Origin of the sequence: Streptomyces sp. NPDC019396 (assembly GCF_040632375.1) — a bacterium.
In the GTDB taxonomy this organism is placed as follows: Bacteria; Actinomycetota; Actinomycetes; order Streptomycetales; family Streptomycetaceae; genus Streptomyces.
In genome coordinates this window covers 113838-203885 of sequence record NZ_JBEYBS010000013.1, presented here as the reverse complement: position 1 = coordinate 203885, position 90048 = coordinate 113838, and the positions used below count along the sequence as shown (strand labels likewise).

Sequence of the window (90048 nt, the reverse complement as noted above, 5' to 3'; positions counted from 1 at the left end):
GTGGGAGAGTAGGACACCGCCGAACAATTTTTAGCCTCAACCCCCAGGCCTTGCCTGGGGGTTGAGGCATTTCTGCGTTCTGGACCAGTGGGGAGCCAGTGTGTGCGTATCGACAGCCCTGCACGCCGACCTGCTCGCCGGCGACACGGGTGCCGTGCGCCGTCGGCGGGCCCCTTCCTAGTCTGTATCCATGCGCTATGACCTGGTCATCTTCGACAACGACGGGGTGCTCGTCGACAGCGAGCCGATCGCCAACACGATTCTCGCCGAGTATCTGACCGAGCTCGGCCACCCCACCTCGTACGAGGAGTCGATACGGGACTACATGGGATCCGCCGTGCACCGGATCCACGATCTGGTCGGGGAGCGGACCGGGCAGCGGCTGCCTGCGGACTTTGACGACACCCTCCACGCGCGCACGTTCGCCGCGTTCGAGCGGGACCTTCAGGCCGTGCCGGGTGTCGGCGCGGTGCTGGAGAAGCTCGTGGCCGAACAGGTGCCGTTCTGCGTGGCCTCGTCGGGGAGTCATGAGCGGATCCGGGTCGGGCATCGCAGGACCGGGCTCGATGCCTGGTTCCGGGACGGGAACATCTTCAGCGCTCAGGATGTGGGGCGGGGAAAACCGGCACCGGATCTGTTCCTGTACGCGGCCGAGCGCATGGGCGTCGCACCCGGACGGTGCGTCGTCGTGGAGGACAGCCCTCTCGGCGTGGCCGCCGCCCATGCGGCGGGGATGGATGTGTACGGGTTCACCGCGATGTCGTCGGCCGCCAAGCTCGACGGGGCCAAGGGGTACTTCGGGGACATGGCGGAGCTGCCCGGAGTGCTTGTGTGATCTGTCTACCCAGCGGTAGTTGAGCGGCTTACGCTGTGCGGCCATGACGATCGCTCATGCGCCGCTACGGCATGGCCGGGCTTCACTGGCACTCAGCTTCTGCGTGCAGGGTGTGACCTTCGCTCTGCTCGTGACCCGGATACCCGCCATCCAGGACCGCTACGGCATATCCGACGCGCTGCTGCCCGCATTTCTGGCAGCCGTGCCCATCCTGGCCGGAGTGGGCAGTGTGGCCACGGAGAAGCTCGTGGCGCGTGTGTGGCCCGGGATCGTGCTGCGCTGGTCCCAGCCGGTCGTGCTGCTCGCCCTGCTGGGCGTGGGCGCCGGGACGGAGCTGTGGCAAGTGGCCGCCGCGCTGGGAGCGTTCGGCCTGGCCGTCGGGGCGCTGGACGCGTCCATGAACATGCTCGGGGTCAGCCTGCAGCGGGAGTACGGCCGCAGCATCATGCTCGGGTTCCATGCCGCGTACAGCCTGGGGGGCATCGCCGGGGCCTCGTTGGCCTGGGTCGGTGCGCACTGGGGGCTGCCGCTGGTGGTGTCGTATCTGCCGGTGGTGGCGGTGCTGCTGCCGGCGGCACTCATCGGCAGCCGGTGGTACCGGGACGCGAGGGCCGATGGCGATCCCGGCCACGGGGAGGCGGGGAACCGCGGCGGCACGACCGTGGCCTTTGCGGCGCTGCTGCCGCTGTGCCTGGTGATGACCTTCGCGTACATCGGGGACTCGACCGTCTCCAACTGGAGCGCCAAGTACCTCCAGGACGTGCTGGGCAGCTCGGAGGAGCTGGCGACCGTCCCGTACAACGCCTACATGCTGACGACGCTGCTGGGGCGGGCCGTGGGGGATCTGGGCGTGCGGCGCTTCGGGGCGGTGGCTGTGGTGCGCTGCGGGGCGGTGCTGGCGGCCGGGGGCTTCGTCGTGGTCGCGGTGGCGCCCGGGGCGTGGACGGGGCTGGCCGGGTTCACGCTGCTCGGGCTCGGGCTGTGTGTGATCGTGCCGCAGACGTTCGCCGCCGCCGGAAGGATGTTTCCGGGGGCCAGTGATGTGGCGGTCGCCCGGCTGAACGTCTTCAACTACGTGGGCTTCCTGATCGGCTCGCCCTTGGTCGGTGCGCTCGGGGACGCTTGGGACTACCGGGGCGCGATGCTCGTGCCGATGGTGCTGGTGCTCGTGACACTGGTGTATGCCCGCTCGTTCGCGCCTGAGCCCGACCGATACGGTGGCGTTCATGAGCGGCCGCGCACTGTTGATGTGGGACGAGGCGGTAACGAAGTATGACTTCGGAGCCGGCCACCCGATGGATCCGGTACGGCTCGCACTGACCATGGGGTTGGTGCGGGCCTACGGTCTCGACCGTGCGGTCGACGTGGTGGCGGCCAAACCCGCGGGCCCGTCGACTCTGGGTCTCGTCCACCGCGAGGACTATGTGACGGCCGTGCGGACGGCGTCCCAGGACCCCCGGGCCGCCGATCAGGCCTACGGTCTGGGCACCATGGACGATCCGGCCTTCGCGGGGATGCACGAGGTGTCCGCGCTGATCGCGGGGCAGTCCGTGGGGGCTGCCGAGGCGGTGTGGCGCGGGAATGCCGCGCACGCCGTGAACTTCGCCGGTGGCCTCCACCATGCCATGCCGGGGTCGGCGTCCGGATTCTGCATCTACAACGACGCCTCGCTCGCCATCGCCCGGCTGCTGGAGCTGGGGGCAGAGCGGGTCGCCTACGTGGATGTCGACGTGCACCACGGGGACGGGGTGCAGGCGACGTTCTGGGACGACCCGAGGGTGCTCACGGTCTCGCTGCACGAGCATCCGCGGATGCTTTTCCCGGGCACGGGCTGGCCCGAGGAGACGGGCGGGGAAGGGCCGGCCGAGGGGTCCGCCGTGAACCTGGCGCTTCCGGCCGGGACCGGCGACGAGGGTTGGCTCAGGGCGTTCCACGCGGTGGTGCCCGAGCTGGTGGCCGACTTCCGGCCGCAGGTGCTGGTGACCCAGCACGGGGCGGACACCCACTTCGAGGATCCGCTGGCGCACCTGGCGGTCTCGCTGGACGCCCAGCGGCTCGTACAGGAGGCCTGCCACACCCTGGCCCACGAGTACGTCGAGGACGCGCGGTGGCTCGCGCTCGGCGGTGGCGGTTACGCGGTGGTGGATGTGGTGCCGCGGTCGTGGACGCATCTGGTGGGGATCGCGGCGCACGCACCGGTGGATCCCGAGTCGGAGGTGCCGCAGGAGTGGCGCGACGAGGTCTACGCCCGGACACGGCAGTTGGGTCCTGGGCGGATGACGGACGGGCGCACGCCGGTGTGGCGTGAGTGGGAGAGCGGATACGACCCCGCGGACCGGCTGGACCAGGCCGTGCTGGCGACGCGGCGGGCCACGTTCCCACGGCGGGGGTTGCTGGCGTAGGGGGCCGCCCCTCCGGGTCCCGGGTCGTGTCCGGGACGGGAGCCCTGATGGCCGGGGTCCGCCCGAGGATGCCGCGCGCGTTACGCCGACTGTGGGGATTTGCCCGGGATCCCGAGCGCTGCCCCGCGGCCTGCGGGAGCATCGGGGGGTGTTGAGCAGAGGAGCGCTCCGGGCGCATCTGTTAGCGGCGAGGCTCGCGGGTCCTGTGGCCACTTCCAGGGAGGAGAGTCTGCGCAGCTACCGGCTGTTCGCGGCACGGGATCCCCGCGTGACGCTCGGACTCGATCCCGAGTGGGTATGGGATGAGCGGGATCTGATCGCACTGATGGCCGACAAGTGTGGTGTCTCGGACGACCCTGCCGAGGTTTCCGGTCCGGATGTGATCAACCCCGAAAGGACGCTGAGCGGTCTCGATGCCTTCGCCGAGCGGTTGGCCGAGGCTGCCCGGGAGCGGGCGCCGGTGCTGTTCGGGACCGGGCATCCGCACCGTCTCCTCGGGTTCTACGTCGAACTGGCAGACGCTTTGTCGGCGGCGGGCTGTCCCGTACTCACACCCGCGCAGGGGCGATGTGTCGACATAACGACCCGGTTCGGGGTACGCACGTACAACCTCGACTACGTACGGGGAGTGGCTCTGGTGCGGGAACCGCAGGCGCGTGACGCCGACCGGGGGCTTGGTGCGCACACCCACTCACCCCTCCCGGTTCGGGTGGCTCTGGAGCATCTGGCGGAGGTCGGGGGGCCGCTTCCCGGGCTGGTCGTGGGCGACCACGGCTGGGTCTGCGGCGCAGGTCAGCTCGGGTTCGCCGCCATCGGTCTGGCGGACACCGACGATCCGGCGCTGTTCGTCGGGGAGGCCGAGGGGCGGATCGCGGTCGCCGTTCCGCTTGATGACGCTGTGCGGTCCGATTACTACCGACCGCTTACTCGCTATGTACTCAATCGAGCGTGTCTGTCACAGTAAACGGCCGATGGCTGCTCCTCTTCCCCACTCGCACCACCCGCCCCTAGTCTGGGGAGTGAGCGCACCGCGACGAAGAGTCACCGGAGGGGAAGCCGGTGGGCGTCGTGTGCGGAAGGTACAGGTGGGTCATGGCTGCTGGCGAAAGGCCTCTCAACGAGGTCAAGTTTCTGACCGTGGCGGAAGTCGCCTCGGTGATGAGGGTGTCGAAGATGACGGTGTACCGGCTGGTGCACAGCGGTCATCTGCCGGCCATCAGGGTGGGGAGGTCTTTCCGGGTGCCGGAGCAAGCGGTTCACGAGTATCTCCGCGAGTCCTTTGTGGGGGTCGAATCGGCCTGAGATGCCCCCTCGGTCACAAGCGCGGTGCTGGGGCCGGTAGGCTAGGCCGACGTAGGTCGTGTGGGCCCAGACGCCCCGCACCGAGTGAGAAGAAGTGAGCGAGGGTAGTCGTGGGCTCTGTTATCAAGAAGCGGCGCAAGCGGATGGCTAAGAAGAAGCACCGCAAGCTGCTCAAGCGCACGCGCGTGCAGCGTCGCAACAAGAAGTAAGCGACGGCTGTCCGTGTATTCGCGGCCCTTCCACCGACCTGGTGGGAGGGCCGCGGTGCGTTCGTGGCTCGTGTAGCACTCCATGGCGCGCGTATACGTTCCGTGCCTTCGGTGTGCGTCCCGGGGCGCCGCCCGGCCTGCGGTGCGTCGTACGGCGTTGGGGGCAATGAGCCGTGGAGACTGGCTCGCGGTCATCACAGCGCAACATCAACCCGCTACGGTGACGTGTAGGGGAGAAGCGAACGGAAGGCGCTGATCTTGGGCAAGGTCGTGCTCGTCACCGGTGTGGCCCGGCAGCTTGGGGGCCGGTTCGTACGACGCATCCAGCGGGACCCGGAAGTCGATCGGGTGGTCGGTGTGGACGCGGTGACGCCCGAGCATCCTCTCGGCGGGGCCGACTTCGTCCGCGCGGACATCCGCCAGCCCGCGATAGCGCGGGTGCTCGCCGAGCACGGAGTCGACACGGTCGTCCATATGGACGTCACGGGGACACCCCTGGGCTCGGGCGGCAGAGCCGTGGTCAAGGAGACCAATGTCATCGGCACCATGCAGCTGCTGGGTGCCTGCCAGAAATCCCCGACCGTCAAGCGCCTGGTCGTGAAGTCCAGCACGAGCGTGTACGGCTCCGCGCCCCGGGACCCGGCGGTGTTCACCGAGACCACCCCTGCCAAGGCGCTGCCGAGCGGTGGCTTCGCCAAGGACGCCGTGGAGGTCGAGGGGTACGTCCGGGGCTTCGCCCGCCGCCGGCCGGACGTGGCGGTGTGCGTGCTGCGCTTCGCGAACATCCTCGGGCCCCGGGCCGACTCCCCGCTCGCCGACTACTTCTCGCTGCCCGTGCTGCCGACGGTCCTCGGGTACGACCCGCGGCTGCAGTTCGTGCACGAGGACGATGTCATCGAGGTGCTGAGGATCGCCTCCCACGAGCCGCGGCGAGGCACGCTCAACAGCGGCACCTTCAACATCGCGGGCGACGGTGTTCTGCTGCTGTCGCAGTGTTCGCGGCGGCTGGGGCGTCCCACGGTGCCCGTGCTGCTGCCGGCCGTCACCTGGGTCGGCTCGGCGCTACGCACCGTCGGTGTCACCGACTTCTCCCCCGAGCAGATCCGACTGCTCACCCATGGCCGGGTGGTGAGCACCGTGCAGATGCGCGAGACACTCGGCTTCACCCCCGCCTACACGACGGCGGAGGCCTTCGCGGAGTTCGCCGGCAGCCGGGCGCCCGGGCTCCTGCCGCCCGAGAGCGTGGCCAGGGCCGTGGACCGGATTGCCGCGCTGCCGGTGGTGGCGGGCCGCACGGCCACGGCGGCCCCGTAGCACCGGAGCCGGACCCCGTAGCGCCGGACGGCGCGCAGACAACCGGATAGCGCCAGATGAGGAGCGCAGTCAACGATGGCGGACGCCAAGGTCATTCCGTTCGACGACGACCGGTCACGCACGGGCGCGTCGCAACGCCCGGTGCGGCGGCGTCCCGGGGCAGGCCGGCGTAGGCCACCCGCCGAGTCGGTCCCGATGCGCGAGGTGCCGACCGGGGCGGTACCGGGGCAGTCGGAGGGGAAGCCCACGGCGGGAGGCGTCACGGGCGCGGCGGGCACCACAGGCTCTGTGAACGGCACCACCACCCCGCGCCCGGGAACGACCACGAGGGGGCCGGAGACGGGTCGTACGGGGGAAGCCCCGGCCGGAGGCCCCGGCGGCTGGGACCGCCGTGTCGCGGGCGGACTGGCGTTTCTGCGGCGCAGGCTCACCGGGGACTACGAGGTCGACGAGTTCGGCTACGACAAGGAACTCACCGACCAGGTGCTGATGTCGCTCGTACGACCGCTGTACGAGAAGTACTTCCGGGTCGAGGTGAAGGGCATCGAGAACATCCCGTCGCGCGGCGGGGCGCTCGTGGTGGCCAACCACTCCGGCACGCTGCCGCTCGACGGGCTGATGATGCAGGTGGCGGTGCACGACAACCACCCCGCGGACCGGCATCTGCGGCTGCTGGCCGCGGATCTGGTGTTCATGCTGCCGGTGATAAACGAACTGGCGCGCAAGGCCGGGCATACGCTGGCGTGCACGGAGGACGCGGAACGGCTGCTGCGGCAGGGCGAGGTCGTCGGGGTGATGCCCGAGGGCTTCAAGGGCATCGGGAAGCCCTTCAGCGACCGCTACAAGCTCCAGCGGTTCGGGCGGGGCGGTTTCGTCTCCACGGCGCTGCGGGCGGGCGTGCCGATCGTGCCCTGCTCGATCGTCGGGGCGGAGGAGATCTACCCGATGATCGGCAACGCGAAGACGCTGGCGCGGCTGCTGGGTTTCCCGTACTTCCCGCTGACGCCCACCTTCCCCTGGTTGGGGCCGCTGGGGGCGGTGCCGCTGCCGACGAAGTGGACCATCCAGTTCGGGGAGCCGATCGCCACCGATGGCTATCCACCGGAGGCGGCGGAGGACCCGATGCTGATGTTCAACCTGACCGACCAGGTGCGGGAGCAGATCCAGCACACGCTCTACAAGCTGCTGGTGCAGCGCCGCTCCGTCTTCTTCTGAGTCTTCTTCCGGCTCTTCCGGGGTCCTGCGACGAGAGCCACACGAGTGAGGGGGTGAGGCCCATGGGCCTCACCCCCTCACCGGTCAGCCGATGTCGTCTTCGGCGTCGAGGCCGAGGTCCGGCAGCAGACCGGGCAGCAGCGGCGGGATGGTGACATCCGGCATGGGTGGCGTCGGATTGGCACCAGAGGGGAAGGACGGGGCCATGCCGTCCTGTGGCGGGTCGAGCAGATCGCCCGTGCCGCCGTCGAGCAGGCCGCCGTCGTCCTGCGAGGAGCTCGGACCCGAGGGAAGGGGCTGTTTGCCGTCCTGCCCCTGACCCATGGTGGGCGAGGAGGGCGAGGACTGGCCCGTGCCGGCCGAACCCGTCGAGCTCCCTGAGTGCTCCGGACTCGCTCCGCTGCGCTGCGGCCCCGTGGTCCCCTGCTCGGGAGAGCGGGGGAGCAGCGACTGGAGCGGTCCGACCTCTTGGTCTATGGCGTCGAAGACCGAGTTCACCTCGTCGCCGACGTCATAGAGCTGGACCGGGAGGCGCTCGCGCAGTCCGTTCCACGCCTCACGGTGGGAGCGGGAGAACGAGGACAGGGTCGCGATCGGGCCGAGTGCGCCATCCCGCTCATATGCCTGGTGGAGCAGGCGGTGGCCTTCCGTGGCGTCGTGACGCATACCGGTCAGGGCACGCCTGACCTCGCCCAACGACTCGTGGTCCAGCTCTCCGGTCCGGCCTCGCTCCATCAGCCGACGGGCCTCGCTCAGCCGGGTGGACGCCTGGTCGAGGTAGATGCTGCCGCGATCGGCATCTTCGTCGGCCATCCCCAGCTTGAAGTCCTCCATGCCCCGCTTCAGCCCGTAGAGCGAGTCTCCGGGGAGGGCGTCGGAGCTGGCGGCGGCCACCCCGCTGAAGGCGCCTGCGGCGACTCCGACGGTGAGACCACCCGCTGCAAGGCCCTTGGACCAGCGCGAGCGTGGCTTCAGCTTCCGGAGTGGGGATGCCCGGTGGGCGCCGCGGCCGGAGCTTCGCTGACCCGGGAAGGCAGGGCTTCCGGGCACACCTCCTTCACGGGCCGTGCCCTCCAGGAGCATGGCTTCCATGGCGGCGACGAGCTGGGCTCGCTGCACCACCTTGACCTCGGGATCGAACTCGGGCTTCGGCAGTGTGCCGAGGCCGTTCGCCAGGGCCAACAGCCTTGTCGCCTCGGCCGGTTCGGCCGGATCATCGGGCTGTTCGGCCGCCGTGCCCAGGAGTGTCTGATCCTCCAGGGTCTGGGCGAAGGCGTTCGCCCGCCGGTGTGCCGAAACGTTCGCGATCACTGGCGGCACCTCCTCTCGTCATGACGGTCGACTCCCCGGGGGGTCCGGAAGGTTGCACACCTTGAGCGCATCCACACGAAAGAGTGAGTGGCCGCGGGCGTGACGTGACCGCAGGGAGTCTGCATTCCGCACAACGAGCGGCTCGGCAGTTGGGTTACGCGCGAAGGATGATCGGACCAGTGCGTCATCAGCCGCTCACGGGTGGTGAGTTGAAGGGACGGGATGGCGTGGGGGGCTGGTGCGTGTGCGCTGTGCATGGGGGGAGGTATGAGGCGGGGCGAGCCGGTGCGATCTCCGCGACCGGGAGGTCAGCGGGCATCTTCGGGGAGCAGCCGGGCCAGGGTGCGGACGGCCCGGTACTGGAGCGTCTTGATCGCACCTTCGTTCTTGCCCATCACCCGCGCGGTCTCGGCCACCGAGAGGCCCTGGAGGAAGCGCAGAGTGACGCACTCCTGCTGCTGCGGGTTGAGCTTGCGCACGGCCTCGAGCAGTGCGGCGTTCGAGAGTGACTCGAGCACCGAGTCCTCGGGGCTGCGCTCGACCTCGTTGGCGTCGAGCATCTCTCCGGTGGTCACTTCCAGTCGGAAACGGCTCGACTTGAAGTGATCGGCGACCAGATTTCGGGCGATGGTGACCAGCCAGGCGCCGAAGTCCCGGCCCTGCCAGGTGAAGGTGGAGATGCGGCGCAGGGCGCGCAGGAACGTCTCGCTGGTGAGGTCCTCCGCTGTCGCCTTACCGCCGACGCGGTAGTAGATGTAGCGGTAGACCGTGTCGCTGTACTGGTCGTAGAGCCGGCCGAAGGCTTCCGCCTCGCCCGCCTGGGCACGCTCGACGAGATCCATCATGCGGGCGCTGTCGCTGTCCGCGCTGGGGCGGCGGGCGGTGGCCGAGGCGCCGCGACCGCTCCTTCTGGCGAGCTCACGTCCGTCGCCGGACCCGTCGACGACACCGCTACGCGTCAGCCCCTTCTCGATGCCTCCTGTGAGGGCGTGGCAGGGGCCGGCAGGGCCGAGGGCGGCCGAGCTCGGCGTGGCGAAGGCGGGGACGGCGTACGCGGTGGGGACGAAGCCGCGCAGGTGGTCGGCGACCGTTGCGCGCAGCGTAGCCAGGCCCGAGGCGTCAACCCCGACGTGTGGGTACACGGGACTCCCAGAGGCAGAGCTTCCATCACGTGCAGTGCGGGACCGTTCACTCGTCATGACGACGTGTGGGGTCCTTAATGCGTCTGAGGAGAATAACGCTTCGTACAGGCAGCATTACACCCAGTTGCTCAAATCATCGATTCCGTCGCTTCTGTTACCGCAAAGCGACGGATGAAGTAGCAGATTGTGATCGGTTGCTGATCGAAACGCTTCGAGATCTGCTTCCATGCGTCACGGGTTGTGTTCGTGTGCCCGCAACGTGACTGGCCACGGGCGTGGGTGGGGCGCGTGACGGAATGCGGCGCGCCGGGCACCGGGCGGCGGTCGCTTTCGGCGTGGTCTCCGTGGGAATCGCGGTGTCGAGGGAATGCGGGCGAACCCGCAGGAATTCGCGCACATGTGCGCACATGTGAGCGGGCGCGGACGCAAGCGGGCAGCACGTGGCTCAGGACTGCGTGGATCCGTCCGGAACTGTTCGGATACGAGCGCGGGTGGGCGCGGGTACGGGATGGGGGTGGGTGTGCGTCGGGCGCCTCAGCGGCGTCGGCGGTGCAGTGCGACGGCCGCCGCCGTGCCGCCCGCCAGTGCGCCCACGCCGGCCGCCGCCGGAATGCCGACCTTCGCCGCCTTGCGGCCCGTGCGGTAGTCACGCAGCCGCCAGTCGCGCTCGCGCGCGTACTTGCGCAGTTTGGTGTCGGGGTTGATCGCGTACGGATGGCCGACCAGCGAGAGCATCGGGATGTCGTTGTGCGAGTCGCTGTACGCGGCGCAGCGGGCCAGGTCCAGGCCCTCGGCCGCGGCCAGCGCGCGTACCGCCTCGGCCTTCGCGGGGCCGTGCAGCGGCTCGCCGACCAGCTTGCCGGTGTAGACGCCCCCGACGGACTCGGCGACCGTGCCGAGCGCGCCCGTCAGCCCGAGCCGCCGGGCGATGATCGTCGCCGTCTCCACAGGGGCCGCGGTGACGAGCCACACCTTCTGGCCGGCGTCGAGGTGCGCCTGGGCGAGCGCACGGGTGCCGGGCCAGATGCGGTCGGCCATGTACTCGTCGTAGATCTCCTCGCCGATCGACATCAGTTCCGAGACCCGGTGGCCCTGGACGATCGACAGCGCGGACTCGCGCACGTCCTGCATGTGCTCCGGGTCCTCGACCCCGGCGATCCGGAACCACGCCTGCTGCCAGGCGAACCTGGCCAGCTCGCGACGCTGGAAGAACTTCCGCTTGTAGAGGCCCCTGCCGAAGTGGAAGATCGCGGCGCCCTGCATGACGGTGTTGTCCAGATCGAAGAACGCCGCTGCGAGGGAGTCTCCGGCGACCGGGAAGTCCGGCTCCCGCTGCCCGGTCTCCTCGCGCTCCCCGGCCTCGGCATCCGCGGCGAGCTGCTGCGAGGTCTTGCGGGCAGCCTCGGCGGCGGCCTCGCCTGCGAGGACGCTCCGCGCGGTGGCGGAGCGCCTACGGGGGGTGAGCCATCCCAGTGCGGCCATGGCGTGAGCATAGCCAGTCGGTCCGGTACTTCCCGACTCGCGGGGATGCCATGGCGTGAACTCTCGGTAGCCGGATTGTTAAGCGCGATCACCGTCACGATCCGGGGGCGCGCGGCTGGAAGCGTGACCGGAACCACGGCCGCGAGCGCGACCGGGAGTAGAGGGCCGGGGCGGAGAATGGGGGGCATGAGTCCTCTCCTGCGGCGCACCAAGCACACGAAGAAGAAGCCCGGCGAAAGGGTCGTGACCCTGATCGGTAAGCCGGGATGCCGCCTCTGTGATGACGCCCGGGCCGTGGTCGAACAGGTCTGTGCGGAGACCGGCGCCGCATGGGAGGAGAAGGACATCACGCGCGACGAGGAGCTGCACCAGGCGTACTGGGAGCAGATCCCGGTGGTGCTGGTGGATGGCGAGCAGCACACGTTCTGGCGCGTGGACCCGGACCGGCTCCGCCGTGAGCTGGGGGGATGACCCGAAAGGCGGTTACCATCGTGGGCGTTTTGCCGGTGTCTCGGGGGCGTGGGCGTAAGGAGCGTGGAGCGCAGTGCCCCCTTCGGGTTTTCCACGACCGGGCCCGCCGAGTGGTTCCGGAATCCCGCGATCAGCTCGCGTGACCCCGGTCACTTTGGTCGGACAAAGCGGACACCATCTTTGTGCACGCGTTCACAAAGACATAGCCTGCATTCGACGGGGCGGTCCTGGGACATACGGCCGCCTACAGCCTCGCTCATCCCGCAGGAGCACCGTGGCAACTGGCCGAACTCACCGACCGGCGACCCGTAGCCGAGGAATTCCCGAGGCCACCGTCGCCCGGCTTCCGCTGTACCTGCGCGCACTGACCGCGCTGTCGGAGCGCTCCGTGCCCACGGTTTCCTCGGAAGAGCTCGCGGCCGCGGCCGGGGTGAACTCCGCGAAGCTGCGGAAGGACTTCTCGTACCTCGGCTCGTACGGGACTCGCGGTGTCGGCTATGACGTGGAGTACCTCGTCTACCAGATCTCCCGTGAGCTCGGCCTCACGCAGGACTGGCCGGTCGTGATCGTCGGTATCGGTAATCTCGGCGCCGCCCTCGCCAACTACGGCGGCTTCGCCTCCCGTGGCTTCCGGGTGGCCGCGCTGATCGACGCCGACCCGGCGATGGCCGGGAAGCCGGTCGCCGGGATCCCCGTCCAGCACACGGACGAGCTGGAGAAGATCATCTCGGACAACGGCGTCTCCATCGGGGTCATCGCGACCCCCGCCGGTGCCGCCCAGCCGGTGTGCGACCGGCTGGTCGCCGCGGGCGTCACGTCCATCCTCAACTTCGCGCCCACGGTGCTCTCGGTGCCGGACGGCGTCGACGTACGCAAGGTCGACCTCTCTATCGAGCTCCAGATCCTCGCGTTCCACGAGCAGCGCAAGGCCGGTGAGGAGGCGGAGGGCGAGACCCCCGCCGCCGTACCGCAGACGGCCGCTCGCGAGACGACCGCGACGGTGGCAACGGCTGCCGCGGATGTCCCTGAGGCCGAGGCCGAGGCGGAGGACACCGAAGCCACCGCGCCGGTCAGCGCCTCCGGCACCGGCTCAGGCCGGAAAGGGCCCGACGGGGATGTCCCCGCCGTGATGCCGGCATGAGCCTCCTGGTCGTCGGACTCAGTCACCGCAGCGCTCCGGTCAGCGTGCTGGAGCGTGCCTCGCTGGCCGCGGACACACAGGCCAAGCTGCTCCAGGACACCCTCGCCGCGGAGCCCGCGGCCGAGGCGTCCGTGCTCGCCACCTGCAACCGCATCGAGCTCTACGCGGACGTCGACAAGTTCCACGCCGGTGTCGCCGAGCTGTCCACCCTGCTCGCCCGGCACAGCGGCGTCGGCCTGGAAGAGCTGACCCCTTATCTGTACGTGCACTACGAGGACCGGGCCGTCCACCACCTCTTCTCGGTGGCCTGCGGGCTCGACTCGATGGTGATCGGCGAGGGTCAGATCCTCGGCCAGATCAAGGACGCCCTCGCGCTGGGCCAGGAGCTGCACACCGCGGGCCGGCTGCTGAACGACCTGTTTCAGCAGTCGCTGCGGGTCGGCAAGCGCGCCCACAGCGAGACCGGGATCGACCAGGCGGGCCAGTCGCTCGTCACCTTCGGGCTCGAACAGCTCGCCCAGGGCGCCCCGGTCGACACCTGGGCCAGGGGCAAGCGCGCCCTGGTCATCGGCGCCGGTTCGATGTCCTCGCTGGCCGCCGCCACGCTCGCGCGGGTTGGCGTCTCCGAGGTGGTCGTGTCCAACCGCACGCCTGAGCGTGCCGAGCGGCTCGTGCAGATCCTGACCGAGCCGGGTGGCACGGGCGTACGCGCCCGTGCCGTCGGCATGGAAGCGGCCGGTGAAGAACTGACACGTGCCGATGTCGTCGTCTCCTGCACCGGGGCCACCGGTCTGGTGCTGGGCGTGGGCGCGGTCGAGACCGCGCTGAAGAGCCGCGAGGCAGACGGTGCCGAGGCGCCCCTCGCGCTGCTCGACCTCGCCATGCCCCGTGATATCGACGCTGCCGTGCACCGCCTCGACGGCGTCCGGCTCGTGGACATCGAGTCGCTCGCCGAGGCGTCGGCGGACGCCCCGATGGCCGCCGATGTCGACCAGGTGCGCACGATCGTCTCCGACGAGGTCGCCGCGTTCGGCGCGGCCCAGCGTGCGGCCCACATCACCCCGACCGTCGTCGCGTTGCGCGCCATGGCGGCCGATGTGGTCGCAGGCGAGGTCGCCCGGCTCGAGGGCAGGCTGCCCGATCTGGACGAGCGGCAGCGCGCCGAGGTCGCCCAGACCGTGCGCCGCGTCGTCGACAAGCTGCTGCACGCACCCACCGTGCGGATCAAGGAGCTCGCCGCCGAGCCCGGCGGCGCCGGGTACGCGGACGCACTGCGCACACTCTTCGACCTCGACCCGGAGACGGTCGCCGCCGTCAGCCGGGCCGACCTGAACGACGCCAACGTCAAGAACCGAGGGCGAGTATGACCGAGAGGGCCGAGAAGGCTTTGAGGCTGGGGACCAGGCGCAGCAAGCTCGCCATGGCCCAGTCCGGGCATGTGGCGGAGGCGGTGACCCGGCTGACCGGACGCCCTGTGGAGCTCGTGGAGATCACCACGTACGGCGACACGTCCCGTGAGCACCTCGCACAGATCGGTGGCACCGGAGTGTTCGTCACCGCGCTGCGTGACGCGCTGCTCGCGGGCGAGGTGGACTTCGCGGTGCACTCGCTGAAGGATCTGCCGACCGCGCAGCCCGAGGATCTGACGCTGGCCGCGATCCCGCTCCGCGAGGACCCGCGCGATGTGCTGGTCGCACGGGACGGGCTGACGTTCGACCGGCTGCCGAACGGCGCCCGGGTCGGCACCGGCTCGCCGCGGCGGATGGCCCAGCTCAACGCCCATGCGCGGGCGCTCGGGCTGGAGATCGAGACCGTGCCGATCCGGGGGAACGTCGACACCCGTATCGGATACGTACGAAGCGGGGAGCTCGACGCCGTGGTGCTTGCCGCGGCCGGGCTGAACCGTATCGGCAGGATCGACGAGGTGACCGACTTCCTGTCGGTCGACGCGGTGCTGCCCGCCCCCGGCCAGGGGGCTCTGGCGGTCGAGTGCCTTACGGGGAACTCCGACCTGATCGCCGCGCTCGCCGGACTCGACGACCCGCACACCCGGGTCGCCGTGACCGCCGAGCGTTCCCTGCTCGCCGCCCTGGAGGCCGGCTGCAGCGCACCCGTGGGGGCGCTCGCCGACCTGCCGGCCGACGCAGCGGATGTTCATGAACTGCGCCTGCGCGGTGTCGTCGGTACCACCGACGGCTCGACGCTGGTGCAGTTGTCCACCACCGGTCCCGTACCTACGTCGCATGACGCGGCAGTTGCCCTCGGCCGCGAACTCGCGGACGAGATGCTTGCCAAGGGTGCGGCCGGTCTTATGGGGGAGCGAGCACTTTGAGCCCCACCACCACTGCCACATCCGCCTCGTCGGCGTTCTTCGCACGGGGGCATGTCACCTTCCTCGGCGCCGGTCCCGGTGACCCGGGGCTGCTGACGCTGCGCGCCGTCGAGGCGCTGGCGGGCGCGGACGTGCTGATCGCCGAGCCCGATGTCCTCGAGGTCGTTCGCGGCCATGCGCGGGCAGGCGTGAGCACGCCGGAGCTGACGATTGTTGACGAGGCGTCAACAGCCGTCGACGTCCCTGTGTTGAGGGATGCGGCCAATCTTGTCATGGAGGCCGCACGGGGCGGCAAGCGGGTCGTGCGTGCGGTGGGCGGTGACCCCGGGCTCGACGGAAACGCCGGCCAGGAGATGCTCGCCTGCGCCGCCGAGGGCATCCCGTTCGAGGTCGTGCCCGGTGTCGCCACCGCCGTGGGCGTGCCCGCCTACGCGGGTGTGCCGCTGCGCGACGGGCAGGGCGCCGATGTGCGCTTCATCGACGCGCGCACGGCCGGCGAGCGCTGCTGGACCGAGGTCGGCGCGTCGGACGGGACCGTGGTCGTGTCCACCTCGCTGGACGCGGTGGCCGCCGCCGCTGGTGAGCTGGTCGCCGCCGGGCGCAAGCCCGACACCCCGCTGACGGTGACCGTGGCCGGTACGACCACGCGCCAGCGGACGTGGACCGCGACGCTCGGCACCATCGCCCAGGTGTTCAAGCAGGGCAAGGTGCTCCCGTCGCCCGAGGGGCACCGGCCGGTCATAGCCGTGGTCGGCGAGCGCAGTGCCCCGGCTCAGCGTGAGCAGCTCTCGTGGTTCGAGTCCAAGCCGCTGTTCGGCTGGCGGGTCCTCGTACCGCGCACCAAGGAGCAGGCGGCCTCGCTCTCCGACCAGCTGCGTTCGTACGGCGCCGTGCCGCACGAGGTGCCGACGATCGCCGTCGAGCCGCCGCGTACGCCCCAGCAGATGGAGCGCGCCGTCAAGGGCCTGGTGACCGGGCGCTACGAGTGGATCGCCTTCACCAGCGTCAACGCCGTCAAGGCGGTGCGCGAGAAGTTCGAGGAGTACGGGCTCGACGCCCGCGCCTTCGCCGGGATCAAGGTGGCCGCGGTGGGCGAGCAGACCGCCCGCTCCCTGGTCGAGTTCGGCGTCAAGCCTGACCTGGTACCCAGCGGTGAGCAGTCGGCCGCGGGACTGCTCGAGGACTGGCCGCCGTACGACCCGGTCTTCGACCCGATCGACCGGGTGTTCCTGCCGCGGGCGGACATCGCCACGGAGACGCTGGTCGCCGGTCTCATCGAGCTCGGCTGGGAGGTCGACGACGTCACGGCCTACCGCACCGTGCGTGCGTCGCCGCCGCCGGCGGAGACCCGAGAGGCGATCAAGGGCGGCGGTTTCGACGCCGTGCTCTTCACGTCCTCATCGACGGTGCGCAACCTGGTGGGCATCGCCGGGAAGCCGCACAACGTGACCGTGATCGCGTGTATCGGCCCGGCGACCGCGAAGACCGCGGAGGAGCACGGGCTGCGGGTGGACGTGCTGTCGCCGGAGCCTTCGGTGCACAAGCTGGCGGAGGCGCTGGCGCAGTTCGGCGCCAGACGGCGGGAGGCCGCCCTGGAGGCCGGTGACCCGGTGACCCGGCCGAGCGAGCGGCGGCCGGGTGCGCGGCGGCGCCGTACGACGTGAGTGCGCCGTACGACATGAGTTGAGTGACCTGAGGGGTCACGGGGAGCGCTCCCCGTGACCCCTTTCGTCGTTCCTGCGGTGCGCGGCCGACAGGGCGTCGCACCGGCGCCCTGTCGGTAAGTGCGCCTCCCGGACGGGCGTAGCGTGGGGCGTATGACTGCGTACGGACCCTTCCCCGGCTCGCGGCCGCGACGGCTGCGTACCACCCCCGCGATGCGCCGTATGGTCGCCGAGACCCGGCTGCATCCCGCGGACCTGATCCTTCCCGCGTTCGTACGGGAGGGTGTGAACGCACCGGTGCCGATCGCCGCGATGCCCGGGGTGGTCCAGCACTCGCTGGACACCCTGCGCAAGGCCGCCGTGGAGGCACGGGAGTCCGGTGTCTCCGGGATCATGCTCTTCGGCGTGCCGGAGGATGCCAAGAAGGACGCCGCGGGGACCGCGGGCACCGACCCGGACGGGATCCTCCAGGTCGCCATCCGTGCCGTGAAGGACGAGGTCGGCGACGATCTGGTGATCATGTCGGATCTGTGCCTGGACGAGTACACCGACCACGGCCACTGCGGTGTGCTCGACGCCGAGGGCCGGGTGGACAACGACGCCACGCTGGAGCGCTACGCCGAGATGGCGCAGGTGCAGGCCGACGCGGGCGTCCATGTCGTGGGGCCCAGCGGGATGATGGACGGCCAGGTCGGTGTCGTCCGCGACGCGCTGGACACCATCGGCAAGGAGGACGTGTCGATCCTCGCCTACACCGCCAAGTACTCCTCGGCGTTCTACGGCCCGTTCCGCGAGGCGGTCGCCTCGTCCCTGAAGGGCGACCGCAAGACGTACCAGCAGGACCCGGCGAATCTGCGCGAGTCCCTGCGCGAGCTGGCGCTCGACCTGGAGGAGGGCGCCGACATGGTGATGGTCAAGCCCGCGGGGCCGTATCTGGATGTGCTGGCGCGCGTGGCGGACACGGTGGACGTGCCAGTGGCCGCGTACCAGATCTCCGGTGAGTACGCGATGGTCGAGGCCGCGGCCGAGAAGGGCTGGATCGACCGGGACAAGGCGATCCTGGAAACCCTCACCGGGATCAGGCGGGCGGGTGCGCAGATGATCCTGACGTACTGGGCGACGGAGGTCGCGCAGAAGCTCGACCGCGCCTGAGAGGGCGCAGGCCGAGCCGAGGCGGGACGCGGGCGGGAGTTCCGCGGCACGGCCCGGTGCGGACAGGAGTGCGGCGGTGGGCCGGGGGATGCCCACCGCCGCCGCCGGTTCCGGGTGATGCCGTCAGGTCGTCCCCACGCTCGGACGACACCCCCCCGGAACCGGGCTCAGAAGGTCAGCGCGTCCTGCATGTCGCTCTGCCAGTAGGAGACGGACGCGGTGGAGTCCGTGTACGTGCCCGCGGGGAGGTTCAGAGTGACGGGGTTGCCGGCCGAGCCGCCGCCGTCGCGCTGGGCGAAGTGCACCGACAGCTTCTTCGCGTCACCGCCGCCCTCGCCGTCCCCGGCCGCGCTGCTCAGGAGGATCGAGGCGTAGGCGGACTCGCCGGGGGCGAGAGTGACCACGGCCTGCGGCTTGCTGTCCTCGTTGATCTGCGTGGCGGCCTGCGCCTCGTCGAAGCGCAGCAGCGGGGCGTTGTAGGCGGAGCAGCTCTTGGTACCCGTGTTGGTGATCGTGAGCAGCATGTGGTTGACCGGGCGGGACACCTTGCTCACCACGACCCGGGTGTTGGCGGTGGTGCAGGTGGAGGAGTCGGCGCCGCCGTTGCCGCCACCGGCGTTCTGGCTGCTGCCGCCGCCGCTGGTGGTCTTGCCGGAGGCCGAGCTGCCGCTGTTGCCGGCCGAGGCGGTCGAGCCGCCCGTGCCTGCGGTGCCTGTGGTGCCTGCGGACGCCTTGGCGCCGCCGGAGCCGGCCGTGCTGGACGAGCCGGCGTTCGCCGCGCTGCCGGCGGGGACGGCGGCGCCGGCAGCGTCGTCGTTCTGGCAGGCGGTCAGGGACAGGCCCGCGACAAGGGCGGCGGTGGCGATGGCGGTGCGGGTACGGAGGGTGGTCATGGTGGAACGGCTCCCCGTTGGTCTGTTGTTGGTCTGCTGGTTTTCAGCGGTGTTTCAGGGGTGGTTGACCAGCGTGATCACGACTGCGGTGCAGAGGATCAACACGCAGGTCGCGACAACATCCGTGATGCTGACTCGGGTTCGCATGGGGTGCTCCCGGTTCGGCTGGTGCTGGACACACCATGCTGAGCGGTTGGCGGATGGGACAACCGACCAAGGACAATGGGGGACGTTGGAATGCCGAAACGGATGCTGACCAGGTGAAATACCCATCCCCTGGAACGCGTTGCCGGGATGGTGAGCGACCAGGGAAGTCGGGGTGGGACAGTGTCCAGCGGTTTCGCAGAGCAGCTGAGCGGGTTGAAGGAGCGCTCGGGGCGCAGTTACGGGGCTCTCGCGAGACAGCTGCACATGAGCACGTCCACGTTGCACCGCTACTGCAACGGCGATGCCGTGCCGACGGATTACGCACCTGTGGAGCGGCTGGCCCGGCTCTGCCGAGCGACCCCCGACGAGCTGGTCGAACTGCACCGGCAGTGGATCCTGGCCGACGCGGCGCGGGGGCGGGGCAAGGCAGTCGCCGCCGGGGCGGCCGCAGGATCCTCAGCGTCGCCCGAGCCGATTGAGTCCGCCGGGCCGACCGGGTCGGCAGAGCCCGCAGAGCCCGCTGAATCCGCTGAATCCGCCGCACCTGACCGGGCTTCCGCGCCCCTCGAGGCCGTGGACGCGAGCGCGTCCGCCGCGGTGCCCGGCGGCAAGGGGCCAGCGGCGGACGGGTCAGCCGAAGCCGAGGGAACCGGCAGAACAGCCGGAACTCCTCACTCGGGGCTGGTGGTTGTCGGGCGTACGGCCATCACACGCGAACGTGCCAGGCGTATCGCCGTCGCCACGGCCGTCGTCTGTGCCCTGGCCGTCTCCGGCGCCGTCGCGGCCGGCCAGTTGCGGGACGAGGGCGCCAAGGAGCAGGACGGCGCCGCGAAGCGGCAGCCTGCCGGGGCCGTGGCGCAATCCCCCGCCGGAAAGCCGTCCGCGTCCCGGTCGGCCTCCGCCGCACCGAGCGGCAGTGCGTCGCCGGGGGCGAAGAAGCCGAGCTCCTCCCCGTCCGGCCGCGAAGACGCGGGTGCGGGCGGCGGACCGTCGTCCGGTGAGGAGAGCGGCGGCTACGCACCGAGCGTCGGCATCAGCTCGTACAACTGGGCCGCCCCGTGCGACGAGATCTACGCCCTCGACGAGGATCCGAAGTATGTCGCTCCGCCGCCCGCTCCCCAGGAATTCCAGACCTGGGCGCGCTCCCAGAAGGCCGCACCCGCCGGCCACCTGCGGCTCCAGCTGAGCATCACGGGCAACTCGGACAAGTCGGTCGTGATCGACTCCCTGAACGTGCGTGTCGTCGGGCGGAAGGCACCCCCCGCGGACTCGAACGTCTACTCCATGGCGTTCGGCTGCGGCGGCGGTATCACCCCGCAGACCTTCGACATCGACCTGGACGACCGCGGGCCGGTGGCGACGCCTGTGGCCGGCCATGACGGCGACAGGGCCGTGCCTGCCAAGGCCTTCCCCTACAAGGTCTCCACCAGCGATCCCCAGGTCCTGAACCTCGACGTGCACACCGAGGAAAACGATGTCGAGTGGTATCTGGAGCTCGGCTGGAACAGAGGCGCCCAGAAGGAGAAGCTGATCATCAAGGACGAGGGCGGCAGGCCCTTCCGTACCAACGCCATCGCAGGGCGCAAGGTGTACGAGTACTGGGGCGACAAGCAGGAGTGGATCGCCCAGTGACGTGGTGATCATCGGCCGGTCGGCGCACCCTGAGACTGGTGGTGAGTAATAACGCTGGAGGTGATCTCTCATGGAGACGCTCACCGGATGGCATGTCGAGATGGAATTCCGCGAGGACGGCGACAAGACCAAGGCCGCCGCGATGCTCCGCCTCTCCGATGGCACGGAGGTAAGGGGCCATGGCAACGCCAGCCGTCACCCGGCCGACCCGGGGCAGCTCAGGGTCGGTGAGGAGATCGCGGGCGGCCGGGCACTCAAGGACATCGCGAGCCAGTTGCTCGGCAAGGCGCACGACGAGATAGAGGAGGCCACGGGCCGTCCGGCACACCCCCTGAGGTGACCGGACGAGTCCTCGACCACGGCGGCGGCCCCGGCGATCTCGATCGCCGGGGCCGCCCGCGCCTGTCCGTGCCCGATGCGTCAGAGACGCTCGGGGGTCCGGATGCCCAGCAGTCCCATGCCCTGGTGGAGCGTCCGCGCGGTCAGGTCGATCAGGAACAGACGGTTCTCGAAGACCTCCACCGTGTTGTCCGCACTGATCACCTGGCACTGGTCGTAGAACGTCGTCAGGTGCGTGGCGAGCTGGAACAGATACGCGGCCAGCTTGTGCGGCTCGTACGACGAGGCCACCTCGGCCAGCACCTCGCCGAACTGGTCCAGGTGCAGCCCGAGCGCACGCTCGGCCGGGGCGAGCTCCAGCTCCGGGTGGGCGGCAGGCCTCGCATCGCCCGCCTTGCGCAGGATCGACCGGATACGGGCGTACGCGTACTGGAGGTACACGGACGTGTCGCCGTTGAGCGACACCATCTGGTCCAGGTCGAACTTGTAGTCCCGCACAGCCGAGGTCGACAGGTCGGCGTACTTCACCGCGCCGATACCGACCTGCGCGCCGTTCTCCACGATCTCCTGCTCGGCGAGACCGACCTTCCCGGCCTTCTCGCGCACCACGGACGTGGCCCGCTCGATCGCCTCGTCCAGCAGGTCGACCAGCCGCACCGTCTCACCCTCACGGGTCTTGAACGGCTTGCCGTCCTTGCCGAGGACCGTGCCGAAGGCCAGCTGGACCGCCTTGACCTCGTCGTTCAGCCAGCCGGCCCGGCGGGCGGTCTCGAAGACCATCTTGAAGTGCAGCGACTGCCGGGCGTCCACCACGTACAGCAGGGTGTCGGCGCCGAGCTTCCGCACCCGGTCACGGATCGCGGACAGGTCCGTGGCCGCGTAGCCGTAGCCGCCGTTGGACTTCTGGACGATCAGCGGGACCGGATTGCCGTCCGGGCCCTTCACATCGTCGAAGAACACGCACAGTGCGCCCTCGGAGCGCACGGCGACCCCCGACTCCTCGAGGATCCGGCAGGTCTCGTCGAGCATGTCGTTGTAACCCGACTCGCCCACGACGTCGGGATCGCGGATCTCCATGTCGAGCTTGTTGAAGACCGAGTAGAAGTAGATCTTCGACTCGTCCACGAACTTCTGCCACAGGGCGAGCGTCCGCTCGTCGCCGGACTGAAGCTCGACCACCCGGCGCCGTGCACGCTCCTTGAACTCCTCGTCGGAGTCGAACAGGGCCCGCGACGCCTTGTAGAGGCGGTTCAGATTGGACATGGCCTCCGCGCCGGAGACGGCGGCCCCGTCCTCGTGGTCCAGCTCGTGCGGGTGCTCGGTCAGATACTGGATGAGCATGCCGAACTGGGTGCCCCAGTCACCGATGTGATGGCGCCGGATCACCTTCTCGCCCGTGAACTCCAGGATCTGCACCATGGCGTCGCCGATCACCGCGGAACGCAGATGGCCGACGTGCATCTCCTTGGCCACGTTCGGCTGGGCGTAGTCGATCACCGTGGTGCCGGCGCGGGGCGCGAACGGCACGCCGAGGCGGTCGTCAGCGGCCCGTGCGGCGAGGGTCTTCACGATCGCCTCGTCGGAGATCGTGATGTTCAGGAAGCCGGGTCCGGAGACCTCGATGTCCTTCAGCATGTCGCCGGCCGGGATCGCGTCGACGACCTTGGCCGCCAGCTCGCGCGGATTGCCCTTCAGCCTCTTGGCGAGCGCCAGGATGCCGTTGGCCTGGAAGTCGGCCCGGTCGCTTCGTCGCAGCAGGGGGTCGACGGAGCCGGCTTCCGGCAGGGCTGCCGAAAGGGCGTCCGTGAGGCGCTGCTGCACGGTCGAAGCGAGGGAAGGGACCGAGGCCATGAGCTTCCGTTCCTGTCGGTGGGTGGCCGGCGGTATCGGGCCGGTGACTAAATGGATAGTCAAGTGTCCCACGGTGGAGCAACCTGTTTCTCCCGCCCTCACGATGCCTGTGGACAACCCACGGGCGGAGAACAGGCGCGGCGATCGGGAGCCTGTGGACAACCAAGGGGTTCACTGTTTCGTCTGGGAGAATGGCTGGCGCCGGCCTCGACGGAATTCCGGCTCAAGATCAAGAACAGACCCGCACCAGCCCCACCAAGCATTCGCCCGAGCATTCAAGGACGTGCCGATCGTGGCTCAGAGCAGCACCGAGACCGACTGGGTCTCCCGTTTCGCGGACGATGTCATCGCCGAGTCGGAACGGCGTGCGCCCGGGAAACCGGTCGTCGTTGCCTCTGGCCTGTCCCCATCGGGCCCCGTCCACCTGGGCAATCTGCGTGAGGTCATGACCCCGCACCTGGTCGCGGACGAGGTCCGCCGGCGCGGGTACGAGGTCCGCCATCTCATCTCCTGGGACGACTACGACCGCTACCGCAAGGTCCCGGCCGGTGTCCCGGGCGTCGACGACTCCTGGGCCGAGCACATCGGCAAGCCGCTGACCTCGGTGCCCGCCCCCAAGGGCTCGCCGTACGCGAACTGGGCCGAGCATTTCAAGGCCGCGATGGTCGAGTCGCTCGCCGAGCTGGGCGTGGAGTACGACCCGATCAGCCAGACCGAGCAGTACACCTCGGGTGCCTACCGCGAGCAGATCCTGCACGCGATGAAGCAGCGCGGCGTGATCGACGGGATCCTCGACCAGTACCGCACCAAGGGAAAGGCCCCCGGGAAGAAGCAGCAGCAGAAGCCGGTGGACGAGGCCGAGCTGGAGGCCGCCGAGGGCTCCGGAGCGGCCAGCGAGGACGACGGCAGCGGCGGCTCCGGCGGCTACTTCCCGTACAAGCCGTACTGCGGCAACTGCGAGAAGGACCTGACCGCCGTCACCTCGTACATCGACGCGTCGACCGAGCTGACGTACTCCTGCACGGCCTGCGGCTTCTCCGAGACGGTCCGGCTGAGCGAGTTCAACCGCGGCAAGCTGGTCTGGAAGGTCGACTGGCCGATGCGCTGGGCCTACGAGGGCGTGATCTTCGAGCCCAGTGGTGTCGACCACTCCTCGCCCGGGTCGTCCTTCGTCGTGGGCGGCCAGATCGTCCGTGAGATCTTCGACGGAGTCCAGCCGATCGGCCCCATGTACGCCTTCGTGGGGATCTCCGGGATGGCGAAGATGTCGTCGTCCCGCGGTGGTGTGCCGACGCCCGCCGACGCGCTGAAGATCATGGAGGCGCCGTTGCTGCGCTGGCTGTACGCGCGCCGCAGGCCCAACCAGTCCTTCAAGATCGCCTTCGACCAGGAGATCCAGCGCCTCTACGACGAGTGGGACAAGCTGGAGAGCAAGGTCGCGGACGGCTCGGTGCTTCCGGCCGACGCCGCGGCGCATTCCCGCGCGGTCCGTACCGCCGCGGGCGAGCTGCCGCGCACCCCGCGCCCGCTGCCGTACCGCACGCTCGCCTCGGTCGTCGACGTCACGGCCGGCCATGACGAGCAGACCCTGCGGATCCTCAGCGAGCTCGACCCGGCGAACCCGCTGAGCTCCCTGGACAGCGTCCGTCCCCGCCTCGACCGCGCCGAGAACTGGATCACCACCCAGGTCCCGGCCGACGCCCGCACCATCGTCCGCTCCGAGCCCGACACCGAGCTGCTGGGCTCGCTGGACGACGAGGGCCGGGAGTCGCTGCGGCTGCTGCTGGAGGGCCTGGACTCGCACTGGTCCCTCGACGGCCTCACCACGCTGGTCTACGGCGTCCCGAAGGTCATGGCGGGCCTGGAGCCGGACGCCAAGCCCACCCCGGAGCTGAAGGGCGCCCAGCGCTCCTTCTTCGCCCTGCTCTACCGCCTGCTCGTCAGCCGCGAGACCGGCCCCCGGCTGCCGACGCTGCTGCTCGCCGTGGGCGCAGACGGGGTGCGCAAGCTGCTCGGATCCTGACGCCCGGCGCATGACGCCGAAGGGCCCTCACCAGCGCCGGTACATGGCGCGGGTGAGGGCCCTTCGCTGTCTGTCCTGTCGGTGACTGACCGGCCGGGCGGCTGACAAGCCGGCCCGGCCGGGGGCCTACGCGATGTGGTCTTCCATCAGCTCGCTGTTGAGGCGGGCGGTGAACCGCTCGTGGTACTGGTTCAGCTCGCGGGCCGGGAGGCGCAGCCCGTACGCGGCCTCGACGTTCGACCCGAAGGCGCCGGGCGTCGGCATGCCCTCACCCTCTATCGACTGCCGGAAGACCTGGTACAGGTTCTCCTCCGAAGGCAGCGCCTCCTGCACGCCCTCACCCAGGGGCCGCATCCCGCCTGCCCCGTTCGGCACCTGGAACCGCGGCTCCGGCTCGCCCACCAGAGCCTGCACAGGCTCGGACACGGGTCCGGGCCCGGGCTCCGCGGCGCGCTGCTGGGGAACGGGGATCTGCTGCGGCTGCTTCTCGTACCAGGCTTCGTACTCCGGGCCCGGGACGTAGGTGGGCGCTTCGTAGGTCGGGTCGTAGCCGCCCTGGTACTCCACGTTCTGCGGAGTGGCGAACCACTGGCTCTGCCCCTGCTCGGCGGGCGGCATCGTCGCTTGCTGTTGCTGTTGCTGTTGCTGTTGCTGTTGGGCCTGCGCCTGCAACGGGCCCTGGGTCTGCGCCTGGGGAGCCCGGGTGGGCTCCAGCTCCGGCGCGGGAGCCGGGCTCGGCGGTAGCAGCACGGGGTCGATCCCGGCCGCCGCCAGCCCGGACGGAGCCGTCTCGGCCAGCGGCACACCGTAGCGGGCGAGCCTCAGCGGCATCAGTGCCTCGACCGGGGCCTTGCGCCGCCAGGCCCGTCCGAACCGGGCCTGGAGCCGCGCCTGGTAGATCAGCCGCTCCTGTTCCAGCTTGATGACCTGGTCGTACGAGCGCAGCTCCCACAGCTTCATCCGCCGCCACAGCCGGAACGTGGGCACCGGCGAGAGCAGCCAGCGGGTGAGCCGCACGCCCTCCATGTGCTTGTCGGCCGTGATGTCCGCGATCCGGCCGACCGCGTGCCGGGCGGCCTCCACCGAGACCACGAACAGCACCGGGATGACGGCGTGCATACCGACGCCCAGCGGATCGGGCCATGCCGCGGCGCCGTTGAAGGCGATCGTGGCGGCCGTCAGCAGCCACGCGGTCTGGCGCAGCAGCGGGAAGGGGATGCGGATCCAGGTCAGCAGGAGGTCGAGCGCGAGCAGCACGCAGATGCCCGCGTCGATGCCGATCGGGAAGACCAGGGAGAAGTCGCCGAACCCTTTTTTCTCGGCGAGTTCGCGTACGGCGGCGTACGACCCCGCGAAGCCGATCCCGGCGATCATCACCGCACCGGCCACGACGACGCCGATCAGTATCCGGTGCGTGCGTGTCAGCTGCATCGCGGCCACCCGCGATCCCCTCCCGTATCCAGCCCGATATCCAGTTCCGGACCGCAGTCCGTGCCGGCGCCCGACCCCGGGCGGAGCCTGATTCCGGCCGAGCCTGTGCCGGCCCGGCCGCCGACCGGGCCCCGGTGCGCCGCAGACGCGGGCCAAGCCTGGCACACGTTTGCGGAACCCGGGCCTCCGGGGAGGTGATCCGGGTCACAGCGACCGGGGCGCCGGTTACGGCGCCATGCGCGGTGTGGCTACTTGTTGGCCGTGGCGATCGCGGTGGCGGCTTCCTTGGCCGCCGTCACCGCGTCCTTCATGAGCGCGGTGGCGTCCGGGGTCTTGGCCCCGGCGTAACCGGCCCCGTTGTACCCGACCGTGACCACGACGTTTCCGGCGCGGGCCACGATGGTCGCGTACTTGAAGGTCTCGTCCGTCTTCTTCAGGTCGAAGGCGATCGCGGTCGCCTCGTCGCCGACCCCCGAGGCGGGCGACTTCCTGACCTTCTTGGCGCCCTCGGTGGCCGCGGTCTTGGTGACCTCCTTCTGGAAGGCATCCCGGGCGCGCTGCTCACCGCTGCCGAGGCTCGCGTCGGATTCGTAGCGGAGGAAGGAGACGTCGAGCCAGCGGTAGTTCGAGCCCTTGACTCCCTTGTCCTCCAGGCCGTTCCATGAGCAGCCGCCGCGGACGCCGGTATCGCTGGAGTTGCCCGCCGTGCCGGCCTTGTTCTTGACCTTGGGCACCAGCTCCTGGACCGTCTTGGTGCTGAGCGCCTTGCAGGGCTCGGGCAGCTTGGCGTACTTCGCCGGTGCGACGGACGCGGCGGGCTTCTGGGAGGTGGAGGACTCCTGGGGCGAGCTGCCGGTGGAATTGCCCGGCTTGTCGGCCTTGTCCTGGGTGTCCGAGTCCGAGGAGCAGCCGGCGACGACGAGCATCACCGGGACGGCGGCGCAGGCGAGTATGCGGGTGAGTCGCGGGGCTGATCGGTGCATGGTTCCTTCAGTCGTGAGTCGTACGGTCCGCCGGTGCGGGCCGGCGGGTCGGCCGCTCCGGAGCCTTCGTTCTTCGGTCCTTACGGTCTTCGGTCGGCCACGGTACGCCGAACACGTTACGTGGGCGGGGGTGTCCGGGAAGATCGGCACCTGGTGCCGAGCGCCTCGATCCGCACCCCGCGCGGGGGTGTACCGGCGGGTCAGTCGTTGAAGCGCTCGGCCAGATTCTGGGCCAGGGCCTGCGCCTTTTCCTGGAGTTCCCTGCTGTCCGGCGCCTCGGTGATGAGGCTCGGCTGCTCGGCGTACTCGACGGTGACGATCACATTGGATGTGCGGAACACCACGCTCACCGTGCGGCGCTGGGCGGTGGAACCGGACCGTGCGAGGACGTCGTCGATGAACGCCGCGTCGCCGAGCCCGTCGAGCTGGCGGGGCTCGAGCCCGTCGGGCGTGACCGAGGCGGAGGGGCTGCCCTGGGCGCCGGAGGCCGAGGGTGAGCCGGTTGTGCCCGTGGAGCTCGCGACGGTGCCGGGGGTGCCCGATGCCGTGCTGCCCGCGGGGCTCGGGGAGCCGCTCGGGGTCCCGGACTGGCCCGCCTTCTCGTCCTGCGGGTCGGCGGCGGGCGCCGGGAGCTGCGCAGCCTCCTGCTTGCGGGCGTAGACCGCCTGCGCCTGGTCGTCGTCGCTGACGGCCGGGTCGTACGACACGACGCGCTCGACATCGATCCGCAGCCGGTGCGAGGCGTTCGCTCCGTCGGCCTTCCAGCTGCATCCGGCCCGGCGATCCGTGTCGTAGGTGACGGCGGCCGTGCCCCGGAAGACCTTCTCCTGCTGGTCCTCCGGCAGCTCGGCGGCGCCGGGGAGTATGTCCTTGAGGGTGGCCGGTGGGACCGCACCGCAGGGCTCGTACAGCGTGCGGTACCTGCCGGGGGGTGCGGCGGAGCCGGCGGAGCCGCCCGGCTTGGTGTCGTCGCCCGAGCCGCTGTCGCCGGAACCCGAGGAACAGCCGGCGACGAGCACGGCGAGCAGCGCCGCCATGGCGGGTACGTACGCCTTTGCCGCCTTGCGCTGCACGGTGCCGCTCCTCTTCTGCCTCTTCTGCCGCGGGGCCTGTCGTGCCTGCCGCAGGGCCCGCCGCGGGAAAACTGTTTGCCGCCCACTGCGGGTCGGTGGACACAATGTGTATCGCACGCGCAGCTGTGAACGCCGGTCGTCCATCCTCTTTGCCGACCTTGGCGACAGATTTGCGTTTTCAGGCTTTTCGGGGGAATTGAGTAGTTATGTCGTATGTAGAGGTGCCCGGAGCGAAGGTCCCGATCCGGATGTGGACGGACCCGGCCACGGTCGAGGACGTCGCGATGCAGCAGCTTCGCAATGTCGCCACGCTGCCCTGGATCAAGGGCCTCGCGGTCATGCCCGACGTCCACTACGGCAAGGGGGCCACGGTCGGCTCGGTGATCGCGATGCGCGGAGCCGTCTGCCCGGCGGCGGTCGGTGTCGACATCGGCTGCGGTATGTCGGCGGTGAAGACCTCGCTGACCGCGAACGACCTGCCCGGCGACCTGTCCCGGCTGCGCTCCAAGATCGAGCAGGCCATCCCGGTCGGCCGCGGAATGCACGACGAGCCCGTGGACCCGGGCCGTGTGTACGGGTTCCCCACGAGCGGTTTCGGCGACTTCTGGTCCCGCTTCGACTACGTGGCCGACGCCGTGAAGTTCCGACGGGAGCGGGCGACCAAGCAGATGGGCACGCTCGGCGCGGGAAACCACTTCGTGGAGTTCTGTGTCGACGAGAGCGGGTCCGTGTGGCTGATGCTGCACTCCGGTTCGCGCAACATCGGCAAGGAGCTGGCCGAGCACCACATCGGCGAGGCCCAGAGGCTCCCGCACAACCAGGGTCTGATCGACCGCGACCTCGCGGTGTTCGTCGCGGACACCCCGCAGATGGCGGCCTACCGCAACGACCTCTTCTGGGCGCAGGAGTACGCACGCTACAACCGCGCCGTCATGATGGGCCTGTTCCAGGAGGTCGTCCGCCGGGAGTTCCGGAAGGCGCGGGTGACCTTCGAGACGGTCATCTCCTGCCACCACAACTACGTGGCGGAGGAGCGGTACGAGGGCATGGACTTGCTGGTGACCCGTAAGGGCGCGATCCGGGCCGGGTCCGGGGACTTCGGGATCATCCCGGGCTCCATGGGCACGGGCTCGTACATCGTGAAGGGTCTCGGGAACGAGCAGTCATTCAACTCCGCCTCCCACGGCGCCGGTCGCAGGATGAGCCGCAACGCGGCGAAGCGGCGCTTCTCGACCCGGGACCTGGAGGAGCAGACGCAGGGTGTGGAGTGCCGTAAGGACTCGGGTGTGGTGGATGAGATCCCGGGGGCGTACAAGCCCATCGAGAAGGTCATCGACCAGCAGCGGGACCTGGTGGAGGTCGTGGCCAAGCTGAAGCAGCTCATCTGCGTGAAGGGCTGAGGGGCCCAGGAGGGGCGGTGCGGCCTCAGCCGCCCGCCGTCCCACCACCGCCCGTGGCTACGCCGCCGTTCGGCCTGGACTCGGAGAACGGGGGCGTGTCCTGGCGGCAGCGCGTCCCGGTCGGCGGGAGGGTGCCGTCGACGAGGAAGTGGCTCACGTGCGCGTTGACGCAGCCGCTGGGGTTGAGCAGGGCGGTGTGCCCGTAACCGTCGAGGGTGAGCAGGCGGGCGTCGGCCAGTGCCGTGGCCATCGCCTGTGCGCCCCAGTAGGTGGTCGCGGGGTCGTAGGTGGTACCGACCACCAGGACTGGGTGAGCGGTCGGCTTGTTCCACGGCCCGCGGTAGCTGTTGGCTGCGACCGCCGGCCAGGTGGCACACGGCTCCGCGGCCCAGGTCCAGAAGCGTCCCGCGTCACCCGTGCGCAGGGCGCTGGCCTCCTCCAGTGAGTGGTAGACCCCCGGGTCACGTGGGTTGGGGCTGTCGGAGCAGAGCACGGCAGCCGCCTGTTCGTCGGCCAGGTACGGATCCGGATCGCGGATCGGTGGCGCGGGCGGGGGCTCGGCGGGCTGCGGGGCGCGGCCGAGCCACAGCTCCTGGAGTCGTCCGGCGAGGTCCGCCCACCCGGGGTGGACGACATAGAGACTGCTGACCGCGTCACCGGCCGTGCGGCCGTAGGTCCATGGGCCGACGGGTCGCTCCCGCAGTCGCCGCATCAACCGGTCGAACTTGTCGCGGGTCGCCTGGGGCCTGCCTGCGGAGAAGGCGCAGTGCGCGGTGGTGGTGGATCCGCACAGGGCGAGGAAGCGGTCCAGGATCGCCGCCGCGCTGCGGTCCGAGCCCATGCGCAGGAAGGTCGTGAGCCGGGGGGAGCCGCTCGCGTCGTCCGTCCAGGCCCGCGGGTCCACGTTGCTGTCGAGGACCATCGCGCGGACCCTGTCCGGGAAGAGGTTGGCGTAGGTCGCGCCCAGGTACGTGCCGTACGAGATCCCGAGGTAGCTGAGCTGCGGTTCGCCCACCGCCTGGCGGAGCCGGTCGAGGTCTTGGGCCGTGTCGGCGGTCGACACATGGCGCAGCAATTCGGGGTCGCGCTGCCGGCAGCGGCGGGCCAGATCCTCGTATGCGGCGATCCAGGCCTTGCGCTGCTGTTCCCCCACCGGGAATCCCGCCGGTTTGCCCGCCATCCACGCCTTGGCGTCCGCCGGACGCGCGAAGCAGTTCACTGCGGTGCTGCTGCCGATCCCGCGGGGGTCCCAGCTGACGATGTCGAACCGCTCCCGCACCTCGCGCGGGAAGGTGTCGTACATCTGTGGCATCTGCACGGTGCCCGGGCCGCCCGGGCCGCCGGGGTTGAAGAACAGGGTGCCGATCCGCCGCCCCCCGGGGCCAGTCGCCTTCCGTCTCACGACTGCCAGCTCGACGGTGCGCCCGCTGGGGTCGCCGTAGTCCAGCGGCAGTTTCGCGGTGGCGCAGTCGTACGGGCTGCCTTGGGTACAGGGCTGCCAGTCCAGCTTCGGAGCGGACGTCGGAGGCGTAGGCGTGCCGCCGCCTCCCGTGGTCATCGAGCAGGTGAGGACTGCGGCGGTGAGGGCGGCTATCGGCCCGGATATGTGCATACCTCGTCCCCTCGCTGCGGGTCGTGACTGCCCGTCAACGACACCGTGGTCCGGCGAGGCGCGCGAGCGGGGTACGGCCGAATGGCCTCGCCGACACCTGTCGCAGACGGTGGCGGTGTGACACTGACCGTTACCGGGTGGCGACTGTGACGGAAAGCGCTGGTGTGGACGCTCGTGGCGCTGCTCGTGCTGGTGGCGCCGCGGGAGGCGCTGGTCTCCGTGGTGATCGTGGTCGGACTGCTGCTCGGGGGCGGGCTGTTCTTCCTGATCCTGATGGTTTTCGACCGGGAGGCGCTGGAGACGGAGCCGGGGGATGCGAGCGCCTTCAAGCACTGACGGGTGGAGCCGGGCCGACCGCGCCGGACCCGTATTTCGGCCAGATCTGTGATGCGTGGGTGGATCGGAGTTTCAGCGCCCGCATGTCGGCGAGCCGAAGAGGAACAGCGAAGAGGCCGCGAACGGCAGTGAATGATCGCGACCGCTCGCGGACGACAGCGACGTGGAGGAGGACCTTCCCGTGGAGCGCGAGAACTGGCGGCATGACGCCGCATGTCTCGATGAGGACCCCGACCTGTTCTTCCCGATCGGAAACAGCGGCCCGGCGCTGTTCCAGGCCGAGGAGGCCAAGACCGTCTGCCGCGCCTGCCCGGTGCGGGAGGAGTGTCTGGCGTGGGCCATGGAGTACGGCCAGGACTCCGGGGTGTGGGGTGGCCTCACCGAGGACGAGCGCCGTGCCCTCAAGCGCCGTATGGCCCGGCGGAAGTCGAGGGCGGGGGCGGTGCGCAGCGGGCACTGAGCAGGCCTCGGCCGCTGTGCGCCGGGCCCTCCGGGTCCCCGGGGCGCAAGCTCGCCCGGACGGGACCTACGGCTCCCGGTGGATCTTGGTGTTGGAGGCCTGGGCGCGGGGACGGACGATGAGCAGGTCGATGTTGACGTGGGAGGGCCGGCTGACGGCCCAGCCGATGGTGTCGGCCACATCCTCGGCGGTGAGGGGCGCGGCCACTCCCGCGTAGACCTTCGCGGCCCTGTCGGTGTCGCCCCCGAAGCGGGTCGTGGCGAATTCCTCGGTCTTCACCAGCCCGGGGGCGATCTCGATGACGCGGACCGGAGTGCCGACGATCTCCAGGCGGAGCGTCTCGGCGAGTACATGGGCGCCGTGCTTGGCGGCGACATAACCGCCGCCCCCCTCGTAGGTGCCGTGGCCTGCGGTGGAGGACAGCACGACGACGGTGCCGTCGCCGCTGGCGGTGAGGGCCGGGAGCAGGGCCTGGGTGACATGGAGCGTGCCCAGCACGTTCATGTCGTACATCCGCCGCCAGTCAGCGGGGTCGCCGGTCGCCACCGGATCGGCGCCGAGTGCTCCGCCGGCGTTGTTCACCAGCACCTTGACCGGGTGCCCCGCGCCATCGAGGGACGCGGCGAACGCGTCGACGGCGGTGCGGTCGGTGACGTCCAGGGCGTAGGGCGTGGCCTGGTGGCCGGCCTCGGTGATCTCGGCGGCGAGGGCCTCGATCCGGTCCTTGCGCCGGGCGGTGAGGTACACGTGATACCCCTCAGCGGCCAGCGCTCGCGCGGTGGCGGCGCCGATGCCGCTGCTCGCTCCGGTGACGACGGCGATGGGCGCGGCGGTCATGACGGCTCCTCGGGCAGGTGATCGAACCAGTGGCCAAAGGTCAGGATAGGCGGACCGCGGGAACCGAGGCCCGCGCTGGATCACCTTGATCGCCTGGGACGCGCCGGATCGATGGATGATCAGCTTGAAGCAGGACTGATCGGTATCTTTCGGTCATGCGGGTCGTGCGGGTGGTACTCAGAAGTCTGGTCGTGGCGTCCGTCGCGGTGGCGACGGTGATCCCGGCCGGGAGCGTCAGTGCGGGTCCGGTGGTCGCAGCACCGGCGCCGCTGGTGGAGGCGGCGGACACGCAGGCCGCTCTGGAGGCCGATACGGCGCACCACGGGCATGCCGTGCTGTGGGACGGACTGCTCGACATCTGGCTGGAGAGCGAGAACCACGGCCCGGACGCGGTGTCCGACATGACCGTGGAGCTGACCTTCTCGGCGCCGCCGCAGCCCGACGCGTCGCTGCCGGACGACTGCCTGCGGGGTGGCCACCGGACGATCCTCTGCCGTGCGGGGGAGCTGAGAGCCGCCAGTACGGGACGGGGACGTGCGCTTCGGCTGCGGTTCGCGGGGAAACCGGCGGAGGTCGTCATCGCCGTGGCCACGGCGTGGAACGGCGGCGCGGCGGACCGCAACCATCCGAACGACCGGCACACCGTGCTGGTGCCGGCGACCGGTGATGCCTACGCCTTCTGAGGCGGCCTTCGGACCCGAGGGCACACGGCTCGACGTGTCCCCTGCGCCGGCGGCTACGCGACCGGGTCCCCGAACTCCCGCAGGGCACTCTCGACGATCGCCTCCAGCCGTGAGTGGTGCGCTCCGCGCCAGTACACGCGCTCGCAGGCCCTGCATTGCGCGAAGACGTCGTACGAGCGCTGCGTGCCCTGTTCGAGCTGGTGCTCGACGGTCTCCTTGTCGGTGTCCGCGAGCTCGCCGTTGCAGGCCGTGCAGCGGGTCCACGGCGCGAGAGAGGGCGCGAAGCGCTGCAGGACGTCCCGGAGCTGGTCATCGGGGCGGTCGCTGTAGACGTAGGCACCGGCCCACAGCTCCCTCCGCCGCAGCAGCCCGCGGTCCCGGGACAGCAGCACGCGCTGCTCCCGTGCCGAGAGTGCGGCCAGCGCCGGATCACCGAGGTCCTCGCTCTCGTAGGCCGCGTCGACACCGAGCAGCCGCAGGCGCCGTGCGAGCGTGCCGAGATGCACATCGAGCAGGAAGCGCAGCGGCGCCCCTGGGACGCGCTGCGGTCGCTCGACGCCGAGCACCTCGACGCGCTCGCCGGTGGCCGGGATGTGCGAGACCTGGACCTGGACGCCGTCCACGAGCAGCCGCCCGGCCTCGGTGAGCGGCACACCGAGTGACTCGACGACATGGCCCAGCGTGGAGGAGCCGTCCGTGGCGAGCGTGGTCCGCCCGTCACGGCGCTCTGCCGCGACGAACAGCCGCAGCTCGGGGGCGAAGCTGATGTGGATCTCCGGTCCGTTCACGCCGTCAGGATGCCACTGGACGCGCGGACCGTTCCACGCGTTTCCGAGCGCATGAGCGACGCCGACGCGGCCTTACGCGGCCTCCGTGAGGTCGAGGCGCCAGTTGTTACCGCGCATGGGCCGCCCCGGCGGGTATTCGAACGAGCACTCGCCCAGCAGTGCGAAGCCCGCCTTCCGGCACACGGCGTTCGACGGGCCGTTCTCCACCGACGGGAACGCGTGCAGATAGCGGTGCCGCCCGCCCGCCCTGGCGTGCCCGGCGACCGCGAGGGTCGCCGCCGTGGCTATGCCCCGCCCCTGGAAGCCCGGCAGGACGGTCCAGCCCGTCTCGTAGACGTCCGCTCCGTCCCAGTGCGACTCCCAGAAACCGATCACGCCGACGGCCTCGCCGGTCTCGGCCAGTACCACCCGGAACATGTGTCCGGCACCGCTCCCGTCCGCGCTCAGGGCCAGATAGCGCCGATGCCGGTCGGCCAGCTTCTCGTCCGACTCCGGGCCGCCGAGATGGGCCGTCGACTCCGGTGCGTTCGCCGCCTGGAGCAGGGCGAAGTCCCCGTCCGACCAAAGCTCGAGGCGTACCACGGCTGTTTCGCTCACCATGTCACGACCGTACGCCCCGGGTCTGACACCCGGCGGGGCGTGGAACGCGCCCTCACGTCGGTGACTGCGCCGCGTGTGCCGAGTACGCCGTCGGCGGCACTCCGACCGTGGCCGTGAAGTCCCGTACGAGATGGGCCTGGTCGCTGTAGCCGAGCTCGGCCGCCAGCGCGGCCCAGTCCGGCTCGGCACCGGCTCCGCCGCCCTCCGCTTCCGCGCGTTCGAGCGCTTCGTGGATGCGGTAGCGCAGGATGACCCACTTCGGTCCGACGCCGACATAGGCGGCGAAGAGCCGCTGGAGGGTGCGCGGTGACACCCCTTCCGCGGCGGCGAGCTGGGAGACCCGCCGGACCGTGCGGTCGGTGCGGGCCAGCTCGACCAGCGCCATCGCGCGCTCGGCCCCCGGCTCGGGCACCGGCCCGTGCGCGAGCAGGAACGCGTCCAGCGCCGCGACCCGTCCGTCCTCGTCGTCGGGGCCGACCACGGCCAGGGCCGCGGCGTGCGCGGGTCCGGACACGGCGTGCGCCGACCCCGGGGCCCCAGGTGCCGTGAACGCCTCGTCAACCGGCACCCGGCGCCCCGTCCAGTCCGAGACCGGCCGCCCCGGCGCGAACGGCCGGAAGCCCCCGGGCCGGAACTGCACTCCGCACACCCGCCCGCGCCCCGCCAGCTTCTTGGTGAAGAGCTCCAGGCCGACCCCCGCGACCTCGCCCCATGGCTCCTCGTCCCCGTAGCGCTGGAACACGACGTTCACCGACGGGTGCGGCACCACGTGGGAGGCGTAGGGCTCGGCGAGGTCCCAGTCGATGAGCCAGTAGTGCTCCAGATAGGGCCGCAGGGGAGCGGCGGGCTCGCGGCGCCGGAACCGCACCCGCGTGAAGAGCTCGGGGGCGTCCACGATGCCCAGGGTGTCGCGCCGCGGGCCGGCACCGGCGCCCGTCCGCCCTTCCGGGCCTGCTTGTGCTTCCGGTCCCGTCCGCGCTTCCGGTCCCGCCTGCGCTCCCGGGCCGGGCTGTGCCCCCTGGCCCGTCCGCGCTCCCGCACCCGGCCGGCTCCGTGGCTCGCTGCTGCGCCCCATGGCCGGATCCTATGTCGCGTTTGTTCAAGACGCCGGGCGTGCGCGGCTGCCAGCGTCAGGGCCATGAAGCCCGTGAAACCCGCGAAATCCATCAGTGAACTGCTTGCCGCCACCACCGCTCGCGCCATGCCCGTGGTGCGGGGAGTGGAAGCCGGCGACCTCGCCGCCCCGACTCCCTGCGCCGATTACGACGTGCGCGACCTGGTGAACCACCTGCTCCATGTGATCGTCAACTTCCAGGCACTGGCCGCCAAGCAGGACTCCGACTTCTCCACCACGCCCGACCGGGTCTCCGCCGCAGGTGAGGACGCCGGCTGGCAGGAGCTGTTCACCCGGGAGACCGACCGCCTGGTGGCGGCATGGGCGGAGCCCGGGGCGGAGGAGGGCTCCACGGGCACGCTGGGGCTTCCGGCCAGGACCGTCGGGCACATGGTGCTCGGTGATCTGACCGTGCACATCTGGGATCTCGCGCGGGCGACCGGTCAGGCGTATGAACCCGATCCGGATGTGGTCGCCGAACTGGGGCCGGCGCTCGATGACATGGCGCCGATGGCACGGAAGTGGGAGGCGTTCGGGGAACCGGCCGATGTGCCGGACGACGCGTCCCCGTTCGAGCGGCTGCTCGCGACTACGGGGCGTGACCCGCGGTGGAGCCCCGCCCGCTGACGACGCCCTCGGAGGCGGCACGGGAGCTTGCCGCCTCCGGCTGCGGGCCCGCGTACAGCGGCGCGAGCCGTGTGTACGCGTCGGTGACGATCTCCTCGGCGTCGACCAGCATCTCCCGTTCCGCCAGCCGGGCGGCAGCATGCGTGTACGGCGAGGGCGGCGCCGGATGCCGGCGCCGCCACCAGCTGTCGCACACCGCGTAGATTCCGCTGGCGCACACCGTCAGCGGAATGCACAGGACCAGCAGCAGATCGCCCATGCCGGACCTCCTCGTGTCTTTGCGCTCTTGCCTTCGCGCGCTTGCGCCTGCCCTACATCCGGGCCATCGGCAGAGATGCCGCCTGGCTCAAATAGGTTCACCGCCCAAAAACATGTCCGGATGGTGCGATCGGCTGTCGGGCGTCAGTCCGCAGCGCCCCGGCGGCCCCTGCGCGACCGCCGTCATGGACAAGGCGCCGCCTGTCAGCGAGGGTGGCGGGGGAAAGACCCCCGTCCGCATGGAGCCAACCTTGTCGATGATGCGCAACCTCCGGCGAGCCGTACGCCGTGCGTACCGAAAGACCGTCGACCTCAGCCACCCGGCCCGCTCGCCGCTCGGCAGCTCCGTCGTCAACTGCGTGGGGTACTCGGACGGGGTACGGCAGGCCGGCAGCTGCCCCGCCGAGGAGGCTCTGCGCCGCGTACGCAAGGAGAACAGCGCCACACCCGGCAGCAACAGCTTCGTCTGGATCGGGCTCCACGAGCCCACACACGACGAATTCGCCTCGGTCGCCGAGCTGTTCGGCCTGCACCCGCTCACCGTCGAGGACGCCGTCAACCCGCACCGCCGCGCCAAGGTCGTCCCGTACGACGACACGCTGCTCGCTGTGTTCAAGACCGTCTCCTACGCGGAGCACGACCAGTTGACCGCCACCAGCCAGGTCGTGGAGACGGGCGAGATCACCGTGATCACCGGCCGGGAATTCGTCATCACCATCCGCTACGGACGCCATGGCTCCCTGGGCCCGCTGCGCGAGGCCCTGGAGACCATGCCCGACCAACTGGCCAAGGGTCCCTCGTCCGTACTGCACGCGGTGGCCGACTTCGTCGTGGACGAGTACGTCGTCGTCGCCGACGCCGTCCAGGACGACATAGAAGCGGTCGAGCTGGCCGTCTTCGCCGAACACGCGGGCCGCGGCGAGACCGGCCGCGGCGAGGCGGGTCGCATCTACCAGCTCAAGCGCGAACTGCTGGAGTTCAAGCGGGCGATGAGCCCCCTGAACCGCCCGCTGGAAGGCCTCGCCACCCAGCCGGCCTCGGTCATCGCCCCGGAGATCCGCCCCTACTTCCGCGACGTGGCCGACCATCTGGCCCGCGCCGTCGAGCAGATCAACGGCTTCGACTCGCTGCTCGACTCGATCCTCCAGGCGCACCTGGCGCAGATGACCGTCGCCCAGAACGAGGACATGCGCAAGATCACCGCCTGGGCGGCGATCGTGGCGGTGCCGACGATGGTCTGCGGGATCTACGGAATGAACTTCGACCACATGCCCGAGCTGCGCTGGACCTACAGCTACCCGGTCGTCCTCGGCGTCATCGCCGTCGCCTGCTTCGTGATCTACCGCGGATTCCGCCGCAACGGCTGGCTCTGACCTCGTGCCGCCGTGCCGGACTCAGCCCGGTGTGGTCAGGGCCACACCAGGCAGTAGGGCTGGTGCCCCGCCTCATGCAGACGATGGCTGAAATCCTGCCATTCGTGCAGCAGCTGGTACACGTTGAACGCGTCCCGCGGGCCCCCGCGGTCCGGGACCGTCGACCAGATGAAGGCGGCCGCGCCCACGGTCTCCTCGCCGATGTCGCGCAGGGGGTCGACGACCGTCATGGGGAGCTTGACCACCGCGTAATCGGGGTGCAGGACCACCAGCTCGAGGGGTGGCACCTTGTTCAGGGGCATTCCCTGGATACCCGTGAGTACCATCGCGGCTATCGTCTCGGGCTTGATCTTGCTGAACATCCCGCCCATGCCGAGCTCGTCGCCGCCGAGCTCCTCCGGGCGCATCGAAATGGGCACACGGGCGGCCGTGGCGCCGTCGGGGGCGCCGAAGTATCTGTATGTCACCCCCATACCTCGGCCACTCCTGCTCTGTACGGGCTCGCGCGTGCTCTCGACGGGCTCGGGTGCCCCGTGCCGCCGGTGCTTCCCCCGCCGGGCAGGCTCGGGACCCAGGTCGTCGGTTCCCTCGCCCAGTCCGCCACCGCGATGCATATCTCCACCCGACTGCTTTTTATGACGCACAGCGCAGGCCGCGCAACCCGATCATCGTGACAGTGACCTCCCCCACGGACGTGTGGTGAAACACCTGTCCGCAAGAACGCCGGGGGCCTCTGACACCATGGATTCCGTGAGCTTTCCCTATGACGCCCCAGTTTCGCAGACGCTTTTCGACCGCGCGTCCCTCGTGACGCCCGGCGGCGTGAACTCTCCGGTCCGCGCCTTCCGAGCCGTGGGCGGTACGCCCCGGTTCATGGTGTCCGGTACTGGTCCGTACCTGACCGACGCGGACGGTCGTGAATATGTCGATCTTGTCTGCTCCTGGGGGCCGATGATCCTCGGCCATGCCCACCCGGAGGTCATCGCCGCAGTTCAGGCGGCCGTGGCCCGTGGTACCTCGTTCGGTACACCGGGGGAGGGCGAGGTCGCCCTCGCCGAGGAGATCGTGGCCCGGGTCGCACCGGTCGAGCAGGTGCGGCTCGTCTCTTCCGGCACCGAGGCGACGATGTCGGCGATCCGGCTCGCCCGCGGTTTCACCGGGCGCGCCAAGGTGGTCAAGTTCGCCGGGTGCTACCACGGCCACGTGGACGCGCTGCTGGCCGCGGCGGGTTCCGGGGTCGCCACCTTCGCGCTTCCCGACACTCCCGGCGTCACCGGCGCGCAGGCCGGGGACACCATCGTGCTCCCGTACAACGATCTGGAATCGGTTCGCGCGGCCTTCGCCGCGCACCCGGGCGAGATCGCCTGTGTGATCACCGAGGCCTCGCCGGGCAACATGGGCGTGGTCCCGCCGCTGCCCGGCTTCAACCAGGGGCTGAAGGACCTGTCCGCCGAGAACGGCGCCCTGTACATCTCCGACGAGGTCATGACCGGTTTCCGCACCTCGAAGGCCGGCTGGTACGGCGTCGACGGGGTCGTGCCGGACCTGATGACCTTCGGCAAGGTCATGGGCGGCGGCTTCCCGGCCGCCGCCTTCGGCGGCCGTGCCGATGTGATGGGCCACCTCGCCCCGGCCGGGCCGGTCTACCAGGCCGGCACCCTCTCCGGGAACCCGGTCGCCACCGCCGCCGGCCTCGCCCAGCTGCGGCTCCTCGACGACGCGGCGTACGAGAAGGTCGACACGGCCTCCCGCCGGATCCAGGCCCTCGTCGCCGAGGCGCTCACCAAGGAGGGCGTGGCGCACCGGCTCCAGACCGCGAGCAACATGTTCTCGGTCTTCTTCACCGCGCACGAGGTGCGTGACTACGACGATGCCCGGAAGCAGGAGGCGTTCCGCTTCAACGCCTTCTTCCATTCGATGCTGTCGCAGGGCGTGTACCTCCCGCCGTCCGCCTTCGAGTCCTGGTTCGTTTCGGCCGTCCATGACGACGCCGCGATCGAGCGGATCGCCGCGGCGCTCCCGGCCGCCGCCCGCGCCGCCGCGGAGGCCACCGCATGAGCAGCACGGACATCCATACGGATATGACCGTGGTTCATCTCATGCGCCACGGAGAAGTCCACAACCCGGACGGTGTGCTCTACGGCCGCAAGCCGGGCTACCACCTCTCCGACCTGGGCCGGCGGATGGCCGACCGGGTGGCCGAGCACCTGGCGGACCGGGACATCACCTATGTGGTCGCCTCCCCGCTGGAGCGGGCGCAGGAGACCGCCGCGCCGGTCGCCAAGTCCCATGGTCTGACCCTGGACACCGACGAGCGGCTGATCGAGGCCGCGAACGTCTTCGAGGGCAAGACCTTCGGCGTCGGCGACGGCGCGCTGCGCAAGCCGGGCAACTGGAAGCACCTCACCAATCCGTTCCGGCCGTCCTGGGGCGAGCCCTACCTGGAGCAGGTGGACCGGATGATGGCGGCGCTGGAGTCGGCCCGCGACGCGGCCCGCGGCCATGAGGCGGTCCTCGTCAGCCACCAGCTGCCGATCTGGACAGTGCGCAGCCATGTGGAGCGCCGCCGCCTCTGGCACGACCCGCGCCGCAGGCAGTGCACGCTGGCCTCGCTCACCAGTTTCACCTTCCACGGCGACGCGATCGTCTCCGTGGGCTACTCCGAGCCTGCCCGTGATCTCGTACCGGCCCATCTGCTCGCCGGTGCCAAACCCGTGAAGGGAAAGTCAAAAGCCTTTGGTGCGTAGCGATACGGTCACCTGACGCATTTGCGCAGGGGTCCAGGGAACCCTCCTCGGCGGCACGCCATCTAACCCCTTTGTACGGGGGTTGCACGGCACCGCACACGGGACGGGGACAGCATGCGCGAGATCAGCCGAAGGGGCCTGCTCGGGGCCGGGCTCGGTACCGCGGCGGCGATGGGAGTCGCCGGCTGCGGACTGGGCTCCGGGTCCGGTGACGGGAACGACGGGAAGGGCGGCGCGGGGCAGCCCGGGGGAGCAGGGGGTGACGGCACGTCATCCCCGTCCCCCGACAAGTCCGCCCGCCCTATAGGCGACGGTTCGACCGCCGACACCGGGAAGCAGCCGAACCAGCCCGACAAGCCCGTACCGCTCCAGCCGGGCCAGACCCCGCCGCAGTTCGTGGTGTTCTCCTGGGACGGTGCGGGTGAGGTCGGCAACGGCCTGTTCCCGCGTTTCCTGAAGCTCGCGCAGGACCATGACGCGGCGATGACCTTCTTCCTCTCGGGGATCTATCTGCTGCCCGAGTCGAAGAAAACCCTCTACAGGCCGCCGAACAACCCGGTCGGCGCTTCCGACATCGGCTATCTCACCGATGACCACGTAAAGGAGACCCTGAAGTACGTCCGCCAGGCCTGGCTCGACGGGCACGAGATAGGCACGCACTTCAACGGGCACTTCTGCGGCGGCTCCGGCTCGGTCGGGAACTGGACGCCCGCGCAGTGGCAGAACGAGATCGACCAGGCCGTGTCCTTCGTCACCGAATGGAGGACGAACAGCGGCTGGAAGGACATCGCCCCCCTGCCCTTCGACTACCGCAAGGAACTCGTCGGCGCTCGCACCCCCTGCCTCCTCGGCCAGGACAATCTGCTGCCGACCGCGAAGAAACTCGGCTGGCGATACGACGCCAGCTCGCCCGGCGGCCGTCAGATGTGGCCGGAGAAGCGGGGCGGGGTCTGGGACCTGCCGCTCCAGGCGGTTCCCTTCCCCGGGCACACCTTCGAGGTGCTCTCGATGGACTACAACATCCTCGCCAACCAGTCGCAGAATTCCACCAAGGGGAATCCGGAACGCTATCCGGGCTGGCGCAAGCAGGCCACCGAGGCGTACGTCAACGGATTCAACCGCGCCTACGAGTCGAATCGCGCGCCGTTCTTCATCGGAAACCACTTCGAGGAGTGGAACGGCGGCATCTATATGGACGCCGTCGAAGAGGCGCTCAAGGCGATGGCGGGAAAGAAGGACGTGCGTCTGGTGTCGTTCCGGCAGTTCTGTGACTGGCTGGACGTCCAGGACCCGAAGATCCTCGACCGGCTGCGGGGCCTGGAAGTCGGTCAGGCCCCGGCAGGGGGCTGGAAGGCCTTCCTGAAAGCCACCGCGTAAGAGCCTGCGGGAGTGTGCTCAAGCGCCCTTGACAAGGGGCGTTGCGGGCACGGAGGGGGGCGTGGAAGATCCCCTGAACGCCCATGCGAAACTTTTCACATGAGCCTTGTCCGCGCCCCTCGACGCATCCTTCTCGCCACCGGAGCAGGCGCCCTAGCCGCCGTGCTCACGCTGTCGGCGTGCAGTGGCGACCTGAACGGGAAGTCCGGCGGCGGTGACGACACGAACTTCGTGACCGGCACCGGCGGGATCTCCACCGTCGCGAAGGGCAAGCGGACGGCGGCGCCCGCGCTGACCGGCGAGGACCTCGCCGGGAAGCCGCTCGCCCTGGCCGACTACAAGGGCAAGATCACCGTGGTCAACACCTGGGGCTCCTGGTGCTCGCCCTGCCGCGGTGAGGCGGAGTACCTGGAGAAGGTCGCCAAGGAGACCAAGGGCAAAGGCGTCGAGTTCGTCGGCATCAACACCCGGGACGACGAGACCGGCCCCGCACGAGCCTTCGAGGAGGAATTCGGGGTCACCTACCCCAGCTTCCACGACCCCGACGGCAGGCTGATCCTGGAATTCCCCAAGGGCACTCTCAGCCCGCAGGCCATTCCGACCACGATCGTCCTCGACCGGGAGGGGAAGATCGCCGCGCGCGCCCTGCGTCCCCTGGACGACAAGGCGCTGCGCTCGATGATCGACCCGCTGGTCGCGGAGAAGTAGCGTGAACGAGACGGTCTACAGCGGTGCGCTGCTGCTCGCCCTTCCCATCGCCGTGCTGGGAGGGCTTGTCTCCTTCTTCTCCCCGTGCGTGCTGCCGCTCGTTCCCGGCTATCTCTCCTACGTGACCGGGGTCACGGGCGCCGACCTCGGAGAGGCCAGGAAGGGCCGGATGGCCGCCGGTGCGTCCCTGTTCGTGCTCGGCTTCACCGCGGTCTTCGTCTCCGGCGGGGCGCTGTTCGGCTACTTCGGTCACACCCTCCAGTCGTACCGCCAGACCCTCACCACCGTCCTCGGTGTGCTGATGATCCTCATGGGGATCTTCTTCATGGGTCTGATGCCCTTCATCACCCAGCGCGAGTTCCGTTTCCACAGGCGCCCGGCGACGGGCCTGGTCGGGGCGCCGCTGCTGGGTGTGCTGTTCGGCATCGGCTGGGCCCCGTGCATCGGCCCCACCCTCGCCTCGGTGACCGCGCTCGCGGCGGAACAGGGCAGCGCGGGCCGCGGGGCGCTGCTGACGGTCGCGTACTGCCTCGGGCTGGGGCTGCCGTTCATCCTCGCCGCCGTGGCCTTCCGCAAGGCGCTCGGTGCGTTCGCCTGGGTGAAGCGGCACTATGCCTGGGTGATGCGGATCGGCGGCGGCATGATGATCGTGACCGGTCTGCTGCTGCTGACAGGTGCGTGGGACACCCTGGTGCAGGAAATGCAGGGCTGGTCCAAAGGCTTCCAGGTGGGGATCTGATCGATGAGCAAGACCGACACGGCCGGCGAGAGCACCACCGGTCCGCAGGTCCCCGAGCAGGGAGCGCCTGACGTGCCCGAGCAGGAGGCTCGCGAGCAGGGTGACTCCGGCGATCTCGGCAAGGCCGGTGAGCAGCTCTCCACCGCCCCCCAGGAACGTGCCGTGCCCGGCTCCTTCGGCGGCCCGCGCACGCCGGGCGCCGCCGGTGCCATCGCCTGGACCTTCCGCGAGACCTTCGGGTGGGTGCGCTGGTTCTGGCGTCAGCTCACCTCGATGAGGATCGCGCTGATCCTGCTCTTCCTGCTCTCGCTCGGCGCCATCCCCGGCTCCCTCATCCCGCAGAGCAACGCGAACGAGCTGAAGGTCCGCACCTGGAAGGAGGCCCACGAGTTCTGGGCGCCGGTCTTCGACAAGCTCCAGCTCTTCGACGTCTACAGCTCGGTGTGGTTCTCCGCGATCTACATCCTGCTGTTCGTGTCCCTCATCGGGTGCATCGTGCCGCGCACCTGGCAGTTCGCCGGCCAGCTCCGCAGCCGCCCGCCGGGCGCCCCCAAGCGGCTCACCCGGCTCCCGGCCCACACGACCTGGCGCACCGACGCCGACCCGGAGGCGGTCCGCGAGGCCGCGCTCACGCTGCTGAAGAAGCGCCGCTTCCGCGCGCACATCGCGGGTGACGCGGTCGCCGCGGAGAAGGGCTATCTGCGCGAGGTCGGCAACCTCATCTTCCATGTGTCGCTGATCGTCATGCTGGTGGCCTTCGCCGTCGGACAGCTGTTCAAGTCCGAGGGCGGCAAGCTGATCACCGAGGGCAGGGGCTTCTCCAACACCCTCACCCAGTACGACGACTTCCGGTCCGGCACGCTGTTCGACGTGGACGAGCTGGTCCCGTTCAGCTTCACCCTGGACCGGTTCACGGGCACGTACGAGCCCAAGGGGCCGCAGCGGGGCACACCGCGCACCTTCGAGGCGGCCGTGACCTACACCGAGGGTGTCGGTGACGAGGAGCACAAGCGGATCATCCGGGTCAACGAGCCCCTGGAGATCGACGGCGCCAAGGTCTATCTGCTGTCCCACGGCTACGCCCCCGTGGTGACCGTCCGGGACGGCAAGGGCAAGCAGGTGTACCGGGGCGCCGTGCCGCTGCTGCCGGTCGACGGCAACGTCACCTCCACCGGCGTCATCAAGGTGCGGGACGGCTACCGGGACGCCAAGGGCAAGAAGGAGCAGCTGGGGTTCCCGGCGTTCTTCGTGCCGACGTACGCGGGCAAGGGCAAGGGCCAGATGTTCTCCCAGTTCCCGGCGCTGGTGTTCCCCGCGCTGAACCTGGGCGCGTACCACGGTGATCTGGGCGGCAACGGCGGAGCGCCGCAGAACGTGTACCAGCTGGACACCAACCGCATGACGCCCTTCAAGAACGCCCAGGGCGACGTGTTCAAGCAGACGCTGCTGCCCGGCGAGACGATGAAGCTGCCGAACGGAGCCGGCTCGGTCACCTTCGAGAAGGAGATCAAGGAGTGGGCCAGCTTCCAGGTCTCCCAGCAGCCCGGCAACGGCCTCGCCCTCGCGGGCGCCGTCGCCGCGATCGCCGGACTCGTCGGCTCGCTGTTCATCCAGCGGCGCCGGGTGTGGGTGCGTGCCGTGCGGGACGACTCCGGCACGGGGCTGACCGTCATCGAGATGGCGGGGCTCGGCCGCACCGAGTCGGCGAAGCTGCCGGAGGAACTGGCGGAGCTGGCCGCGTTGCTGCACACTCAGGCGCCGACCGCGGCCGGGCCCGCCGGACCCGGACCCGCTGCCCCTGACGCCGGATCTCGACCTGCTGAGGCCGAATCCGAGCCCGAAGCCGAACCCCAAGCCGAAGCCAAGCCTGCCGAAGGGGCTGACAAGTGACGCTTGCCGCCGCCACCAACGAGAGCCTCGCGGAGTTCAGCAACGGGCTGATCTACTCCTCGATGGCCGTCTACACACTGGCCTTCCTCGCGCACATCGCCGAGTGGGTCTTCGGCAGCCGCAGCAAGGTCGGCCGTACCGCCGCCGCGCTGACCACCCCGCGGGCGGCCGCCTACGCACCCGCGGTCCACGTCGCCCAGCAGGGCGGCGGCACCACCGTCCTTGAGCGCCCCAAGGTCGTCACCCGTACGACGGCCGGACAGCGCGACGTCCCGGACGGCCCAGGCGCCGCCGGCGGCACCGTCCAGGGCGACCTCTACGGACGGATCGCCGTCTCGCTGACGGTCCTCGCCTTCCTGGTCGAAGCGGTCGGTGTGACCACCCGCGCGATGTCGGTGCAGCGGGCCCCCTGGGGCAACATGTACGAGTTCTCCACCACCTTCTCCACGGTGGCGGTGGGCGCGTACCTCGGCTTCCTGCTGGCGAGGAAGAACGTCCGCTGGATCGGGCTGCCGCTGGTGACCACGGTCCTGCTCGACCTCGGCATCGCCGTCACCTGGCTCTACACCGAGAGCGACCAGCTCGTCCCCGCGCTCCACTCGTACTGGCTGTGGATCCACGTCTCGACCGCGATCTTCTGCGGAGCGGTCTTCTACCTGGGCTTCGTAGCGACGCTGCTCTACCTCTTCCGCGACACGTACGAGAACAAGCTGGCGACCGGCGGCAACCCGGGCTCCTTCGCCCGCTCGGTGCTGGAGCGGCTGCCGTCGGCCGCGAGCCTGGACAAGTTCGCGTACCGCGTGAACGCGGCGGTCTTCCCGCTGTGGACCTTCACGATCATCGCCGGGGCGATCTGGGCCGGCGACGCATGGGGTCGCTACTGGGGCTGGGACGCCAAGGAGGTCTGGTCGTTCATCACCTGGGTGGCGTACGCGGCGTATCTGCACGCCCGTGCCACCGCCGGCTGGAAGGGCCGCAAGGCCGCGTATGTCGCGCTGATCGCCTTCGCCTGCTTCCTCTTCAACTACTACGGCGTCAACCTCTTCGTGAACAGCCTCCACGGCTACGCGGGCGTCTGACGGCCCCAGATCCGGTCGCGGCGGTCGGCCGGGTGGGCGACACGCGGTAGCGGCCACGGGCCGCGCGCGCGACGCTGGTGCCATGAGCGAACCGATCCCTCATGGCACCAGCGAGACCCGCGAAGGCGACGACGGCACGCCGACCCACGTCCTGCACTTCGTGCTGCGGCTGCCCCACCCCGTCGTACGGGTCTGGGCCGCCGTGGCGAGCCCGGAGGGCCTGCCGCAGTGGCTGGCCAACGCCGACCTGCTGGAAACGCACCTGGGAGGCGGAGTGCGGCTCCGCTGGCTCAACGCCCCCAACGACACCGAGGCGACCGTCGCCACGGGACGCGTGACCGCCTGGGACATGGAGTCCGTCGCCGAGTACACCGTCGAACCGCACGGCCGGATCCGCTTCCACATGGAACCGGCGCCCGCGGACTCCCTGGCGACCGTGCTGCGCTTCACCAACGAGTTCACCGGGGACGACGAGCAGCGCCTGGACGAGCTGGCCGGCTGGCACCAGCACTTCGAGTACCTCGAGCGGGCCCTCGACGGCCATCCCGCCGGCTGGGGCAGCGGGACCCCGGACCGTTTCCGCGAGCTGCGCGCCGAGTACGTCAGCCGGCCGTGATCGCGTCCAGCCGGGCCCGCAGATAGGCGTGGGAGTCGATACCCCGGACATCCGTGCCCGGGTCGCACTCGTAGAAGTACACGAGCGACATCAGCTCCTCCGTGGGTACGTCGGCCGGCGGAGGCAGCACCCGGTGGCGTCCCGAACACCAGCGGCCGTCCGTCCAGCGGGCCATCAGATCCCCGATGTTGACGGTCAGCGAACCGGGCACCCAGGGGGCGTCCTGCCAGCCGCCCGCGTCCGTGAACACCTGGAGCCCGCCCTTGCCGGTCTGGCGGTCGAGCACGGTGACCGTGCCGAAGTCTGTGTGCGGACCGATACGGAACTGGCCCGCTTCCGGCTCCCCGACGGTGTCCCGGCCCGGATACCAGTTGATGTTGAAGCCCCAGGTGGGATGGCGGGTGTGCCGGGTGAAGAAGTCCCCGGGACCGCCGAGCGCGGCACCGAGCAGCCCGAGCAGCCGGTCCGACAGCTCCCGCATCTGCCGCAGATACGCCTCCACGGCCGGCCTGAGCGCGGGTACCTCACGCGGCCAGGTGTTGGGCAGGAACCACTCGGCGTCCACCACGGGCACCCCGGTCGGCTCGTCCGCCGCGAAGGACAGCGACTCCTTGAGGTCGGGCGGCGTCGCCGTGCCCTCGGCGTAGGCGTTGGCCTCCGCACCCGGCCCGAGCCAGCCGCGACCGCCGACCTTCACCGCGTACGGCTCCTTCGCCGCCGGCGGCAGCCGGAAGAAGCCGCGCGCCAGCTCCCGGATCCGTCCCGCCAGCGCCGCGTCCACACCGTGGTGGGTGACGAGCAGGAAGCCCGCGGTGCGCAGGGCGGCGTCGACGGTGGCGGCGGTCCTGGCGCGGGCCGCCGGGTCCCCGGAGAGCCATGGCTCCAGGTCGATGACCGGGATCACCTCACCGGTGCCGTCAGCTGTCATGCGTCATCGCCGATGTCCTCGCTCCACAGCTCGGGGTGCGTGCCGATGAACTCGCGCATCAGGGCCGTACACGCCGGATCGTTCAGCACCGTCACCTCTACCCCGTGCGCGGCGAGCCAGCCCTGGGCGCCGGGGAAGGTCTCCGCCTCGCCGATCACTACCCGCGAGATCCCGAACTGCCGGACGAGACCCGCGCAGTACCAGCAGGGCGAGAGCGTGGTGACCATCGTCGTGCCGCGGTACGAGCGCCGACGCCCCGCCGCCCGGAACGCGGCGGTCTCCGCGTGCAGAGAGGGATCACCGTCCTGGACGCGGCGGTTGCGCCCGCGCCCGAGGAGGTCGCCGTCCGGGCCGTAGAGGGCCGCGCCGATCGGGATGCCGCCTTCGGCGAGGCCCGTACGGGCCTCGCCGAGCGCGGTGGCCAGCCAGTGCCTTGCCTGCTCCGGGTCCATGCCCCCACTGTCCCGTGCGGGGCGGGCCGGGCGCGAGAGCGACGCGGGTTCAGGCGGTCAGGCGATCAGAGGTCAGGCGATCCAGCGGGCAACGGGGCCGGGCGGTCAGGCCTGGCCACCGCCGGGCTCGCCGCCGTCCCGCCTGCGCTCCTGCTCGTGAGTGCTCTCCTCGCCTCGCGTCTGCTCCTCATCGCGTCCCTGGTCCTGCTCCTGGTCCTGCTCGCGGTCCTTCGCCTCGCGGTTCTCGTCACCGAGCGACTTCAGGAACTCCGGGTTGTCGTCCGGAGCCACCCAACCGCCGCGCTGTGCGGGCCGACGCGCCGACCGGTCCTTGCCCGCGATCAGCCACGAGATCGAACCGACGAGCGGGAAGAGCAGCACGAGGATCGCCCAGAGCGGTTTGGGGATGTACCTGATCTCCTTCTCGTCCGTGGAGATGCAGTCGATGAAGGCGTAGATGCTGAGCGCCAGCGGCACCAAGAACATCAGCACCCGAAGCATTGGCAGCCCCCTGCGTGCGGAGATCGGGGCCGTACGAGCGGCCCCCGTGACGGTTCCAGCCTAGCGAGTGGCAGATACTGGACGGCATGGCTTACGACGATCTTCGCTCGCTGCTGCGCGCACTCGAGCGCGAGGGCGACCTCAAGCGCATCAAGGCCGAAGTCGACCCCTATCTGGAAGTCGGGGAGATCGTCGACCGGGTCCAGAAGTCCGGCGGCCCCGCCCTGCTCTTCGAGAACGTGCGCGGCTCCGCCATGCCGCTGGCGATGAACGTGTACGGGACGGACCGCCGCCTCCTCAAGGCGCTGGGCCTGAAGTCCTACGACGACATCAGCGGGAAGATCGGCGGACTGCTGAAGCCCGAGCTGCCGCACGGCTTCATGGGTGTGCGCGAGGCGTTCGGGAAGCTCGGCGCCATGACCCACGTACCGCCGAAGAAGGTCAAAGACGCGCCGGTGCAGGAGGTCGTCCTGCGCGGTGACGAGGTCGATCTGGAGCAGCTGCCCGCGCTGTTCACCTGGCCCGATGACGGCGGCTCCTTCTTCAACCTGGGCCTGACGCACACCAAGGACCCCGAGACCGGGATCCGCAATCTCGGGCTCTACCGCCTCCAGCGCCACGACAAGCGCACCATCGGCATGCACTGGCAGATCCACAAGGACAGCCGCAACCACTACCAGGTGGCGGCACGGCGCGGCGAGAAGCTGCCGGTCGCGATCGCCTTCGGCTGCCCGCCCGCCGTGACCTACGCCTCGACGGCCCCGCTGCCCGGCGACATCGACGAGTACCTCTTCGCGGGCTTCCTCCAGGGCAAGAGGATCGAGATGGTCGACTGCAAGACCGTCCCGCTCCAGGTCCCGGCCAACGCCGAGGTCGTCATCGAGGGCTGGCTCGAGCCGGGCGAGATGCTTCCCGAGGGCCCGTTCGGCGACCACACCGGCTTCTACACCCCGCAGGAGCCCTTCCCGGCACTGACCATCGACTGTGTGACGATGCGGCGGCGCCCGCTGCTCCAGTCGATCGTGGTCGGCCGCCCGCCGACCGAGGACGGCCCGCTGGGCCGGGCGACCGAGCGCTTCTTCCTGCCGCTCCTGAAGATCATCGTGCCGGACATCGTGGACTACCACCTGCCCGAGTCGGGCGGCTTCCACAACTGCGCGATCGTCTCGATCGACAAGAAGTACCCGAAGCACGCCCAGAAGGTGATGCACGCCATCTGGGGCGCGCACATGATGTCGCTGACCAAGCTGATCGTGGTCGTGGACTCCGACTGCGACGTGCACGACCTGCACGAGGTGTCCTGGCGGGCCCTCGGCAACACGGACTACGCCCGCGACCTGACGGTCGTGGAGGGCCCGGTGGACCACCTGGACCACTCCTCCTACCAGCAGTTCTGGGGCGGCAAGGCGGGTATCGACGCGACGAAGAAGTGGCCCGAGGAGGGCTACACCCGGGACGGCGGCTGGCCTGAGATGGTGCTCTCCGACCCGGACACGGCGGCGCTGGTCGACCGCCGCTGGAAGGAGTACGGCCTGTGAGCGCTTCGGCCGCGGCGGTCCCGGGTCCCGGCCGCACCAAGGCGTTCCTGCGCCTGGTGATGATCGAGCACTCCGTCTTCGCACTGCCCTTCGCGTACATCGCCGCGCTGACGGCGATGTTCCAGCTCGACGGGCGCGTCGACTGGGTGACGCTGCTCCTGGTCACCGTGTGCATGGTGGGCCTGCGTACGTTCGCGATGGCCTGCAACAGGATCATCGACCGTGAGATCGACGCCCGTAACCCTCGCACGGCGAACCGTGAACTGGTCACGGGCGCCGTGTCGGTACGGTCCGCCTGGACCGGCGCGGGCATCGCCCTGGTGGTGTTCCTGGGGGCCGCCGCCCTGCTCAACCCGCTGTGCCTGGCGCTCGCGCCGCTCGCGGTGATCCCGATGGTGGTCTACCCGTACGGGAAGCGCTTCACGAACTTCCCGCACGCCATCCTCGGCATCGCCCAGGCCATAGGTCCGGTCGGGGCGTGGCTCGCGGTCACCGGCTCCTGGTCCTGGGACCCGGTCATCCTCGGCCTCGCGGTCGGTGTCTGGATCGGCGGATTCGACCTGATCTTCGCCTGCCAGGACGTCCAGGCCGACCGCGCCCACGGCGTGAAGTCGTTCCCGGCCCGTTTCGGCATCCCGGCGGCGCTGTGGGGGGCGCGGGTCTGCCACGCCGTCACGACGGGTCTGCTGGTCTGGTATGCGCTGGCCACGGGCGCCGGGCTGTTCTTCTGGGCGGGGCTGGTGGTCGTCGCGGTGGCGTTCGTCTACGAGCACACGATCGTGACGCCGCATGACCTGTCCCGGCTGAACAGGGCGTTCTTCACCGTCAACGGCTTCATCGGGATTGCCCTCTTCGTGTGTGCGCTGATCGATCTGGTCGTTCGGGGTCTCACCCTGTAGCTACCGTGCGGCCAACCGCCGAGCCCATGCCCGGGGGGACCGACGTGACCGCTTCGGAGATTCGACGATCTCCGTCCGGTGGCCCGGGGCCATGCCCTCGAGCCCGGTGAGCTGGAAGGGCAGACGGTCGGGGCATCGCTGTATTCGTGGAGCACTGCCCGTCAACAGGCGATGGGGCCACGGATTGACGCTCACCGTCAACGTTCCCAAGCTGGTAGGAGGGGGTGGGGAAGGGAGCGGGTCGTGAGTGGTGGGCGCAGCGAACTTCCCCGGCTGCTGACGGCAGCGGAGACGGCGGCTCCGGTAGAGGCCGTCGACGTGGTCGCAGAGGACCTGCGGCGGCGTTTCAAGGCTGCGAAGGTCTCTTTCCTCATCGTGGACCTGACGGGGAAGGCTGTGGCTCGGCTGTCCACCGCCGGCGCCGTGGAGGGCGAGCGGGAAGCTGAGCGGATCCCCCTCTTGGGCAGTGTCTACGAGCAGGTGATCCGTACCCAGCGGCTGTATCAGGAGGCGAGCGGCCAGGAACAGCGGGTGATCGCGCCGGTCACCAACCGGGGGGATGCCATCGGGCTGCTGGAAGTGCTCCTGCCGGCCGAACCCGGAGAGGACGTCCTCGACGAGATCGGGGAAGCCGCCCACATCCTGGCCTACATCGTGATCGCCAACGGGCGCTTCACCGACCTCTACACCTGGGGCAAACGTTCCAGGCCTCCCACCCTGGCCGCAGAGATCCAGTACCAGCTGCTGCCCATGTCACTGTCGTGCGAGGCCGCGCAGTTCACGCTGTGCGGGAGCCTGGAACCCTCCGAAGACCTCAGCGGCGACACCTTCGACTACGCCCTGGACCGCGACACCCTGCACCTGTCGGTAACCGACCCCATGGGCCACCACATCGACGCCGCCTTGGCCGCCACGGTCCTGGTGGGCGCCCTGCGTGGCGCCCGCCGCGCAGGAGCCGACCTGGCCGAGCAAGCCCACCGTGCCGACCAGGCTCTGGCCGACCACGGACACGGTCACGCCACCGGGCAGCTGGTGCGCATCAACCTCCACACCGGGCGGGCCCAGCTCGTCAACGCCGGCCACCCCTGGCCGCTGCGCATGCGCGACGGGGCTGTGGAAACGATCACCTGCCAGGTGGACCATCCCTTCGGGCTGCCCGTGCCCGTGCCACACCCCTACCGCGTTCAGGAAATCCATCTGCGCCCCGGCGACCGTCTCATCATGTACACCGACGGCATGCTCGAACGGCATGCTGAGCAGGTCGACCTGCCCGCCATGGTGGAGCGCACGCGGGGCCTGCACCCGCGGGAGACCGCGCTGATGCTGACGTCCGCGGTCCTGGACGCCGCCGGCCGCCGGCTCGAGGACGATGCCACCGTGATGTGCCTGGACTGGCACGGTCCCCAGGAGACCCAGCGGCACGTCAGCTCCGGCGCTGACACTCGGCAAGCGTCAGCCGGCCGCACGAAGCCGTAGCCGTGACCAGGGCGCTCTCCTGGACGCTGTCAGGCGTCACGCTGCCGCGGTCCGGTTGCCCCAGGGCGCCCTCTACGCCGTGAGTTCCGCGGCTCCCGCCCCCGCTCGCCGCCTGCGGAAGAGGAACGCCGCCGTCACCCCGCCCAGCAGCCCGAACAGGTGCGCCTGCCAGCTGACCCCGCTGTCGACGGGGAGCACGCCCCACAGGATCGAGCCGTAGAGCGCGGCCACCGCCAGCCCGATCAGCACATCACGCAGGCTGTGGTCGACGAAGCCCCGCGCCAGCACATAGCCGAAGAGCCCGAAGACCACGCCCGAGGCGCCCAGGGTGACCGAGTCGGGCGGGGAGGTCAGCCAGACGCCGACGCCCGAGGCCACGACGACGGTGAGGACGATCCCGGCGAAGCGGCCCACGCCGGCCCCCATCGCGGCGAGGAACCCGAGCACGAGCAGCGGCAGGCTGTTGGCGGCGACATGGCCGAAGCCGGCGTGGAGGAACGCGGCGGGAACGATGTCGGCCAGCTCCGACGGTTCGCGCGGGGTGACCCCGTAGCCGTCGAGCGCATGGCCCGTCGCGAAGTCGACGAGCTCGAGCACCCACAGCAGGGCCACCCAGCCGAGCATCAGCACGGCGGCCATGGCGGCACGGCCGGTCCAGGCCGGTCGCGCGGATCCTGCGGACCCCGCGGATCCCGGCGTTCCGGTGGGCATTACTGCCATAACGGCCCCCCTGCGGTTCCTGTGTCTCCCCCCGGGAACGTCCGGGGCACCTTACTCAGTTCCGCCACCATGTGGCCGGATAGGCTCGATGCCATGAATGACGCCAACCGCATCCCGTGGGTCGTCGGGGTCTCCGGAGCCTCGGGCACCCCGTACGCGGCAGCCGTGCTGCGGGGGCTGCTCGACGCGGGCGAGAGCGTGGATCTGGTGGTGTCGCGCGCGTCGCGGCTCACCCTTCTGGACGAGACGGGGATCGCCTTCCGTGACGCGCACTGGCGGGACGATCTGCGCGAGTGGCTGACCCGTGGAGCGGACGGCAAGCCCGGCACGTTCACGGTGGACGACGCTGCTGTGGCGGACGTACGCCACTGGGCGGCCGGGGACCTCGCGGCCGGGCCGTCCTCCGGGTCGTACCCGGTCAAGGGGATGCTGATCGTGCCGGCATCCACGGCGTGCGTCGCGGGCGTGGCGCTCGGGCTCTCGAAGGACCTGCTCCAGCGCACGGCGAGCGTGACGCTGAAGGAGCGCCGCAAGCTGGTGGTCGCGCTGCGGGAGACCCCGCTGAACGGGCAGACCCTCAGGCATCTGGTGACGCTGGACGAGGCGGGCGCAGTGGTGCTGCCCGCCTCTCCGGCGTTCTACGCGGGCGCGACGCACATCCAGGATCTGGTGGACTTCGTCGCGGGGCGGGTGCTGGACGCGGCAGGGGTGCCGCACCGGCTGTACCGCCGTTGGGAAGGGGAGCTGGGGGGTGCCCAGTCCCGCAGTGACTAGCCGGGTGGTCGAGGACTAGCGCTTCTTGGCCGCGCGGCGGGCGAGGCGGACCGAGCCCCGGTCGATGCGGTACGCAGCGGCAGGCTGGTGGGCACGCGAGCGGTTGGCCAGCTCCTGAAGCTGCCTCATGTGGGCGTGGGCCATCTCGATCGTGTACACGGTGTGTGTCATCTCCTGTATGGATCGTTTTTGATCGTTTGAAAGATTCACAGGGTGTCGGCCCTGTGTGCCTTAGATTCTACACGTAAACTTGCGGTATCGCTGAATAATGGAAGGCTCAGGCATATGGACGCCGTGGATAGGCAGCTCATCCAGGCTCTGCGCGAGAACGGCAGGGCTTCGTACGCCGAGCTCGGCCGACTCGTGGGACTCTCCGGTCCCTCCGTCACCGACCGCATCAACCGCCTGGAAGCGGCCGGTGTGATCACCGGCTACCGGGCGACCGTCGACTCCGCATCGCTCGGTCTCGGCGTCACGGCGCTCGTCGGCATCTCGCTCTCCGACGCCGTCGACCACGAGGACGTGGCGCGCCGGCTGCGCGACCTCGCGGAGATCGAGGACTGCTGGTTCATCGCGGGCGACGACTCGTACATGCTCAAGGTCCGCGCCGGGGACGTCGACGGCCTGGAGAAGACCATCCGCCGGCTGTCCGGGACGAAGGGCGTCTCGCGTACGCGCACCACGATCGTGCTCTCAACGAAGTGGGAGAACCGGGTCGGGGAGCTGCCCGAGCAGCCCTAGGCGTAACGTGGGTGAGGCCTCCGGGGGTGGTCCGGGGGGCGTCCTTCAGGGGACGCATCAGGACTCAGACTCAGGACTCGGCGACGAGGCCAGGACAAGTGGGAGGCGGCCGCATGGATGCGGGGCTCAAGCGCGAGCTGGAGGAGAAGGTCCGGACCGGCGAGCGGCTGAGCCGCGAGGACGGTATCGCCCTCTACGAGTCGGACGACCTGGCCTGGCTCGGCGGCCTCGCCCACGAGGTGCGCACGCGCAAGAACGGTGACGTGGTCCACTTCAACGTCAACCGCCACCTCAACATGACCAACGTGTGCACCGCGTCGTGCGCCTACTGCTCGTTCCAGCGCAAGCCGGGCGAGAAGGACGCGTACACCATGCGCATCGAGGAGGCCGTGCGCCTCGCCCGGACGATGGAGAGCGAGAACCTCACCGAGCTCCACATCGTCAACGGCCTCCACCCCAACCTGCCGTGGCGCTATTACCCGCGCTCGCTCAGCGAGCTGAAGAAGGCGCTGCCGAACGTCTCGCTGAAGGCCTTCACCGCCACCGAGATCCACCACTTCGAGACGATCTCGGGTCTGAGTGCGAGCGAGATCCTGGACGAGCTGATCGACGCCGGTCTGGAGTCGCTGACCGGCGGCGGCGCGGAGATCTTCGACTGGGAGGTCCGCCAGCACATCGTGGACCACCGCACCCACTGGGAGGACTGGTCCCGCATCCACCGCCTCGCGCACGAGAAGGGCCTCAAGACCCCGTGCACGATGCTGTACGGGCACATCGAGGAGCCCCGCCACCGCGTGGACCACGTGCTGCGGCTGCGGGAACTCCAGGACGAGACCGGTGGCTTCCAGGTCTTCATCCCCCTGCGCTACCAGCACGACTTCGTGGACGTGAAGGACGGCAAGGTCCGCAACACCCTCCAGGCGCGCACGACCATGGCGACCGGCGCCGAGGCGCTGAAGACCTTCGCCGTCTCCCGGCTGCTGTTCGACAACGTCCAGCACGTCAAGGTGTTCTGGGTGATGCACGGTGTGCAGACCGCCCAGCTCGCGCTCCAGCACGGTGCGGACGACATGGACGGCTCGGTGGTCGAGTACAAGATCACCCATGACGCCGACAACTACGGCACGCCCAACAAGCTCACCCGGGACGATCTGCTGGATCTGATCCGGGACGCCGGTTTCCGGCCGGTGGAGCGGAACACGCGCTACGAGATCATCCGCGAGTACCCGGGCCCGGACGAGGGCCGCCGCGAGTCGCCGCAGCCGATGCGGGTCTGAATCCTCTCGGGCGCCGGACTCCTCAGGAGCCGGCGCCCGCCCCTCGCGGGACTGCGAGCAGGGTCACACACCCCCACAAGCGGGACACTCAGGGCCGGTTGTTACCGTCGACCGCATGGCCCTCTCCTTCCGGCTCGACCCGCCCATCGACCCCGCCCTGCGGGACGGTGTGCTCGCGCTCTGGACCGAGGTGTCCAACGCGGGCGGCGCGGTCGGATTCGTGCCGCCGGTGACGGTGGAGGACATCAGGTCCGAGTGGCTCAAGCACCTGACGGGACTGGCCGAAGGGCAGAAGCGGCTCCTCGTCGGGTACGACGAGGACGGGCAGCTCGCCGCCGCCGTGTTCCTCGCCCACAACACGCACCGCCTGATGCGGCACTGGGTCTGGCTGTACACCGTGATGGTCCACCCGCGCCACCAGGGCAGGGGATACGGCCGCGACCTCCTCGACGCGGCGGCCGACGCTGCCCGTACCCTCGATGGCATAGAGGCCGTACGCCTCAGCTGCCGCGGTGGGACGGGACTGGAGAACTTCTACGCCTCCTGCGGCTACAAGGAGGTCGGACGGGTGCCGGGTGCGATTCGGGTCGCCGACGGCGACGACCGCGAAGAGATCACGATGCTGCTCCCCCTGAACTGATCATCACCACTGATCACACAGAAAGGCCCAACCGCCGTGTCCGACAGCAAGATCAGCCCCGCACTCCGGTACACGCTGATGCGTCTCGGCATCTTCGCCGGCTGCTTCTTCGCCCTGTGGGGCCTGGTGTACCTGAGGGTCCTGCCGCGCGGACTCGGCGACTCCAACCTGCTGTGGGTGCTCGTCCTCGCCGTGGTGATCTCGGCGCCGCTGAGCTTCGTGCTGCTGCGCAAGCAGCGCGAAGCGATGGCGGAACAGATCGCGGTGAAGGTCGACCGGGCGAAGTCCCGCCTCGAGTCGAACCGTTCCCAGGAGGACGGCGCCGCGTAGCCGCGTAAGCTTCCTCACACCTCCTTCCTGTGCCCTGCGGCAGGAGCGTTCGCTCCTGCCGCAGGGCACAGGCGTGTTGGGCCCGGAACCACCTGCCGTTGTCTCAAAGAGATGCTTTGAGCTCCTCAAAGTTCAAGTGTTAACGTAATCGCATGACGACAGCAGTGCGCCTTCACGCAGCCATGAGCACCCCGCTCGTGGCGCGCCTGCACGTCGATCTCTGCCGCTGTATGTCCGCGGTCTGTTGCCGCTCCATCTGACCCGGCATCACAGCGGCGCCGCCCTGTTCCCCAGGCACGTGCGCCGCACCCCAGTCCCCCGTATTCACCCGATACGCCTCACCGGAGTGTGTCCGTGTCCGCGAACTCCGCGACGCCCACCCCTGCCCGCCGCCGCATACCCGGCATACCCTCGATCCCGTTCTGGGCGCAGATCGTCACCGGTCTCGTCCTCGGGGCCCTGCTCGGCTGGCTCGCCCGCAGCCAGGACATCAGCTGGCTGCACACCACCCTCGGCCAGATCGGCGACATCTTCGTCCAGCTGCTGAAGCTGGCCGTCGCCCCGCTCGTCTTCTTCGCGATCCTGGTCTCGATCACCAACCTCCGCAAGGTCAACAACGCCGCCCGGCTGGCCGGCCGCACCCTGCTCTGGTTCATGATCACCTCGCTGATCGCCGTCGCGATCGGCCTCGCCATCGGCCTGCTCACCGACCCCGGCGCGGGCACCGGACTCACCCCCAAGGACGGCGCGAAGCCCGACCACGCCGGCTCCTGGATCGACTTCCTGACCGGAATCGTCCCGACCGACGTCGTGACCCCCTTCACCGAGCTGAACGTCCTCCAGATCGTCTTCATGGCCGCCGTCGCCGGTATCGCGGCCCTCAAGCTCGGCGACCGCGCCAAGCCCGTGCTCGCCCTGAGCGAAGCCGTCCTGGAGCTGCTCCAGAAGGCCCTGTGGTGGGTCATCCGCCTCGCCCCGCTCGGCACCGTCGGCCTCATCGGCTACGCGATCGCCGACTACGGCTGGGACCTCATCGGCAAGTACGCCACCTTCACCGCCGACGTCTACATCGGCTGCGCCATCGTGCTGTTCGGCGTCTACCCGCTGCTACTCGCGACGGTCGCCAAGCTCAACCCGCTCCAGTTCTACAAGGGCGCCTGGCCGGCCATCCAGCTGGCCTTCGTGTCCCGCTCCTCGGTCGGCACCATGCCGGTCACCCAGAAGTCCACCGAGCGCCTCGGCGTCCCCAAGGAGTACACCTCCTTCGCGGTCCCCTTCGGCGCGACCACCAAGATGGACGGCTGCGCCGCGATCTACCCGGCCCTGGCCGCGATCTTCATCGCCCAGATCTTCGACGTGCAGCTCGGCATCCAGGACTACCTCCTGATCGCCTTCGTCTCCGTCGTCGGCTCCGCCGCCACCGCCGGCCTCACCGGCGCCACGGTCATGCTGACCCTCACCCTCTCCACCCTGGGCCTCCCCCTGGAGGGCGTCGGCCTCCTCCTGGCCATCGACCCGGTCCTCGACATGATGCGCACCGCCACGAACGTCGCGGGCCAGGCCCTGGTCCCGGTCATCGTCGCGGCCCGCGAGAAGATCCTCGACCTGGACGCCTACAACTCCGCCTCGGCCTCCCCGGTCGACGAGCCCGAGCCGGAGCCGCGCGGCACCGACGAGGCAGGTGCGGTACCGGCTGCGGCGTAAGGCCGCACCGCTGCATGACGGGAGCGCCCCCGAGTCGACCGACTCGGGGGCACCTCTGTTGCATGCGACGCTTGGGCCAAGCTGTTTGGGTAGCGTCATGGTGTTGCCGCAGAACGGAGTTCGCCGTGTCGCAGAGCATCGAGGAGCACACCGGCGCCCGGATCGCCCGTATCCGGAAGCAGCGCGGTCTGACGCAACAGGGGCTGGCGATGAGGGCACATGTGTCCAAGTCGTTGCTCTCGAAGGCGGAATGCGGGCAGAAGCCCGCCTCCCCGGCTCTGGTGGCAGCGTGTGCCCGTGCGCTGGGCGTCTCCACGTCCGAGTTGCTCGGGCAGCCCTACGCCGAGGAACTGCGCCGGGACCGGATGGACGCGCTGATCCAGCCGATCCGCGAGGGGCTTGAGAACTGGGACATCCCGCTTGGTTGGGCGACGGCTCCCCGTCCGGCAGCTCTGATCCGGGCTGATGTCCAGCGAGCCTTGGTGCTACGGCGACAAGCGCAGTACACGGACATGGTGCTCGACCTTCCGGCGCTGATCGACGAGTCGGTGGAGGCCGTGCACACCAGCACCGGGGAAGAGCGGCGCCTGGCCCACGAGTGCCTGGCCGGGACATTCCGTTGTGTGTTCACAGTGGCGTGGAACTTCGGTTACATCGACTTGGCGACCATCGCCCTCGACCGACTGGCCTGGGCCGCACCGCGCGCCGATGAGCCTGGACTCGCTGCCATGCACGCCTACCTGCGCGCGCAGACCACGATGTCCTCCGGCCGCTATGACGTGGGTATCCGGGTGATCGACCGCGCCCTGAGCGAACTCGACGGCCAGGAGTCACGCCGCCCGGCCGGGATCGAGGCAATGCGGGGCGTGATGCAGCTGCGGGCCGCGGTAATCGCGGGCCGTATGAAGGACCGTGACCATGCGGACGCCCGCCTGACCGCAGCCCGTGCACTCGCCCAGGCCACAGGCGAGTTGCCCGACTTCGGTGTCACCTGGGGACCGGTGAACGTCGGTGTGCATGCCGTGGCGATCGCCTCGGAGGCCAATGACTTCGGTGGCGCGATCGATCTTGCCGAGAACGTACACATCCCGCCCGGCTGGACCCGGTCTCGGGCGGGGCACCATTGGATGGACTTGGGCCGGGCCCACGCCTGGGCCGATCATCCGGAACAGGCTCTGGACTGCCTGCACCAGGCCCGGCGTATCGCCCCGCAGCAGACGCGCTACCACCCGACCGTACGAGACACCGTTCTGGCGTTGAAGCGGCGGGAGCGGACGCGCAGCAGCGCGCTGGCGCAGTACGCGGAGTGGGTCGGGATATAGCAGGCCTCACGCGACGGGAGTTGCACCTTTTGGTGCAACTCCCGAGTGTCCTGAGTCGGCAGGCTGACGTTTCGACAGGGCCCCGCGACCAGTGCATCGGTCGCGGGGCACGGCCAAGGCTTACCAGGAGTGTCGACTTGCCGCACCGTACTGCTCATACTTTCGACCCGCCTTGCCACCACGGCGGACTGCTTCGCGACGCGAGCACCGCGGAGGCACGACCATGGTGAATTCGGAGACTCATCTGCGTCTGCTTCCCTGGGCTGGACGGGACGGCAAGCCGTGCTATCTCGCGAGCGATGGCACGGGGTACATGTCCCGGCTCGCGGACAACATGGAGTCGGCCCAGCTCGATCTGGCCGGCGAAATCCTCCAGGACGCCCATGTAGTCCTGGACAGCCGCCAGTGGACGCCGGGCGAACTGCACCTGCTGGCCGTGGAGCTGACCGAGGCGCTGACCAATGTGCACCGGATCGCAGTCAGCCGGGGCGGGCGCCTACCTGCACCGGTGTACGTCGGCGTGGATGAGCAGGACGCGTCGAAGGGGCCCGCCCCGGGAACCGACGTTAACCTCGCGCTTTCACGAAGTGGGCGGTCCATCTGGTGATCAGGACAACAGAAAGTGCCTCTGACCAGCGAGAATGAGGATTGTCTAGGCCCTTGTTCCCGCCCCGGTCGGAGGCACTTTCCAGGTGAAGAAGCGTATCGGGTCGTACCCGCGTGTTCGCGCTGAGGGCGGAGGTCGCGGGGTGGTCTCGCAGGCCGGGGCCGTGCTGTTGCTGGAGGCGATCCGTAAGTCCGGTCTGGATCAGGCGATATCGGCGGCACTGACGCCGTGGCGACGCTCGCGGGCGGTGCACGATCCGGGCAAGATCTTGCTGGACGTGGCCTCGCGGTCGCGCTCGGCCGGGACTGTCTCGCCGATGTCGCCATGCTGCGGCCCGAGCCCGCCGTGTTCGGGCCCGTGGCCTCCGTCCCGACGGTCTTCCGACTCATCGACACCCTCGCCGCGGCCGGGCCGAAGGCCCTGTCCGCGATACGGGCCGCGCGGGCCGAAGCGCGTGAGCACGTCTGGAACGTGGCCAAGAGCGCGGCCCCGGACGCCACGAGGCAGGTGATCGTGGACCTGGACGGGGTGCTCGTGCTGTCTCACTCCGAGAAGCAGGACGCCACCGCGACCTGGAAGAAGACCTTCGGCCACCATCCCCTGATGGGTTTCGTCGATCACGGCAGCAGTGGCAGCGGAGAACCGGTGGCCGGCCTGCTCAGGCCGGGCAGCGCGGGCAGCAACACCGCCGCCGACCACATGGCCACGGCCCAATTCGCTCTGGCCCAGCTGCCGAAGAAGTACCGGCGGGGACGCCAGACTCTGATCCGTACCGACTCCGCAGGCGGCACCCATGAGTTCGTCGCCTGGCTCGCGAAGCGGGGCCGGTGGCTGTTGTACTCGGTCGGCTTGACCATCACCGATGCCATCCACGAGGCCGTCCTCAAGGTCCCGCCCGCCGCGTGGGCGGTGGCCGTCGAGCCGGGCGGCGACATCCGTGACGGCGCCTGGGTCGCCGAGATCACCGGCGACTGCCTCAAGGGCTGGCCGAAGGGAATGCGGCTGATCGTGCGCAAGGAACGGCCCCACCCCGGCGCCCAGTTGCGGATCACGGACGCTGACGGACTGAGGCTGACCTGCTTCGCCACCAACACCACCGACATGCCGATCGCGGCACTGGAGTTGCGGCACCGCCAGCGGGCACGGGCCGAGGACCGCATCCGTGCCGCCCGCGCCACCGGCCTGCGCAACCTGCCCCTGCACGACACAGCGCAGAACCAGATCTGGCTGGAGATCGTCCAGGTCGCCCTCGACCTGCTGGCCTGGATGCCCATGCTTGCCCTGACCGGCGAAACCCGCAGGTGGGAGCCCCGCCGCCTGAGGCTCCGGCTGTTCTCCGCCGCCGCCCAGCTCGTCACCACCGCCCGCCGCCGGCACCTGAGATTCGCCCGCCACTGGCCCTGGACCGATGTGATCACCGATGCCCTGGCACGACTCCACGCTCTCCCGAATCCCGGCTGACCAGTACGTTCCCGTCCCTACGAGCAGCACCACCCCGACCGGAGCCGTGGAACCTGGCGCCCACCCGGCGCGAAAGCCGGGCCGTCAGCCTGCCCACCATCAGCCCGAACAGCCGAAACGGCCCGCCGAAGAACCGACGAACCGTCACGAAAGATCGAAGCTAACGTCCGTGAACCGGTGCGGGCCTAATTGCTTGAAGGCTAAGGGTGTCCCGTAATCCCCGGTGGATCAGCGCACGGCGTCAGATGCGGTGCATCGCAAGGCGGAGGGTCGTCCTCATACTGGGCGTATTCGGGCGATTCGACAACGCAGCGAGGTGCCGTAGCTGTCGTCGTGCGCCCGCCGGGGATTACGGGACAGCGCTTTAGTGGGTCACCTCAGCGCTTACCTCAAGAACTCGGGCTCCATGAACATCCAAGGCCGCAGCTACCTGCTCTGCCGCCTCTTCGCTGAATAGCCCGATGGTCACACTGAGGAGGAATCCAGACGTAGGAGGATGCTGGGCTTCCCGCTGTAGGGCGAATTTGTCCCCATCGGGCAACGAGAACGCGAAGCACAACCATTCAGCCAGATCGTCCACCGCAATATCGGGGCGCCCCCAGCGGCGATACAACCGAAAGAGGTCGACTTCGAGCAGTGCCAAATATCGAACATCCTTCAGAGCTATCTCTTCTTCAGGAATTCGCCGCAGACCACAAAAGCTCAGCTCCATCGAATCGCTCTACCTCGCATCTGTAACTATGATCGGAATGGAAGCCCAGTCCTTGCCGCCGGAAGTGAACTCTGTGACGCCGTTTACCCGGCCAGCCTCCCAGGCGGCGTAGCCGGTCCGGCTCGATGCTGCGCTGGGCTGAACTGTGGTGTAGAACTCCACGCTTCCCGGACCAGCACTATTTGGCAGTGGCCCAATATGCGCCTGAGCAGCAGGGCCTCCTCCGGTCCTCGGATATGTACCCCACAGCTCCCCGGACTCCACCATCATGTCGCGCACTGCGACCGTCTGCGTGGACGATCCGTGCGATAGTCTGTGGAATGGTCCGTAGAGCAGTGCTGGTTGCCTGATGCTCGCTTGGCCAGCGCCAATAGCTAGGGGCGCTCTAGCCGGGGCCCCCGCTGCGGGGGGGCCCATGCCCTTCAGTGACGCGCCAGCGGCGCTCGCTCCCACGCCCCTCGCGGCAGCCCACTCCCACCCTGCGCCTATAAGGTACAGGGCAGCGGTGACGGCAGCTTCTCCGCAATCCTCGCCGCTGGTGACGCATCGGCCCGCAACCTTCACGCCGAATGGGTCGTCGCCGACTTCAAGTAGACCCACTCTCTTCGCGGTGCCGCAGAACGCTGTGTAGCCGCTACTCGACCCGTTTCGCCCGAAGCATTGATTCTTGGCCCACGACTCTAGGCGGTATCCGTACGAGTCCTGGGACTTGTATGCGGCTGCATAGTTGCTCAGTTCGTTGAACTGAGGCATCCGGATTCCATCAATCACGGGCTGACCGTCGCTGGAAGTACTCACTGTTCCGCTGGGGCTTGCGGCCGCAGTCCCGCCCTCGTCGGGCTTGGGCTGCGGGGGGCGGCCGCCGTCCACGTATCGGAATCCGGGATTGCAGTCGTCGCACCACGTGCCTGTCGGGTCGCTGGACGTGACCGGGGTGTTGTTGGCGTAGGCGTAGCCGTTCAGGGACTGGTGCTGGTCGAGGGCCAGGATCGGGTCGACGCTGATGAACTGGCCGATGACCGGGTCGTATTCGCGGGCGCCGATGTGGGTGAGGCCAGTGGTGTCATCGGCCGGCTTGCCGAGGAACGCCTTGTCGTCCGGCCAGGACTTCGGGGTGGTGCCCCGAGGGGAGCCGAACGGGGTGGTGTAGCGCTTGGTCACCGCGAAGGTGGTGGCATCCAGAGCGAGGCTGGAGGTGCCGTGGTGGTCCCCGGCGAGGAGGGTCAGTTCGGTTTCGGTGTTGCCCTTGGTTCCGGTGCGCAGGGCGATGGTCTGGCCCGCCGCCGTGTAGTAGCGGGCACCGGTGAGGGTCTTGGTCGAGCCCTTGGTGGTGAGGCGGACCTCGTTGCCTCCGGGGAGGTAAAGGACCGTGTCGCCGTCACCCGTCGTGTTGCGGCGGATGAGCAGCTCGCCGCTCGCGTCGTAGAGGTAGCTGGTGCCGGCGGCCGGCTTGCTGCCCGCTGCGGCTTCCTTCGTGGAGACGAGGTCGCCCTCGCTGTTCCAGGTCAGGGTCTGCGTCGCCTGGGTGCCGGGGCGCTTGGTGGTGTTGCCGGAACTGTCGTAGGAGTAGGTCGCCGACCTCGCGCCCGAGGTCGAGGCCAGCGGGTGGGGCTGGCCGTCGGTGGTGCCGTAGGTGTACGTGGTGGTCTTGTCGCCCGATGACGCGTGCACCGTCTCGGTCTTGCGCTGCCCCGAGTCCGTGTAGGTGTAGCTGTGCCAGTAGGGCGCCGCGCCGGAGAGGTTGGCCGTGGTGCGGCCGTCGGCGCCGCAGTTGCGGAGCTTGGGGGTCCAGGATTCGGTCAGGCGGCGGTGGTCGTCGTACCGGAAGCACTGGTAGTCGGGCTTCGTTGTGCCGCCCAGCGTGGTCGCGTCGAAGATCGAGGTGACGTTGCCGGCGTCGTCCTGGTTGATCTTGAGCTCTTGCAGCATGTAGTCGTGGACGGTGTCGGTCACATAGGACCTGGTGAGCCGACGGGTCCCCGACTCGTAGTCGAAGCTCAGGAACGCCTGGTCGTCGGGGCCACGGCCGGTGGTGAGCTGGCGCAGGTCGCCGAGCTCGGAGTACAGGGCTCCCTGGAGGTAGTGGCTCTTGCCCTGCAACTGAACCTGCTGGCCTACCGAGTTGTACTTGTTGCCGACCCGCTCCGCCGGCAGTCCGGCGACAGCGGGGCTGCCCGTCTGCAAGAGCGTGCCGTCGAAGTTGTACGACTGGGAGAACGCGAGCTTCTGGGGAACGCCCGCGGTGACCAGCGGGTCGTCCGTCGGCAGAGTCAGCTCGCTCTCCTTGACCCTGTAGAGCGCGTCGTAGTCCGTGACCGTCTGGGTGTATGCCTTGCTGTTGGTCTGGTTGACGCCGTTCTCGTAGCGGACGGCCGAGTCCTGCTGGCCCTTGGCGAGGGTGTCGAAGGTCCAGGCGGCGAGTTTGGTCGCGTCAGACTTGGTGCCGTCCCACAGACCTGTCTTGCGTCCGAGCACGTCGTACTCGGAGAGCAGCGTCTTGCCGCGGGCATCCCGGCTGCTGATCATCTGGTCGAGCGCGTTGTACGTCGTCGTCGACGTGCCCGTGTCGGGGTCGTCGGAGCTGACCTGACGACCGAACAGGTCGTATGCGTAGGTCCACTTGGCCTTGTCGGGACCGGTGACGGTGCTCTGCTTCCCGTCCGCGGTGTAGGTGTACTTGGTGCTGGTGTAGTCGCTGCCGGTCGGCTTGGTGCCGCCGTACTCACGGCGCTCGGTCGTCCGGCCCAGGGCGTCGGTGACCACAGCGGTCGCCTGGCCACCGGTCGGGGCCGTCGTGCTGACCGTGTCGCCGGTGTAGGTCGTCTCGACCGTCCAGAGCGCCACGTTCTTGGTCTTGGTCTCGGCCTTGATGGGCCGGCCCGCGCCGTCATAGGTCGTGTCGACCTGCATCGGTGCCTGGCCGCCGTCGGTGGCCTGGACATCACCGTTGGGCTCGTTCTTCTCGTCCCAGATGTCGGACTCCGCGGTAGCGGCGAGACCTCGCTCGTCATAGAGCGTCTGGGAGATCACCCGGCCGCCGACGGGCGACGGCGCCTGGACCTGACGGAGGCGGAGCAGCGAGTCGTAGATCTCGTAGGTCGTGATGTACGCCTGAGGGCTGACGCTGGTCGTGGAGACCCAGGACCAGTCGTTCTCCTTGGCGGTGACGTGGTAGGCGTAGCTGTAGCTGGGAGTCTCGTAGGTCTCCCTGAGGCGGTTGGGCAGCCAGACCTTGGTGACACGGCCGAGGCTGTCGTACTCGCTCTGGGACTCCTCGCCGTTGGGGTCGGTCGTCTTGAGGGAGGCGCCAGTTGCGAAGTCCAGCAGCGTCGTGCCGGTGTGCCCCTTGGCGTTGGTGACCGTCGAGCTCGTCAACGGACCGCTGGTCGTGGGGGAGTAGGTGGTCTTCGCGGTGGTGGTGCCGTTGGTGTCCTTGACCGTGAGGGGACGTCCGAGCGCGTCGAAGCTCGTCGTGGCGACGGTCTGCCAGATCGGCTTGCCGTCGCTGCCGTAGCCCGATGCCCGCCCGGTCCAGAGCGGTTCGCCCTTCGTGGGCTTCTGGGACTCGCTCCAGGTGGTCGTGTCGTATGCCGCGGCGGTGTCGGAGATGACATCACCCGCAGACCTGGAGTCCGCCGGAAGGTCCAGCTTGTCGTCGGTCAGCGTGCAGGGATTCGCCACCGGGCTCGACTTGAGGTTGGCGGTGACCCGGGTGCGCGCGACAAGGCTGTTGATCCCGGCCGCTTCATTGCGGGCGTACCAGGTGCGGGCGCAGGTCTCGTCGCCGAGCGTGGCGTTGTCGCCCTTGTCCAGGACGGTCTCGGCCATGCCGTGGTCGTCGTACGTGGTCACCGTGGAGCGGACACGGTCGACGGCCGTGCCGCTGGAGGTGATGCTGGTACGGGTGTGGCTGGCGCCGGTGCGGACGAAGTACGCCTCGGTGTCGGCGTACGACTTGTGCTGAGTGGCGGTGCGCCGTGACCAGGGGTCGTTGACGGTGCCGCCGACTTCCTGGGAACCGTTGTACGTGACGGACTCTCGGGCGAAGCCGGCGTACTGGTCGGCGTCGGTGATCTGCGGGGCCTTGATGCCGGTGACCTTCGCGCTCTTGCGCGCGTCCGGGTCGAGCTTCTTGCCCGTGGAGTCGAGGACGCGGTCGCCGTTCATGCCCTGCAGGTAGACGCTGACCGACTTGGACTGGGTCTTGCCGGGCAGGCCGGTGACGTGGGTGACCTTCTTGAAGCCGCGCCAGACCGACCAGGTGCGCTCCTTCTCCTTGGTCAACGGGTCCTCGTTGTAGTGCCAGGCGGGACCGGAGTAGGAGTAGGTGTGCTCGACAGCGGCCGAGCCGCCCTGGGGGTCACTCGTGGAGACGCTCAGGACGGGGTACTTGTGGAACCAGTCGAGGATCGGTTCCTTCGCACCGTTCGGCGACCAGTAGACGGGGTAGCACCGGCGGGTGTTCTCGTCGGGCCTCGGCTTGGACTGTCCGGCGAGGCAATCGGCCTCCATGTACGTGACGGTCGTCTTGGCGCCCGTCTCGGAGGTGATGTTCCTGAGGCGGGGCTTGTCCAGGGTGATGATGTCGTCGTTCTTGCCGTCGACGCGGTTCGGCCGAGCCTCGTAGTCGAACGTGACCGGGGGCAGGGTCAGATCGGTGCCGTGCTTGCCGGTGTACCGGATCTGCTTGAGCCACAGGGCCTGGTCGTGTGAGTCGCCTGTGTCACCCGGGTCGTAGTAGTCCTGTACAAGGGCCCAGGAGCCCACCGACGCGTAGCCGGGCTTGGTGGCGGCCGCGTCCCACGCCTGGGTCGCGATGCCGGTCATCCGCTTGCGGGTGTAGAAGGTGGGGCTGACGCTGCCCGTGCACTTGCGGTCTTCCTTGCACTCAGCGTCGAAGGGCACGTCAGGCCAGTTGTTGCGGGTGTCGTCGGTCAGCGAACCGCAGTCCTCCAGGCAACGCTCGCTGTACGAGAAGACGACCTTGTTCGACGCGGCCGGCTTGGCGGAGAAGAGAGCGCCGGCCCGCTGGCCGTAGCGGATCTCGTCGAGGTAGCCGCCGCGGGTGTAGGCGGTGCCGTTGTTGTCGTCGCCGAGGGTGTCGTAGTGGTTGGTCTCGGCGGTGTACCAGTACGACATGGCATTGCCGCGGGTGTCCTCGACGTAGTCGAGGTTCCACCGCCATGCCTGCTTCTTGGAGCGCTCGGAGAACCGGTCGCCCGAGGAGTAGCCGGGCTCGCCCGCGTCGTCGCCGAAGACCGGCACGGTCCACACGGAGTTGGTGCGGTCGCTGTCGCCCGCTCCCGGGAGCTTGTTCAGGCCGAACTCGTACCGGGTGCCGTCACCGGTGACGACGGTCCAGCGCTCGCCGTCGTCGTCACCGTTGTCCCCTCCGGTGGACCGGGTGACGGTCGAGGCGTCGTCGTTCTTCAGCCGCCACTTGCCCGTGGTGTCGTCCTTGACGAGCTCGGAGGCCCTGCCGTTGAGGACGAGGGAGGCGTTCTCGTACTTCCAGCACAGGTCGTGCTTGTCCGACTGCCCGTCGTCGTCGCACGAACCGTACTTGCGCTCGATGTACGACGAGGTGATGTCGAAGCCCTCGGCGATCACCGTGCCCTGGTTGTTCGTGGACGCGATACGGCCGTCCACGCTGCCCGAGTCGTAGGAGACGGCCAGATCCGGCTTGGGGCCGGCCGCGGAGGGCGGTACGCGCAGCGGATACGACCAGGTGAAGCTGCCGGAGGAACCGCCCGCCTCCCAGGTGGAGGACGAGGAGAGCGGGGTGGCCTTGTAGTCGCCTCCGCCGGACTTGGTGCCTGCGGCGAGTGCCAGGACCATGGTCCGGCCGTTGGCGGCTGGCGCGCTGGCCGACCGGGCGGCTGAGCCCGAAGCGGTGAAGGACAGACGGGTATCGAGCGTCTGCTTCTTGCGGCGGTTGGTGAATTCGGCGGGGGTGCGCTTGCGGCACTTCGCGGCGGCGGGCGAGGTCAGTGCGCAGTCGGGCAGCCGCAGCACCTGGAGCCGGCCTGCCCAATCGCCGCCATAAGCGGCGGCGAAGGCCGCGTAGCCGACACTGAAGTCGGTCTGACCGCCCTCAGCCGGACCGGCGACGGTCAGGACGACACCCTTGACGCCGAGCTCCGCTGCCTTCTTCTGGTCCAGGACGTTGACGGTCACCGAACTGGCGCCTGGCGACGCCTTCGTGCCCTTGTCCGCCTTCGGGACTGCGACGGTGACGGGCAGCGATCCGGGGGCCGCCTTCGCCGTGCCCTTGGCGGGGACCTTGAGGGTCGCTGTCCCGTTCTTGGGCCAGGTGACCTTGCGGTCCTGGACGGCGTGGGCGCGGGCCGCATCGGCCTGCATGGTCGCCGCGCGCTTGAGTTCGAGGCTTGCGGCCTTCTTGTCCCGCCGGGGAACGAAGGGTGAGACGTCGGCCGACCGGGGCTTGCCCAGAAGGGGCCGGCCCAGCGGGCGGGGCTCCGACGTGCCGTCGGCGGCGTACGCCACCGGGCCGAGGAGGCCCGGCAGCATGGTCAGTGCGGCGACCGTGCCCAGAGAGCGCACGGGCCATCTGCGGCGGCCGCGACTGCCGGCCGCCGGTGGGAACCGATTCATTGGTGTTTTCGCTTTCGCTGAGTGCCGCTCCGCACGGGGCGGCAAGAGCGGATGTGCCCACGACATCGAGGTGGGCGGAAATGGCGGTGATGACGGAGACGAGACGGACATGAGCCCTGGTGGGCGCCCGTTGCGAGCGCCCACCAGGAAGGACGGCGTCACCCGACGCTGGTGTCGCCCATGACCTTTGCGCTGATCTCGTCCTCCGGGATCGCGCCGGCCCAGACCCGTGTCTCCTGGAGTGCTCCTGGCAGGTAGGTGCCCGTGGCACCGGCTGTTGGAGCACGGCCGGCGGTGATCCGGCCCCGGCCCTGCTGCGCCCGTGGGAAGTCCGCGTCTGAATCGGACATCTGTTGCGCTGCGCCGACGTACAGATGCGTGCTGCCGTAGCCGGCCGCCGCCTCCTCGGCGGCGTCGAATACGCCTGTGACCTGCACCCAGGTGCCCAGATCGGCCGGCGCTTCCGAAGCCACCGAACCGGTGGCGACGACCTTGCCGCTCGCATCCGTCGCAGTACGGCCGAAGTGCCAGGCATAGCGGCTCGTGGAGGGCTTCTCCACCCACAGCGCCCAGGAAGCCTGCTTCCCCTCAGGCGTGGCCTGACCGAAGACATACGCCTTCGTGCCGACCGGTAGAGCCTCGAACTTCGCCTTGTCGAGCTTGACGCTCGCTGACACGGTGAACGAACCGGTCTCGTCGACGACCGGGCCGTCGGCGACCAGGTGGCCGGACGCGCCGTCCAGGCGCACCTCGCCCTTCGTGGGCGCGGCGACAGCCCCCGTGCCCGAGATCTTCATGTCCGGGGCGTAGGGGGTGGCATCCGCGATCGTGCCGTTCGCCGCCGCTGCGGCGTCCCAGTGGGCGACCAGTTCGGTGGCGGTGACGCCGTTGGCGTCCTTGACCACATGCTCCCCGCGCACCTCGTCAGCGTCCAGCCCTCGCTGCCACACGGCGAGTTCGTCGACGTTGCCCTTGAAGTACTCGCCGGCGGCGGACGCGCCGATCGTCATTCCGGCCCCGGACGTCCATGGCTCGTAGTCGGCGTTTGCCGCCTTCAGCCGCACGGGCGAGCCCTGTGGACGGCCGTTCACGAAGAGCTGGATGGTGTCGTTGCTCTCGTCGGTGTCCTTCTTGGTGTCGAAGACGCCCGTCAGATGCGTCCAGACATTCAGTGGCGCGTCGGAGGCGTCGGACACCGAGCTGACGTACTCGGGCTTGTCCGAGTCGGCGACAGCCCGGTTGAACACCCACTTCTTGGTCGAGCCCGAGTAGAACAGGTTGAACGCGGCTGCCTTGTGCTCTCCCGGGGCGGAGGCGACCACCCTGGTCCTGGCACCGTCCGTCAGCGACACCCAGGCGGAGACGGTGAAGGAGTCCTTGGTGTTGACGGGCGCGGTCTTCGTGGATGCGTAGCCGGTCTGCTTGTCCGGATCGTCGTCCACGTCCTCGTTCAACCGCAGTGAGTGGTCACCGGGTCCCAGGCGCCCCCGTACCGACCAGCTCGCGGCCTTGCCGCTTCGCTGGTGCAGCGTGATCGGGTGCCTGGCGCTGCCCGCGTCGGCGCTGTCCGCCGCCGTGGTCCCCGTGTTCTCCCCGAAGTGCCAGCGGCCCACTGCCTTCTCGCCGGACTTGACCTTGAAATGGAACTCAGCCGGGGCGCTCGTCCGGTCCCGCACGTCGATGGCCTCCACCCGCAGCACCTGGGTGCCCGACGTGGTGGGGACGGATCTGATCGTCACCGATCCGTCGCTGCCGACGTCGTCCTCGCGGTGCGTGTCGTCAGCGCGCTCGGTCAGCAGACGCCAGCGGTAGCCCGTGATGTCCTTGTCCGCGGCATTGGGCTTGAGCGTGAACGAGCCCTTGATCCCCGGCCCGCCCCCGCTGGGGCAGTCGTTCGTGGTGCACTCCTCGTAGGGGCCGTTCGAGGTGATCCGCGGCTCCTTGGGGGCAGCGGTGTCGAACGTGAAGTAGCACCAGACGGTGGGGGAGGAACTGAGGCCGTTCAGTTTGCCGTCGTACGTCCAGTACGACTTGGTCCAGAACTTCACCCGGTACGTCGAGCCGTCCACGGCGGGGTTCATCCGTCGCTTCGACAGGTAGTTGTCGATCTGGTAGCCCGTCGGCGGGTCCTCCGCTTCCCACGCCGTGGCCCAGGTGCCGTTGTTCTGCTTCTTCTCCGCGTGGTGGTACACCCGCAGGGAGCCGCGTTCGTCCCAGCCGGCGGGAGTCACCGCGGTCTGGGCCATGGCCTGGAGGTAGGGGTCCTCGCGGGTGGCGGTCTCGGCGGTGGCCTCCGTCGTTCCGCAGCCCGGGACCGTTCCGCTGCCGGGGATGACCCCGATGTTCGTCGGCACCCCGGGCTTCAGGGCGTAGACGACCTTCAGCTCGGCGTTGTCCTCGAACCGCTTCCAGGCATCCGGGTTGCCCTCGTCCTTCGCCCGCAGCATGAGGGTGAGGCGGGAGAAGTTGCCGTCGGCGAAGGAGCGCACCGTCTTGGTGAGGTTCTCGTCCGACTCGCTGCCGGCGTCGTGAAAGTCGATCCAGGAGTCGGGCTGATCGGGGTCGCAGGCGTCGCCCCGGCCAGCGGAGATCTGCCGGTCGACCATCAGGTCCAGCTGGTCGGGCCCCGGCCAGTCGGTGGAGCTGGAGATGTTGTCCGTGCGCCAAAGGTCCACCCACTGCGCGGTGCAGGAGAACGACCAGGTCTCGTAGGCACGGAAGGTCGCGTCGATGACGTACTTCCCGGCGAGCTTGGTCGGTGCGAACTCGAAGTACATGCGATTCGTGTAGTTCGAACCGCAGTACCAGGGGCCGACACGGTTGCAGTTGCCGACTCCGTAGTCGCCGTTGAAGTTCCAGAACGTGTCGCCGTCCGAGGAGAGCACCGTCCGCTCGGATACGCCCAGGCCCATCGAGGGGTCGATGTAGACGGGGTACACGGTGTCCTCGCCGCGCAGCACGTCCATGTCGGGTGTCACGGCCACCTGCCCGGAGCTGACCTGCACCGGAAGGACCGCGGTGGTGTCGCCCTTGTCGGGGGACGCGGCCTCAGGGGACGAAGCGGCATCGGCCGGCCCGGTCCCGGCCTCCGGTGGGGGACCTTCGGTGGTTGCTGCCGGACCGGCGGTGGTGACTGCGCGCCGCAGCATCTGGGTCCGGACTCCGCCGTCCCCCGCGGCGTCGCTGCCGCCCGCCGAGTCCCACATCAGGCCGGCCGGGCCGTGGAAGACCGTGTTGCCGTTCTCGTCGAGCGCGCGCAGACCGCCGCCGGGTGCCGGTGCGACCCGCAGGCCGTCGCCGGTGGCGGTGAGTTCCACCGTGTTCAGTTCCGGGTTCGCCGCCGCCTGAGCGGACTTGACGACCAGGACCTCGCGGTAGCCCTCGGCCGTCGCGGTGAGCTGGAGGTCGACGCCGTCGAAGACCTCCGGATACGTGGCGGTCGGCCCGTCCAGCGTCGGCCGGGGCAGTCGTTCGGGCCACCCCAGGGTCACCGATCCCTGGTCTCCGGCGAGCCGGATCATGTCCTTGCCGTCGCTGCCGCCCGAGAAGGACAGGTCCACGACGGAGGCCTTCGGCCCGATCGTCCCGTCCGGGCGGCGTACGAGCGTCACGTCCACATCACGCCAGTTGCCGTTGCCGTCCTTGGCCCGCTGCGGAGCCGTGGACTGCGTGATGGTGAACGTGCCGTCCGGATTGGCCTCGGTCCTGGTGTACTCGGAACGTTCCGAGACCACCTCGACGGGCTTGCCCGAGCGGGCGGCCAGAGCCGACGCGCCCTGCGCCGACACCGGCGCGGCGGGCGCCGCGGCTGCGGCCGCTGACGCTGGTTGTGCTGAAGCCGTTCCGGTCAGTGGCTGGATCATTGAGGCCACGACCGCCGCTGTGGTCAGAGCGACGGTCCTCCGGCGCGCATGACGGCGCACCACGGTGTTCACAGGTTCCCCCCTGATGTGCATGACGTGTGCACGAAGTTCGAAATCTTGTACGCATGTTGCGGATGCGTCAAGCTCAATTACTTTCCGTGCCTGTCGGAGCGTCAGGGAATGCCATCAAATGAGGCTGAACCTAGACTTTCCAGGACGTAGTGAAGTAGAGACGAGGAGGCGCACATGTCCAAGCGAGGCAACAAGCGGCGTGCCCGTAAGAAGAGGAAGGCGAACCACGGCAAGCGGCCCAACGCCTGAGCCGCATTGGTTGTGCGCTGTTCGCCGTGCGGTATGTGCCGTCCGGGCCGGTCTTCCACGGGGGGAGGCCGGCCTTAGGCTTACCGCGGAGTACATCGGTGGTGGGAGGGCGTCGGGCGTGGGTGGTACGGACAGGGGCAGCAGCAAGCGGATGCCGCGCGAGGTGCGGGAGAAGCAGATGCTGGACGCCGCCGTGCAGTCGTTCGGGCGGCTCGGGTACCGCGCGGCGTCGATGGATGAGATAGCGGAGCTCGCCGGGGTCTCCAAGCCGCTGGTCTACCTGTATCTCAACTCGAAGGAAGACCTGTTCACGGCCTGTATCCGGCGCGAGGCGGCGGCGCTGGTCGCCGCTGTGCGGGCTGCCGTGGACCCGGGGCTGCCGGCGGAGCGGCAGCTGTGGGAGGGGGCGACGGCGTTCTTCCGTCACACCATCGACCATCCCGACGCCTGGGCGGTGCTGCACCGGCAGGCGCGGACGCACGGGGAGCCGTTCGCGGCCGAGGTGGCCGTGATGCGGGACGAGCTCGTCGCCTTCGTGACCATGCTGATCGGTGCCGCCGCGCGGGAGGCGGAGGGGGCGGGGGAGCTCACCGACCGCGATGTCGCCGGCCTCGCTCAGGCGCTGGTGGGTGCGGCGGAGTCGCTCGCCGGGTGGGCGAACGACACGCCGGGTGTGTCCGCGCGGGAGGCCGCGGTGACGCTGATGAACTTCGCCTGGGCAGGCCTGAGCAACCTCATGGCGGGGGAGCGCTGGGCGGTTCCCCCGGCCGCCGATGCCGTGCGGTGAGCCGGTGCCTGCCCGTCAGGCCTGCTGCTCGCCTCGCGCCTGCCGCCAGTCCCGTACCACCGCGTCGACGTCGTAGGGCGTGAGCCCCAGCAGCGGGCCCGGAGGCGGTCTGCGGATGGCAGCGGAGATCTTTTCGTTGACGCCTTCGATGATGCGGCGCACCGCGGCCTCCGACGGAGCGCGGGTGGCGGCCTCCAGAGCGTCCTCGGCCTCCTTGCGCAGGGCGAGTGAAGGCGGCAGGTAGGAGAGGCCCTCGCGGTGCATCTTGCCCTTGATCCACCACATCTCGTCGTAGGACTCGGCGCCGCTGTCGGGCAGGGGTTCGCCGAAGCCCGGCAGATCCTTGAAGTCGCCGCGCTCGGTCGCCTCGCGGATCTGCTTGTCGACCCAGGACTCGAAACTGACGCCAGGTGGCTTGCGCTCCGTCACGCGTGCCAGCGTACGGGTGAACGAGGGACCGGCGAGAGGCGCGGAAGGAGGAGGCGCATGCGGGAAAGGTACGGAAAACGGGCAGGAGCCCCGGACCCGTACCGGGTCAGGGTACGAGAGCGGGGCTCCTTGGTACTGCTAAGTCGTGCGCGATCGCCGACCCTGGCTACTTAGGCCGGGGTGACGTTCTCCGCCTGCGGGCCCTTCGGGCCCTGAGTGACGTCGAAGTTCACGACCTGGTTCTCCTCGAGGGAGCGGAAGCCGGTCGCATTGATCGCGGAGTAGTGAACGAAGACATCCGGGCCGCCGCCGTCCTGGGCGATGAAGCCGAAGCCCTTTTCAGCGTTGAACCACTTCACGGTTCCGGTAGCCATAAGCCCTCCTTGGGCCAAAGGGTTGCCCTGCTCCAGAACCTGCAAACAAGTCTGAAAACCTACAAAAGCCTGCGGGTTACATGCTCCGCAGGCTCTGTACTGCAAGGGAAACCAAACTGCAACTTGCGGCGAGCCTAGCACGCAGGGTGTTCGCCGCGGTAGAGGGAAAGATCACTTCACCCGGATGTTTGATCCACACTTGACGAGCTGACGTTCACGTCGGCGCGCCCCGCCCAATGGATCGGCCCGGCCAAGGTCTAGCCTCACGCTGTGGACAGTCATGCAGCACCCGCACACCCCGCGGAACACGCCGTGAACGCCGCCGCCGCAGCCGACGACCGTCGCAGCCGGCCGCGCGTCGGGCACATCCAGTTCCTGAACTGCCTGCCCCTCTACTGGGGCCTGGCCCGCACCGGGACCCTGCTCGACCTGGAGCTGACCAAGGACACCCCGGAGAAGCTCTCGGAGCAGCTGGTGCGGGGCGATCTTCATATCGGCCCCGTCACCCTGGTGGAGTTCCTGCGCAACGCCGACGACCTCGTGGCGTTCCCCGATATCGCGGTGGGCTGCGACGGCCCCGTCATGTCCTGTGTGATCGTGTCCCAGCTGCCGCTGGACCAGCTGGACGGCGCACGCGTCGCCCTGGGCTCCACCTCCCGCACCTCGGTGCGCCTCGCCCAACTGCTGCTCGCCGAGCAGTGGGGCGTGTCGCCCGACTACTACACCTGCCCCCCTGACCTGGGCGTGATGATGCAGGAGGCCGACGCGGCCGTGCTGATCGGGGACGCCGCGCTGCGCGCCTCGCTGCACGACGCGCCGCGGCTCGGACTGCGGGTCCGTGACCTGGGTCAGATGTGGAAGGACTGGACCGGGCTGCCGTTCGTCTTCGCCGTGTGGGCGGTGCGCAGGGACTACCTGGCGCGCGAGCCCGCTCTCGTGCGGAAGGTCCACGAGGCCTTCCTGGCCTCCCGTGACCTCTCGCTCGAAGAGGTGGAGAAGGTCGCCGAGCAGGCGGCCCGCTGGGAGTCCTTCGACGCGGAGCTGCTGAAGCGGTACTTCACCACGCTCGACTTCCGCTTCGGCGCCGAGCAGCTCGCGGGGGTGCGGGAGTTCGCCCGTCGTACGGGGCCGACGACCGGGTTCCCGGCGAACGTGCGGGTCGAGCTGCTCGACGCCTGACAGCGCTCAGCAGCGCCCTGAAGTCCTGAAGCCCCTGAGCTCAGGGACTTCAGGGGCTCACGGGTTCAGGAGCTGGGGACGGGCGCCTGCATGTGCTCGCTGATCCACTGGATGGACCCGTCCCCCATGCCCTTCACGTAGGTCTTGGCGTTGTGCTCGCCGTCTTGGATGACCTGGAGCCGTGTCTTGACCGGACCCTTTGTGTAGTCCCGGACGAAGGCCTTCGCCTTCTTCAGCCCGGACTCGTTGGAGCCGACCTGGATCGCCAGATAGACGGCGTTGTCCTTGCTGTCCGGCTTGGCGCCCAGGGCCCGGGCGAGCCGCTCGGGGTCGTTCGCCCGCTGCTCGGCCTCGTGCCCCGCCCACAGTGGGGAGTCGGGCACGATGTCGGGGCCCGAGGCGATGACCGCCTTGAACTTGTCGGGGTGCTTGAGGACGGACTTGAGGCCGACGAAGGCCCCGGACGAAGACCCCATGAAGGCCCAGCCGTCGCGGGATTTGAAGGTACGGAAATTCGCCTTGACGAAATCCGGGACGTCCTCGGTCATCCAGGTGCCCATTTTCGGTTGCCCCGGTATATCGCTGCCGTCGTAGTAGTACTTGTCGTCCGGATTGAGCACGGGCATCACCACGATGAACGGAAGGCTCTTTCCTTCTTCCGACCACTTGCTGATGCTGCTCTGGAGCTTCAGGTCCGTACCCATCCAGTAATTGTTCGGGTAGCCGTTGCCGCCCGGGAGGGCGACGAGCACAGGGAAGCCGCTGTTCGCGTACTTCGCGTCGAAGTACTGCTTGGGCGCCCAGACCCAGACCTTGCCCGTGAAGCCGGACTTCTCGCCGTGCAGGGTCGTGACGCCGATCCTGGTGCCGTCGTCGATGGTGTTCTGGGTGGTGAACTCGGCCTTGGGGCCGGTCGGCATCAGGGTCCCCGCGGCCGACTGCGCCTCCTGGGAGCCCTTCCGGGCCCCTCCCGTCGACTGTCCGCCGGTGGCGGCGGCCTGGGGTGACGGAGCGTCGAAGGTGAGCGGCTCCCCTTCGTCCGAGCAGCCCGACACCAGTGCGAGGGAGCCGGTGACGGCGATGGCCGTCAGGGCCTTGGGCAGGCGGGAGCGGTGGCGATACATGGTGGTCTCCGAGTCGATGCGTACCGTGCGTACTACGCAGCGCTTTGGGGTGCTCGGGGGTGAGGCGCGCGACATACGCACAGAGAGATGGAGCCGGGGGCCGATCGGTTGGCCATGGGCAGGGGGCAATCACCGGTGATCCGTTCCGGGCGGCCCTCTACGCTGTCCCGGACGGGCGCAGGGGAGCAGTGCGGAACCGCGGTGACGCGGGTTCGCCGATGCGGGAAACGCGGGAAACGCGGAGCGGGGAGACGGGGGAGCGTATGCAACCGCTGGATGCGGGTGAGCCGCGGACCATCGGTGCGTACCGGCTGCTCGGCAGGCTCGGTGCCGGGGGCATGGGACGGGTGTATCTGGCCCGTACCGAGGGCGGCAGGACAGTCGCCGTGAAGGTCGTCCATCCGCACTTCGCGCTCGACGAGCAGTTCCGTGCCCGCTTCCGGCGCGAGGTCGCCGCGGCGCGGCGGGTGGGCGGCTCCTGGACGGCCCCGGTGCTGGACGCGGATCCGGAGGCGCCGGTGCCCTGGGTCGCGACCGGATATGTCGCCGGGCCCGCGCTGGGGCAGGCCGTCGCCGAGCACGGCCCGCTGCCGGAGCACACCGTACGGACGCTGGGCGCGGGCCTTGCGGAGGCGCTGGCGGCGGTGCACGCCCTGGGCCTCGTCCACCGGGACGTGAAACCGTCGAACGTCCTGCTCGCGCTCGACGGGCCTCGGCTGATCGACTTCGGCATCGCCCGCGCCACCGACGCCACCGCCTCACTCACCACGACCGGTGTCTCGGTGGGCTCCCCCGGCTACATGGCGCCCGAGCAGATAGTCGGCACGAGCACGAGCACGAGCACGAGCACGAGCACGAGTGCGGCTGCGGGGCCGAGCGCCGGCGCCGGCGCCGGTACGGGCAGCGCGGGCGGCGTCACGGGTGCGGCCGACGTGTTCTCGCTCGGTGCCGTACTGGCCTACGCGGCGACGGGAACCGCGCCCTTCCCCGGCGACTCCTCGGCGGCACTGCTCTACAAGGTGGTGCACGAGGAGCCCGAACTCGGCGCACTGCGCGGGGAGCTGCGGGAGGTGGTCGCCGCGTGCCTGGCCAAGGACCCGGCGGCCCGGCCGGCCCCGCAGGACGTGGCCCGCCGGCTCGCCCCGGGCGGTGCGGCGGCACTCGTGGCAGCGGGCTGGCTGCCGGGCCCGGTCGTGGAGCAGGTCAGCAGGACCGCGGTGCGGCTGCTGGACCTGGAGCCGTCCCCTCAGGACCCAGGGGCTTCCGGCCCGGTGCCGTTCACGCACGAGGCACTGGGGGTCTTCGGACCACCCATGGACCCCGCGTTCGCATCCCCGCCCCCGATGCCGTCCACGCCGCCGCCCGCGCCGGCTTCTCCCGGGCGTCTGTCCCTCTCGGTGACGACAAGCGCGGAAAAGGCGGAAGGCGGCCGGCCCGGAGGCGGCCGAAAGGTCAGCTGCACGGTCGCCCTGGCCGTCGCGGGGGCCCTGGCGGCGGTCACCGTCGGCGCCGGATTCCTCCTCGACCTGCTCCCCGGCACCCAGGGCGGCGGCTCCGACGCGAACGACTCGGCCGCCGCGCCGCCGAGGTCCTCGGCTTCCGGCACCCCTCCCGACGCGCAGGAGGCACAGGAGGTTCCGAAGGCGTTCACCGGCACGTGGAAGGGCCAACTCACCCAGGACAGCGGCCTCTCGGGCGGCAGCTTCAGCGCCGTCATCACGCAGGGCGGTCAAGGTGAGGACGTGGTGCGCACCGCGTCGACCCTGGGCCCGTTCGCCTGCCGAGGCGTGGGCAAGCTGACCTCGGCGACCGCGAAGGAGATCCGTGTCACCGAACGCTCCGACCCCGACCACTCGTCGAGCGGTGGGGTGTGCACGAGCGGCACGGCCACAGTGACCTACGTCCTGAACGCCGACGGCACACTCCGCTACAGGTCCCAGGAGGACGCGGCGGGCAACCCCGAGGCGACACTGACGAAATCACGCTGAGGCCGTCGTGTCCCCTGCCGGCCGGTCCGCGCGAAGGCAGAGGGTACATACCGAGGGCCCGGATGCCCTGTCGTAGGCTGGACCGGCCGTACGAAGACCTGAACACCCAGTGCGCGCACAGACCCAGAACCCCGTAGAACGCCCAGAAACACCGCCGAAAGGTGACTCCCGGTGACCGAGAAGGCCGACCTTCAGTCCGTCCTGGACCGCGCCGCCGCGGGTGGCCGGATCACCCCGGAGGAGGCGCTCGACCTCTACCGGTCGGCGCCGCTGCACGCACTGGGCGCCGCCGCCGACGCGGTGCGCCGCCGCCGTTACGCCGGTACGGAGCACATCGCGACGTACATCATCGAGCGGAACATCAACTACACCAACGTCTGCGTCACGGCCTGCCGTTTCTGCGCCTTCTACGCGCCGCCCAAGGACACCGCCAAGGGCTGGACCCGTGACCTCGACGACATCCTGCGGCGCTGCGCGGAGACCGTCGAGCTCGGCGGGACGCAGATCATGTTCCAGGGCGGGCACCACCCGGACTTCGGCGTCGAGTACTACGAGGAGCACTTCGCCGCGATCAAGAAGGACTTCCCGCAGCTCGTGATCCACTCCCTCGGCGCCTCCGAGGTCGAGCACATGGCGCGGATCTCCGGTGTGTCGGTCGAGGAGGCGATCTCCCGGATCCACGCGGCGGGTCTGGACTCCTTCGCGGGTGCCGGTGCCGAGCTGCTTCCGGAGCGTCCGCGCAAGGCGATCGCACCGCTGAAGGAGTCCGGCGAGCGCTGGCTGGAGATCATGGAGACCGCGCACCGGATGGGGGTCGAGTCGACGTCCACGATGCTGATGGGCACCGGCGAGACCAACGCCGAGCGCGTCGAGCACATGCGGATGATCCGTGACGTCCAGGACCGTACGGGCGGCTTCCGCGCCTTCATCCCGTACACCTACCAGCCCGAGAACAACCACCTCAAGGGCCGCACCCAGGCGACGATCTTCGAGTACCTGCGGATGATCGCGATCGCCCGGCTGTTCTTCGACAACGTCGCCCACATCCAGGGCTCCTGGCTGACCACGGGCAAGGAGATCGGCCAGCTCTCGCTGCACTACGGCGCGGACGACCTGGGCTCGATCATGCTGGAGGAGAACGTCGTCTCGTCGGCCGGTGCCAAGCACCGCTCCAACCGGCAGGAGATCATCGACCTGATCCGCAAGGCGGACCGGGTGCCCGCGCAGCGGACGACCACGTACGAGCACATCACCGTGCACGACGACCCGGCGAACGACCCGGTCGACGACCGTGTGGCCTCGCACATCTCCTCGACGGCGATCGAGGGCGGCACGGCCCACCCCGAGCTGAAGCTGCTGAACGCCAACTGAGCCGCCGGACACCGCGGATACCGCTGCCGTGCTGACGATCCATGTCGCTGACCGGGTGTTCGGCGCCACCGGCGGGCAAGAGCCCGTCGTCGCGGTCGTGGTCGACGGCGGTCTGATCGCCGCCGTCGGCACCTCCGCACGTGTCACCGCCGCCTACCCCGGTGCCCGGGTGCGCCGCTGGCCGGGGCTGCTCCTCCCGGGGCTGCTGAACGCCGACGGCGTGGCGCTGCTGGAGGCCGCGTACCACCCGGACCCGCGCGAGGCGGACGCACTCGGCACCGAGCCGCTGACCGGCGGGGACCTCGCGGGGCTCGCCCTGGACGACGTACGCCGGGGCGGAAGCGCGCGCCGCGGGTTGCAGCGCATGCTGGCCCACGGCACCACGGCGGTGGCAGGCCCCTTCACCCTGCCCGAAGTGCGCAGCGCGGTGGCCAGGTCAGGGCTCCGGGTGCGGGCCCCCGGCCGGGGCAGGGAGCCGAGTGCCGAAGGCCCGCTGCCGGCGCCCTCGCTCGACCCGTTCGCCGCCCGGCCGCTGAACGCCGTGCTCGACGGCGAGCTGACCCCTGGCGCCCCCGCGGACTTCGCGGTCTTCGACGTCCCGGTGGACGAGCTGCCCGCGCGGGCCCTGCGCGTACACGGGGCCGGTACCTGCGTGGCGACGGTCCTCGGTGGCAGGCTCGTGTACCGGGCTCGCTGACATCTCCCTGACGTCCTCCGCGTGCCCTGCCCGCGGTCAGCCGGGGGCCGAGCGGCACAATGGGTGCGTGACCCGAGCCTCCCTGGACAAGCAGCCGCACGAAGTCGCCTCCATGTTCGACGACGTGGCGGCGAACTACGACCTCACCAACGACGTGCTTTCGCTCGGCCAGGACCGGCGCTGGCGCAAGGAGGTCTCCAGAGCCGTCGCCGCGGGCCCCGCCGAGCGGATCCTCGACCTGGCAGCGGGCACCGGCACCTCCTCGCTCCCGTTCACCCGCACCGGTGCCTACGTCGTGCCCTGCGACTTCTCCCTCGGCATGCTGCGCGAAGGCAAGAAGCGGTATCCGTGGCTGCCGCTCACCGCCGGCGATGCCACGAAGCTGCCCTTCAGGGACGGTGCCTTCGACGCCGTGACGATCTCCTTCGGGCTGCGCAACGTCCAGGACACCGACCAGGCGCTGCGCGAGCTGTACCGGGTGACCAAGCCGGGCGGACGGGTCGTGATCTGCGAGTTCTCCCACCCGACCTGGGGGCCCTTCCGCACGGTGTACGAGGAATACCTGATGCGCGCGCTGCCGCCCGTCGCCCGCGCGGTGTCGTCCAACCCGGACGCGTACGTCTATCTCGCCGAGTCGATCCAGTCCTGGCCCGAGCAGGCGGAGCTCGCCGGGCTGCTCCGGAAGGCGGGCTGGACGAAGGTGGCCTGGCGCAACCTGAGCGGCGGGATCGTCGCCCTGCACCGCGGCACCAAGCCGCAGTAGGACCGCGTCACCAAGCCACAGCAAGTACGACCGGAACCGGGGCATCGTGGACCAGGTGGACTACCAGCCGGATGACGAGGCGGACTACCAGGGACTGCTCGAGCGCATCGCCGCGGATGTGGCCCCGCTCATCGGCAGCGGCACGCCGGCCGAGTACATCCCGGCGCTCGCCTCCGTCGACCCGCGCCGTTTCGGCATGGCCATCGCGGACGTCGACGGCACGGTGTACGGGGTCGGCGACTGGCGGCAGCCCTTCTCCGCCCAGTCCGTCACCAAGGTCTTCGCCCTGGCGCTCGCCCTCTCACTCGACGGGAACGCGCTGTGGGAGCGGGTGGGCCGCGAGCCATCGGGCAATCCGTTCAACTCGCTGGTGCAGCTCGAGTACGAGAACGGCATCCCGCGCAATCCGTTCATCAACGCGGGAGCCCTCGTCGTCACCGACCGGCTCCAGACGCTGACCGGCGACGCCAGCAGTGAACTCCTCGAGTTCCTGCGGGCCGAGAGCGGCAACCCCGACCTCGCCTTCGACCAGGAGGTCGCCGCGTCGGAGGGCGAACACGGGGACCGCAACGCCGCGCTGGCCCACTTCATGGCCTCGTACGGAAATATCGCCAACCCGGTGCCGATACTGCTCGACCACTACTTCTGGCAGTGCTCGATCATGACGAGCTGCGCCGATCTCGCCCTGGCGGCCCGCTTCCTGGCCCGCCACGGACTGCGTGCCGACGGAAGCCGGCTGCTGACCCGAAGCGAGGCCAAGCAGGTCAACGCGGTGATGATGACCTGCGGGACGTACGACGCGGCGGGCGAGTTCGCCTACCGGGTAGGACTGCCGGGCAAGAGCGGGGTGGGCGGCGGGATCGTCGCCATCGTGCCCGGCCGCTGCACGCTCTGCGTCTGGAGTCCGGGGCTCGACAGCCGGGGCAACTCGGTGGCGGGCGTGGCGGCGCTGGACCGCTTCACCACCCTGACGGGCCTCTCGGTCTTCTGAAGCCCGGATCCGCTCGTGGCAGGCGGTGAGCCGTGCCTGATGCGGTCATGGCACGGAAGCCGGTGCATCTCTACGGTCATGGTCACGGTCACTGGTGCCGGCCGCGCTTTCCGGCCGCGCTTTCCGGTCACGGTCACGGTCATCGGAGTCGGTCGCGCTTTCCGGTCACCGCACCAGGTCCAGCCGGAAGCAGTACCCGGTCCGCTTCCCGACCGGGGTCGTGAACGTCTCCGCGAGCTCCATCCCGAGCCGCCGGGTCACCGCGATCGACCGCTCGTTCTCCGCCGCCACCATGGCCACCACGCTCGGCACCCCCGCCGCCCGCAGCCGCTCCAGCGTGGTGCGGGCCGCGGCGGTCGCGTAACCCCGCCCCCAGGCCGTCCGGGCCAGCCGCCAGCCGATCTCGATCTCGCCCACCGGCCCCCAGGCATGCGGCCAGGGCTGCGCGCCCGTGAAGCCCAGCACCTCGCCCTCCTCATCCAGAGCCGTCCAGAGGCAGAAGCCGTGCTCCGCGTCATGTCTGCGCTGCCGGGCCGTCAACTCCTCGTACTCCGAAAGCTCGGCGGGTGCCCCGCCGTGGAACTCCATGACCTCCGGATCGGCGAAGATCCGGTGCCAGACCAGGGCGTCCTCGTCGGTGGGCACGCGCAGCCGCACCACCGGCGCGGCGGGAGCGGCGGGAAGCGTTTCGCTCATGGGACAGCCCTTCGGTCGGCGGATCGGTACGCCCCCATAGACTGCACACGTCCAGTGCTTTTAAGCACGCGAAATCGAGTTTCGGGAGATCCCGCCGTGACCGAGCCTCTCTCCGAGCACACCGCAGATGTGATCGTCGTCGGCGCGGGCCCGGCCGGTTCCACGACCGCGTACTACCTGGCCAAGTCCGGACTCGACGTACTCCTGCTGGAGAAGACCGCGTTCCCGCGCGAGAAGGTGTGCGGTGACGGGCTCACCCCGCGTGCCACCAAGCAGCTCGTCGCCATGGGCATCGACATCTCCGAAGAGGCGGGCTGGCTGCGCAACAAGGGCCTGCGCATCATCGGCGGCGGTGTGCGCCTCCAGCTGGACTGGCCGGAGCTCGCCAGCTACCCGGACTACGGACTCGTGCGCAAGCGCGACGACTTCGACGAGCAGCTGGCCCGGCAGGCGCAGAAGGCCGGGGCGCGGCTGTACGAGCGCTGCAACGTCGGCGAGCCGGTCGTGGACGACCGCACCGGCCGTATCACCGGTGTGCACGCCAAGCTCGGCGAGGAGAAGACTCCCGTCGTCTTCCGCGCCCCGCTGGTGGTCGCGGCCGACGGCAACTCCTCCCGGCTGTCCCTGGCGATGGGCCTGCACCGCCGCGAGGACCGCCCGATGGGCGTCGCGGTCCGCACGTACTTCACCAGCCCCCGGCACGACGACGACTACCTGGAGTCCTGGCTGGAGCTGTGGGACCGCCGCGGCCCCGGTGAGGACCGGCTGCTGCCCGGCTACGGCTGGATCTTCGGCATGGGCGACGGCACCTCCAACGTGGGCCTGGGGGTGCTCAACACCTCCGCCGCGTTCAAGGACCTGGACTGGCGCGAGGTGCTCAAGGCGTGGTGCGCCTCGATGCCCGAGGAGTGGGGCTACGTCCCCGACAACATGACCGGCCCCATCCGCGGCGCCGCCCTGCCGATGGCCTTCAACCGCCAGCCCCACTACACCCGCGGCCTGCTGCTGGTCGGCGACGCGGGCGGCCTCGTCAACCCGTTCAACGGCGAGGGCATCGCCTATGCGATGGAGTCCGGGCGCATCGCGGCCGACGTCATCGTCCAGGCGCACGCCCGCGCCACCCCCGCCCAGCGCGAACTCGCCCTGCGCAACTACCCGAAGGTCCTCAAGGACACCTACGGCGGCTACTACAACCTGGGCCGCGCCTTCGTGAAGCTCATCGGCAACCCGAAGATCATGAAGATTGCGACCCAGCGCGGGCTGAGCCACCCCGTGCTGATGAAGTTCACGCTGAAGATGCTCGCCAACCTGACCGACCCCACGGGCGGCGACGCGATGGACCGGATCATCAACGGCCTCTCGAAGGTGGCGCCGAAGGCCTGAGGTGACGTGCCGGGCCTGGTGGTGTCGACACCAGGCCCGGCACGCTCTACCTGCCCGTTCCCCGGTGCTGCCAGGGTTGCCGCCATGACCCAGCGCACCACGTTGATCACAGGCGCCACCCAGGGCATGGGCCGCGCTCTCGCACTCGACCTCGCCCTGCGCGGCGGCACCGTCCTGCTGCACGGCCGTGATCCCGGCCGACTGGAGGCAGCGGCCACCGAAGCACGGGCCGCCGCCCCCGGCACCACGATCCGCACCTATCTCGCCGACCTGTCCGACCTGGACCAGGTGCACGCGATGGCGGACCGCATCCGTACCGCCGAGCCGCGCCTCGACGGCCTGATCAACAACGCGGTGGCAGGAGGCGGCGCCGAACCGCTCACGCGCGAACTGAGCCGCCAGGGCCATGAACTCCGTTTCGCGGTTAACCACCTCGCCCCCTACGCCCTCACCCGCGACCTGCTGCCGCTCCTCACCGCCTCAGCTCCCGCCCGCGTGATCAACGTCGCCTCGATCGGCCAGGAGGCCATCGACTTCGACAACGTCATGCTGGAACGCGACTACGAGGGTCTGCGCGCCTACTGCCGAAGCAAGCTGGCCCTGATCATGGCGACCTTCGAGCTGGCTGCCGAACTGCGAGGCACCGGAGTCACGGTGAACACCCTCCACCCCGCCCATCTGATGGACACCGAAGGCGTCCGCGCATACGGCCTCACTCCCGCCGTCAGCACGGACGAGGGCGTGCGGCCGACCGTGCGCCTGCTCCTCGACCCCCTGCTCGCCACCACCACGGGCCGCTACTTCGACCGCTGCACGGACACGCCCGCCCATGAGCAGGCGTACGACCCGGAAGCCCGCAGGCGCCTGATGGAGCTGACCCACAGCCTGCTGGGACCGGGCCACCGCCCTACGGCGTGAAGACCTGCTCCAGACGGTGGATGGCGCCGTCGTCGCCCAGCTCGTACCGGAACACCAGACCGGAGTCGGGGTTCGCGTCGATCCAGTCGATCAGCTCCTGCACGCCGATCCGCTGGCTTTCCGTGCTGTCGGTGATGGGCGTGGTGGCGGTGACGTACGCGGCCTGGTCGAGGGCCCAGCGGCTGTCCTCGGTGGTGACGACGAAGGGCGCGCCGTCGGTGTCCTTGCCGGGGCATCCCCAGGCCCCGTGCCGGATGACGAGGTTGATCTTCCCAGTGGAGGCGGGCAGCTCCTCGGCGCGGTAGACGGCCAGCTCGTCGGGGTCGACATGATCCGGGTCCGGCGGCTCACTGGCGCAGTCGGCGGCGGGCGTCACCGGACCGGCAGGCTTGGTACCGGGCTTCTTCGCAGGCTTGCCGGCGGGCTTGGCGCTCTGCTTCCCGCCGGGCTCGGCGCCGCCGGCGGCGGACGTCCCGGGCGACGGGACGGCCGTCGCACCCGCGCTCGGCACGCCGGCCCCGGCGGCGGAGTCGTCGTTCCGGCATCCCGTGAGCACGGCGGTCACGGCGACTGCGGCGAGCGCGAGGACGACGGGTCTGAAGCGGTGGCCGTGCACGTTCATCTGAGACTTCCCCCCTGTGCGGGGCGGCCCCGCGGCCGCACCCAGGACCGGGAACGTAGCAACGGCATCGTCGCGGCGCAGTAGGGGAAGGTCCGGTGTCACCGACCCGGGACACAGTCGTCACCGTGCCCGGACGGTCGCCCCGGGACCGTTGCGTTTCAGCGCCGGGGACTTCACACCAAGCCGGGGCCGCGGCTCCCGAAAAGGAGTCGCAGCCCCGGCTGTTGCACTATGTGCCGGATTGCCCGATCCGGCATGTTTGCGCCGGGCGTCAGGTGGTCAGACGCCCAGGTGGTCAGAGCTCAGGCCTCAGAGCACGCGCACCGCGCCGCTCGCCGGGTAGCCGGAGAGGTCCTGGACGACGACACCCTTGCTGGGGTTCGCGGCGTCGAGGTACTGGCCGTCGCCGATGTAGACGCCGACGTGGTACGCGGAGCCGGCGCCGCCCCAGTAGAGGATGTCACCGACCTGGACGTTGTCCAGGGAGACCGGGGTACCGGCGACGGACTGGTCCTGGGAGACGCGGGGGAGGTCCACGCCGACCTGGCGGTAGGCGGCCTGGACGAGGCTGGAGCAGTCCCAGGCGTTGGGGCCGCTGGCGCCCATGACGTAGGCGTCGCCGAGCTGGGCCTTCAGGAAGGAGATGACGGTCCCGACCGAGCCGGCCGGGGCCGAGACGTCGCTCTTCGACGCGGAGGCGGAGAGCGTGGTGCGCTCGGAACTGCGGGAGGCGCGGGCCTCGGAGCGGGCGGCCTCCTCGGCCTTCTTCTCGGCCTCGGCCTTGCGGACGGCTTCGGCCTTCGCCGTCTTGGCGGCCTTGGCGGCCTTGGCGGCGGCCGCGTCTTCCTGGGTCCGCAACTCGGCGTCGAGGGCGGCGAGCTGGCTGGCCTCGGCGGAGCGGGCGACCGCGGTGGCGAGCGCCGGGGTCTCCAGGGTGAGCGCGGGCATCTCGATGGTCTCGGTCACCGGCTCGGCGTTCGCCGGCCCGGCACTACCGGCCACCGCGATGGTGCTGAGGACGCCACCGGCAACTCCGGCCCGCAGTGCGAGCTTGGAGGCGCTCTTGGGACGGGGCTTCCGGTGGCTTCGTATGTGAGCGGTGTGGGACATAGGGACAACCGGTATCAGTGACCGACGGTTCCCTTCAAGAAACGTGTGTTGCGCCACAGTTACGTTCGGAATCTCACAATCCGCTTTCCGAGGGCCCTTATTGACGCCGTAACGGGCAAAACGGGCAGCCATGATCAGGGCTGTGATCATGGGCTTTCAGTAAAAGGTCCGGATTGCCCCGCGCTTACCACCCCTTCACACCGATGGCCAAGCCCCGAATTCCGGCGAGTGGTCGCGAGTGGCGCAGGTCACAGGAAGGTCACCGTCCCCCGCGGCCTCGCGCCGTCGCGCGCCACCACTCCGCCACTTCCGCCCGGAGGGCTCGCGGCTCGTGAACGGACGCACACGTCCACTCCCGTCCGCCCGATCCCTCACGTGGGTGACGCGCCCCTCTATCACCCGGTCCGGTGGCCCGCGAATTTGCCTGCATCTACCACTCCTGGTATTGACTGCGAGCCCCTGACCAGCGGTAACTCGATAGAAGGTGACCTCTTGTAGTCACTCGTGCGCTTCATGTGCAAGATCACCGCTCATCCCCGTTCATGATCCTTCGTCAGGTGGTGGAGATCACAAAGTCGTTGTCGTACCCCGTGTCGCAGATCACAGACCTACGGGCATAAGATGCGGAGCAGTCGGGCTTGTGAACTGCCTCACATGAGCACGATCTTCTGAGGCGGCGACGCAGAGCCCGGTGCGGTCCAACGGTCAAAGACGACTGGAAGGAGCGAGGAGCGTGAATGCCTACGCGCCCATCCTTGTGCTCGGCGCCCTAGGGGCAGGCTTTGCGATCTTCTCCGTGGTCATGGCCACGCTCGTCGGTCCCAAGCGCTACAACCGGGCGAAGCTCGAGGCGTACGAATGCGGGATCGAGCCGACGCCGACGCCGGCCGGAGGGGGCCGCTTCCCGATCAAGTACTACCTGACGGCGATGCTCTTCATCATCTTCGATATCGAGATCGTCTTCCTCTATCCCTGGGCGGTCAGCTTCGACGCGCTGGGGATCTTCGGGCTCGTGGAGATGCTGCTCTTCGTGCTCACCGTCTTCGTCGCCTACGCGTACGTATGGCGGCGCGGCGGCCTGGAATGGGACTGAGGGGCTGAGGGGCACACTCATGGGACTCGAAGAGAAGCTTCCGAGCGGCTTTCT

General features: G+C 69.7%; 82 protein-coding genes and 1 pseudogene (1 of these 83 cut by a window edge). 54 read left to right on the top strand and 29 right to left on the bottom strand.

Features of this window, described 5'->3' with window-relative positions; genetic code table 11:
• Positions 1–190: 190 nt before the first annotated feature.
• From ABZ532_RS17730 to ABZ532_RS17695, 8 genes are all read left to right on the top strand, one after another.
• Positions 191–835, top strand: coding sequence for an HAD family hydrolase (locus ABZ532_RS17730; protein ID WP_361283680.1), 645 nt, complete (start codon positions 191–193; stop codon positions 833–835).
• A gap of 43 nt (positions 836–878) precedes the next feature.
• Complete coding sequence (locus ABZ532_RS17725) at positions 879–2111, top strand: MFS transporter (RefSeq protein ID WP_361283677.1); 1233 nt, start codon at positions 879–881, stop codon at positions 2109–2111.
• Positions 2062–3237 carry an acetoin utilization protein AcuC gene (locus tag ABZ532_RS17720; protein WP_361283674.1) on the top strand — a complete coding sequence of 392 codons (1176 nt, stop codon included), beginning with the start codon at positions 2062–2064 and terminating at the stop codon, positions 3235–3237. Before ABZ532_RS17725 ends, ABZ532_RS17720 begins: the two co-directional genes overlap by 50 nt.
• 148 nt (positions 3238–3385) lie before the next feature.
• Positions 3386–4201: a phosphatase gene (locus ABZ532_RS17715; RefSeq protein ID WP_361283671.1), complete on the top strand. Its 816-nt coding sequence runs from the start codon at positions 3386–3388 to the stop codon at positions 4199–4201.
• A gap of 128 nt (positions 4202–4329) precedes the next feature.
• Positions 4330–4539: a helix-turn-helix domain-containing protein gene (locus ABZ532_RS17710; RefSeq protein WP_158687078.1), complete on the top strand. Its 210-nt coding sequence runs from the start codon at positions 4330–4332 to the stop codon at positions 4537–4539.
• Between the two features lie 110 nt (positions 4540–4649).
• Positions 4650–4748 carry an AURKAIP1/COX24 domain-containing protein gene (locus ABZ532_RS17705; RefSeq protein ID WP_003948845.1) on the top strand — a complete coding sequence of 33 codons (99 nt, stop codon included), beginning with the start codon at positions 4650–4652 and terminating at the stop codon, positions 4746–4748.
• 258 nt (positions 4749–5006) lie between these two features.
• On the top strand, positions 5007–6062 hold the full coding sequence (locus ABZ532_RS17700; RefSeq protein WP_361283668.1) for an NAD-dependent epimerase/dehydratase family protein: 1056 nt from the start codon (positions 5007–5009) through the stop codon (positions 6060–6062).
• A gap of 75 nt (positions 6063–6137) precedes the next feature.
• Positions 6138–7277 carry a lysophospholipid acyltransferase family protein gene (locus ABZ532_RS17695; RefSeq protein WP_361283665.1) on the top strand — a complete coding sequence of 380 codons (1140 nt, stop codon included), beginning with the start codon at positions 6138–6140 and terminating at the stop codon, positions 7275–7277.
• Between the two features lie 84 nt (positions 7278–7361).
• Here the strand turns inward: ABZ532_RS17695 and ABZ532_RS17690 are convergent, their stop codons facing one another.
• The 3 genes from ABZ532_RS17690 to ABZ532_RS17680 form a co-directional block, all read right to left on the bottom strand.
• A complete protein-coding gene (locus ABZ532_RS17690; RefSeq protein ID WP_361283662.1) occupies positions 7362–8588 on the bottom strand; it encodes a DUF5667 domain-containing protein in 1227 nt (408 codons plus the stop codon).
• A 308-nt stretch (positions 8589–8896) separates the two neighbouring features.
• Positions 8897–9730, bottom strand: a complete 834-nt coding sequence (locus tag ABZ532_RS17685; protein WP_361283659.1) for an ECF subfamily RNA polymerase sigma factor, BldN family — start codon at positions 9728–9730, stop codon at positions 8897–8899.
• Positions 9731–10264: 534 nt separating this feature from the next.
• Positions 10265–11212, bottom strand: a complete 948-nt coding sequence (locus ABZ532_RS17680) for an HAD-IB family hydrolase (protein WP_361283656.1) — start codon at positions 11210–11212, stop codon at positions 10265–10267.
• A gap of 186 nt (positions 11213–11398) precedes the next feature.
• On the opposite strand from ABZ532_RS17680, the gene ABZ532_RS17675 reads away from it, so the two are divergent.
• The 6 genes from ABZ532_RS17675 (at position 11399) to hemB (ending at position 17972) form a co-directional block, all read left to right on the top strand.
• Positions 11399–11683 (top strand): glutaredoxin family protein, encoded by a 285-nt coding sequence (locus ABZ532_RS17675; protein ID WP_361283653.1) that lies wholly within the window; start codon positions 11399–11401, stop codon positions 11681–11683.
• Positions 11684–11957: 274 nt separating this feature from the next.
• Positions 11958–12824: a redox-sensing transcriptional repressor Rex gene (locus ABZ532_RS17670; protein ID WP_361283650.1), complete on the top strand. Its 867-nt coding sequence runs from the start codon at positions 11958–11960 to the stop codon at positions 12822–12824.
• Complete coding sequence (locus ABZ532_RS17665; RefSeq protein ID WP_361283647.1) at positions 12821–14191, top strand: glutamyl-tRNA reductase; 1371 nt, start codon at positions 12821–12823, stop codon at positions 14189–14191. The genes ABZ532_RS17670 and ABZ532_RS17665 overlap by 4 nt, the downstream gene beginning before the upstream one ends.
• Positions 14188–15156 (top strand): hydroxymethylbilane synthase, encoded by a 969-nt coding sequence (hemC, locus tag ABZ532_RS17660; protein ID WP_361283643.1) that lies wholly within the window; start codon positions 14188–14190, stop codon positions 15154–15156. The genes ABZ532_RS17665 and hemC overlap by 4 nt, the downstream gene beginning before the upstream one ends.
• On the top strand, positions 15153–16820 hold the full coding sequence (locus ABZ532_RS17655; RefSeq protein ID WP_361283640.1) for a uroporphyrinogen-III synthase: 1668 nt from the start codon (positions 15153–15155) through the stop codon (positions 16818–16820). Before hemC ends, ABZ532_RS17655 begins: the two co-directional genes overlap by 4 nt.
• Before the next feature lie 153 nt (positions 16821–16973).
• A complete protein-coding gene (gene hemB, locus ABZ532_RS17650; RefSeq protein ID WP_361283637.1) occupies positions 16974–17972 on the top strand; it encodes a porphobilinogen synthase in 999 nt (332 codons plus the stop codon).
• Positions 17973–18139: 167 nt separating this feature from the next.
• Here the strand turns inward: hemB and ABZ532_RS17645 are convergent, their stop codons facing one another.
• A complete protein-coding gene (locus ABZ532_RS17645) occupies positions 18140–18865 on the bottom strand; it encodes a DUF4232 domain-containing protein (RefSeq protein ID WP_361283634.1) in 726 nt (241 codons plus the stop codon).
• Between the two features lie 294 nt (positions 18866–19159).
• On the opposite strand from ABZ532_RS17645, the gene ABZ532_RS17640 reads away from it, so the two are divergent.
• Both ABZ532_RS17640 and ABZ532_RS17635 read left to right on the top strand, forming a co-directional pair.
• Positions 19160–20644: a helix-turn-helix domain-containing protein gene (locus ABZ532_RS17640; RefSeq protein ID WP_361283631.1), complete on the top strand. Its 1485-nt coding sequence runs from the start codon at positions 19160–19162 to the stop codon at positions 20642–20644.
• A 70-nt stretch (positions 20645–20714) separates the two neighbouring features.
• Positions 20715–20984 (top strand): DUF1876 domain-containing protein, encoded by a 270-nt coding sequence (locus ABZ532_RS17635; protein ID WP_361283628.1) that lies wholly within the window; start codon positions 20715–20717, stop codon positions 20982–20984.
• Between the two features lie 80 nt (positions 20985–21064).
• On the opposite strand, the gene argS is transcribed toward ABZ532_RS17635, so the two are convergent.
• The gene (argS, locus tag ABZ532_RS17630; protein WP_361283625.1) at positions 21065–22834 is read right to left on the bottom strand and encodes an arginine--tRNA ligase; all 1770 of its coding nucleotides are present in this window, start codon (positions 22832–22834) and stop codon (positions 21065–21067) included.
• A gap of 283 nt (positions 22835–23117) precedes the next feature.
• On the opposite strand from argS, the gene lysS reads away from it, so the two are divergent.
• Complete coding sequence (gene lysS / locus ABZ532_RS17625) at positions 23118–24857, top strand: lysine--tRNA ligase (RefSeq protein WP_361283622.1); 1740 nt, start codon at positions 23118–23120, stop codon at positions 24855–24857.
• A gap of 126 nt (positions 24858–24983) precedes the next feature.
• Here the strand turns inward: lysS and ABZ532_RS17620 are convergent, their stop codons facing one another.
• The 3 genes from ABZ532_RS17620 to ABZ532_RS17610 form a co-directional block, all read right to left on the bottom strand.
• Positions 24984–26288, bottom strand: coding sequence for a DUF2637 domain-containing protein (locus tag ABZ532_RS17620; RefSeq protein WP_361283619.1), 1305 nt, complete (start codon positions 26286–26288; stop codon positions 24984–24986).
• Positions 26289–26536: 248 nt separating this feature from the next.
• On the bottom strand, positions 26537–27271 hold the full coding sequence (locus tag ABZ532_RS17615) for a DUF3558 domain-containing protein (protein WP_361283616.1): 735 nt from the start codon (positions 27269–27271) through the stop codon (positions 26537–26539).
• 200 nt (positions 27272–27471) lie between these two features.
• On the bottom strand, positions 27472–28308 hold the full coding sequence (locus tag ABZ532_RS17610; protein WP_361283723.1) for a DUF3558 domain-containing protein: 837 nt from the start codon (positions 28306–28308) through the stop codon (positions 27472–27474).
• Positions 28309–28550: 242 nt separating this feature from the next.
• On the opposite strand from ABZ532_RS17610, the gene ABZ532_RS17605 reads away from it, so the two are divergent.
• Complete coding sequence (locus ABZ532_RS17605) at positions 28551–29744, top strand: RtcB family protein (RefSeq protein WP_361283613.1); 1194 nt, start codon at positions 28551–28553, stop codon at positions 29742–29744.
• 25 nt (positions 29745–29769) lie between these two features.
• Here the strand turns inward: ABZ532_RS17605 and ABZ532_RS17600 are convergent, their stop codons facing one another.
• Positions 29770–31356, bottom strand: coding sequence for an alpha/beta hydrolase (locus ABZ532_RS17600; protein WP_361283610.1), 1587 nt, complete (start codon positions 31354–31356; stop codon positions 29770–29772).
• A 162-nt stretch (positions 31357–31518) separates the two neighbouring features.
• On the opposite strand from ABZ532_RS17600, the gene ABZ532_RS17595 reads away from it, so the two are divergent.
• Positions 31519–31692, top strand: a complete 174-nt coding sequence (locus tag ABZ532_RS17595; RefSeq protein WP_361283607.1) for a hypothetical protein — start codon at positions 31519–31521, stop codon at positions 31690–31692.
• Between the two features lie 181 nt (positions 31693–31873).
• Positions 31874–32152, top strand: a complete 279-nt coding sequence (locus ABZ532_RS17590) for a WhiB family transcriptional regulator (protein WP_361283604.1) — start codon at positions 31874–31876, stop codon at positions 32150–32152.
• 66 nt (positions 32153–32218) lie between these two features.
• Here the strand turns inward: ABZ532_RS17590 and ABZ532_RS17585 are convergent, their stop codons facing one another.
• Positions 32219–32989, bottom strand: coding sequence for an SDR family oxidoreductase (locus tag ABZ532_RS17585; protein ID WP_361283601.1), 771 nt, complete (start codon positions 32987–32989; stop codon positions 32219–32221).
• 155 nt (positions 32990–33144) lie between these two features.
• On the opposite strand from ABZ532_RS17585, the gene ABZ532_RS17580 reads away from it, so the two are divergent.
• On the top strand, positions 33145–33672 hold the full coding sequence (locus ABZ532_RS17580) for a hypothetical protein (RefSeq protein WP_361283598.1): 528 nt from the start codon (positions 33145–33147) through the stop codon (positions 33670–33672).
• A gap of 53 nt (positions 33673–33725) precedes the next feature.
• Here the strand turns inward: ABZ532_RS17580 and ABZ532_RS17575 are convergent, their stop codons facing one another.
• From ABZ532_RS17575 to ABZ532_RS17565, 3 genes are all read right to left on the bottom strand, one after another.
• A complete protein-coding gene (locus ABZ532_RS17575) occupies positions 33726–34460 on the bottom strand; it encodes a Mut7-C RNAse domain-containing protein (RefSeq protein WP_361283595.1) in 735 nt (244 codons plus the stop codon).
• 72 nt (positions 34461–34532) lie between these two features.
• Positions 34533–35060, bottom strand: coding sequence for a GNAT family N-acetyltransferase (locus tag ABZ532_RS17570; RefSeq protein WP_361283592.1), 528 nt, complete (start codon positions 35058–35060; stop codon positions 34533–34535).
• A 52-nt stretch (positions 35061–35112) separates the two neighbouring features.
• Entirely contained in the window at positions 35113–35955 is an 843-nt protein-coding gene (locus tag ABZ532_RS17565; RefSeq protein ID WP_361283589.1) for a helix-turn-helix domain-containing protein, read from the bottom strand.
• A 243-nt stretch (positions 35956–36198) separates the two neighbouring features.
• Between ABZ532_RS17565 and ABZ532_RS17560 the strand changes: the two genes are divergently transcribed.
• Positions 36199–36801, top strand: a complete 603-nt coding sequence (locus tag ABZ532_RS17560) for a TIGR03086 family metal-binding protein (protein ID WP_361283586.1) — start codon at positions 36199–36201, stop codon at positions 36799–36801.
• Here ABZ532_RS17560 and ABZ532_RS17555 read toward each other — a convergent pair.
• On the bottom strand, positions 36764–37060 hold the full coding sequence (locus ABZ532_RS17555) for a hypothetical protein (protein ID WP_361283583.1): 297 nt from the start codon (positions 37058–37060) through the stop codon (positions 36764–36766). The two genes, ABZ532_RS17560 and ABZ532_RS17555, sit on opposite strands and share 38 nt — an antisense overlap.
• Before the next feature lie 256 nt (positions 37061–37316).
• Between ABZ532_RS17555 and ABZ532_RS17550 the strand changes: the two genes are divergently transcribed.
• On the top strand, positions 37317–38432 hold the full coding sequence (locus ABZ532_RS17550) for a magnesium and cobalt transport protein CorA (protein WP_361283720.1): 1116 nt from the start codon (positions 37317–37319) through the stop codon (positions 38430–38432).
• A gap of 35 nt (positions 38433–38467) precedes the next feature.
• Here ABZ532_RS17550 and ABZ532_RS17545 read toward each other — a convergent pair whose 3' ends face one another.
• Entirely contained in the window at positions 38468–39046 is a 579-nt protein-coding gene (locus ABZ532_RS17545; protein WP_361283581.1) for a hypothetical protein, read from the bottom strand.
• A 127-nt stretch (positions 39047–39173) separates the two neighbouring features.
• Here ABZ532_RS17545 and hemL point away from each other — a divergent pair, with 127 nt between their 5' ends.
• From hemL to ABZ532_RS17505, 8 genes are all read left to right on the top strand, one after another.
• On the top strand, positions 39174–40490 hold the full coding sequence (gene hemL / locus ABZ532_RS17540) for a glutamate-1-semialdehyde 2,1-aminomutase (protein WP_361283578.1): 1317 nt from the start codon (positions 39174–39176) through the stop codon (positions 40488–40490).
• Entirely contained in the window at positions 40487–41179 is a 693-nt protein-coding gene (locus tag ABZ532_RS17535) for a histidine phosphatase family protein (RefSeq protein WP_361283575.1), read from the top strand. Before hemL ends, ABZ532_RS17535 begins: the two co-directional genes overlap by 4 nt.
• Before the next feature lie 114 nt (positions 41180–41293).
• Positions 41294–42556, top strand: coding sequence for a hypothetical protein (locus tag ABZ532_RS17530; RefSeq protein ID WP_361283572.1), 1263 nt, complete (start codon positions 41294–41296; stop codon positions 42554–42556).
• A 99-nt stretch (positions 42557–42655) separates the two neighbouring features.
• Entirely contained in the window at positions 42656–43264 is a 609-nt protein-coding gene (locus ABZ532_RS17525) for a TlpA disulfide reductase family protein (protein ID WP_361283569.1), read from the top strand.
• A 1-nt stretch (position 43265) separates the two neighbouring features.
• Positions 43266–44003 (top strand): cytochrome c biogenesis protein CcdA, encoded by a 738-nt coding sequence (locus ABZ532_RS17520; RefSeq protein WP_361283566.1) that lies wholly within the window; start codon positions 43266–43268, stop codon positions 44001–44003.
• Between the two features lie 3 nt (positions 44004–44006).
• Positions 44007–45893 (top strand): cytochrome c biogenesis protein ResB, encoded by a 1887-nt coding sequence (locus ABZ532_RS17515; protein ID WP_361283563.1) that lies wholly within the window; start codon positions 44007–44009, stop codon positions 45891–45893.
• The gene (ccsB, locus tag ABZ532_RS17510; RefSeq protein ID WP_361283560.1) at positions 45890–46972 is read left to right on the top strand and encodes a c-type cytochrome biogenesis protein CcsB; all 1083 of its coding nucleotides are present in this window, start codon (positions 45890–45892) and stop codon (positions 46970–46972) included. The genes ABZ532_RS17515 and ccsB overlap by 4 nt, the downstream gene beginning before the upstream one ends.
• An 82-nt stretch (positions 46973–47054) precedes the next feature.
• Complete coding sequence (locus ABZ532_RS17505; RefSeq protein WP_361283557.1) at positions 47055–47588, top strand: SRPBCC domain-containing protein; 534 nt, start codon at positions 47055–47057, stop codon at positions 47586–47588.
• On the opposite strand, the gene ABZ532_RS17500 is transcribed toward ABZ532_RS17505, so the two are convergent.
• The 3 genes from ABZ532_RS17500 to ABZ532_RS17490 all read right to left on the bottom strand — a co-directional run bounded on the left by ABZ532_RS17500 (position 47575) and on the right by ABZ532_RS17490 (position 49469).
• Complete coding sequence (locus tag ABZ532_RS17500) at positions 47575–48516, bottom strand: 2-oxoglutarate and iron-dependent oxygenase domain-containing protein (RefSeq protein WP_361283554.1); 942 nt, start codon at positions 48514–48516, stop codon at positions 47575–47577. The genes ABZ532_RS17505 and ABZ532_RS17500 overlap by 14 nt on opposite strands.
• Positions 48513–48968 (bottom strand): deaminase, encoded by a 456-nt coding sequence (locus tag ABZ532_RS17495; RefSeq protein WP_361283551.1) that lies wholly within the window; start codon positions 48966–48968, stop codon positions 48513–48515. The genes ABZ532_RS17500 and ABZ532_RS17495 overlap by 4 nt, the downstream gene beginning before the upstream one ends.
• Before the next feature lie 105 nt (positions 48969–49073).
• Positions 49074–49469 (bottom strand): PLD nuclease N-terminal domain-containing protein, encoded by a 396-nt coding sequence (locus tag ABZ532_RS17490; protein ID WP_361283548.1) that lies wholly within the window; start codon positions 49467–49469, stop codon positions 49074–49076.
• Positions 49470–49555: 86 nt separating this feature from the next.
• Here ABZ532_RS17490 and ABZ532_RS17485 point away from each other — a divergent pair, with 86 nt between their 5' ends.
• From ABZ532_RS17485 to ABZ532_RS17475, 3 genes are all read left to right on the top strand, one after another.
• A complete protein-coding gene (locus tag ABZ532_RS17485) occupies positions 49556–51007 on the top strand; it encodes a menaquinone biosynthesis decarboxylase (RefSeq protein WP_361283545.1) in 1452 nt (483 codons plus the stop codon).
• Positions 51004–51906 carry a menaquinone biosynthesis prenyltransferase MqnP gene (gene mqnP / locus ABZ532_RS17480; protein ID WP_361283542.1) on the top strand — a complete coding sequence of 301 codons (903 nt, stop codon included), beginning with the start codon at positions 51004–51006 and terminating at the stop codon, positions 51904–51906. The genes ABZ532_RS17485 and mqnP overlap by 4 nt, the downstream gene beginning before the upstream one ends.
• 243 nt (positions 51907–52149) lie before the next feature.
• Entirely contained in the window at positions 52150–53382 is a 1233-nt protein-coding gene (locus ABZ532_RS17475) for a PP2C family protein-serine/threonine phosphatase (protein WP_361283539.1), read from the top strand.
• Between the two features lie 72 nt (positions 53383–53454).
• On the opposite strand, the gene ABZ532_RS17470 is transcribed toward ABZ532_RS17475, so the two are convergent.
• A complete protein-coding gene (locus tag ABZ532_RS17470; protein WP_361283717.1) occupies positions 53455–54021 on the bottom strand; it encodes a rhomboid family intramembrane serine protease in 567 nt (188 codons plus the stop codon).
• 174 nt (positions 54022–54195) lie between these two features.
• On the opposite strand from ABZ532_RS17470, the gene ABZ532_RS17465 reads away from it, so the two are divergent.
• Positions 54196–54876: a UbiX family flavin prenyltransferase gene (locus ABZ532_RS17465; RefSeq protein WP_361283536.1), complete on the top strand. Its 681-nt coding sequence runs from the start codon at positions 54196–54198 to the stop codon at positions 54874–54876.
• A gap of 15 nt (positions 54877–54891) precedes the next feature.
• Here the strand turns inward: ABZ532_RS17465 and ABZ532_RS17460 are convergent, their stop codons facing one another.
• Positions 54892–55047 carry a hypothetical protein gene (locus ABZ532_RS17460; protein ID WP_361283533.1) on the bottom strand — a complete coding sequence of 52 codons (156 nt, stop codon included), beginning with the start codon at positions 55045–55047 and terminating at the stop codon, positions 54892–54894.
• Positions 55048–55161: 114 nt separating this feature from the next.
• Between ABZ532_RS17460 and ABZ532_RS17455 the strand changes: the two genes are divergently transcribed.
• The 8 genes and pseudogenes from ABZ532_RS17455 (at position 55162) to ABZ532_RS17420 (ending at position 62958) form a co-directional block, all read left to right on the top strand.
• The gene (locus ABZ532_RS17455; protein ID WP_361283530.1) at positions 55162–55617 is read left to right on the top strand and encodes an Lrp/AsnC family transcriptional regulator; all 456 of its coding nucleotides are present in this window, start codon (positions 55162–55164) and stop codon (positions 55615–55617) included.
• Between the two features lie 113 nt (positions 55618–55730).
• On the top strand, positions 55731–56894 hold the full coding sequence (gene mqnE, locus ABZ532_RS17450) for an aminofutalosine synthase MqnE (protein WP_361283527.1): 1164 nt from the start codon (positions 55731–55733) through the stop codon (positions 56892–56894).
• 115 nt (positions 56895–57009) lie between these two features.
• Positions 57010–57534, top strand: a complete 525-nt coding sequence (locus ABZ532_RS17445) for a GNAT family N-acetyltransferase (RefSeq protein WP_361283525.1) — start codon at positions 57010–57012, stop codon at positions 57532–57534.
• 36 nt (positions 57535–57570) lie between these two features.
• Positions 57571–57864 carry a DUF4229 domain-containing protein gene (locus tag ABZ532_RS17440; protein ID WP_361283523.1) on the top strand — a complete coding sequence of 98 codons (294 nt, stop codon included), beginning with the start codon at positions 57571–57573 and terminating at the stop codon, positions 57862–57864.
• Positions 57865–58218: 354 nt separating this feature from the next.
• The gene (locus ABZ532_RS17435) at positions 58219–59568 is read left to right on the top strand and encodes a dicarboxylate/amino acid:cation symporter (RefSeq protein WP_361283521.1); all 1350 of its coding nucleotides are present in this window, start codon (positions 58219–58221) and stop codon (positions 59566–59568) included.
• Between the two features lie 125 nt (positions 59569–59693).
• Entirely contained in the window at positions 59694–60890 is a 1197-nt protein-coding gene (locus ABZ532_RS17430; RefSeq protein WP_361283519.1) for a helix-turn-helix transcriptional regulator, read from the top strand.
• Between the two features lie 223 nt (positions 60891–61113).
• Complete coding sequence (locus ABZ532_RS17425) at positions 61114–61497, top strand: hypothetical protein (protein WP_361283517.1); 384 nt, start codon at positions 61114–61116, stop codon at positions 61495–61497.
• An 85-nt stretch (positions 61498–61582) separates the two neighbouring features.
• Positions 61583–62958 (top strand): annotated as a pseudogene (locus ABZ532_RS17420) (IS1380 family transposase).
• A gap of 364 nt (positions 62959–63322) precedes the next feature.
• Here ABZ532_RS17420 and ABZ532_RS17415 read toward each other — a convergent pair.
• From ABZ532_RS17415 to ABZ532_RS17405, 3 genes are all read right to left on the bottom strand, one after another.
• Positions 63323–63670 (bottom strand): hypothetical protein, encoded by a 348-nt coding sequence (locus ABZ532_RS17415; protein ID WP_361283515.1) that lies wholly within the window; start codon positions 63668–63670, stop codon positions 63323–63325.
• Positions 63671–63679: 9 nt separating this feature from the next.
• Positions 63680–70201, bottom strand: coding sequence for an RHS repeat-associated core domain-containing protein (locus tag ABZ532_RS17410; protein WP_361283714.1), 6522 nt, complete (start codon positions 70199–70201; stop codon positions 63680–63682).
• 242 nt (positions 70202–70443) lie between these two features.
• The gene (locus ABZ532_RS17405; RefSeq protein WP_361283513.1) at positions 70444–74220 is read right to left on the bottom strand and encodes a LamG domain-containing protein; all 3777 of its coding nucleotides are present in this window, start codon (positions 74218–74220) and stop codon (positions 70444–70446) included.
• A gap of 400 nt (positions 74221–74620) precedes the next feature.
• On the opposite strand from ABZ532_RS17405, the gene ABZ532_RS17400 reads away from it, so the two are divergent.
• The gene (locus tag ABZ532_RS17400; RefSeq protein WP_361283711.1) at positions 74621–75256 is read left to right on the top strand and encodes a TetR/AcrR family transcriptional regulator; all 636 of its coding nucleotides are present in this window, start codon (positions 74621–74623) and stop codon (positions 75254–75256) included.
• 15 nt (positions 75257–75271) lie between these two features.
• On the opposite strand, the gene ABZ532_RS17395 is transcribed toward ABZ532_RS17400, so the two are convergent.
• Both ABZ532_RS17395 and ABZ532_RS17390 read right to left on the bottom strand, forming a co-directional pair.
• Positions 75272–75685, bottom strand: a complete 414-nt coding sequence (locus ABZ532_RS17395; protein ID WP_361283511.1) for a DUF1992 domain-containing protein — start codon at positions 75683–75685, stop codon at positions 75272–75274.
• 170 nt (positions 75686–75855) lie between these two features.
• Positions 75856–76059, bottom strand: a complete 204-nt coding sequence (locus ABZ532_RS17390; protein WP_017948713.1) for a cold-shock protein — start codon at positions 76057–76059, stop codon at positions 75856–75858.
• 312 nt (positions 76060–76371) lie between these two features.
• Between ABZ532_RS17390 and ABZ532_RS17385 the strand changes: the two genes are divergently transcribed.
• Positions 76372–77238: a menaquinone biosynthesis protein gene (locus ABZ532_RS17385; RefSeq protein WP_361283708.1), complete on the top strand. Its 867-nt coding sequence runs from the start codon at positions 76372–76374 to the stop codon at positions 77236–77238.
• A gap of 65 nt (positions 77239–77303) precedes the next feature.
• Here the strand turns inward: ABZ532_RS17385 and ABZ532_RS17380 are convergent, their stop codons facing one another.
• A complete protein-coding gene (locus ABZ532_RS17380; RefSeq protein ID WP_361283509.1) occupies positions 77304–78362 on the bottom strand; it encodes an alpha/beta hydrolase-fold protein in 1059 nt (352 codons plus the stop codon).
• A 263-nt stretch (positions 78363–78625) separates the two neighbouring features.
• On the opposite strand from ABZ532_RS17380, the gene ABZ532_RS17375 reads away from it, so the two are divergent.
• The 5 genes from ABZ532_RS17375 (at position 78626) to ABZ532_RS17355 (ending at position 84172) form a co-directional block, all read left to right on the top strand.
• A complete protein-coding gene (locus tag ABZ532_RS17375) occupies positions 78626–80350 on the top strand; it encodes a serine/threonine-protein kinase (RefSeq protein WP_361283507.1) in 1725 nt (574 codons plus the stop codon).
• A 171-nt stretch (positions 80351–80521) separates the two neighbouring features.
• The gene (gene mqnC, locus ABZ532_RS17370) at positions 80522–81721 is read left to right on the top strand and encodes a cyclic dehypoxanthinyl futalosine synthase (protein ID WP_361283505.1); all 1200 of its coding nucleotides are present in this window, start codon (positions 80522–80524) and stop codon (positions 81719–81721) included.
• Between the two features lie 31 nt (positions 81722–81752).
• A complete protein-coding gene (locus tag ABZ532_RS17365) occupies positions 81753–82418 on the top strand; it encodes a hypothetical protein (RefSeq protein ID WP_361283705.1) in 666 nt (221 codons plus the stop codon).
• Between the two features lie 67 nt (positions 82419–82485).
• Positions 82486–83181 (top strand): demethylmenaquinone methyltransferase, encoded by a 696-nt coding sequence (locus tag ABZ532_RS17360; protein ID WP_361283503.1) that lies wholly within the window; start codon positions 82486–82488, stop codon positions 83179–83181.
• 55 nt (positions 83182–83236) lie between these two features.
• The gene (locus ABZ532_RS17355; protein WP_361283501.1) at positions 83237–84172 is read left to right on the top strand and encodes a glutaminase; all 936 of its coding nucleotides are present in this window, start codon (positions 83237–83239) and stop codon (positions 84170–84172) included.
• 165 nt (positions 84173–84337) lie between these two features.
• Here ABZ532_RS17355 and ABZ532_RS17350 read toward each other — a convergent pair whose 3' ends face one another.
• Positions 84338–84868 carry a GNAT family N-acetyltransferase gene (locus ABZ532_RS17350; protein ID WP_361283499.1) on the bottom strand — a complete coding sequence of 177 codons (531 nt, stop codon included), beginning with the start codon at positions 84866–84868 and terminating at the stop codon, positions 84338–84340.
• 96 nt (positions 84869–84964) lie between these two features.
• On the opposite strand from ABZ532_RS17350, the gene ABZ532_RS17345 reads away from it, so the two are divergent.
• Both ABZ532_RS17345 and ABZ532_RS17340 read left to right on the top strand, forming a co-directional pair.
• On the top strand, positions 84965–86251 hold the full coding sequence (locus ABZ532_RS17345; protein ID WP_361283497.1) for a geranylgeranyl reductase family protein: 1287 nt from the start codon (positions 84965–84967) through the stop codon (positions 86249–86251).
• Between the two features lie 84 nt (positions 86252–86335).
• Positions 86336–87169, top strand: coding sequence for an SDR family NAD(P)-dependent oxidoreductase (locus ABZ532_RS17340; protein ID WP_361283495.1), 834 nt, complete (start codon positions 86336–86338; stop codon positions 87167–87169).
• Here the strand turns inward: ABZ532_RS17340 and ABZ532_RS17335 are convergent.
• Complete coding sequence (locus ABZ532_RS17335) at positions 87159–87791, bottom strand: hypothetical protein (RefSeq protein ID WP_361283493.1); 633 nt, start codon at positions 87789–87791, stop codon at positions 87159–87161. The two genes, ABZ532_RS17340 and ABZ532_RS17335, sit on opposite strands and share 11 nt — an antisense overlap.
• Before the next feature lie 309 nt (positions 87792–88100).
• Positions 88101–88901: a C40 family peptidase gene (locus ABZ532_RS17330; RefSeq protein ID WP_361283491.1), complete on the bottom strand. Its 801-nt coding sequence runs from the start codon at positions 88899–88901 to the stop codon at positions 88101–88103.
• A 733-nt stretch (positions 88902–89634) separates the two neighbouring features.
• Between ABZ532_RS17330 and ABZ532_RS17325 the strand changes: the two genes are divergently transcribed.
• Together ABZ532_RS17325 and ABZ532_RS17320 are read left to right on the top strand one after the other, a co-directional pair.
• Positions 89635–89994 carry an NADH-quinone oxidoreductase subunit A gene (locus ABZ532_RS17325; RefSeq protein ID WP_017948722.1) on the top strand — a complete coding sequence of 120 codons (360 nt, stop codon included), beginning with the start codon at positions 89635–89637 and terminating at the stop codon, positions 89992–89994.
• A gap of 19 nt (positions 89995–90013) precedes the next feature.
• Positions 90014–90048, top strand: partial view of an NADH-quinone oxidoreductase subunit B family protein gene (locus ABZ532_RS17320; RefSeq protein ID WP_361283489.1) — the beginning only. It continues 520 nt past the right edge of the window; 35 of the gene's 555 nt are visible here — the first part of the coding sequence; it begins with the start codon at positions 90014–90016; the stop codon falls past the right edge of the window.

Bases quoted from the DNA above. Each gene is read 5' to 3' on its own strand.
- ABZ532_RS17505 (WP_361283557.1), top strand. From the start codon at position 47,055: ATGAGCGAACCGATCCCTCATGGCACCAGCGAGACCCGCGAAGGCGAC.
- ABZ532_RS17445 (WP_361283525.1), top strand. From the start codon at position 57,010: ATGGCCCTCTCCTTCCGGCTCGACCCGCCCATCGACCCCGCCCTGCGG.
- ABZ532_RS17610 (WP_361283723.1), bottom strand. From the start codon at position 28,308: ATGGCGGCGCTGCTCGCCGTGCTCGTCGCCGGCTGTTCCTCGGGTTCC.
- ABZ532_RS17400 (WP_361283711.1), top strand. From the start codon at position 74,621: ATGCCGCGCGAGGTGCGGGAGAAGCAGATGCTGGACGCCGCCGTGCAG.
- hemL (WP_361283578.1), top strand. From the start codon at position 39,174: ATGGATTCCGTGAGCTTTCCCTATGACGCCCCAGTTTCGCAGACGCTT.
- ABZ532_RS17695 (WP_361283665.1), top strand. From the start codon at position 6,138: ATGGCGGACGCCAAGGTCATTCCGTTCGACGACGACCGGTCACGCACG.
- ABZ532_RS17725 (WP_361283677.1), top strand. From the start codon at position 879: ATGACGATCGCTCATGCGCCGCTACGGCATGGCCGGGCTTCACTGGCA.
- ABZ532_RS17560 (WP_361283586.1), top strand. From the start codon at position 36,199: ATGAAGCCCGTGAAACCCGCGAAATCCATCAGTGAACTGCTTGCCGCC.
- ABZ532_RS17515 (WP_361283563.1), top strand. From the start codon at position 44,007: ATGAGCAAGACCGACACGGCCGGCGAGAGCACCACCGGTCCGCAGGTC.
- ABZ532_RS17600 (WP_361283610.1), bottom strand. From the start codon at position 31,356: ATGCACATATCCGGGCCGATAGCCGCCCTCACCGCCGCAGTCCTCACC.
- ABZ532_RS17425 (WP_361283517.1), top strand. From the start codon at position 61,114: ATGGTGAATTCGGAGACTCATCTGCGTCTGCTTCCCTGGGCTGGACGG.
- ABZ532_RS17525 (WP_361283569.1), top strand. From the start codon at position 42,656: ATGAGCCTTGTCCGCGCCCCTCGACGCATCCTTCTCGCCACCGGAGCA.
- ABZ532_RS17485 (WP_361283545.1), top strand. From the start codon at position 49,556: ATGGCTTACGACGATCTTCGCTCGCTGCTGCGCGCACTCGAGCGCGAG.
- ABZ532_RS17615 (WP_361283616.1), bottom strand. From the start codon at position 27,271: ATGCACCGATCAGCCCCGCGACTCACCCGCATACTCGCCTGCGCCGCC.
- ABZ532_RS17495 (WP_361283551.1), bottom strand. From the start codon at position 48,968: ATGGACCCGGAGCAGGCAAGGCACTGGCTGGCCACCGCGCTCGGCGAG.
- ABZ532_RS17460 (WP_361283533.1), bottom strand. From the start codon at position 55,047: ATGACACACACCGTGTACACGATCGAGATGGCCCACGCCCACATGAGG.
- mqnE (WP_361283527.1), top strand. From the start codon at position 55,731: ATGGATGCGGGGCTCAAGCGCGAGCTGGAGGAGAAGGTCCGGACCGGC.
- ABZ532_RS17500 (WP_361283554.1), bottom strand. From the start codon at position 48,516: ATGACAGCTGACGGCACCGGTGAGGTGATCCCGGTCATCGACCTGGAG.
- ABZ532_RS17620 (WP_361283619.1), bottom strand. From the start codon at position 26,288: ATGCAGCTGACACGCACGCACCGGATACTGATCGGCGTCGTCGTGGCC.
- ABZ532_RS17635 (WP_361283628.1), top strand. From the start codon at position 20,715: ATGGAGACGCTCACCGGATGGCATGTCGAGATGGAATTCCGCGAGGAC.
- ABZ532_RS17455 (WP_361283530.1), top strand. From the start codon at position 55,162: ATGGACGCCGTGGATAGGCAGCTCATCCAGGCTCTGCGCGAGAACGGC.
- ABZ532_RS17710 (WP_158687078.1), top strand. From the start codon at position 4,330: ATGGCTGCTGGCGAAAGGCCTCTCAACGAGGTCAAGTTTCTGACCGTG.
- ABZ532_RS17640 (WP_361283631.1), top strand. From the start codon at position 19,160: ATGGTGAGCGACCAGGGAAGTCGGGGTGGGACAGTGTCCAGCGGTTTC.
- ABZ532_RS17680 (WP_361283656.1), bottom strand. From the start codon at position 11,212: ATGGCCGCACTGGGATGGCTCACCCCCCGTAGGCGCTCCGCCACCGCG.
- ABZ532_RS17585 (WP_361283601.1), bottom strand. From the start codon at position 32,989: ATGACCGCCGCGCCCATCGCCGTCGTCACCGGAGCGAGCAGCGGCATC.
- ABZ532_RS17390 (WP_017948713.1), bottom strand. From the start codon at position 76,059: ATGGCTACCGGAACCGTGAAGTGGTTCAACGCTGAAAAGGGCTTCGGC.
- ABZ532_RS17580 (WP_361283598.1), top strand. From the start codon at position 33,145: ATGCGGGTCGTGCGGGTGGTACTCAGAAGTCTGGTCGTGGCGTCCGTC.
- ABZ532_RS17465 (WP_361283536.1), top strand. From the start codon at position 54,196: ATGAATGACGCCAACCGCATCCCGTGGGTCGTCGGGGTCTCCGGAGCC.
- ABZ532_RS17720 (WP_361283674.1), top strand. From the start codon at position 2,062: ATGAGCGGCCGCGCACTGTTGATGTGGGACGAGGCGGTAACGAAGTAT.
- ABZ532_RS17530 (WP_361283572.1), top strand. From the start codon at position 41,294: ATGCGCGAGATCAGCCGAAGGGGCCTGCTCGGGGCCGGGCTCGGTACC.
- ABZ532_RS17555 (WP_361283583.1), bottom strand. From the start codon at position 37,060: ATGGGCGATCTGCTGCTGGTCCTGTGCATTCCGCTGACGGTGTGCGCC.
- hemB (WP_361283637.1), top strand. From the start codon at position 16,974: ATGACTGCGTACGGACCCTTCCCCGGCTCGCGGCCGCGACGGCTGCGT.
- hemC (WP_361283643.1), top strand. From the start codon at position 14,188: ATGACCGAGAGGGCCGAGAAGGCTTTGAGGCTGGGGACCAGGCGCAGC.
- ABZ532_RS17490 (WP_361283548.1), bottom strand. From the start codon at position 49,469: ATGCTTCGGGTGCTGATGTTCTTGGTGCCGCTGGCGCTCAGCATCTAC.
- ABZ532_RS17375 (WP_361283507.1), top strand. From the start codon at position 78,626: ATGCAACCGCTGGATGCGGGTGAGCCGCGGACCATCGGTGCGTACCGG.
- ABZ532_RS17545 (WP_361283581.1), bottom strand. From the start codon at position 39,046: ATGCATCGCGGTGGCGGACTGGGCGAGGGAACCGACGACCTGGGTCCC.
- ABZ532_RS17330 (WP_361283491.1), bottom strand. From the start codon at position 88,901: ATGTCCCACACCGCTCACATACGAAGCCACCGGAAGCCCCGTCCCAAG.
- ABZ532_RS17470 (WP_361283717.1), bottom strand. From the start codon at position 54,021: ATGGCCGCCGTGCTGATGCTCGGCTGGGTGGCCCTGCTGTGGGTGCTC.
- ABZ532_RS17605 (WP_361283613.1), top strand. From the start codon at position 28,551: ATGTCGTATGTAGAGGTGCCCGGAGCGAAGGTCCCGATCCGGATGTGG.
- ABZ532_RS17645 (WP_361283634.1), bottom strand. From the start codon at position 18,865: ATGACCACCCTCCGTACCCGCACCGCCATCGCCACCGCCGCCCTTGTC.
- ABZ532_RS17340 (WP_361283495.1), top strand. From the start codon at position 86,336: ATGACCCAGCGCACCACGTTGATCACAGGCGCCACCCAGGGCATGGGC.
- ABZ532_RS17350 (WP_361283499.1), bottom strand. From the start codon at position 84,868: ATGAGCGAAACGCTTCCCGCCGCTCCCGCCGCGCCGGTGGTGCGGCTG.
- ABZ532_RS17415 (WP_361283515.1), bottom strand. From the start codon at position 63,670: ATGGAGCTGAGCTTTTGTGGTCTGCGGCGAATTCCTGAAGAAGAGATA.
- ABZ532_RS17535 (WP_361283575.1), top strand. From the start codon at position 40,487: ATGAGCAGCACGGACATCCATACGGATATGACCGTGGTTCATCTCATG.
- ABZ532_RS17675 (WP_361283653.1), top strand. From the start codon at position 11,399: ATGAGTCCTCTCCTGCGGCGCACCAAGCACACGAAGAAGAAGCCCGGC.
- ABZ532_RS17335 (WP_361283493.1), bottom strand. From the start codon at position 87,791: ATGAACGTGCACGGCCACCGCTTCAGACCCGTCGTCCTCGCGCTCGCC.
- ABZ532_RS17730 (WP_361283680.1), top strand. From the start codon at position 191: ATGCGCTATGACCTGGTCATCTTCGACAACGACGGGGTGCTCGTCGAC.
- ABZ532_RS17550 (WP_361283720.1), top strand. From the start codon at position 37,317: ATGATGCGCAACCTCCGGCGAGCCGTACGCCGTGCGTACCGAAAGACC.
- ABZ532_RS17380 (WP_361283509.1), bottom strand. From the start codon at position 78,362: ATGTATCGCCACCGCTCCCGCCTGCCCAAGGCCCTGACGGCCATCGCC.
- ABZ532_RS17570 (WP_361283592.1), bottom strand. From the start codon at position 35,060: ATGGTGAGCGAAACAGCCGTGGTACGCCTCGAGCTTTGGTCGGACGGG.
- ABZ532_RS17410 (WP_361283714.1), bottom strand. From the start codon at position 70,201: ATGCTGCCGGGCCTCCTCGGCCCGGTGGCGTACGCCGCCGACGGCACG.
- argS (WP_361283625.1), bottom strand. From the start codon at position 22,834: ATGGCCTCGGTCCCTTCCCTCGCTTCGACCGTGCAGCAGCGCCTCACG.
- ABZ532_RS17665 (WP_361283647.1), top strand. From the start codon at position 12,821: ATGAGCCTCCTGGTCGTCGGACTCAGTCACCGCAGCGCTCCGGTCAGC.